Origin of the sequence: Collinsella aerofaciens (genome assembly GCF_015560135.1) — a bacterium.
GTDB lineage: Bacteria > Actinomycetota > Coriobacteriia > Coriobacteriales > Coriobacteriaceae > Collinsella > Collinsella aerofaciens_AN.
Map to the genome: position 1 here is coordinate 56,379 of NZ_JADMRH010000003.1, position 115,343 is coordinate 171,721.

At 60.8% G+C, this 115,343-nt stretch carries 86 protein-coding genes and 2 tRNA genes (2 of these 88 cut by a window edge); 59 read left to right on the forward strand and 29 right to left on the reverse strand.

Translation table 11 applies throughout. The features are described 5' to 3' along the window. Positions 1 to 651, reverse strand: partial view of a hypothetical protein gene (locus I2H19_RS02255; RefSeq protein ID WP_195621017.1) — the 5' portion only. 135 nt of this gene lie to the left of the window's left edge; the window shows 651 of its 786 coding nt (coding positions 1–651); it begins with the start codon at positions 649 to 651; its stop codon lies beyond the left edge, outside the window. Continuing rightward, a complete protein-coding gene (locus I2H19_RS02260) occupies positions 644 to 1,180 on the reverse strand; it encodes an RNA polymerase sigma factor (protein ID WP_195621019.1) in 537 nt (178 codons plus the stop codon). The genes I2H19_RS02255 and I2H19_RS02260 overlap by 8 nt, the downstream gene beginning before the upstream one ends. Positions 1,181 to 1,569: 389 nt before the next feature. Between I2H19_RS02260 and I2H19_RS02265 the strand changes: the two genes are divergently transcribed. The 3 genes from I2H19_RS02265 to I2H19_RS02275 are packed head-to-tail and all read left to right on the forward strand — an operon-like array spanning position 1,570 to position 4,115. Then, on the forward strand, positions 1,570 to 1,884 hold the full coding sequence (locus tag I2H19_RS02265) for a type II toxin-antitoxin system RelE/ParE family toxin (protein WP_195621022.1): 315 nt from the start codon (positions 1,570 to 1,572) through the stop codon (positions 1,882 to 1,884). A 22-nt stretch (positions 1,885 to 1,906) separates the two neighbouring features. Next, positions 1,907 to 2,959: a helix-turn-helix domain-containing protein gene (locus tag I2H19_RS02270; protein WP_195621024.1), complete on the forward strand. Its 1,053-nt coding sequence runs from the start codon at positions 1,907 to 1,909 to the stop codon at positions 2,957 to 2,959. Between the two features lie 13 nt (positions 2,960 to 2,972). Beyond that, positions 2,973 to 4,115: a hypothetical protein gene (locus tag I2H19_RS02275; RefSeq protein WP_229089743.1), complete on the forward strand. Its 1,143-nt coding sequence runs from the start codon at positions 2,973 to 2,975 to the stop codon at positions 4,113 to 4,115. Here the strand turns inward: I2H19_RS02275 and I2H19_RS02280 are convergent. Beyond that, a complete protein-coding gene (locus I2H19_RS02280; RefSeq protein WP_195621028.1) occupies positions 4,112 to 4,933 on the reverse strand; it encodes a sce7726 family protein in 822 nt (273 codons plus the stop codon). The genes I2H19_RS02275 and I2H19_RS02280 overlap by 4 nt on opposite strands. Before the next feature lie 209 nt (positions 4,934 to 5,142). Here I2H19_RS02280 and I2H19_RS02285 point away from each other — a divergent pair, with 209 nt between their 5' ends. From I2H19_RS02285 to I2H19_RS02315, 7 genes are all read left to right on the forward strand, one after another. After that, positions 5,143 to 5,598 (forward strand): hypothetical protein, encoded by a 456-nt coding sequence (locus tag I2H19_RS02285; protein ID WP_195621030.1) that lies wholly within the window; start codon positions 5,143 to 5,145, stop codon positions 5,596 to 5,598. 878 nt (positions 5,599 to 6,476) lie between these two features. After that, positions 6,477 to 7,697, forward strand: coding sequence for a cell division ATP-binding protein FtsE (gene ftsE, locus I2H19_RS02290; protein ID WP_195621032.1), 1,221 nt, complete (start codon positions 6,477 to 6,479; stop codon positions 7,695 to 7,697). Then, positions 7,684 to 8,604 (forward strand): permease-like cell division protein FtsX, encoded by a 921-nt coding sequence (ftsX, locus tag I2H19_RS02295; RefSeq protein ID WP_117734382.1) that lies wholly within the window; start codon positions 7,684 to 7,686, stop codon positions 8,602 to 8,604. The genes ftsE and ftsX overlap by 14 nt, the downstream gene beginning before the upstream one ends. Before the next feature lie 135 nt (positions 8,605 to 8,739). Continuing rightward, positions 8,740 to 10,875 (forward strand): ribonuclease R family protein, encoded by a 2,136-nt coding sequence (locus tag I2H19_RS02300; RefSeq protein WP_195621034.1) that lies wholly within the window; start codon positions 8,740 to 8,742, stop codon positions 10,873 to 10,875. Between the two features lie 171 nt (positions 10,876 to 11,046). Then, positions 11,047 to 11,652 (forward strand): recombinase family protein, encoded by a 606-nt coding sequence (locus I2H19_RS02305; RefSeq protein ID WP_195621035.1) that lies wholly within the window; start codon positions 11,047 to 11,049, stop codon positions 11,650 to 11,652. Between the two features lie 101 nt (positions 11,653 to 11,753). Next, positions 11,754 to 12,335, forward strand: a complete 582-nt coding sequence (locus tag I2H19_RS02310; protein WP_195621036.1) for a VanZ family protein — start codon at positions 11,754 to 11,756, stop codon at positions 12,333 to 12,335. Positions 12,336 to 12,457: 122 nt separating this feature from the next. Next, on the forward strand, positions 12,458 to 12,817 hold the full coding sequence (locus I2H19_RS02315) for an arsenate reductase family protein (protein WP_055251871.1): 360 nt from the start codon (positions 12,458 to 12,460) through the stop codon (positions 12,815 to 12,817). A 196-nt stretch (positions 12,818 to 13,013) separates the two neighbouring features. Here the strand turns inward: I2H19_RS02315 and I2H19_RS02320 are convergent, their stop codons facing one another. Further along, positions 13,014 to 13,424, reverse strand: coding sequence for a hypothetical protein (locus I2H19_RS02320; RefSeq protein WP_161144815.1), 411 nt, complete (start codon positions 13,422 to 13,424; stop codon positions 13,014 to 13,016). 276 nt (positions 13,425 to 13,700) lie between these two features. Between I2H19_RS02320 and I2H19_RS02325 the strand changes: the two genes are divergently transcribed. The 6 genes from I2H19_RS02325 to I2H19_RS02350 all read left to right on the forward strand — a co-directional run bounded on the left by I2H19_RS02325 (position 13,701) and on the right by I2H19_RS02350 (position 16,287). Next, a tRNA-Gln gene (locus I2H19_RS02325) sits at positions 13,701 to 13,774 on the forward strand. Between the two features lie 17 nt (positions 13,775 to 13,791). Then, positions 13,792 to 13,868, forward strand: a tRNA-Glu gene (locus I2H19_RS02330). Between the two features lie 97 nt (positions 13,869 to 13,965). Next, positions 13,966 to 14,883 carry a tetratricopeptide repeat protein gene (locus I2H19_RS02335; protein WP_117564212.1) on the forward strand — a complete coding sequence of 306 codons (918 nt, stop codon included), beginning with the start codon at positions 13,966 to 13,968 and terminating at the stop codon, positions 14,881 to 14,883. After that, complete coding sequence (smpB, locus tag I2H19_RS02340; RefSeq protein ID WP_006235325.1) at positions 14,873 to 15,343, forward strand: SsrA-binding protein SmpB; 471 nt, start codon at positions 14,873 to 14,875, stop codon at positions 15,341 to 15,343. Before I2H19_RS02335 ends, smpB begins: the two co-directional genes overlap by 11 nt. 207 nt (positions 15,344 to 15,550) lie before the next feature. Continuing rightward, positions 15,551 to 16,054, forward strand: coding sequence for a flavin reductase family protein (locus I2H19_RS02345; RefSeq protein WP_195621037.1), 504 nt, complete (start codon positions 15,551 to 15,553; stop codon positions 16,052 to 16,054). A gap of 89 nt (positions 16,055 to 16,143) precedes the next feature. Next, entirely contained in the window at positions 16,144 to 16,287 is a 144-nt protein-coding gene (locus I2H19_RS02350; RefSeq protein WP_195364046.1) for a rubredoxin-like domain-containing protein, read from the forward strand. 388 nt (positions 16,288 to 16,675) lie between these two features. On the opposite strand, the gene I2H19_RS02355 is transcribed toward I2H19_RS02350, so the two are convergent. Next, the gene (locus I2H19_RS02355; RefSeq protein WP_229089744.1) at positions 16,676 to 17,968 is read right to left on the reverse strand and encodes an Nramp family divalent metal transporter; all 1,293 of its coding nucleotides are present in this window, start codon (positions 17,966 to 17,968) and stop codon (positions 16,676 to 16,678) included. 487 nt (positions 17,969 to 18,455) lie between these two features. On the opposite strand from I2H19_RS02355, the gene gltB reads away from it, so the two are divergent. The 5 genes from gltB (at position 18,456) to I2H19_RS02380 (ending at position 28,923) form a co-directional block, all read left to right on the forward strand. After that, entirely contained in the window at positions 18,456 to 23,153 is a 4,698-nt protein-coding gene (gltB, locus tag I2H19_RS02360) for a glutamate synthase large subunit (RefSeq protein WP_195621038.1), read from the forward strand. 5 nt (positions 23,154 to 23,158) lie between these two features. Beyond that, entirely contained in the window at positions 23,159 to 24,640 is a 1,482-nt protein-coding gene (locus I2H19_RS02365; protein WP_195621039.1) for a glutamate synthase subunit beta, read from the forward strand. A 365-nt stretch (positions 24,641 to 25,005) separates the two neighbouring features. Next, complete coding sequence (locus I2H19_RS02370; protein WP_195621040.1) at positions 25,006 to 25,713, forward strand: hypothetical protein; 708 nt, start codon at positions 25,006 to 25,008, stop codon at positions 25,711 to 25,713. Between the two features lie 280 nt (positions 25,714 to 25,993). Further along, complete coding sequence (locus I2H19_RS02375; protein WP_195621041.1) at positions 25,994 to 27,064, forward strand: hypothetical protein; 1,071 nt, start codon at positions 25,994 to 25,996, stop codon at positions 27,062 to 27,064. Between the two features lie 488 nt (positions 27,065 to 27,552). Beyond that, positions 27,553 to 28,923 (forward strand): amidohydrolase family protein, encoded by a 1,371-nt coding sequence (locus I2H19_RS02380; RefSeq protein WP_229089747.1) that lies wholly within the window; start codon positions 27,553 to 27,555, stop codon positions 28,921 to 28,923. Between the two features lie 149 nt (positions 28,924 to 29,072). Here I2H19_RS02380 and I2H19_RS02385 read toward each other — a convergent pair whose 3' ends face one another. The 6 genes from I2H19_RS02385 to I2H19_RS10060 all read right to left on the reverse strand — a co-directional run bounded on the left by I2H19_RS02385 (position 29,073) and on the right by I2H19_RS10060 (position 36,414). Beyond that, positions 29,073 to 29,546 carry a hypothetical protein gene (locus tag I2H19_RS02385; RefSeq protein ID WP_195621045.1) on the reverse strand — a complete coding sequence of 158 codons (474 nt, stop codon included), beginning with the start codon at positions 29,544 to 29,546 and terminating at the stop codon, positions 29,073 to 29,075. A 113-nt stretch (positions 29,547 to 29,659) separates the two neighbouring features. Beyond that, positions 29,660 to 29,929: a metal-sensing transcriptional repressor gene (locus I2H19_RS02390; protein WP_229071458.1), complete on the reverse strand. Its 270-nt coding sequence runs from the start codon at positions 29,927 to 29,929 to the stop codon at positions 29,660 to 29,662. 138 nt (positions 29,930 to 30,067) lie between these two features. Then, entirely contained in the window at positions 30,068 to 30,289 is a 222-nt protein-coding gene (locus tag I2H19_RS02395; protein WP_006235338.1) for a heavy-metal-associated domain-containing protein, read from the reverse strand. Positions 30,290 to 30,441: 152 nt separating this feature from the next. Beyond that, a complete protein-coding gene (locus I2H19_RS02400) occupies positions 30,442 to 32,784 on the reverse strand; it encodes a heavy metal translocating P-type ATPase (protein WP_195621047.1) in 2,343 nt (780 codons plus the stop codon). A 411-nt stretch (positions 32,785 to 33,195) separates the two neighbouring features. Continuing rightward, complete coding sequence (locus tag I2H19_RS02405) at positions 33,196 to 35,280, reverse strand: protein kinase domain-containing protein (RefSeq protein WP_195621055.1); 2,085 nt, start codon at positions 35,278 to 35,280, stop codon at positions 33,196 to 33,198. Positions 35,281 to 35,451: 171 nt separating this feature from the next. Next, entirely contained in the window at positions 35,452 to 36,414 is a 963-nt protein-coding gene (locus I2H19_RS10060; protein WP_055310328.1) for an FHA domain-containing protein, read from the reverse strand. Between the two features lie 588 nt (positions 36,415 to 37,002). Here I2H19_RS10060 and I2H19_RS02415 point away from each other — a divergent pair. The 8 genes from I2H19_RS02415 to I2H19_RS02450 all read left to right on the forward strand — a co-directional run bounded on the left by I2H19_RS02415 (position 37,003) and on the right by I2H19_RS02450 (position 48,498). Next, positions 37,003 to 39,261 (forward strand): DEAD/DEAH box helicase, encoded by a 2,259-nt coding sequence (locus I2H19_RS02415; RefSeq protein ID WP_195621056.1) that lies wholly within the window; start codon positions 37,003 to 37,005, stop codon positions 39,259 to 39,261. Positions 39,262 to 39,941: 680 nt separating this feature from the next. Then, positions 39,942 to 40,643, forward strand: a complete 702-nt coding sequence (locus tag I2H19_RS02420; protein ID WP_271745515.1) for a 4Fe-4S dicluster domain-containing protein — start codon at positions 39,942 to 39,944, stop codon at positions 40,641 to 40,643. Positions 40,644 to 40,983: 340 nt separating this feature from the next. Beyond that, positions 40,984 to 42,816: an NAD(P)-binding protein gene (locus tag I2H19_RS02425; protein WP_195621057.1), complete on the forward strand. Its 1,833-nt coding sequence runs from the start codon at positions 40,984 to 40,986 to the stop codon at positions 42,814 to 42,816. Further along, the gene (locus tag I2H19_RS02430; protein ID WP_229089748.1) at positions 42,810 to 44,621 is read left to right on the forward strand and encodes an NADH-dependent [FeFe] hydrogenase, group A6; all 1,812 of its coding nucleotides are present in this window, start codon (positions 42,810 to 42,812) and stop codon (positions 44,619 to 44,621) included. Before I2H19_RS02425 ends, I2H19_RS02430 begins: the two co-directional genes overlap by 7 nt. Before the next feature lie 2 nt (positions 44,622 to 44,623). Continuing rightward, entirely contained in the window at positions 44,624 to 45,679 is a 1,056-nt protein-coding gene (locus I2H19_RS02435; RefSeq protein WP_195621058.1) for an ABC transporter substrate-binding protein, read from the forward strand. Positions 45,680 to 45,682: 3 nt separating this feature from the next. Further along, positions 45,683 to 47,059, forward strand: a complete 1,377-nt coding sequence (locus I2H19_RS02440; RefSeq protein WP_195919840.1) for an ATP-binding cassette domain-containing protein — start codon at positions 45,683 to 45,685, stop codon at positions 47,057 to 47,059. Between the two features lie 226 nt (positions 47,060 to 47,285). After that, a complete protein-coding gene (locus tag I2H19_RS02445) occupies positions 47,286 to 47,489 on the forward strand; it encodes a type II toxin-antitoxin system RelB/DinJ family antitoxin (protein ID WP_006235351.1) in 204 nt (67 codons plus the stop codon). An 88-nt stretch (positions 47,490 to 47,577) separates the two neighbouring features. Next, entirely contained in the window at positions 47,578 to 48,498 is a 921-nt protein-coding gene (locus tag I2H19_RS02450; protein ID WP_195364063.1) for a CPBP family intramembrane glutamic endopeptidase, read from the forward strand. On the opposite strand, the gene I2H19_RS02455 is transcribed toward I2H19_RS02450, so the two are convergent. Beyond that, a complete protein-coding gene (locus I2H19_RS02455; RefSeq protein ID WP_271745518.1) occupies positions 48,495 to 50,630 on the reverse strand; it encodes a YgiQ family radical SAM protein in 2,136 nt (711 codons plus the stop codon). The two genes, I2H19_RS02450 and I2H19_RS02455, sit on opposite strands and share 4 nt — an antisense overlap. A gap of 253 nt (positions 50,631 to 50,883) precedes the next feature. Here I2H19_RS02455 and I2H19_RS02460 point away from each other — a divergent pair, with 253 nt between their 5' ends. The 3 genes from I2H19_RS02460 to I2H19_RS02470 all read left to right on the forward strand — a co-directional run bounded on the left by I2H19_RS02460 (position 50,884) and on the right by I2H19_RS02470 (position 54,579). Then, positions 50,884 to 51,600, forward strand: a complete 717-nt coding sequence (locus I2H19_RS02460) for a YoaK family protein (protein WP_055310199.1) — start codon at positions 50,884 to 50,886, stop codon at positions 51,598 to 51,600. Between the two features lie 165 nt (positions 51,601 to 51,765). Continuing rightward, complete coding sequence (gene fucO / locus I2H19_RS02465) at positions 51,766 to 52,932, forward strand: lactaldehyde reductase (RefSeq protein ID WP_022094861.1); 1,167 nt, start codon at positions 51,766 to 51,768, stop codon at positions 52,930 to 52,932. 603 nt (positions 52,933 to 53,535) lie between these two features. Next, positions 53,536 to 54,579 carry a M42 family metallopeptidase gene (locus I2H19_RS02470; protein WP_035137360.1) on the forward strand — a complete coding sequence of 348 codons (1,044 nt, stop codon included), beginning with the start codon at positions 53,536 to 53,538 and terminating at the stop codon, positions 54,577 to 54,579. Positions 54,580 to 54,715: 136 nt separating this feature from the next. On the opposite strand, the gene mnmA is transcribed toward I2H19_RS02470, so the two are convergent. Together mnmA and cysK are read right to left on the reverse strand one after the other, a co-directional pair. Continuing rightward, on the reverse strand, positions 54,716 to 55,939 hold the full coding sequence (gene mnmA, locus I2H19_RS02475; RefSeq protein WP_267489791.1) for a tRNA 2-thiouridine(34) synthase MnmA: 1,224 nt from the start codon (positions 55,937 to 55,939) through the stop codon (positions 54,716 to 54,718). 58 nt (positions 55,940 to 55,997) lie between these two features. Continuing rightward, a complete protein-coding gene (gene cysK, locus I2H19_RS02480; RefSeq protein ID WP_161115446.1) occupies positions 55,998 to 56,936 on the reverse strand; it encodes a cysteine synthase A in 939 nt (312 codons plus the stop codon). Positions 56,937 to 57,189: 253 nt separating this feature from the next. On the opposite strand from cysK, the gene I2H19_RS02485 reads away from it, so the two are divergent. Beyond that, positions 57,190 to 57,618: an RrF2 family transcriptional regulator gene (locus tag I2H19_RS02485; RefSeq protein WP_022094857.1), complete on the forward strand. Its 429-nt coding sequence runs from the start codon at positions 57,190 to 57,192 to the stop codon at positions 57,616 to 57,618. A 144-nt stretch (positions 57,619 to 57,762) separates the two neighbouring features. On the opposite strand, the gene I2H19_RS02490 is transcribed toward I2H19_RS02485, so the two are convergent. After that, the gene (locus I2H19_RS02490; protein WP_055285729.1) at positions 57,763 to 58,122 is read right to left on the reverse strand and encodes a phage holin family protein; all 360 of its coding nucleotides are present in this window, start codon (positions 58,120 to 58,122) and stop codon (positions 57,763 to 57,765) included. A 325-nt stretch (positions 58,123 to 58,447) separates the two neighbouring features. Here I2H19_RS02490 and I2H19_RS02495 point away from each other — a divergent pair, with 325 nt between their 5' ends. The 12 genes from I2H19_RS02495 (at position 58,448) to I2H19_RS02550 (ending at position 81,268) form a co-directional block, all read left to right on the forward strand. Beyond that, a complete protein-coding gene (locus I2H19_RS02495) occupies positions 58,448 to 58,747 on the forward strand; it encodes a YerC/YecD family TrpR-related protein (RefSeq protein WP_022094855.1) in 300 nt (99 codons plus the stop codon). A gap of 220 nt (positions 58,748 to 58,967) precedes the next feature. Beyond that, on the forward strand, positions 58,968 to 62,066 hold the full coding sequence (locus I2H19_RS02500) for a PD-(D/E)XK nuclease family protein (RefSeq protein ID WP_195621065.1): 3,099 nt from the start codon (positions 58,968 to 58,970) through the stop codon (positions 62,064 to 62,066). Positions 62,067 to 62,069: 3 nt separating this feature from the next. Beyond that, the gene (locus I2H19_RS02505; protein WP_195621066.1) at positions 62,070 to 65,702 is read left to right on the forward strand and encodes a UvrD-helicase domain-containing protein; all 3,633 of its coding nucleotides are present in this window, start codon (positions 62,070 to 62,072) and stop codon (positions 65,700 to 65,702) included. Between the two features lie 176 nt (positions 65,703 to 65,878). Then, positions 65,879 to 69,682 carry a DNA polymerase III subunit alpha gene (gene dnaE / locus I2H19_RS02510; RefSeq protein WP_195621067.1) on the forward strand — a complete coding sequence of 1,268 codons (3,804 nt, stop codon included), beginning with the start codon at positions 65,879 to 65,881 and terminating at the stop codon, positions 69,680 to 69,682. 162 nt (positions 69,683 to 69,844) lie between these two features. Continuing rightward, positions 69,845 to 73,309 (forward strand): DEAD/DEAH box helicase, encoded by a 3,465-nt coding sequence (locus I2H19_RS02515; RefSeq protein WP_195621069.1) that lies wholly within the window; start codon positions 69,845 to 69,847, stop codon positions 73,307 to 73,309. Positions 73,310 to 73,474: 165 nt separating this feature from the next. After that, a complete protein-coding gene (locus I2H19_RS02520) occupies positions 73,475 to 73,837 on the forward strand; it encodes a desulfoferrodoxin family protein (RefSeq protein WP_035137352.1) in 363 nt (120 codons plus the stop codon). A gap of 117 nt (positions 73,838 to 73,954) precedes the next feature. Then, positions 73,955 to 75,940 carry an NAD(+) synthetase gene (locus tag I2H19_RS02525; protein ID WP_195621071.1) on the forward strand — a complete coding sequence of 662 codons (1,986 nt, stop codon included), beginning with the start codon at positions 73,955 to 73,957 and terminating at the stop codon, positions 75,938 to 75,940. Positions 75,941 to 76,077: 137 nt separating this feature from the next. Next, positions 76,078 to 76,599: a crossover junction endodeoxyribonuclease RuvC gene (ruvC, locus tag I2H19_RS02530; RefSeq protein ID WP_118405685.1), complete on the forward strand. Its 522-nt coding sequence runs from the start codon at positions 76,078 to 76,080 to the stop codon at positions 76,597 to 76,599. Continuing rightward, positions 76,599 to 77,219 carry a Holliday junction branch migration protein RuvA gene (gene ruvA / locus I2H19_RS02535; protein ID WP_195621073.1) on the forward strand — a complete coding sequence of 207 codons (621 nt, stop codon included), beginning with the start codon at positions 76,599 to 76,601 and terminating at the stop codon, positions 77,217 to 77,219. The genes ruvC and ruvA overlap by 1 nt, the downstream gene beginning before the upstream one ends. After that, positions 77,219 to 78,286 carry a Holliday junction branch migration DNA helicase RuvB gene (gene ruvB / locus I2H19_RS02540; RefSeq protein WP_022095140.1) on the forward strand — a complete coding sequence of 356 codons (1,068 nt, stop codon included), beginning with the start codon at positions 77,219 to 77,221 and terminating at the stop codon, positions 78,284 to 78,286. The genes ruvA and ruvB overlap by 1 nt, the downstream gene beginning before the upstream one ends. A gap of 144 nt (positions 78,287 to 78,430) precedes the next feature. Next, on the forward strand, positions 78,431 to 80,098 hold the full coding sequence (locus tag I2H19_RS02545) for a formate--tetrahydrofolate ligase (protein ID WP_117655592.1): 1,668 nt from the start codon (positions 78,431 to 78,433) through the stop codon (positions 80,096 to 80,098). A gap of 180 nt (positions 80,099 to 80,278) precedes the next feature. Then, the gene (locus I2H19_RS02550; protein WP_195621075.1) at positions 80,279 to 81,268 is read left to right on the forward strand and encodes a hypothetical protein; all 990 of its coding nucleotides are present in this window, start codon (positions 80,279 to 80,281) and stop codon (positions 81,266 to 81,268) included. 12 nt (positions 81,269 to 81,280) lie between these two features. Here I2H19_RS02550 and I2H19_RS02555 read toward each other — a convergent pair whose 3' ends face one another. Further along, positions 81,281 to 82,462, reverse strand: a complete 1,182-nt coding sequence (locus I2H19_RS02555) for a cation diffusion facilitator family transporter (RefSeq protein ID WP_195621076.1) — start codon at positions 82,460 to 82,462, stop codon at positions 81,281 to 81,283. 218 nt (positions 82,463 to 82,680) lie between these two features. On the opposite strand from I2H19_RS02555, the gene I2H19_RS02560 reads away from it, so the two are divergent. Beyond that, positions 82,681 to 84,018, forward strand: a complete 1,338-nt coding sequence (locus I2H19_RS02560; RefSeq protein ID WP_195621077.1) for a TFIIB-type zinc ribbon-containing protein — start codon at positions 82,681 to 82,683, stop codon at positions 84,016 to 84,018. Positions 84,019 to 84,443: 425 nt separating this feature from the next. Here the strand turns inward: I2H19_RS02560 and I2H19_RS02565 are convergent, their stop codons facing one another. Continuing rightward, positions 84,444 to 85,493: a PDDEXK nuclease domain-containing protein gene (locus I2H19_RS02565; protein WP_229089749.1), complete on the reverse strand. Its 1,050-nt coding sequence runs from the start codon at positions 85,491 to 85,493 to the stop codon at positions 84,444 to 84,446. 168 nt (positions 85,494 to 85,661) lie between these two features. Between I2H19_RS02565 and I2H19_RS02570 the strand changes: the two genes are divergently transcribed. Next, positions 85,662 to 85,931, forward strand: a complete 270-nt coding sequence (locus I2H19_RS02570; protein WP_138340451.1) for a hypothetical protein — start codon at positions 85,662 to 85,664, stop codon at positions 85,929 to 85,931. Between the two features lie 95 nt (positions 85,932 to 86,026). On the opposite strand, the gene I2H19_RS02575 is transcribed toward I2H19_RS02570, so the two are convergent. The 4 genes from I2H19_RS02575 to I2H19_RS02590 form a co-directional block, all read right to left on the reverse strand. Beyond that, positions 86,027 to 87,874 (reverse strand): phosphatidylinositol-specific phospholipase C, encoded by a 1,848-nt coding sequence (locus tag I2H19_RS02575; RefSeq protein WP_195621078.1) that lies wholly within the window; start codon positions 87,872 to 87,874, stop codon positions 86,027 to 86,029. An 86-nt stretch (positions 87,875 to 87,960) separates the two neighbouring features. Beyond that, complete coding sequence (locus tag I2H19_RS02580; protein ID WP_195621079.1) at positions 87,961 to 88,515, reverse strand: hypothetical protein; 555 nt, start codon at positions 88,513 to 88,515, stop codon at positions 87,961 to 87,963. Between the two features lie 305 nt (positions 88,516 to 88,820). Next, positions 88,821 to 89,414: a hypothetical protein gene (locus I2H19_RS02585; protein ID WP_195621080.1), complete on the reverse strand. Its 594-nt coding sequence runs from the start codon at positions 89,412 to 89,414 to the stop codon at positions 88,821 to 88,823. 243 nt (positions 89,415 to 89,657) lie between these two features. Next, complete coding sequence (locus I2H19_RS02590) at positions 89,658 to 90,260, reverse strand: hypothetical protein (protein WP_147324152.1); 603 nt, start codon at positions 90,258 to 90,260, stop codon at positions 89,658 to 89,660. 377 nt (positions 90,261 to 90,637) lie between these two features. Between I2H19_RS02590 and I2H19_RS02595 the strand changes: the two genes are divergently transcribed. From I2H19_RS02595 to I2H19_RS02625, 7 genes are all read left to right on the forward strand, one after another. Beyond that, entirely contained in the window at positions 90,638 to 91,270 is a 633-nt protein-coding gene (locus tag I2H19_RS02595) for a cyclodeaminase/cyclohydrolase family protein (protein WP_055250908.1), read from the forward strand. Between the two features lie 2 nt (positions 91,271 to 91,272). Then, positions 91,273 to 92,127 (forward strand): bifunctional 5,10-methylenetetrahydrofolate dehydrogenase/5,10-methenyltetrahydrofolate cyclohydrolase, encoded by an 855-nt coding sequence (locus I2H19_RS02600; RefSeq protein WP_118226330.1) that lies wholly within the window; start codon positions 91,273 to 91,275, stop codon positions 92,125 to 92,127. Positions 92,128 to 92,481: 354 nt separating this feature from the next. After that, complete coding sequence (locus I2H19_RS02605) at positions 92,482 to 94,005, forward strand: C69 family dipeptidase (RefSeq protein ID WP_195621081.1); 1,524 nt, start codon at positions 92,482 to 92,484, stop codon at positions 94,003 to 94,005. Positions 94,006 to 94,104: 99 nt separating this feature from the next. After that, a complete protein-coding gene (locus I2H19_RS02610) occupies positions 94,105 to 94,521 on the forward strand; it encodes a hypothetical protein (protein WP_117583986.1) in 417 nt (138 codons plus the stop codon). An 8-nt stretch (positions 94,522 to 94,529) separates the two neighbouring features. Beyond that, a complete protein-coding gene (locus tag I2H19_RS02615) occupies positions 94,530 to 96,293 on the forward strand; it encodes an ABC1 kinase family protein (RefSeq protein WP_195621082.1) in 1,764 nt (587 codons plus the stop codon). A 431-nt stretch (positions 96,294 to 96,724) separates the two neighbouring features. After that, entirely contained in the window at positions 96,725 to 100,540 is a 3,816-nt protein-coding gene (locus tag I2H19_RS02620) for a DUF4430 domain-containing protein (protein WP_195621083.1), read from the forward strand. Further along, positions 100,530 to 101,432: a DUF4430 domain-containing protein gene (locus I2H19_RS02625; RefSeq protein ID WP_195621085.1), complete on the forward strand. Its 903-nt coding sequence runs from the start codon at positions 100,530 to 100,532 to the stop codon at positions 101,430 to 101,432. The genes I2H19_RS02620 and I2H19_RS02625 overlap by 11 nt, the downstream gene beginning before the upstream one ends. 158 nt (positions 101,433 to 101,590) lie before the next feature. Here I2H19_RS02625 and I2H19_RS02630 read toward each other — a convergent pair whose 3' ends face one another. From I2H19_RS02630 to I2H19_RS02640, 3 genes are all read right to left on the reverse strand, one after another. Continuing rightward, complete coding sequence (locus I2H19_RS02630) at positions 101,591 to 101,998, reverse strand: GtrA family protein (protein ID WP_022095123.1); 408 nt, start codon at positions 101,996 to 101,998, stop codon at positions 101,591 to 101,593. Between the two features lie 219 nt (positions 101,999 to 102,217). Beyond that, a complete protein-coding gene (locus I2H19_RS02635) occupies positions 102,218 to 102,613 on the reverse strand; it encodes a GtrA family protein (RefSeq protein ID WP_195535654.1) in 396 nt (131 codons plus the stop codon). A 78-nt stretch (positions 102,614 to 102,691) separates the two neighbouring features. Next, positions 102,692 to 104,608 carry a fructose-1,6-bisphosphatase gene (locus I2H19_RS02640; protein ID WP_195621087.1) on the reverse strand — a complete coding sequence of 639 codons (1,917 nt, stop codon included), beginning with the start codon at positions 104,606 to 104,608 and terminating at the stop codon, positions 102,692 to 102,694. 320 nt (positions 104,609 to 104,928) lie between these two features. Between I2H19_RS02640 and I2H19_RS02645 the strand changes: the two genes are divergently transcribed. Continuing rightward, on the forward strand, positions 104,929 to 105,819 hold the full coding sequence (locus I2H19_RS02645) for a DegV family protein (protein WP_195621089.1): 891 nt from the start codon (positions 104,929 to 104,931) through the stop codon (positions 105,817 to 105,819). An 80-nt stretch (positions 105,820 to 105,899) separates the two neighbouring features. On the opposite strand, the gene I2H19_RS02650 is transcribed toward I2H19_RS02645, so the two are convergent. Then, positions 105,900 to 106,991, reverse strand: coding sequence for a beta/alpha barrel domain-containing protein (locus I2H19_RS02650; RefSeq protein ID WP_195621091.1), 1,092 nt, complete (start codon positions 106,989 to 106,991; stop codon positions 105,900 to 105,902). Between the two features lie 191 nt (positions 106,992 to 107,182). On the opposite strand from I2H19_RS02650, the gene I2H19_RS02655 reads away from it, so the two are divergent. After that, positions 107,183 to 107,353, forward strand: a complete 171-nt coding sequence (locus tag I2H19_RS02655; RefSeq protein ID WP_156327664.1) for a hypothetical protein — start codon at positions 107,183 to 107,185, stop codon at positions 107,351 to 107,353. A gap of 24 nt (positions 107,354 to 107,377) precedes the next feature. Here I2H19_RS02655 and I2H19_RS02660 read toward each other — a convergent pair whose 3' ends face one another. Together I2H19_RS02660 and I2H19_RS02665 are read right to left on the reverse strand one after the other, a co-directional pair. Next, on the reverse strand, positions 107,378 to 108,481 hold the full coding sequence (locus I2H19_RS02660) for an RsmB/NOP family class I SAM-dependent RNA methyltransferase (protein ID WP_195621092.1): 1,104 nt from the start codon (positions 108,479 to 108,481) through the stop codon (positions 107,378 to 107,380). 59 nt (positions 108,482 to 108,540) lie between these two features. Then, positions 108,541 to 110,691, reverse strand: coding sequence for a methionine--tRNA ligase (locus tag I2H19_RS02665; protein WP_195621093.1), 2,151 nt, complete (start codon positions 110,689 to 110,691; stop codon positions 108,541 to 108,543). 132 nt (positions 110,692 to 110,823) lie between these two features. Here I2H19_RS02665 and I2H19_RS02670 point away from each other — a divergent pair, with 132 nt between their 5' ends. Together I2H19_RS02670 and I2H19_RS02675 are read left to right on the forward strand one after the other, a co-directional pair. Further along, positions 110,824 to 111,390: a DUF3267 domain-containing protein gene (locus I2H19_RS02670; RefSeq protein WP_195621094.1), complete on the forward strand. Its 567-nt coding sequence runs from the start codon at positions 110,824 to 110,826 to the stop codon at positions 111,388 to 111,390. Between the two features lie 10 nt (positions 111,391 to 111,400). Beyond that, positions 111,401 to 111,976, forward strand: a complete 576-nt coding sequence (locus tag I2H19_RS02675; RefSeq protein WP_195621095.1) for an epoxyqueuosine reductase QueH — start codon at positions 111,401 to 111,403, stop codon at positions 111,974 to 111,976. A gap of 60 nt (positions 111,977 to 112,036) precedes the next feature. Here the strand turns inward: I2H19_RS02675 and I2H19_RS02680 are convergent, their stop codons facing one another. Then, positions 112,037 to 112,693 carry an XRE family transcriptional regulator gene (locus I2H19_RS02680; RefSeq protein WP_052044062.1) on the reverse strand — a complete coding sequence of 219 codons (657 nt, stop codon included), beginning with the start codon at positions 112,691 to 112,693 and terminating at the stop codon, positions 112,037 to 112,039. A 2-nt stretch (positions 112,694 to 112,695) separates the two neighbouring features. Then, positions 112,696 to 113,946, reverse strand: a complete 1,251-nt coding sequence (locus I2H19_RS02685; RefSeq protein WP_195621096.1) for an arginine deiminase — start codon at positions 113,944 to 113,946, stop codon at positions 112,696 to 112,698. Between the two features lie 253 nt (positions 113,947 to 114,199). On the opposite strand from I2H19_RS02685, the gene I2H19_RS02690 reads away from it, so the two are divergent. Then, a protein-coding gene (locus I2H19_RS02690) for a YfcC family protein (RefSeq protein WP_035137320.1) crosses the window boundary here: on the forward strand, positions 114,200 to 115,343 show its 5' portion. Its footprint extends 299 nt past the window's final position; 1,144 of the gene's 1,443 nt are visible here — the first part of the coding sequence; the start codon lies at positions 114,200 to 114,202; the stop codon falls past the right edge of the window.

Here is a 115,343-nt window from a genome sequence, read left to right on the forward strand (position 1 = left end):
CCAGAGGGGGAACGCCGTGCTCAGCAGCCAGAGCGCTGCGAGTACGGACATCGCAGGGGCGACGCTGGCGACGAGCGAGTTGCCCGGCAGACGGCGCGCCGCATAGAAGCAGGCGGCACACGAGCAGAAGAACGGCGTGCATGCGTACAGCAGTACGCGAAGCGCGTCGATCCCCGCGAGCGTTGGCACTGCCGCAACGGAGAGCGTAATCCAAAGCACGTCGGCAAGGCCGAAAAGCAAAAGCCTGCTCGCCAACACTTGCACGCAGCTGAACCGGCACGAGTACTCCATCTCGCAGACGCGGGTCTCGAAGCTCTTGAATACCGATGGTGCCGCTATGGCAACCGAGAGGGCCGATGCCGCCATGACGACGACGGGACTTCCCGAGCGCGGGCCGATCACGCCGACGAGAACGAGCATGCATGCCAGAAGCGCGATCTGGAGCATCCATGCCCAGGGACGCACGAACCGGACCTGGCTCGCGACGAACCGCCAGAGCGGGATGTAATCCGCCTCCCTCGCGCCTCCGCAGGCGCGAGCCGCCTCTGCTTCCACGAGCAGCAAGGTGCGCTTGCGCGCCGAGGCATCGGGGGATGCCGCGTCGGCGGCGTAGTAGCTCCTCAGCGCATCCTTTAGCTTCGAGTCATCCATTGCCTTCTCCCATCAGTTCCTTGAGCCTGCCGAGCGCGCGCCGCTCGATTCGATAGAGAGCGAACCTCGACTTCCCCGTCACGGCGGAGATATCGGACATAGGCAGGTCCTGGCCGTAGCGAAGCTCGATGACCTCGCGCTCCTCTTCCGTAAGGCGGGCGAGGGCACCCGCCATGGTCAGCCGTCCGTCCATGTCTGCATGCCGCACGTCAGGAATTGTCTGCACATCGTCCTCGTCCAAGGCACCAACCGGTCTCTGACCTCGGTAGAAGTCGGCACAGACATTGCGCGCGCAGGCGTAGAGATACGCAAGGGGCTTTCCATGCTCGGCGTATAGCGCATCGCTCCGCACGAGCCGAAGGAACACCTCCTGCGTCACGTCTTGGGCATCCTCTTTCGAGGGGAGCCTTCGCGCGCAGTAGCGGTATACCTTGTCGTAGTGCTCCTCTGCGAAGCGCCCTACCAAAGAGTCGTTCTCGCGGCCTGGCGCGTCCGCCCTGCCGTTGCTGCCGTATGGAAAGCTATGCATTCTCTTCCCTCACCTCCTATAGGGCATAACGTGGTTTGGCGCCGGGATGTGCGCGGAATTTTGATATTTACGTCCCATTTTGTATCCATGCGGCAGCCCTGTGAGTGGCGGGCATTTCACTGAATTCCAGCATGTCAGGGATGATGGCTGGGATATTAATGGGGTTAGGGTGCATCCAGAGCTTATTGCATCGGGCGGCTTGAGCGTTTTCGGAGAAGAGATTGGGCGGTTTATGCGAGAGTATTTAAGAGGTGGCACCGCTCATTAGAAAACCCTAACGTCAGACGAGTATCAGTCTGAGTGGTCTAGGTACAGAATTAAATTGATCTTAAAAGTCAATATTGACCTCAGAGGTCAATTGCAATATCCTTCTATCAAAGGAGGTGGAGATGGATATCGAATATGCAAGCAAGTCGCTGGAGAAGAGCCTTAAGGATCAGAGGGCGATAACGAGGAACTACGGCAAGATAGCCAAGAACCTCATTCATCGTCTTTCCGATCTGCGGGTTGCGAATGACCTTTCGCAGATTACCCATCTGCCGCCGCCGCGCAGGCACAAGCTGACCGGCAACTTTGAGGGCTGTTGGGGAATCGACCTCAGCAAGAACATGAGACTGGTCATCCGTCCCGTCGGGGAGTTTGACCCGGATGACCTTACGACGATCACCAGCGTCTGCATCGTGGATATTCAGGACTACCACTGAGCTAGGAGAGGAGAAGATAGCTATGAGTGATTTCATCGTCGCGCCCGGCGAGATCATCAAGGAATACCTTGATGCGCGCGGTTTGACCCAAAAGGAAGTTTCGAAGCGTACCGGCGTGAGCGAGCGCCACCTCTCCCAGCTTCTGAACGGGAAGACCAGGCTTACCGAGGACATGGCGCTGAAGCTTGAGAAGGTCATGCCCGACGTTCCCGCGAGTTTTTGGCTTAACTATGAGGTCAAGTATCAGGAGTACCTTGCCCGCGAACGCGAGGAGGCGCATCTGGAGGAGCTTGACCTTAAGGAGATCGCCAAGAGGTTTCATTTCAAGGAGGTCTTTCCGCGAACGAGCATGTCTTTGGTTGAGCAAGCTGCGGCTATGCTGAAGATTCTGGGCGTTTCGGATTTTGACCGCTACATGACTGCAATTCCCGGCGGGATGGAGTTCATGCAGGATGGTGGCAATTCGGAGGCTGTTGCCGTTTGGCTCGGGCTCTGCAAAGAGGAGATTGAGACTCAGAATAAGGATTTAAGCGATACTCAATACTCTAGAGAGCTGCTTGAGTCGTCGCTTGATCGTTTGAAGAAGATTGCCCTGAATCCAGATGTAAACGGTTCTATCAAGAGCGCACGCAAGCTTCTGAACAGGTGTGGAGTTTACCTAGTTGAGCATGAAGCTATCTCGAACGCTAAAGTACGTGGCGTGTTGACAACCTACTTGGGTCATCCTGCTATTTTCATCAGCAAGCGATACAAGACTCATGATCATGTCTGGTTTACGGTCGTGCATGAGCTTGCACACCTCTTGTTTCATTACGACCCCAAGCAGCAAATCGTGTCGATGGAAGAACTTGCAAGCGAAGAGCATAAGGACGAAGAGGCCAATGCGTTCGCAAGGCGTTTCTTCGTAGACCTGGACGAGTATGAGAGCTTTGTTGCAGCCGGTCATTTTACTGAGGGAAGAATCAGGGAATTCTCGTCCAGCCAGAGGGTGGATCCGGGTATTACGGTCGGCTTTCTTCAGCATGATGGATGCATCGGGTTTGACGCTTTCTCTAATCTTAAGTCCGCTTGTTAGTAGGTGACGCCCCATGTATGTCCTCACACTAAAGAATCGCCTAAATGAGTTCAGGGCCGTACAAAGGCTGCGGGAGCTCGGACTTTTAGACGAAGGGCTTCTGCCTTTGGTCGAGGTGGTTAAGAAGGACGTTGCCTTTGATAAGCTGGTCGATCCCTCAACGGGTGAGTACGTCAAGGTCAACAAGCCATATAAAAGTGGAAAGCGCAAAGGTCAGCCCCGTATGTGCACGGTAGATGATCTTGAGACTGAGCGCGATGTCACCTTGGATAACATTAGTGATGCCTTTGCCGGTAAAAAGGTGTTGGTCGACTTCTTCCGCTGCTATATGCCCAAATACAAAGGCGCCGACCCCTCAAAATGCAAGCTTGTTCTTAAAATGAGCAACGACTTGGCGTTTTACGAGGAGGCGGTTAAGCGGCTTGCCGACTATCGAGATCTCATCCCGGTCATCTCGGTGATTGACGAGCTGTCCAACCTCTCACCAAAATCCTTGGAAGCTTTGATTTTGGAGCTAAGGAAGACTTCTTCAAATAAACCAGTCGCCATCCGGATATCGACATATGAGGGGTACGAGCACATCTTGTCTGACCTTTTGGGGCCGGATGACTACTTGATTTACGACATCAACGAGACCCCGCCCGCTTCTCGTATCGAAGAGTTTGACGAGTTGGCTGACCTTCATATTGCGGCGCACTCTGTCCTACTGTGTTCGCCGCGCAAACGCGATGACGGGAACAAGGTGTACGAAGATGGCTGTTTCATCGACAATAGCCACATTCGTGACTTTTCCGAATATGGTTTCGAAGGCGTCGGCGACTATGCCGGGCTTCGTGATTCCTTACCGCCCCGTCCGGGCGCGGGGGCCACTGGACGTGCTCTTGCCCTTTTTTATGACGGTTCATCAAATACCTTCAAAAGGTATATCAATCCAGACGTGAAGAAAGGCCAATCCGGCTACGACGATGTCGTAAAACAGATACTTGCAGACAGGGGCGAGCTGGAAAGACGTGCTGGCGAATGCGCCGTACTGTCTGAAATAGCTGATCATGCCGCAGCCGGAAACTATGGCGGTTGGCAGACTTGGATTGTGTACACCGTTGTTCGCTACGTGCAGCAGCTCTACCTCGCCCACGGTAACAGCTACAACCTCTAGTACACAATCTCCGGCTCTAGTCTGTTGCGGTAGAACCATTCGTAGTCAATACCGAAGACCTGCGGCTTGACTTTGCAGAAGTGCTCCCAGTAGGCACCGTAGCGTTGCTTGAGATAGGCCTTAAACAGCCGATTGATTTTGGCTTGGCTGTTCTCGGCAAGACACTCTTGAATGATGGCGGGCTTTGACGTGCCCCCGCCGTCGATGCCGAAGGTCTCGCAGAGGGCGCGCTTGGGCATGACCGCGAGCTGCTTTTCGGAGTCCAGGTTGGTGCTTTTGATGGCTTTGCGCTGTGCCTTGAAGTGATAGGAGCCGTCCCTTGCGTCCTGGCTGTAGGAGTAAATCCCACAGGCCTCGGGGACGTAGCTTGGCAGTTCTTGCCAACGCTTGTCGGACGTCACGACGTAGACGGTCTCGAACACGTCGAAGTAGTCGCTCAACTGGCCCTCGAGACGATCGAACGTGTCGAGGTCGGTCTTGATCTCGTAGGCGGCGCTGTGGCCGTTGACCTTACACATGTCCACGCGGCTGTTGCCGATGGGAAGCTCGAAGATGGAGATGTTCGCGGGGCTCAGCGGAAAGAGGACCCTATCGATGAAATTGGCCTTGATGGTGGCTTCGTTCGGGTAATAACCCATCACCAAGTCGTTGATGGTCCTTCGGGCCGCGTATTTGGAGTCGAGCGCGGGGGCGAAGTCGCCGAGGACGTCTTGGATGATGGAGATGAGCTTGGATTCGGAGAGAACAGTCGAGTATGAATCGTAGAGCCGCTTTGCAGTCTCCCTCAACTCTATGTCATCAAGTAGCATGGTCTCCATCGTTACCTCCGATGGGAATTTTACCATGATGGCCCAAAAACGCTTCTTAAGTTCGGTGTGTGTAACCCAGTGGGACGTATTTCTTCGGGCACTGCCGCCTTGCGGCTCCGATGCGCGGTTGACTTTTTGACGCCCGCCTAGGCTGCTCTTGATGAGTAACCAGGCGGGCATCTTGTTGTGCTTGCCGTACGAGCGGAAAGGCGGTTCTCGTGAAGGAGGGCTCGAATGGCGGGCAAGCGGACGAGGCGCAGCAGCAAGAGGCGGGCTCGGAAGACGCGCAGGAGCAAGGGGAAGTGACGGCCCTGGGCGGAGCCGGCGACGACTACCAGGCGATGCTTGCGAAGCGGGACGAGCGGATCGCGGAGTTTGAGGCACAGGTGGCCGATGCCTCCGCTTCCAAGGAGGCTGCCGAGGCGCTTCGCGGTGAGATCGAGGCGGTGAAGACCGCCGCTACGGACGAGCGCGTGGAGTACGAGCTGCGCCTCGTGGGCGCTCGCAGCGTAACGGCGGCCAAGGCTCTGCTCGCGGATCACGGCGGCGACGTGGTGGCGCTCAAGGTGTCGCGCCACGTGGGCGACGGCGTGGAGAGCGGGCCAACGCCGGCGGCCCGCGCCGTGCTGGCGGAGCTTAGCGGCGCGGGGATCGCATTCTGCGGGGTGGCGTGATGCCGGGGCGGCGCCGATGCGGCGGTCGCTTCTGCCGGACGCGATGAGCGTGCGGGTGCCGTTGGAGGACGGGTTCATACGGCTCGGCGCGGGTCGTAAGGCGCGTGCGTCCCATGTAATGGGGGAAACCGCAGCCAGCGATGCTTGGTGTGTGGCGGATATGCGAGGGGGTGGCAGGCGGAAAGGGAGCTTATTCACTTTCCCAAACCGCTCTGGTCATTTGAACGAGGCGCGATCTCTTTGAGCTTCTTGGGAGTCGGGGGCGCAGGTTCAGTGCGACAGAGCTGATACGTGCTCACGTTCCGCGCAAAGTTGCCGGATTGTCGATATGAGGAGAATGCCAGACGGGCTTATCGAGGAAAGCGGCCTGCTATACGTCGGCGTCACTCGCGCTCGAAAGGCGGCATATGCCTCCGCCTCGATGCAACGCAGGACAAAATCGGGAGACTGTCAGGCCACCTGTCCCTCTTGTCTAATGTCTATTCCGGGTATTGCGCCTGTGAGCTGGGCGGTGATGGATACGGAGAGCTGACTTCTGGTGCTACGAGACGTGTCTGCTATGGCCGTGAGAGCCGGTCAGTGTTCCATATCGGGTCCAAAAAGTAAGAAAAATGCGGCTGAAGGTACAGGTACCCGCAGCCGCTAAAAGCCCTAGGGCTTTTCACAATGATTGAAGTATGCCCGATTGAGGCGGACGGGGGAAGCGCTTGGAAAGCGCGGACCATCCATCAGAGGAGTTCGGATGAAGTTGATATTCATGGCGGCCGACGGGCCGACGGGAATCCAAGGCGCGCCATGCTTCTTATGTGCAGCAAAGCTAATGCTGCTAAAATACAAAGCGCTCATGTAGTTTAAACGCACGACGATAAGGAGCACCAGTGGGTAACCACTTCCGTACCTCCGGTGCGGGCGATGATGCCCCCAAGACGCAGGCAGGCGTCCAGGGCAGTCGTTTCGCCACTCCGGATTCAGAGGGCCAGCCTGTTGCTCAGGCCCCCGCTCAGCCGGTAGATCAGGCACAGCCGGCATCCGATCCCTTTGCCTACAATCCAACCAGCGATGTCGCGCTTTCCGGCACGGCGGGTTTTGAGCCCGTTCAGGCCGTGACCGCTCGCGTGGAGCAGCCTCAGGCTGGTGCCGCCACGCCGCAGCCTACCATGGCCGGCATTCCCGACCCCTTGGCCCCTGCGACGCCGGCTCCTCAGCCTGCGCAGTCCGGTCTCTTTGCCGCTATTCCCGACCCCACGCAGCCTGCTGCCCCGGTGGTCGAGAGCGATCAGGCCGCCGAGGTCGCAAGCCTCGATAACGCGCTCAACAACCCCGATTTTACGTCGGTGTTTGCGCCCATCGATCCGCAGGCCAGCCGCAAGAAGATGGCCAAGCAGGCCGGTGTCGAGCCCGTCATCCTTATGGAGCATGTCACCAAGATCTATCCGGCACAGCCCAACAAGCCTGCACTCGACGACATCAACATCGAGATCTATCCGGGCGAGTTCGTCTTCCTGGTCGGTCACTCCGGCTCGGGTAAGACCACGCTGCTGTCGACGCTCAACCGTGACGTCAAGCCGACGAGCGGCCGCATCCTGGTTGCCGGTCAGGACCTCATGAAGATCAAGAACCGCAAGGTTCCGTTCCTGCGCCGCCAGATTGGCGCCGTGTTCCAGGACTTTAAGCTTCTGCCGCAAAAGACCGCCTACGAAAACGTGGCGTTTGCCCTGCAGTGCATCGGCAAGCCCAAGGGCGTCATTCGCAGCCAGGTGCCCGAGGTGCTGCGTCTGGTCGGCCTGGCCGATCAGATGGACTCGCTGCCCGACCAGCTTTCCGGTGGCGAGCAGCAGCGCGTTGCCGTCGCCCGCGCTATGGTCAACCGTCCGCCGCTGCTGATCTGCGACGAGCCGACGGGCAACCTCGACCCGGCGATCTCGCTGGGCATCATGAAGCTGCTCGAGCGTATTAACCGCACTGGCACCACCGTGATCGTCGCCACGCACGACCGCGAGATGGTCGATAGCATGCACCGTCGCGTGATCGCCCTCGAGGGCGGCCACGTTATCCGCGACCAGGAGAGGGGAGGTTACGGCAACTATGGCACCAACTAACGTAGGCTACTCCTTCAAAGAGGCAATCAGCCACTTCTTCCGTAACTGGACTACCTCGCTCGGCGCCGTCATCACGATTTTCCTTTCGCTGTTTATCATCGGCCTGTTCATCATGGGCTCCGCGATGCTGAACTCCGTGATCGGCACCGTCGAGGATCAGGTTGTCATTAATGCCTTTATTAGCGATGACGCCGATCAGGCAGACGTCCAGGCCTTTGAGGCCGAGCTCAAGACGTGGAGCAACGTCAAGTCCGTGACCTATAAGGATAAGGACGACGCGCTGGCCGAGTACACGAGCAAGATGTCGGGTAACGCCGACGCCACCATGAGCGCGCTCGACGGCCAGAACCCGCTGCCCGCCTCGTTTGCGATTGAGATGGACGATCCGTCTCAGGTCGAGAGCACGGCCAAGAAGCTCAAGAAGAATGCCGACTTCCAAAAGATCGCGGACGACGGCGACGTCAACGCGAGCGTGCTGTACGGCCAGGAGGAAGTGAGCCGCCTGTTCCAGGTGACCAACTACATCCGCATCGCCGCCGTGGTGCTCGTTGGCCTTCTGACCTTTATCGCATTCATCTTCATCAACAACACGATTCGCCTGTCTATCACGGCGCGTCGTCGTGAGATTGCGATTATGCGTCTGGTCGGCGCCAGCAACGGCTTCATTCGCGGCCCGTTTATCACCGAGGGCGTACTGCAGGCCATTTTGGGCTCGCTGCTTTCCATCGGCGTTCTGGAGCTGCTGCGCAATCTGATGATTCCGCGTCTGCAGGAGAGCATCGGCTGGATGTCGTTTGCCCTGCCGATGCAGTACTACCTGGTGACCTATGCTGCGCTGATTCTGGTCGGCGTGATTATCGGTCTCTTTGGTTCTGCCATAGCCATGCGCCGCTACCTGCGCGTGTAGGCATGCCTGGAATTCATCCCTTCCAACGGGTCGTCTCTTATGGGGCGGCCCGTTTTTTGATCCCTAGGGGACGGCAGGAAAGCGAATCATTTGGGTAGACTCTTTGGAGTTCGTCATCGATAGTAAGGAGGCGCCATGGGGCGCAATAACAAGCATAAGCGCGGTGCCCGCAATAAGCGTGGACCGGTGCGCAGCGAGCGCCGCCCGAGTCTGACCGGACGCGTGCAGCTCCATGAGCACAGCGCCTATGTCATAACCGAGAACGGCGACTATAAAGTCATGGGCCGCGGTAAGCGCGAGATCATGGATGGCGATACCGTCGCCGTGAGCATTAAGAACAGCCCGCATGGTGAGCGTCGTGCCGTGATTGAGGGGGTCGTCGAGCGCGCTGCCATCAGTGTGGTGGGCACGTACCAGATGGCCGGTCCGCTCGGCGTGATCGAGCCGCTCGATTCGCGTCTCAAGGCCGATTTCTTCATTTTGCCCGAGGACACTTCGGCCGAGCGCCTGGGCGTTCATCCCGGTGACGCTGTGGTCGCACGCATTCTGACCTATCCGACGCGCCTTGAATCAGGCACCGTGACCATCGAGCGCCGCATTGGCGGCGATGACGCGCCCGATCTGGGTGTTCAATACGTAATGGCGCGCTATGGCTATACCGACAGCTATCCCGTGGCGGCGCTGGCCGAGGCCGAGGGCCTTTCGCTCGATGTGACCGCGGCGCTCAAAGATCCGCTCCGACGCGATCTGCGCGACCGCTTTATCATCACGATCGACCCGGTCGACGCTCGCGACTTTGACGATGCCATTTCGCTGGAGCGCACGCCCGATGGCGGCTATAAGCTGGGCGTCCACTTCGCCGATGTCTCGCACTATGTGGTTTGGGACGGGCATATCGATCTTGAGGCGCGCCATCGCACGACATCGGTGTATCTGGCCGATCGAGTGCTGCCCATGCTGCCCGAGCGCTTATCGAACGACCTGTGCTCGCTTCGTCCCGACGAGGACCGTCTGGCGTTTACCGTCGATATTGAACTCGATGCGCAGGGCCGCGTTCGCCGCTACGATCCTTATCCCAGTGTGATTCGCTCGCGCGTGCGAATGGACTACGACGGCACCGAGGCACTGTTGGTGCGTGCCGGCGCGGTGGAGTATGGGGTGCTGGAGGGTGCGGCCGAGGATGTTGCGGCTGCTGAGGCCTCGCGCGAGGAGGCGCTTGAGCGCGGTCTTGCGTGCGAGAAGGCCGCCCGCGGCTGCAACGTCGACCTCGGCAATTTCCTTGTCGCCGCCAACGAACTCGCCGAACTTCGCCGTCGTATTCGTCGCGTCCGCGGCTCAGTCGATTTTGACACGGCCGAGATTCGCGCTCTATTGGATGAGGACGGAGTACCCGTGCAGATTGTGGCGCGCGAGCGTTCGTGTGCCACGTCGCTTATCGAGGAAGCCATGCTGCTCGCCAACGAGTGCGTGGCCGAGTGGCTGGCCGACCGCGACATTGAGGCTTGCTATCGCGTGCACGATGATCCCAGTCCCGATAGCCTGCACGGCGCCGCCGTGGCGCTGGCGCAGCTGGGCATCATCGACGACCGCCGTGCGGCTGGTATTGCCCTGGGAAGTCCCGATGAGCTGCAGGCTGCGGTCGACGCCGCGGCTGGCACGGCCAACGCGCCGCTTGTCAACACGCTGCTGTTGCGCAGCATGCAGCGCGCACTGTACAAGCCGCGCAACGAAGGCCACTTTGCGCTTGCCGCTCCGTGCTACTGCCACTTTACGAGTCCTATCCGCCGCTATCCCGATTTGGTGGTGCACCGCGTGCTCAAGCTGCAGCTGGCCTATGAGCAGCTGGGCGGCAAGGACGCCTTGGCACGCACGCCCCGGCTCATCGGTAAGGGTCGCGAGTCCCTGCCACGCATTCTGCCGCAGATTTGCCGTGCATGCAGCGATGCGGAGCGTGCGGCCGATGCCGCCAGCCATGCGACGCAAAAGATCAAGATTGCCCAGTACTACGAGGATCGCCTGGGCGAGCGCTATGCCGGAACGGTCTCGTGGGTCAGCAGCATGGGCCTGTTCGTACGCTTGGATCTGACGCAGGTCGAGGGCCTGGTTTCAATTAAGAGCCTGGGCAACGAGTGGTTCGAGTTTGACGAGGACGCGCTCACGCTCACAGGTGCCGACACGGGGACCCGCTATGAGCTGGGGCAGCGCGTGGTCATCGAGGTCTCGCGCGTCAATACCACGCGCGGGCACTTGGACTTTAAGCTAATCCATTAGCCAAATCACGATCGTGCGGAAGTGGGGGCGGTCTTTCGGGGCCGCCCTCGCATTTGAATGATGGCCGCGTCGCCGCCTGCTCGGCCGCCTATCCGCCTGCTATTTGGGAGGTAAAACCTACCAAAATAAACCTGTCCCTTTTTGGCGGGTTTACAAGAAAGCGGGGATGAGATGGCGACGGTGTACGGCTATGCGCGTGTGAGTTCGCGTGATCAGAACCTGAATCGGCAGTTTGATGCGCTGATCGCCTATGGCGTGGAGTCGGCGAATATTTATGCCGACCGTGCGAGCGGCAAGGACTTCGACCGTCCGCGTTATCGCGATCTGCTACGCGTGCTGGGGGATGGGGACGTTCTGGTGGTGTTGTCCATCGATCGCTTGGGTCGTAACTACAGCGAGATACTCGAGGAATGGCGCCTTATCACAAAAGAGCGCGGGACGGCCATCGTGGTGCTGGATATGCCGTTGCTCGACACGCGCGCAAAGGATGGAGAAGCGCCGGACGTGACGAGTACACTGATTGCCGACATTGTGCTGCAGCTGTTGAGCTACGTGGCGCAGGTGGAGCGCGAGAACATCCATCAGCGTCAGGCAGAGGGAATTGCGGCGGCGCGGGCGCGAGGGGTGCGGTTTGGCCGGCCTCGCAAGCCATGCCCTCCGCAGTTTGAACTGGTGCGCGATAGCTATGAGGCAGGCGATATCACCCGTAGCCAGGCAGCAAAGCGCTTGGGTGTGTGCGTGGGGACGTTCGATCGCTGGATGCGCGAGGCGGGTTAGGAGATGGCAGCCCTGTCGCTTCTTGTTGCGATTCAAATTTTGCTACGACGACACTGCTATTTAGACTACACTCGCTGATATTCAAAAAAGGAGGTTGGCCCTTGGCGCGCGTAAAACAAATAATCGGATGGACCGCGGTCGTTCTGTTCGCTGCAACGCTGGCGGGCATCTGGGTGCTGACGGAGCAAAATGCGATGGAGACGTCGTTGCTGAGCGAGTCCACCGCGCGTGTGGTGGAGGGTCAGGCTACGGGCGTTCAGGCTGCTGATGCCACGGGTGAAGCCCAGACAGAGAACGGAATGACCGGGGGCGCCGATTCGGCTGCCTCGAATGTCCGGTCTGGCCGACTTGCTTCCATTCGCATGTGGGTGGGCACAAACGTCCGTCGCGTTGCCCATACCGTAGAGTTTTTCTTCGTCGGATTATTCGCCTCCGTGGTCGTGGTTTGCCTTTCCAGGCGTCCGTGGAGCGTATGCTCCCGTTGCGTGCCCGTATTGCTCTTTTGCGCCGCCTGCTCCGTTGGCGATCAGGTGCATAAGATCTTTGTTCCCGGCAGGCATTTCGACGTTATCGATTTAGGATTCGATGCTGCGGGCTATGTCACCGCCATGCTGTTGGTATTGCTGGCAGCGGCGTTGGTGCGCCATGCGACTCGGCCGATCGGCGCCCATGCGAGGCGCTAGCCTTAAGACGAGACATCGCGACTGCCTATGCTTCGACATTGACTACAATAACGGCTGCAATCGCGAGTGGTCGTCGATGTGCAGTTTTCCAGACACCTGTTTTCTCTAAGAAAGGAAATCCCATGGCGGTATTGTTTGTTGAATATCCCAAGTGCTCGACCTGTAAGAAGGCCAAGGCATGGCTGGACGAACATGGGGTAGAGTATATCGACCGCGATATCGTTTTGGACAATCCCACGGCTGATGAGCTTGCGACCTGGATTGCTCGTTCGGGGCTGCCGGTGCGGCGCTTCTTTAATTCGTCGGGCATGAAATATCGAGAGCTGGGCCTGAAGGCGCGTCTGGATGCGGGCATGACGGATCGGGAGTGCTACGAGCTGCTGGCGACCGACGGCATGCTGGTCAAGCGTCCGCTGCTGGTGGGCGACGACTTTGCGATTCCTGGCTTTAGGGAAGCGGCTTGGGCCGAGGCGTTGCTGTAGCGGCTGCGGAAAGTGCGACCCGGAATTCGCTTCCAGAATGGGATGCACTTTCCCAAAGTGGCCGGTTGCGGAAAGCACGTCCCATTCTGAGCTTCGATTGTGGGACACGGTCTCCGGTTGAGGGCTCGACGGGAAAGTGGGGACCAGTTTGAGCTTGAAATCTGGAACGCACTTTCCGCCGGCGGGCCTGCCTCAGTCAGTCCGCCAGCTGTGCCCATTCGTGCGGATCGTAGACCTTTACGTGCTTGTTGGGCTTGCCGCTCCAGTACTCTTCGTCCATAAAGGGCAGATATGCCTGAATGCCGGGGCAGATAAAGGGAATCCGCTGCTGTTGCAGTCGCTCGCGCTGGCGCTGCTCCAGGTGCGCCTCGGATATGACGGTCGGCATGCCGGACAGCTCGACGAGGCTTGCCTGGATTCGCTTAAGGTCGGGGAGTCCCGCGTGCCATGACATCCGCATGATTAAAAAGGATGCACGGCGGTATTTTGCCTGCACCACAGTAATGGCGGGGCGTAACGTGGGGTGAATTTTGTCCCGTTCGGGCCAAAGGTCGGCAGTGATCTCGAGGCCCAGGGTCTCCCATAGGTAATCAAGCTCTTCGTCCATGGCGCCTCGATATCTACGTGATCATTGATACTTCGATTGTGTTGCCTGGTGCTATCGTTTTCGCGGTAGAATCTGCCAACGGTTGACGGCTACCGCTCGCGGCGTTTTGCCCTTCGTGTACAGCGGTTGGCTTCACAGGTCCTTCACGGGTTGGACTAAATTAGGCCAATTTGACTGAATTTCAAAAAAGTCAAAATTGGGGCTTGCGTCACGGCCGGACTTCCCGTATATTTCTTTCTTGCGCAAAGGCACAGCCGAGCGCAGCGATGCAGTCATTGGGATGTCGTCTAATGGCAGGACAGCGGATTCTGGTTCCGTCAATGGGGGTTCGACTCCCTCCATCCCAGCCATTGCATTTGCTACATATGGCCCGTTCGTCTAGCGGTTTAGGACGCCGCCCTCTCAAGGCGGAGATCACCAGTTCGAATCTGGTACGGGCTACCAAAATTGAACGCCCGGGCCTCGTAAGAGACCCGGGTTTTGTGTATCGACCGATATTTAAGGCGCGCGTTGAGTCTGCCGCCCGGACCGAGGAGTTGTCATGGACCTGCCTATCAGCTTGGAAGACATCACGTATGCCGAGAACTATCTGGCGCAGGGCGACCTGGCTACGGCGACGCCGCTGCTTGAGCGTCTGGTGGAGCTCGCCGAGGAGTATATCGACGCTGAGTGCAAGACGGAGGAGAAGCGCCAGTACTTTAGCTTCGACAGCAAGTTTGAGCGCCTGGCCTATCGCCGCGTGGAGAAGGATCCGCGCGAGCTGGTGCAGGTCGAGGTTCCCTTTGACCGCCTGTACTCCGACATGGCGTTTGCCTACATTCGCCAGCAGGATTATGTGAGTGCTCGGAATGCCCTGATGCAGGCCGTGCGTTGGGATCCCATGAACTGCAACTATCGCTTGGACTTGGCCGAGCTGTTCCGCGCGCTCGAGGACAAGCAGGAGTGGGCATCGCTCTCGTTCTCGGTGCTGGAGCGCGCGAGCGACGGTAAGTGCGCCGCACGCGCCTACACCAACTTGGGTCAGTACTTCTTGGAGCCCGAGACCGAGAACATTTCGGCTGCCGTGGGCTGCGCACGTCTGGCGCTGCGCCTGGCGCCCAATGATGCGCATACGACGCGCCTGCTCAACAAGATCCATACCACCTATCCGGATGCCGCGGACGAGAGTGACGACCATGTGATGGGTGAGCTCGCCCTGCAGGGCGTGCCGACCTCGCCTTCGGCCGAGATCGCCATCTGCCTGATCATGTGCGCGACCGATGCTGCAAGCGACGGCGACAAGCAGGAGGCTACGCGTCTGACGGTCCGTGCCCGCGACCTGGTGGGCGAGGAGGCATGCGCGGCGATTATCAAGCTGGTGCGCGAGAGCGATGCCGAGCTCAATGCCGAGCGCAGGGCAAAGCGCGAGGCTGCGGGCTCAAACGCCGATGGCGCCAAGGAGGCCGGCGATGCCCAGTAAGCGCGAGCGCAAGCTCATTTCCAAGAATCGCTCGGCACATCACGAGTACTTTATCGATGAGACGTTTGAGTGCGGTATTGAGCTGAGCGGTACCGAGGTCAAGTCGATTCGCGAGCGCGCGTGCCAGATTACCGATACCTTTGCACTGATTCGTGGCGGGGAGTGCTGGCTCGTCGGCCTGCATATCCACCCTTATAGCCATGGTGGCGTGTGGAATCGCGATCCCGACCGTCGGCGCCGTCTGCTGCTGCACCGCAAGGAGATCGACTTTCTTGACGGCAAACTTCGCAACCGTGGTTATGCGCTGGTTCCGTTGGAGCTCTACTTTAATACCGACGGTCGCGTAAAACTGCTGCTGGGCCTGGGTCGCGGCAAGAAGCTCTACGACAAGCGCGAGGACATGGCCAAGCGTGATGTCCAACGCGAGATCGACCGTGCCCTCAAGGAACGCAACCGCTGACCGTCCTTCATAAGTTGCGGTGGAATACGGACTGTTTTGCCTGTTTGAGGGGCTATTCAGTCCCTATTTCACCGCAACTGCGGGTGTCTTATCTTTCTTACTGTTCTGACACATATGTTTCAAAGGCGGCGTCCGTTATGGGCGCTGCCTTTTTTTGTGGGTACATACATCCATGAGGTTCCAACCCGAGTTAGGGGAGTGATCGTTATGGACAAAACTGCGTTCTTTACCATGCCGAGCGGCCTGTACGTGGTGAGCTCCGCTGCAGACGGGCTGCGCGCCGGCTGCGTCATCAACACGGCGGTGCAGGTGACATCCGCCCCGCCGCGCATCTCGATTGCCGTGAACAAGAACAACGTCACCTCGGGCGTCATCGCTTCGGCCAAAGCGTTCGCGCTGACCGTGATCGATCAGACCGCCGACATGCTCTACATCGGTAACTTTGGGTTCCGCACCAGCAGCGATTATGACAAGTTTGCCAAATACGAGACCCGCGAGACGGCTCTGGGCATGCCCTATGTGCCCGAGCACGCGGCGGCCCTGTTTAGCTGCCGTTTGATCGACACTGTGGATGTGGGCACGCATCTACTGTTTATCGGCGAGGTCGAGGATGCCGAGCGCCTGAGCGACGAGACGCCGCTCACCTACGATTACTACCATAAGGTCCTGAAGGGCAAGACGTCTCCGAAGGCGTCCTCGTATCAAGGCTAGAAATGTTTTAAAAAAACTTGCATTATATTATTGAGAATCTATACTAATAGATGAAGTACATCACCAGTCGCGTTCGAGAGGAGAACATCATGACTGAGGAGAAGAAGACGTATAAGTTCGTGTGCATCGTTTGTGGTTACGAGGTTGAGGTCGACACGCCCGAGCTGCCCGAGGATTACGTGTGCCCGGTGTGCGGCGTCGGTCCCGATCAGTTTGAGCTCGTCGAGGAGTAGCTCGCAGACACACGGCTTGTATCAACGCATAGCTCTGTCCAAGGGCCTCGGTCGAATTCTCGGCCGGGGCCCTTTTCCTCCGTCCCCAAGGGATCACGGTTGCTGTTGGCCGATCCTGTCTGTTGTGAGTCCGGTCGACCTTTTGTCTTAATCTGTAACGTCTAACGGCTCAAAACGGGTCTTCCTGTTACAGATCGAGACAAACCAAAACCGTCCGGAAGAAGATCTCAATCTGTAACATCTAACGGTGGAAATTGGGTCCACTTGTTACAGATTGAGACAAACGGAGCTGTCCTTCGGAATGATCTCGATCTGTAACATCTAGACATCAAAAGAGGGTCTAGATGTTACAGATCGAGACGTTTGCCTGGGTAGGTGCCCCGTCCCATTACATCCCTGTCAACAACACGACATCGAGAATCGTCACGATGGCACCGATCCCTACGAGCAGCGCGTTGAGCGGGCGCGAGTTGGCGTATTTGCCCATGACGCGGCGTGAGCTGGTGAGCCGTATGAGCACAAAGACCGTAATCGGCAGCTGAAGCGACAGCAGTGCCTGACTCCAGATGAGACCTTCAAAAGGATTTGGGACGACTAGGCACGCCGTCACTGCGCCGACGAAACAGGCCGCCACCCCAATCGATGAGTGTCGGTCGTGGATGTCGTATTCCTCGTCGAACATGCCCGCGGTGATGGTGCCCGCCGCCATGCCCGCCGTCACGCTGCTCGATAGTCCCGCGAACAGCAGCGCTACCGCAAAGATAGTTGAGCTTGCCGGGCCCAAGATGGGGGAGAGCGTGGCCGCTGCGACGGCGAGGTCGTCTACGACAATGCCGTGCGCAAAGAAGGTCGTTGCGGCCAGGATGACCATGGCCGAGTTGATTGCCCAGCCCACGCCCATCGAAAAGAGCGTGTCGAAGAGCTCGTAGCGCAGACGTTCTTCGATAACCTGCTCGCCTTGGCCTTCGAAGTGCATAGATTGGATGACCTCGGAGTGCAGAAAAAGGTTGTGTGGCATAACGACCGCACCCAGGACACTCACGATAATCGCGGCAGAGCCAGTGGGCATACTGGGCGTGATCCAGCTTGCGGCGGCTTGCGGCCAGTCGACCTTGACTAGTGCAAGCTCGGCCAAAAACGAGAGTCCTACCACGCCTACGAAGGCGATGATCCAGCGTTCGGCATGCTTGTAGGAGTTCGTCATGAGCATCGCCATCGATACTGCCGCCACGATGACGCAGCCCGCACGCACGGGCAGCCCAAAGAGCATTTGAAGGGCAATCGCGCCGCCCAGGACCTCGGCCATGGCGGTGGCGATGGTCGCGAGATAGGCACTGGCGAGCACCGTGCGCCCGACGAAGCGGGGGAGGTAACGTGTCGTGGCCTCGGCAAGGCAGGCGCCCGTGGCGATACCCAGGTGCGCCGCGTTGTGCTGCAGCACGATGAGCATAATCGTGGACAGCGTGACGATCCACAGCAGCGCGTAGCCAAACTGCGAGCCCGCGGCCATATTGGAGGCCCAGTTGCCCGGGTCGATAAAGCCGACGGTCACGAGCAGCCCGGGGCCGATATGCCGCGCAATGTCTAGGCCTCCGTGACCACCGGTGCGTCGGCAGCCAAAGTGTTGTTTGAGATGGTTGAGCATGGTGAGCTCCTGCGTGCCGTTTGCTTGACGCCGCAAAGGATACCCGTTTTAGGCTCAAAAGTTAACCAAGACTAACAAAATTGTTGCATTTGAATGGGACAGTGAAAGGGGATTGCCGAAATGTCTTGATCTGTAACAACTAGGGATGGAAATTGGGTCTAGGTGTTACAGATCAAGACAGGAAGAAATGGTCCTATGGAAAATCTCGATCTGTAACAGTTGGCTGCAAAAACCGGCCCTTCGTGTTACAGATTGAGACATTCGGAACCGTCTCTCAAAAACATCTCAATCTGTAACTGTTAGTCATCGAAATTGGGTCGTCGTGTTACAGATTGAAATGTTTGAAGCGGTGAGCTTACAGGCCGAACTTGGGGCCTATGTTGTCGTCCTTGAGGTCGGCGGCACCCACTCGTAGGGCGTGCGTTACGCGATTGTTTCGAAACGGGTGGGAAACACAACGGGCCGGCGATGCCCCTAGTATGCCTATTCAACTGACTGTCAAAATATCTAGGGGAGGATCGCGATGCAGGCAGATTCCGCTCAGCAGCAGGGCCTTTATCGCCCCGAATTCGACCACGATGCATGTGGCATCGGCGCGCTCGCCGATATCAACGGTGAGCGCCATCACCAGATTCTGGACGATGCACTGTCCATTCTGGTCAACTTGGAGCACCGCGGCGGCACGGGACTCGAGAAGAACACCGGCGACGGCGCTGGCATCCTGTTCCAGGTTCCGCATCACTTTTTTCGTAAAGAGGCCCAAAAGTGCGGCCAGATTCTGCCGGCAGAGGGCGACTATGGCGTGGCCATGCTGTTCTTCCCGCAGGACGACAAGGGCGTAGAGGATGCCCGTCGCGTGTTCGAGGAGGGCTGCGCCGAGGCCGGCGTGCCACTGCTCTTTTGGCGCGAGGTGCCGGTCGACCCGCACGACCTGGGCGAGACGGCCCGCGCCTGCATGCCCACCATCCTGCAGGCCTTCCTGGGCCGTCCGGACGACACACCTGCCGGCGATGCCTTTGAGCGCCGCCTGTATGTGTGCCGCCGCACCATCGAAAAGAAGGCCGACGCCGAGTTCGCCCTGCGCGACAAGATCTTCTACGTGTGCTCCATGAGCTCGCGCACTATCGTGTACAAGGGCATGCTGGTCGCCACGCAGATGCGCCGCTTTTTCATCGACCTCAACGATGCCGCCGTCAAGACGGCCGTAGCGCTCGTCCACTCGCGCTACTCCACCAACACCACGCCCAGCTGGGAGCGCGCGCACCCCAACCGCTTTATCATCCACAACGGCGAGATCAACACCCTCAAGGGCAACGTCAACTGGATTCGCGCCCGCGAGCCCAACCTGTACAGCCCCGTGCTGCAGCACGATCTTGAGCGCGTGATGCCCATCATCAACCGCGAGGGTTCCGACTCCGCGATTCTGGACAACGTGCTCGAGTTTTTGGTCATGAACGGTCGCCCGCTTACGCGTGCCGCGTCCATGTTGCTGCCCGAGCCGTGGGACCACAACGACAGCCTGAGTGAGGAGCGCCGCGCCTACGACGCTTACCAGTCCATGCTCATGGAGCCGTGGGATGGACCGGCGGCCATCGCCTTTACCGACGGGCGCACCCTGGGCGCCGCCCTCGACCGTAACGGCCTGCGTCCCGCCCGCTACTATGTGACGCGCGACGGTCGCTTTATGCTGGCAAGCGAGGTGGGCACCATCGAGGTGAGCCCCGAGAACATCCTGACGAGCGGCTGTCTGGGACCGGGTCAGATGCTCGAGGTCGACTTTGCCCGCGGGCGTGTCATCTACAACGAAGAGCTGCGCGCCCGTTACGCCAAGGAAAAGCCCTACCGTGATTGGATTGCCGAGGAGACGCTGACCGTCGACGCACTCGACAAGCCCGCCGCGCCCGCGCCCGCCGAGGATGCCGAGGTGCCCGCCGCCGTGCGCATGGCCAAGCTCGGGTATCACTGGGATGATGTTGACGAAGTCGTGCGTCCCATGGCCCAGCAGGGCAAGGCGCCGCTCGCCTCGATGGGTATCGATGCGCCGCTGGCCTGCCTGTCCAAGAAGACGCGCTCGTTCTTCGACTACTTCTATCAGCTGTTCGCTCAGGTCACGAACCCGCCGATCGACGCCCTGCGCGAGCATATGGTCACCTCGACCACGCTCTACCTGGGCAACCACGGCAACCTGCTCGAGGACTCCCGCACGGCCTGCCAGCTGGTGCGTCTGGAGCGTCCGCTGCTCAACGAGGAGGAGTTCGAGCGTATCTGCGCCATCGACCGCGTGGGCTTTAAGACCCGTCGCTTCCGTGCCGTCTACCGCCGCGATGCCGGCGAGGGCGCGCTGCAGGCTGCACTCAAGCAGCTCGCAGAGGACGTTGAGGCTGCGGTCCGCGACGGCGTGAACATCGTGGTGTTGAGCGATCGCGCCGAAGCGGGCGAGGTGCCCGTGCCGTCGCTGCTTGCCGTGGGCTGCGTGCACAACCATCTGATCCGCGCTGGCGTGCGCACCTTTGCCGATATCGTGGTGGAGTGCGGCGACGCCGTGTCCCCGCACGACTTTGCGGCACTGGTGGGCTACTCCGCGAGCGGCATCTATCCGTACAACGCACATGCGTGCATCCGCGATCTGGCGGCACGCGGCGACCTGGACGTGACGGCCGAGCAGGGCATCGCCAACTACAATAAGGCTGCGACTGCCGGCATTGTCTCCATCATGTCAAAGATGGGCATCTCCACGGTGCAGAGCTACCATTCGGCGCAGATCTTCGAGGCCGTGGGCTTTACGACGGAGTTCGTCAACGCGTACTTTGCCGGTACGGTGAGCCGTGTGGGCGGTATGGGTATCGAGGACGTCGAGCGCGAGCAAAATGAGCGCTACGACGCCGCGCTCGTCATCCTTAAGAGCCCTGCTCCCGATCAGCTGCCCACACTGGGCCTGACCAAGTGGCGCCCGCTCGGTGGCGAGGATCACCTGATTGACCCCCAGACCGTCTACCTGCTGCAGACCGCCTGCCGCGAGGACAGCTACGACACCTTTAAGAAGTACAGCGCCCGCCTGCACCGCACCGGCCGTGCCGTGCGCCTACGCGACCTGCTCGACTTTAATGCCAGCGGCCGCACGCCGGTTTCGCTCGACGAGGTGGAGCCCGCGCTCAACATCGTCCGCCGCTTTAACACCGGCGCCATGTCGTACGGTTCCATCAGCAAAGAGGCACACGAGTGCATGGCCATCGCCATGAATCGCCTGCACGGCCGTTCCAACTCCGGCGAGGGCGGTGAGGATCCGCGTCGCGAGACTCCGCTGGCCAACGGTGACTCCAAGAACTCCGCCATCAAGCAGGTAGCAAGCGCGCGCTTTGGCGTGACGAGCCGCTACCTGTGCAGCGCCTTCGAGATTCAGATCAAGATGGCCCAGGGCGCCAAGCCCGGCGAGGGTGGCCACCTGCCCGGCAAGAAGGTCTACCCCTGGATCGCCGAGGTCCGTCAGTCCACGCCCGGCATCGGCCTGATCTCGCCTCCGCCTCACCACGATATTTACTCTATCGAGGACCTGGCAGAGCTGATCTTCGATCTTAAGAACGCCAACCCCGGCGCGCGCGTGTCGGTCAAGCTGGTCAGTGAGGCCGGCGTCGGCACCATCGCCACCGGTGTGGCCAAGGGTGCTGCCGACAAGATCTTGATCAGCGGCCACAATGGCGGCTCGGGCGCCGCTGCGCGCGACTCTATCTGGCATGCGGGACTGCCGCTGGAGCTTGGCCTTGCCGAGGCTCAACAGACGCTGCTGCAAAACGGCCTGCGCTCACGCGTGGTGCTCGAGGCCGACGGCAAGCTCATGGACGGCACCGATGTTGCCGTCGCCTGCTTGCTGGGCGCCGAGGAGTTTGGCTTTGCGACCATGCCGCTCATCTCCATGGGCTGCCTCATGCAGCGCGACTGCCAGCAGGACACCTGCCCGGCCGGCATCGCTACGCAAAACTGCCGTCTGCGTCGCGGTTTCCGCGGCAAGCCCGAGCACGTTGAGCACTTTATGCTCTTTGTTGCCGAGCAGCTGCGCGAGGTCATGGCGAGCCTGGGCTTCCGCACCGTCGATGAGATGGTCGGCCATCCCGAGTGCTTGCGCCAGATCGAGGTCCCGGGCAACCGCAAGGCCAACCTGCTCGATCTGTCGCCCGTGCTGGCGAGCGCGACCTGCGAGTTCGGTGCCCATATTCCGGGCGCCGACGGTCGCCACTTCCTGCCGCAGATGGCCGCGGACAGCGAGCTCGACAAGACGCTCGACTCCACGTTGTTTGTGCCCTATACGGCCGATGCCCGTGCGCACCTGCGTCCGATTCGCTTCCGCGCCGATATCGCCAACGTCAACCGCTGCGTGGGCACCATCCTGGGCAACGCGGTGACCAAGGCGCATCCCGAGGGCCTGCCCGCCGGCTCCATCACCATCGATTGCGACGGTTCGGCCGGTCAGAGCTTTGGCGCCTTCCTGCCGCGCGGTATTACGCTCAACGTGTGCGGCGACGCCAACGACTACTTTGGCAAGGGCCTTTCGGGTGGCGAGGTGTCGGTGCGCCCCAACCCGCATGCGACCTACAAGTTCGACGAGAACATCATCGTGGGCAACGTTGCGTTCTTTGGTGCCACGAGCGGCCGCGGCTTCATTAACGGTCTTGCCGGCCAGCGTTTTGCCGTGCGTAACTCCGGTGCCACCGTGGTGGTCGAGGGCTGCGGCAACCATGGCTGCGAGTACATGACGGGCGGTCTGGCGCTCATCCTGGGCGAGGTCGGGCAGAACTTCGCCGCCGGCATGACGGGCGGCGTGGCCTATGTCTTTGACCAGTACGGCACGCTCGATGCCCGCGTGAACCACGAGAGCGTTGAGCTCAAGGCCCCGACGGCCGGCGAGCTGGCGCAGATTCGCGAGCTCATCCAGGAGCACGTGGACGCGACGCAGAGCCCGCGCGGCATTAAGCTGCTCTACAGCTTTGAGACGATGAGCAAGCACTTTGTGAAGGTCATTCCGACCGAGTACGAGCGCGTGCTGGCGATTGTCGCCGCGGGCGAGGCTGCCGGCAAGACGCATGCGCAGGCCGAGGAGCTGGCGTTTGACATTGTGACCGGTCGCGCGAGCGCCGCGGATGTCGCTCGCTTTGATGTCACGGGCGATGCTGCGGGCGCTGCGTCCGCAGCGGCCAGCTCTGTTGCTTCGACCAAGAAGGAGGCGTAAGTGCCATGGGTAAGCCCGGTGCTTTTCTTGATATCGATCGCGTGGCCCACGAGCTTCGCCCCGTGGAGGAGCGCAGCCAAGATTTTGATCCGCTGTACGTGGAGCTCGATGATGACGCACGCCGCGCCCAGGCGAGCCGCTGCATGATGTGCGGCGTGGCGTTTTGCCAGTTGGGCGCGAGCTTTGGCAAGGCACGCCCGAGCGGCTGCCCGCTGCACAACCTGATTCCCGAGTGGAATGAGCTGGTGTACCGCGGCCGCTGGGACGAGGCCGCCGAGCGTCTGTCGCTCACCTCGCCCATGCCCGAGTTTACGAGTCGCGTGTGCCCGGCGCTGTGCGAGGCCGCGTGCAACCTGGGTTCGGTTGACGGCCAGCCCACGACGATTCACGATAACGAGCGTGCGATTAGCGATCATGAATGGGCAAATGGCGGTCCGCGTCGCTTTGAGCCGGCAGGGGAGGGCGCACCCACGGTTGCCGTGGTGGGCTCCGGCCCTGCCGGTCTGGTGGCAGCATGGGAGCTTGCGCGTCGTGGCGCCCGTGTGACGGTGTTTGAGCGTGACGACCGCCCGGGCGGCCTGCTCATGTACGGCATTCCCAACATGAAGCTCGAGAAGTCCGTGGTCGAGCGTCGCGTGGCGCTCATGCGCGAGCTGGGCATTGTGTTTGAGCTGGGTGTTGACGTTACGAACCCTGCGGTAGCGGCCAAGCTCAATGGCTTTGACGCCGTTGTGGTGGCTGCCGGTGCTCGTGCGCCCCGCGGTCTTTCGGCTACGAATGTGGATGCCCCGGGCGTGGTGTATGCCGTGGACTACCTGACAGCTTCGACCGTCTCGGTGCTCGATGGCGGTGAGCCCGCGGTGAACGCGCGCGGCCTGGACGTTGTGGTCATTGGCGGCGGCGATACCGGCAACGACTGCGTGGGTACCGCGGTGCGCCAGGGTGCGCGCAGCGTGCGTCAGTTTGAGTTCTTGCCGGCCGCGCCCGATAAGCGTGCAGCGAGTAACCCTTGGCCGCAGTGGCCCAACGTTAAGAAGACCGACTACGGTCAGCAGGAGGCTATCGCTGCCATGGGCGGCGAGATGCGTGCTTGGGGCGTGGATACGCTCGAGGTGCTGCTGGACAAGAAGGGCGCGGCCGCGGGCCTGCGCGTGGTCGATCTGGACTGGTCGGCGGGAAAGCCGGAGCGCATCGCGGGCTCCGAGCATGAGGTACCGGCGCAGCTGGTGCTCATTGCCTGCGGCTTTACGGGTCCCGAGCACAGTGTGTTCGAAGCTGTCGGCGTGCCTGTTGCTACCGCTGGTCGTCCGTTGCCGGTGATGGCTGCCGAGGGCTCGCACCTCGCGGCTCGCACGGAGGGTGTCGCCGCGGATGCCGCGCCGGTGTATGTGGCGGGTGATGCCCGCAACGGCAGCTCGCTCGTTGTGAACGCCATGGCCGATGCCCTGGCCTGCGCAGCCGAAGTCGCCGAGGCGCTGGAGCTGTAAGGTAGTCATTCAAGAACGTCCCCAATGACTAGTCATTGGGGACGTTCTTTTTTGTCTAGTCGTTGGGGACACTCTTCACGGGGCGCCTGTTCGTTTGTCGACGTATGGGTGTTCATTTGTCGACTTCTTGGGCTGTGGCCACCTGTTGTTTCTGTGGTGGTAGCGGGCATCTGGCTCAAAAGGGCGGGTTGGCTGTCTATGTCTACCTGCGGTTTCTTTGCGGTGCGCTCATTCGGTCAAGTGTCCCGTCAAGTGTTTGGTTAGCATCTGGTTTGCAGTCGAAGGCCTATTTTGCCCGCGCTTGCCTCGGTTGCTCGCCCTCCTCGTAAGCTCAAATTGAGGCCCATCAGTTTGAGGAGGATGTCATGACTGATCAAGTTTTTGACCGAGCGCAGCTGGCCGAAGCCGTCGGCAGCGATATTGCCGACATGGCTCACTTTTGGATGCTGCGGAAGTTTCAATTCCTGGAGCCGGCGCGCGAGCAGTTCGAGATTATCGTCGATTCGTGGCTCAGCTATTGCGAGGAACCTTCTCAAAACGAAATCATGGCCTACAACATGGCGTTTACCGATTGGCTGCTGTTTGAGCGCCCCTATTACCACGGCAAAACGCTGTTGGAGCTGTATGTGGACGAGCCGCCAGCGTCAATTTCTCCTGCTTCGTTCGGACGACTTAAGCAGGTGCGCGACACGCAGTATTTCTCGCGCTTTGGCATTTTGGACAAGGATCCCGCGACTGGCATGGTCGTGCTGAAGGACACGCGCACCGACCGTCGCTTTGACGTCTACGACCCACATATCGTGCAAAAGGAGCACTGGAACGATGGCGCGATTGCGGTGCGACTCGCGTGTGTCGACGATGCCTGGCTGACGGCGGGGCAGCTCTATCTGTATGACATCGCGCGCCTGAGCGACACGGCGGTCGACGGGCCGGGCGCGGTGCATCCCGAGGACCTGGAGGACGGTTTCGACACCTCGTGCATCAGCTTCTTTTTGCGCCTGGTCCGCGACATCATGGGCGCCCAGGGGCGGTACGTGAAGTCGCTCAATATTTACGAGCAAGAGTGGGAGTAGGGGGTGGGCTGTCGCAGCGCCGCCGCCTGTCTATTTGTCTCGGTCTGTAACGTTTAGAGGCCGTTTGGGGCCGTAACTGTTACAGATCGAGATGAACAAGTGCAGACTCGGCTGAATGTCTCGATCTGTAACAACAAGGGGCCAAAAAACGGTCTAACTGTTACAGATTGAGACAAAGGTTGGGCGCACGACTGAAAATCTCGATCTGTAACAACTAGAGGCTCAAAGACTGTCTTCCTGTTACAGATTGAGACGTTTGTCGACAGCGGCAACGGTGACAATGGCCCATTTCTCCGATGTGGTGGTGATGGAAGTGTCTAATACCGTTTTCAAACACAAGCATGCAGCACGGAACACGTTGGCGCGGAACAGGATGCTCGCGCGGCTCACGGAGACGACCGAGCAAGGTGCGCTGCTCGCAACACACGACAATGCCGAGCTCATGTGGCTGCGGCGTCATGTGGGAACCGATGATATTGCGGAGCCCGAGCCGTATTTGTTCTGTTTTCAACATGATTGGGATGCGTTAACGCCGGCGGAGCGAGCGCTGCGTACCATCAAAGGGTTTGCAGAGTTTCATCCCGATTGGGCGTTTTGGGGTTATGACGCGGCACTTTTGTGGGGTCTGGAGGTGCCGAATGATCTGCTCGGGCCGCGATTTCTTGTTAAGACAGGTTGCTCGGTGCCGCTGAGTGCAGGATGCCGGCTGTTGCGTCCGCGGGCGGCGTGTGCGCTTGAACAAGTCGACGGCGTGCAGGTGACGCCGTTTTGGCACACGGTAGAGGATTGCCTGCTGCGCGCGCCGTTTTCGTATGGGTTGGCGATTGCCGATTCTGCGTTGCGAGCAAAGGGCGTATCGCGCGATGACTTTTGTGAGCGGCTTCGTATGGATTGTGAAGGCAAGCGCGGGTATCGCAGAGCGCAGGTGATTGCGTCGTATGCGGACGGGCTGTCCGAAAACGGCGGCGAGTCTCGATTTCGGGCGTTCTTTATTGCGTACGGCTTTCCGGTTCCGGAGCTGCAGGTGGAGTTTCGTGATCCGCTCGATCCGAGCCAAGTGTTTCGCGTTGATTATTTTTGGAGGTTCGAGGACGGAACGTGTGTGATTGGCGAGCTGGACGGAAAGGGGAAGTATGCCTTGCAGAACGACGAGGGTCGGGAGTCGGTCGACCCATTCGTGGCAGAACGTCAACGGGAGTCTCATCTGACGGTGCTCGGGCACAAGGTGCTTCGGTTTACGTTTGATGAACTCAAGAACCCGGGGAAGCTGGTTGAGAAGATGAGGCTGGCGGGTATTCCGCGACGGGCCGATTTGGCCGAGGAATGGAGATGCCAGTGGTATGGGCGCTGAGGGGTGCAGCTGATGCGGATGTGGTTGTTCCTGTCGAGTTTGTCTCAATCTGTAACAACAAGGGGCCGTTTGGCCTTGCAACTGTTACAGATCAAGACAGAAGGTTGGCGCCTGCTGAAAGATCTTAATCTGTAACATCTAGAGGCCGAAAACCGGTCTAACTGTTACAGATTTAGACGTTTGACGACGGGGTTGGAGAATATCTCGATCTATAACATCTAACGGCCGAAATTCGACCCAACTGTTACAGATTGAGACAAAGGTTGGACGCGGTGCCGAAAGATCTCGGTCTGTAACATTTGGAAGGTTAAAGACGGTCTACCTGTTACAGATTGAGACATTTCCCGGATGTCGCTGGGGTGGGACTGCAATGCATTCCGTTCTTCGCATCTCCTCCTTTCTCCGTTAACCGATATGTCCGCAGCAATCCTGCCGCGCTGGGTAATAATGGACAAATGTTCAAGTTAATCGTGAGGGAGGAGCTCGATATGGCGACTGCCGATCGTCCCACGTTGTTTATCAATGCGACCGTTCTGGATGGCTCGGAGCATATGGAGTCGCAGCCCGATATGGCCGTGGCCGTTGAGCGTGGCATCATCACCTGGATGGGACCGAGCGCCGTGGCGCAGGCTCCGGTGGGGGCCGAGGTCATCGACCTGGGCGGTGCGTATCTCATGCCGGGTCTCATCAATATGCACGTGCATCTGTGCGGCTCGGGCAAACCGGTCTCGGCGGGAGATGCCGGCGCGCTGATGAAGAAGCTTGACAATCCCGTGGGCCGCGCCATCGTGCGCCATATCCTCAAGGGCAGCGCTCAGCAGCAGCTGGCAAGCGGCGTGACCACGGTGCGCGGTGCAGGCGATCCGCTGTTTGCCGACATCGCCGTGCGCAACGCCATCGACGCCGGCAAGTATCAGGGTCCGCGTCTGGTAGCGCCGGGAACGGGCGTTACGGTGCCGGGTGGCCACGGCGCGGGCCTCTTTGCGCAGGTGGCCAACAGCCCTACCGAAGCGGCCGAGCAGGTGCGCGACCTGTATGCGCGCGGTGCCGATGCCATCAAACTGTTCGTGACGGGTGGCGTGTTCGATGCGACCGAGGTGGGCGAGCCGGGCGTGCTGCGCATGCCGGTCGATGTCGCCGCGGCGGCGTGCAAGGCGGCGCACGAGGTTGGCCTTCCGGTCATGGCCCATGTCGAGAGCACCGAAGGTGTGAAGGCCGCGCTTCAGGCTGGCGTCGACACAATTGAGCACGGCGCTCCGCTGACGCCTGAGATTCTGGAGCTGTACCGCGGCGCCGCGGGAACACAACTCGAGGGACGCGCGCCGAGCGTGACCTGCACGATCAGCCCCGCATTGCCATTTGTGCTGCTCGATCCGGAAAAGACCCATTCGACCGACACACAAAAGAAGAACGGTGACATTGTGTGCTCGGGCATTATCGAGAGTGCTCGTGCCGCACTGGAAGCCGGTATCAAGGTGGGCCTGGGCACGGACTCGAGCTGCCCGTTCGTGACGCAGTACGACATGTGGCGCGAGGTGGCCTATTTTGCCAAGTACGTCAAAGTGAGCAATGCCTTTGCACTGCACACGGCCACACAGGTCAATGCCGAGCTGCTGGGACTGGGTGACGAGACCGGTACGATCGAGTGCGGCAAGGCGGCCGACATTTTGGTGACGCGCGAGAGCCCTCTGGATGACCTGTGCGCTCTGCGTGAGCCGATACACGTGATGTGTCGCGGTAACCTGGTGCGCAAGCTGAAGGTCAAGCACATCCGCGAGGTTGACACCGAGCTCGACGCGATTATGGCCATGCCGACAGAAGCCCTGGTCGAGGAGCTGGCCCGCGACGGCGTAGCTTAGGCGCTGACGCGACGGGGCGACAGCTTCATCGAATGATGTCGCCCCATGCAAAAAGCCGAGGTCTCAACACGAGGCCTCGGCTTTTTAATCGAACAAATACTTAAGATTTGGGACAAACAAACCTGATTAATTTGTCCCGCGTACGGGCGCTAGGAGCGGGTTTCCATCTTGGCGTGGCACTTGGGGCAGGTGACGCGGATCTTGCCCTTGCCCTTGGGGACGGACAGCATCTGACCGCAGTTGGGGCACTTGAGGTACGCCGTGGTCTTGCGGCCCTTCCACATCTTCTTGGCCGTGCGCTTGGCACGCTCAAAGTCTTCCTTGCTGGTACCGGCCGTGCGCGAGGCGTTGGCAGCTGCAGTCCCGCCGCCCAAGCTGGCGACGAACTTGCCCAGGCCGGGGACGTTTGCGGTCGCCGTGACAAAGGCATCGTTCTCCTTGCGGCGCGCGTCGATGTTTTTGGACAGGCCACGCAGCACGCCGAGCACGATCACGGCGATGGCGATCCAACTGAGCCACTGGATACGGGCCATCGATCCGATCATCGCGATGATAATGCCTGCGAAGCCCAACACGACGGTGAGTTCGTCGGCGCCGTTGCGACCCTTCATAAAGTCATTCATGCGAATTACCTTTCGTTCGATATGCTGCACGCCTTTATACCCCTTTTGGTGCAAAGGGGACAGGTTAATCTGCACCAAGGTGGTGCAAACGTACCTGTCCCCCCTTGCACCAATTACTTGGCGAGCTTGTCGACGACGCGTTCGATCTCGGCGAGCTTGGCAGCTTTGAGCTCCTCGTCGCCCGATTCGATGGCCGAGGCGACGCAGCCCTCGATGTGTGCCTTCAACACATCGGCGTTGATGCGGGCGATGAGCGCCTGCGTTGCCATGAGCTGCGTGGAGATGTCGACGCAGTAACGGTCCTCCTCCACCATCCGCAGGATGCCGTCGATCTGGCCGCGTGCCGTCTTGAGCATGCGGGTCACCGATTTATGGTCTGCCATCATGGCGGGTCCTCGTTTCTGGTCGATCTTCCGGATGCCCCCGTCAGTTGCGGTGAAATAGTTCTTGTTTGCAGGCTTGAAGCGCTAAAACAGGAACTATTTCACCGCAACTTCTGAGGATTGAGTAGGCAGCGTCTGCTACGCGGCGGTCACGGACAGGGCGTGGAACTTCTCGCCCGCTCCCTCGACGGCGGCGGCGAGCTGCTCGGCGGTCACGGTGTCGGCGCACTCCACCTGGACGGTCTGGGTCTCGTGGTCGGCATCGGCATCGGTCACGCCGGCAACGTTGAGCAGCGCCGTTTCGACAGTGGCGTCGCAGTGGCCGCACATAAGGCCGGAAGTCTTGATTGTGTAACGCATGGGTGTACTCCTTATCGATTGAGATTATCTGACAGTTTAGTCGTGAATAGCGTCATCTTAAAGGTGCGCTGAGGTGCCCGAGATTGCCCCGAAAGAGGAGCGAAGCGTACTTGGGTACGCGAGCGACGGTTTGAGGGGCAAGGTCGGGTGCTTCAGCGCGCCGTCTTGGGCTTAAAGGTTCGCAGGCGCAGCGCGTTGGACACAACGCAGACACTCGACAGGCTCATCGCCGCGGCGCCAAACATCGGCGAGAGTTGCCAACCCGTGAGGGGGAAGAACACGCCCGCGGCGAGCGGAATGCCGATGCCGTTGTAGAACAGCGCCCAGAACAAGTCCTGCTTGATGTTACGAATCGTGGCGCGCGAAAGCTCGATGGCGCGGGCGACGTCCATGAGGTCGCTGCGCATGAGCACCACATCTGCCCCCTCCTTCGCGATGTCGGCGCCGGTACCGATGGCAAGGCCCACGTCGGCGCGCGCCAGGGCGGGGGAGTCGTTGATGCCGTCGCCCACCATGGCGACCTTGCTGCTCGCATCCTGCAGCTCGCGCACGTGGCGTTCCTTGTCGGCGGGGAGGACGTCGGCGATGACCTGCTCGCTGCTCAGTCCCACGCGGCGGGCGATCGCTTCGGCTGTCACGCGGTTGTCGCCGGTGAGCATGCGCACGTCGACGCCAAGCGAGCGCAATGCGGCGATGGCCTCGGCGCTCGTCTCCTTGACCTCGTCAGCTACGGCAATGGTGCCGGCAAGCTCGCCGTTCTTGGCAAAGAACAGCGGCGTCTTGCCCTCGGCGGCAAATTGCTCGGCAAGACCCGCGGGCACGGTAACGCCCAGCTCGTCCATCAGGCGTACGTTGCCGGCGGCGATGGCGTTTTGCCCCTCGCGTGCTGTGACGCCGCGACCGGGCACGGCGGTAAAGTCCTCGACCATGCGCGCGACGATTCCGCGTGTCTCGCATTCGACCATAATCGCCTCGGCCAGCGGGTGCTCGCTTGAGCGTTCCAGCGCGGCGGCCAACTTGAGCAGCGCCTTTTCGCTCATGGCGGGCGAGCCGTCGGCGCGCGTGGCTACCACGATATCGGTCACGGCAGGCTTGCCGCGGGTGACCGTGCCCGTCTTATCGAGCACCACGGTGCCCACGCTGCGCAGGTTCTCCAGCGCCTCGGCGCTCTTAAAGAGAATGCCCATCTCGGCGCCCTTGCCGGTGCCGACCATAATGGCGACTGGCGTGGCCAGGCCCAGCGCGCACGGGCAGCTGATCACCAGCACGGCGACGGCGGAGGTAAGCGCTTCGTTGACGCTTCCGGTCAGCACCATCCACGCCACAAAGGTCACGGCCGAGATCGCGAATACTACGGGCACGAACACGCCGGCGACCTTGTCGGCCATGCGGGCGATGGGCGCCTTGGTGGCGTTGGCGTCCTCGACGAGCTGGATAATCTTGGCGAGCGACGTGTCGGCGCCCACACGCGTGGCGCGGAAGGTAAACGAGCCCGTGCGGTTGACCGTGGCCGCATTGACAGTGTCGCCGGCGGTCTTCTCCACGGGGATGGACTCGCCGGTCAGTGCACTTTCGTCCACGGCCGAAGCGCCCTCGAGTACCACGCCGTCGACAGGGATGGACTCGCCGGGGCGCACGCGCAGGACCTGGCCGGGAAGGATACTGTCGACGTCGACGGTGGTTTCGGTGCCGTCATCGGCAACGACGGTCGCGGTCTTGGGCGCCAGATCGATGAGCGCCTCGATAGCGCCGCCGGTCTTGGACTTGCTGCGCGTTTCGAGGTATTTGCCCACGGTGACGAGCGACAGGATGGTGCCGGCGCTCTCAAAATACAGATTGTCCATGCTCGTCATCATGGCCTCGTGCACCTGACCTGTGGCCAGCTGGTCGGCCATGATAAACATGGCATAGAGTGACCAGGAGATCGACGCGGTGGCACCGACGGCGATGAGGGCGTCCATGGTGGGCGCGCCGTGCACGAGCGATTTAAACCCGTTGATAAAGTAGGCGTCGTTGACATAGACGATGGGGATGAGCAGGACAAGCTCGGTGAGGGCGAGCGTCATGCTGTGGATGTGGTCGGTGAAGATGCCGGGCAGCGGCCAGCCGAGCATGTGTCCCATGCCTATGTAGAACAGCGGGATGAGAAAGATGATTGAGATGATGAGACGGGTGCGCATGGCGGAGGCGGTGGCCTCCAGCTTTTTGGTCGGCGACTCCATATGGGCGGCGCCGGACCTGGCTTGCGCGTTGCCACTTGAGTTGGCGGCATCGGTGCCCGTGCCGACAGGCGAGGCCGAATAACCCGCGCGATCGACGGCGATGCAGATGTCATCGGGGCTGACCTGCGCGGGGTCGTAGTCGACCAGCATGGAGCCGGCGAGCAGGTTGACCGCGACGCTTTGGACGCCGTCGAGCTTGTTCACGGCACGGTCCACATGTGCCTGGCAGGCGGCGCACGTCATGCCGCCCACATCGAACTTATCTTGAGCCATGGCTTCTCCTTTCTGTGACGTAGTGTCGGAAATGTTAACCATCCGATACTATACACCCATACCCCCTGGGGGTGTCCAGTACAGAAATAATATATGAGATTTCGTTACAGATGAGGATGGATGGTTGGCCGATGGTCCGTCCCTACCAAACATCTCAATCTGTAACAACTAGACCCGTTTTTGTCGAGTAACTGTTACAGATCGAGACATTACATCGAGCCACAACTTAACGTCTCAATCTGTAACGTCTAAGGACCGTTTTGCCTGCTAGATGTTACAGATCGAGACAGAGCGTCCGCGGTCAACTCAAATGTCTCGTTCTGCAACATCTAGACCGGTTTTTGGGTTCTAACTGTTACAGATTGAGACAATTGCCGGGGAGGGGTCCCGTCACGGCAAGACGCCCGCTCTCTAGATACAGAATCCGGGGATCACACAGGTTCGTTTGTTTGGCTTGTCCGCAGGCGTTGCGTACGTAAAGGCGTCGCCGTCGTGGCCCACACGGTTTATGTAGAGCGTGCCTTCGGTCTCCGATGAGTCGGGGCTCACCGTGCGCTCCCACCAGCAGGTGTCCTTGCCCTTCCACTGGCGGACCATCGTCTCGTTCGTGGAATACGGGCTCACCTTGAGCTCGCGGAAGAGCTGATACTCCTTGCCCTCGCCGTTGTAGATGTCTGCCAGGTAGTGATAGTCCTCGGCAAACGAATCGGGCGGCTGTACACCGCACAGCTCGACCATGGCGGGCAGCCAAAGAGTCGCGGGCAACTCGCTCAGGCACGATGCGCTGTTGGCGGCGCCCACATTGTTCGAGACCTTCTTGACCCCTTTAATGAGTGCGCGCAACTCGTTGGGCAGCAGCTTAAGGCCGTCGCCGTTGAGCCATTCCCGCAGCTCGCAATCTACCCAGCCGGCGCTCGGCGGTTCAGCTGCAGCGTTGCGCTCGGCAATACCCGCGTCGAACATAAACGTCAGCCCGGCCTTGCCCGTACCGTCCAGAAGCTCATCGTGACGGATGCCCACAAGCTGCGCGCCGACCTCCAGCCCGTTGGTGAGCGTGACACGCTTGGTGCACGGATAGGGGATATGCCCATCAGCGTCGAGCAGGTGGTAACGCTTGGCAATCTCGCGTGCCTCGCTACGGGTCTCGGCGGCCTTAATCTTGAGCGAAATCTCCTGCAGCTGATCCCAGGTGTAGTCGTCAAGTGAACCGCGGATGCCGTCAAGGTAGTCGGGGATGCCAAAGCCATGGGTTGCCGCCCCGATAACGCTGAGCCCCGCAACGGCTGCGATAGCGCCGCCGATAATAAAGCGGCGGCGGGTCATGGCATCGTGGCGGGCCTGATTCAGGATCTCTCGTGCGCGCTCGCCGGCGACGTCGACCTTAAGGTGCGTGCCAGAATCGATATCAATCGCGGCCTCGTCTCCTGTGCCTTCGCGGCCCTCGGATTCGGCATCGGTGAGGTATGCCGAGAGCACCTCGAGCATCTGCTGCTCGGTGGGACGATCGCACTGCTCGACTGAGAGACCCTTCATGATGATTTGGACGAGCGCTTCATCGCCCTCGCAGCGCGGCTCGAGCGGCGCCGGCTTGGTCTTGGTCTTTACGAGATAGAACGAGCCGGTTGCAGCGGCGTCCGTCGACTCAAAGTCAAACGGTTTGCGACCGCTGTAGAGCTGGTACAGAATGCTCGAAAGCGCGTAGACATCGATTGCCGGCGAACGGCGAAGGGCCGCGATGCCTTCGATATCCTGCGTGAGCATCTCGGGCGCGGCGTATGCGGGCGTGGCAAAGCGCCAGATGTCGGCGCGCCGGGTGATCGTGTCGTCGCCGAGGGCCATGGTCGCGGAGCCCATGTCGATGAGGCAGGGGTCAAAGGAGCAATCGGCAATCTGCTGCTCGAGTGTTCGGCTGGTGGTGCGGAACATGATATTGGCAGGCGACAGGTCGCGATGGACGACCGGATTCACGAGGCCTTGGGTCATCAAGAGCGCACGAAGCACGGCGTTTCCGACGGCGGCGACCATCTGGGTGGTCAGCCCGCCCGAGGCGTCGTGCGGAAGCAGAGGTAGCGCCTGCTTGAGTGAGGTGCCCTCGACCCACTCCATGAGGATGAGCGGGTCATCCTCGCACGATCCGTAGCCATAGACGCGTGGAAATCCGCGCAGGTGCGAGACGGTACACAGATGACGGTACTCCTCGAACAGCGCGGCGGTGTTGGCCAGGTGCGCTGCCGATTGCTCGGCGGAACGGTCGGGGGCTTGGCCAGAGAGAAAGGCGTTGTCCTTGAGTAGCTTGACGGCAAAGACCTCGCCGCTTGTGTTGGTCGCGCGAAGCACGTGCCCGATGTTGCCGTTGTTGCGGTGGGCCGTCTGGAGAATAAGCGTCATAAACCGACGCTTGGTGTCGTCCTCGGCACTGGGGTCGACCGCCACGGCGGTGTCGAACGTATCGAGACGGATGAGTTTGTCGCCATAGGCGCTATCGGTAGTATCCATGGCGTTCCTTTGTCTGGCATGGGTTGCCGCGCGTACACGTGAGCAGTGCGGATATCGGTAAAGTACCATGATAGCCGCACTGCTCACGTGTACCGCTGAGTATTGTCGTTTACGACGCAGAAGGTAGAAGACGAAAGACGGACGGCGACCGTCTTCCGATCGCTGTCCGTGCTAGTCCACAATGACAAGGAATGTCGTGTAGAGACCCAGATGGAGCCTGTCGCTGTTGGCGATTTCCACGGGGGGATAGACTTTGCCGGGTTCGCGTTGGTCGCGCGGCGGCTCAATCACAATATCGCCGTCGCCCGCGCCCGATTCGAGCACTGTGCCGTTGGTCGATCCAAGGCCCTGGGCGTACCAGTGCTCACCCTCGAGCCAAATACGAAGATGCTCGCGCGAGGCGTCGGCGCCTACATCGGTGATGCTGGGCGAGGTTTTGGGCAAAGAACCAATCACGGTGCCGCGCGGATCGCGTGTGAGGGGATGGATTTGCATGTCGGCGCAGTTGTCGGCATGGGTTCTGAGCAGACCGAGGTTGGGAGCGACGGTGTGCGGCTGCTCCAGGCTGCTCATAAAGCCACGTCCGACGGTAGTTTCGGTGGTGCCAAAGTGCCCGCCCGTCTTGCTGTCGCAAAAGCGCTCGACGGTGGCCACGCCCTGAACGGGATCGGCGAGCGCCCCCGTTGCCACAAAGAGCATAAGGTAAAGCGTGCTTTTCTCGCGCACGGCATTGCCGTCAAAGTTGTCGATGCGATTGAGGGCATTTGCATATAGGCGGCTGTCCAGCTTGTAGCTGGCGAGAGCCGACATCATTTCGTTGGCGGCCGGACCGCGATAGTGCTCGGCGATTGCCTGATAGGCGGACTCGCCGCCGCCGAGCTTGCTGCAGATTGCCGCGGAAAGGTTGAGCGTGGTGACGGTAAAGTCGCTGTAGATGGCGGGCGCGCACTGGTCAGGCTTGCGATGGACGATGTAACGGGTGAGATACGAGCGGTTGGAAGAGCATTTCTCGAGCAGGGTACTGCCGAGATAGGAGTTTCCATTGATGAGCATTCGGGCGATCTCGAGATGTTTAAGACCGCCGAACGAGCGAATATCGTTATAGAGGACCGAGCAAGGCGTCTCTGCTGCCACGGATACCTCCTTTGATTGCTTCCTAGCCAATATGGCGATAGGAATTAATGGCCCCCGGTGGGCGACGTATTAAATGGTTGCGCAATATATAGCGTAACCAAAGCAACATTATAGGCCACATTTTCGAAATTGCAGGAAGACCGAGAGATTTGGTTTGGATTGAACGGAAATCCCCCTCTGTCTTGATCTATAACAATTAGGGCCGATTTTACTCGTTAACTGTTACAGATTGAGACGTTTGTGAGCCGTGTCGACCGTTTGTCTCGATCTGTAACACGTAGAGGAAGATTTGCCCTGCATCTGTTACAGATTGAGACAATCGGCCAGGCCCGCCCCGTCCGCCTCGTCATCTGTGGTTTACGTGGGGGCATACGGAGTGCGGGTATACTAACCGGCGGCGAATCTGCTCCATCGCTTAGAGCTGCTGCGTCTGGACGGCGCGTGATAGGGCTGCCAAAGCGATCGCCAGCGTGCTGAGCAACGTCCTCTCTGTGCGCACCTGTTTTTGTATGTATTAGCGCACTACCAAGCACGCCCGCGCGGCCGCATGCCGTGCCCATTGCGCGTGCAGATAAGGAACAACAACATATGCGTAATTCTGTATCCGACGTCACGGACGCCGAGATTCTGGACGAGGCCCGCGAGGCCATGACCCAGGCTGCCTTCGATGCCGCCGATGAGGCCAATGCTGCCCAGACCGTCGAGTCCGCTACCGAGAGCCTGCCCGCCTTTGACGAGCTGGGCCTTTCGGACGAGATGCTTCGTGCTATCGAGAACCTAGGCTACACGGCGCCCACGCCTGTCCAGGCTGGCTCGATCCCCGTGGTGCTCGAGGGCCGCGACCTGCTTGCCGCTGCTCAGACCGGCACCGGCAAGACGGCCGCCTTCTTGCTGCCGACCATGAACAACCTGGAGCACATCGCTCCGCCCAAGCCCGTGCGCGAGCGTGGCGGTCGCAACCGCCGTCGCGGCGCCAAGAAGCCCGAGGGCAACGGTCGCGGTCCCTTGATGCTCGTCATCACCCCCACGCGCGAGCTTGCCCAGCAGATCGACGAGGTCGCGAGCAAGATTGCCGACGTCACTGGCCATGTCGCCGTGACCGTCGTGGGCGGCGTGAGCTACAAGCCGCAGACCGCGGCGCTCAAGTACGGCTGTGACATCCTGGTCGCTACGCCGGGCCGTCTGGTTGACCTGATCGAGCAGGGCGCCTGCCACCTGGACGAGGTCAAGGTGCTGGTGCTGGACGAGGCCGACCGCATGCTCGACATGGGCTTTTTGCCCGCCGTCCGCCGCATTGTGCGCGAGACGCCGGCCGAGCGTCAGACGCTGCTGTTCTCGGCCACGCTCGACGAGGAGGCCGTGGGCGAGATCACCGACCTGGTGAGCGACCCGGCACGCGTGGAGATCGCGCCCGCCACGTCGACCGCCGACACCGTCGACCAGTTTGTATTCCCGGTGTCCATCGAGGCCAAGAACAATCTGCTGCCCGAGTTCCTCAAGAAGGAGGGCCCGGAGCGCACCATCGTCTTTATGCGCACCAAGCACCGCGCCGACAGCTGCTGCCGTCGTCTGGAGCGCAAGGGCATCAAGGCCGCCGCGATTCACGGCAACCGCAGCCAGGCTCAGCGCGAGCGTGCCCTTTCGGCCTTCCGCGACGGTACCGTCGACGTGTTGGTGGCAACCGACGTGCTCGCCCGCGGCATCGACATCAGCGACGTGCGCTACGTCGTGAACTTTGACGTGCCGGCCGAGCCGACCGACTACATCCACCGTATTGGCCGTACGGGCCGCGCCGGCGAGCTGGGCTGGGCCATCACGTTTGTGACCGAGCAGGATGTCGATGAGTTCTACGAGATCGAGAAGCTCATGGACAAGACCGCCGACATCTACGAGGCCGGCGACCTGCATGTGGGCCCCAATCCGCCCGCGGTTGACCCCGAGCGCGATCCTGCGGCCTTTAAGGTGAAGAAGAAGACCAAGCGCGGCAAGTCCAAGAGCAAGAAGAAGCTTGAGCAGGCGCGTCGCGACGGCAAACGCAACGGCGACGATTACGGTGATGTGGCCGGTCGTTCCAACCGCGGTCGAGACGAGCGTCGCGGCGACGGTGAGCGTCCGAGCCGTCCCAAGCGCGGCGGCAAGACCCGCGTGCGCGAGGGCGTTCAGGCTCGCGTGGACGAGGCTGTGGAGAGCGTGGCCCGCGAGGTGGCTGCCGAGGAGCGCGGCGGTGCTGGTGTCGTTGAGCAGGCCCCGCGCGGCAACCGTGCCGAGCGCCGTGCCAAGCAGTTCCAGGGCGAGGCGCATCGCCGTCGCCGCGAGGACGAGGACCGCGGCGGTCGTCGCCGTGTTGAGCGCGAGGACGAGGGCCGTGGCTCGCGTGGCGGCAAGCGTGGTTCGGGCGATCGTCGTCGTTCCGGTCGCGATGACGAGCGCGGCGGCCGTGATGAGCGCCGTGGCGGCGAGGGCCGCGGTTCGCGTGGCGAGCGTGGTACTCGCGGCGGCGAGTCCCGTGGCGGCAAGCGCTTTGATGAGCGCGGTGGCCGTGGCGGCGAGCATCGCGAGGGCACTCGTGGCAATGGCAGCCGCAGCGGTGCTGGCCGCTCTAACGAGTCGCGCGATCGCCGCGATCCGCGTGCCAGCCGCGATCGTCGCGATGACTGGCGCAACTACGACGATACCCGCGAGGAGCGTCGTGGCGGCTATCGTGGCGGGCGTGGCGGCAACCAGGCCGGCTCCCGCGGCGGCCGTGCCGGTGGTCGCGATAATCGTGGTAGCTATGGCAATAGTCGTGGCGGCAAGCGCGGCGGCAGCTCCCGTCGCCCCGGTGACGGCGGCGGCAAGCGCAAGTAACATACGCATCGCCCGCTAGAGCGAGGTGAACCAAGGGCCCCGAGCAACTACGCTCGGGGCCCTTTTTGTTTGCCGTATCCGATCGCTAGTTCAAATGTGATTTCCTCGGGAATGCATCTAGAGGATGCCGTGGGCCTGTTTCCTACCATGCGGCAATGGGTCCCATGGGGTGCGCCGTGCATTTTTTGGAGTATTCTGCAGTTCGAGTTGTCTGCATATGATTTGACGTCGCCAACGGTGGCTTTCGGATATCCCTAGCGAGCGTTCTGAGTCAGATTTCGTCGTTTTCCGGAGCAGGGGCGCGTCATTCTCGCCATGTCGGAACCCAAAATGACGCAGCGCCCTAAAGGTTTGCCCGCTCGGGGTATTGCTGGCGCGGTCACGTTGCAGAATACTCCGTTTTTTGCACGGGCCAGGATGGGGTACCTCGGGAGAACACGGCGGTATCCCGTAAATATATACAATCTGTACCGTAATTTATACAAAACGAAGAGGCAGACAGCGTAGGGTGGGTGCATTGGGGTGCTTGGTGCACCAAAACGGGGATCCCATGCGCCGTATACTCTGGCTGGATGTGAAAGCGGCTTGACGCGTTGCCAGGCGTAGGGGAGGGTGCCTCGATGAGCGTATTCGAAATTGTGTTTAGTCCGACGGGTGGAACGCGGAAGGTGTCTGGCCTTGTGGCCGGGGCACTGGGCAAGAATACCGTTACCGTCGATCTGGCCGATAGCGGGCTAGATTTCAGCGCTGTCTCGATGACTGAGGACGACGTGGCCGTAATCTCTGTGCCGGCGTATGCCGGTAGAATCCCGGCTGTGGTGGCTGACCGGTTGGGCATGGTGCGCGGCAACGGGGCTCGGGCTGTTTTGGTTTGCGTATACGGAAACCGCGCGTTTGAGGACACGCTCGTAGAGCTGGAGGACGTTGCGAAGCGCGCCGTATTTAGGGTTGTTGCAGCGGTTTCTGCTATTGCTGAGCATTCCGTTGCTCGTCAGTTTGCTGCTGGGCGACCGGATGCGCAGGATGCGGCGCAGCTCGCAGAGTTTGCGCAGCAAATTCAGCAAAAGCTGTTGGCTGAGGATGCGTCCGGGCCCTCTATCCCCGGCAATCGTCCTTATAAACAAGCCGGAGGTCACCGCATGGCACCCGAGGCAACAGAGGATTGTGTCTCCTGCGGTGCATGCGCCGCGGCGTGCCCCGTTTGCGCTATCGACAAGAGTGACCCCAAACGAGCAGCTGGCGAGGCGTGCATCTCCTGCATGCGCTGCATCGCCGTATGTCCGCGAGGTGCTCGCAAGCTTGATTCCAACAAACTATCCGCTGTTTCCCAGATGCTGAGCAAGGTTTGCGTCGCGCGGAAGGAATGCGAGCTCTTCATCTAGCGCAAGTGAGATTGGTGCAAACAAACCTGGCCCTTTTGCACCAAAAACGATCCGTTTTCCTCCGTTCCCAAGGGATCATGTGATCCGAAGGAGACGGAGGAAAACGGATCAAAAAGGAAAAATAGTAAGGCGCTCTTTTTCACATTGAATATTGCAATTTGGTAACGCGTTTTATCAAATATGGCATTTATCTGCGGTAATGTTCTATTTCACCGCTGAGGGTGACATTTTATACCGCCTGCCGAACCGTATGGAGACCTCACAACTTTTTAGGTCAGTGTTGTGCGTGTAGCAATTTCGCCCGGCCTCGCCTCCGGGCTGCCATGTGAGAGGGGATCTTATGGCTCGACTGCACGTAATGGAACGCAGCCACGCTCAGGCCGTCATGGACGACCTGCACGATGCGCTCGGACGTCGTCTGGCGGTGAGTTCGCTCGCCCCGTGTCCCGTTGAGTTTACGGCAGCGCTCGTCAACCTGTGCTCCACCCAGAGCTGCGGCAAGTGCACGCCCTGCCGCGTGGGCCTGAGCGCGCTGAGCGATCTGCTCGCCGATGTGCTCGAGGGCCGCGCCGACGAGTCCACGCTCAATCTGATCGAGCGCACCGCCCGCACCATCTATCTTTCGAGCGATTGCGCCATCGGTTACGAGGCCGGCGCCATGGCGCTTACGGCTATCCGCGGTTTCCGTGACGATTTTGAGCACCACATCCGCGAGCACTCCTGTGGCTTTGACCGCGAGGCCCGCGTCCCGTGCGTCTCGGGCTGTCCGGCGCATGTCGACATTCCCGGTTACATTTCGCTCGTCGAGGCCGGCCGCTATGCCGATGCCGTCAAGGTCATCCGCAAGAATAACCCGCTGCCGCTCGTTTGCGGCCTGGTGTGCGAGCATCCCTGCGAGATGCATTGCCGCCGTGGCATGGTCGACGACCCCATGAACATCCTCGCCCTCAAGCGTTTTGCCGTTGAGCACAGTGACCTCAACGACCACAAGCCGCATGTAGTGGACAACACCGGTAAGCGCGTCTCCGTGATCGGCGGCGGCCCGGCTGGCCTTTCCTGTGCCTACTACCTGGCCGTGATGGGCCACAAGGTGACCATTTTTGAGCAGCGCCACCACTTGGGCGGCATGCTGCGCTACGGCATCCCCAGCTATCGTCTGCCGCGCGAGCGCCTGCAGGCCGAGATCGACTGGATCTTGAGCGCCGGCATCGACGTTGAGCTCGATCACTCCGTGAACGGCGAGGAGCTCGCTCGCCTGCGCGACGAGTTCGATGCCGTCTACCTGGCCATCGGTGCCCATAGCGACAAGAAGCTCGGCCTTCCGGGTGAAGAGGCGCCCGGCGTGGAGTCGGCCGTCAAGATGCTGCGCGCCATCGGAGACGACGAGCTGCCCGACCTGAGCGGCCAGCGCGTGTGCGTCATCGGCGGCGGCAACGTGGCCATGGACGTGGCGCGCTCTGCCGTGCACTGCGGTGCCGAAAAGGTGAGCATCGTCTACCGCCGTCGCATCTGCGATATGACGGCCCAGGACGCCGAGATTGCCGGCGCCCAGGCCGAGGGTTGCGAGGTTCTGGAGCTCACGGCGCCGCTCGCCATCGAGACGGGTGAAGATGGTCGCGTGAGCGGCCTGCGCGTGCAACCGCAGATTATCGGCGAGCCCCGCCGCGGTCGTCCGGCTCCGCGTGCCGCCGCTACGCCCGAGCGCGTCATCCCCTGCGAGCGCGTGTTTGTCGCCATTGGCCAGGACATCGATTCCAAGCCGTTTGAGGACATGGGCATCGCCTGCAAGTGGGGTTGCGTGGTCACCGACTCGGACGGTGCCGTGCCCAACTTCGATGGCCTCTTTAGCGGCGGCGACTGCCAGACCGGCCCCGCCACCGTCATCCGGGCCATCAACGCCGGCCGCGTTGCTTCGGCAAATATCGACCGCTATCTGGGTTTTGACAACAAGATCAAGCTCGACGTTGAGCTGCCGACCGTGCAGTTTAAGGGCAAGCACGAGTGCGGCCGCTGCGAGCTGGGCGAGCGCGAGGCCGGCGAGCGCATCTACGATTGGAATCTGGTCGAGCAGGGCCTTACCGAGGAGGAGGCACGCCAGGAGGCAAGCCGCTGCCTGCGTTGCGACCACTTTGGCTTTGGCGCGTTCCGCGGAGGGAGGAACCTGGAATGGTAGAGCCCAACAACCCCACTGTCAGCGACAACACCGAAAGCGGAGCACTCAACATGGTCAAGCTCACTATCGATAATTGCGAGGTCGTGGTGCCCGAGCACACCACGATCCTGGACGCGGCCAAGTCCGTCGGTATCCAGATTCCCACCCTGTGCTACCTGCGCGATCTAAACGAGATCGGCGGCTGCCGCGTGTGCGTGGTCGAGGTTGAGGGCTGCGACCAGCTGGTTGCCGCCTGCAACAACTACGTGCTCGACGGCATGGTGGTCCACACCAACAGCCCCAAGGCCCGCGAGGCGCGTCGCACCAACGTGCAGCTGCTACTGTCCCAACACGACTCGCGCTGTACGAGCTGCGTGCGCAGTGGTAACTGCAACCTGCAGACCATCGCCAACGACCTGGGCATCTTCTATCTGCCGTACGAGCAGCACCTGGCGCGCGAGGGCTGGGACTTCGATTTCCCCATCATCCGCGATAACGACAAGTGCATTAAATGCATGCGCTGCATCAAGGTGTGCGAGAGCGTGCAGGGCTTAGGGATTTGGGACCTGACCAACCGCGCCACGCATACCGCCGTGGGCACCCGCGGGCGTGCGCCGATCGGCAAGACCGATTGCGTCGCGTGTGGTCAGTGCATCACGCATTGTCCGACGGGCGCCCTGCGCGAGCGTGACGATACCGAGACCGTGTTCGACGCCATCGCCGATCCCGACAAGATCGTGCTGGTGCAGATTGCGCCGGCCGTGCGCAGCGCCTGGGGCGAGGAGCTCGGCATATCTCGCGAGGAGGCTACCGTTGAGCGCTTGGCTTGCGCGCTGCGCCGCGTTGGCTTTGAGTACGTGTTCGATACCGATTTCTCGGCCGACCTCACCATTATGGAAGAGGGCTCCGAGCTGCTCAAGCGCCTGGGCGAGGCCGCCAAGGGCGAGGGCGACAGCCGCAGCTGGCCCATGTTCACGAGCTGCTGCCCGGGCTGGGTACGCTTTGTGAAGGCGCGTTACCCCGAGTTTGTCGACAGCCTGTCCACGTCCAAGTCGCCGCAGCAGATGTTCGGCGCCATCGCCAAGACCTACTACGCCAAGGTGCTGGGCGTGGAGCCCGAGCGCCTGTTTGTGGTGTCCGTGATGCCGTGCACGGCCAAGAAGGCCGAGTGCGCGCTGCCGAGCATGGTGGGCGAGGGCGGCACGCCCGATGTGGACGTTGCGCTGACGGTGCGCGAGATGGTGCGCATGGTCCGCGCGAGCCACGTGAGCGTGGATACGCTAGTTGAGGAGCCGCTCGATACGCCGCTGGGCTTTGGCACGGGTGCGGGTGTGATCTTTGGCGCCACGGGCGGCGTGATGGAGGCCGCCGTGCGCTCGGCCTATTACCTGGTGACGGGCAAGAACCCCGACGCCGACTTCTTTACCGATGTGCGCGGCCTGGACGGCTGGAAGGAGGCCGTGGCCGATATCGATGGCACCAAGGTGCGCGTCGCCGTGGCACACGGGCTGGGCAACGCTGCCCGTCTGCTCGACGCGATTCGCGACGGCCGCGTGAGCTATGACTTCGTTGAGGTTATGGCGTGCCCGGGCGGCTGCGTCGGTGGCGGCGGTCAGCCCATCCACGACGGCTGCGAGCTGGCAGCCGAGCGTGGCCAGGTGCTCTGGGGCCTGGATGCCGCTGCGGACATTCGTTTCTCGCACGAGAATCCCGATGTCCAGGCGTGCTACCGCGAGTTCTTGGGCGAGCCGCTCTCGTCGCTGGCTGAGGATCTGCTGCATACCGACCATCACGCATGGACGATGCCTAACGAGGGGACGTGCTAGCGATGCGCGCGTTTGATTTTGAGCTGTCGCGCCGGGGGTTTGCCTCGGCGCTTGCCGCGGGTGCGCTGTCGCTTGCACTCGCGGGCTGTGGCGGCGGGGCTGCCGGTGCCGGGTCCGCCGCGGGCTCGGCTGCCACGGACGGCGCCGGTGCTGCTGCAGAGCCGGTCGAGGTGCGCGTCGCCTCGCTCAAGGGGCCGACCTCGATTGGTCTGGTGCAGTTTATGGACCGGGCAGCCGATGGCGAGACGGACAATGAGTTCGACTTTGCGATCAATACTGCCGCCGATGAGATTGTGCCCAAGGTCATTCAGGACGATATCGATATCGCCCTGGTGCCCGCCAACGTGGCGAGCGTACTCTACAACAAGACTGAGGGTGCGGTGCAGGTCATCGACATCAACACGCTGGGCGTGCTGAACGTGGTGACGGGTAACGCGGACGTTACTTCGTTTGGCGATCTGGCGGGCCATACTGTCTATATGACGGGCAAGGGCACCACGCCGGAGTACGTCATGAACTACCTGTTGGAGCGCGCGGGCCTGACCGGCCAGGTGGCGCTTGAGTTTAAGAGCGAGCCCACCGAGGTGCTCTCGGTGCTGCTTGCCGATCCGTCTGCCGTGGGCGTGCTGCCCGAGCCGTTCAAGACCGCTGCCATCGCAAAGAGCGAAGGCAAGCTGTCGGCGCCGGTGAGTCTGACCGATGTGTGGGATGAGCTGGCGGGCGACACGGGCTCCCGTTTGCTGACGGGCGTGACCGTGGTGCGTCGGGCCTTTGCCGAGGAGCATCCCGAGGCCGTGGCGGAATTCCTGAGCTGCCATGCTGCGAGCGTTGAGGACGTGAACGCGGCGCCGGCGGACTGGGCTCAGGCCGTGGTCGATGCGGGTATCGTGGATAACGCCGCGATTGCCGAAAAAGCGATTCCCGGGTGCATGCTCGTGTGCCAGACGGGGAGGGATATGAAGGCGGCGCTCGGTGGGTACCTGCAGGTGCTGGCCGATGCGGACGCGAGCGCCGTGGGCGGCAAGCTCCCGGCTGACGATTTCTACTACATGGAGTAGCCCGTGCGTGCGTTTGCTCGACAAATGGCAGAGCGTATGAAGGCGGTGGCGGCAGCAGGTGCCGTTGCCGCCTTTTGGCTTGCCGTGTGGGTGCTGGTGGCGGGTCTCGTGGCGCAGCCGTTGATTTTGCCGGGGCCGGGCGCTGTCGTGGTGGCGTTGCTACGACTGGTATGCGATGCCGGCACATGGGCGATTCTGGCAGGCTCGGGTGCGCGTATCTTGGGCGGGCTGGCGCTTGCCGCGGTGTGCGGCGTCGTGATGGCGGGAGCCTCGGTGCGGTCGCTGACGTTTGCCCGCTTGGTGGCGCCTGCGCTTTCGTTTGTTAAGGCGACACCGGTTGCCTGCGTGGTGGTCCTGCTGCTCATTTGGTTGGGGTCGGCGCGCGTGAGCATCGCCGCGGTCTTTTTGATGGCGCTGCCGGGCGTGTATTTTTCGCTGGTCGAGGGTTTGACGCAGGTTGATCAGTCGCTGGAGCAGATGTTTCATCTGCATAGCGTGCGGGGTTGGCGTCTGTTTTGCGCCCATACCTGGCGCGAGGTCCTGCCGTTTGTGCTTTCGTGCGCGCGTGCCGTGATCGGCATGAGCTGGAAGGCCGGCGTGGCGGCGGAGCTCATCGGCATGGCGACGGGCACCGTGGGCGAGCGCATCTATCAGGCGAAGCTGCTCATCGAGACGGCTGACCTGCTGGCGTGGACCGTGCTGGTCGTGGCGGCATCGTGGGTATGCGAGCGCGTGCTGGTGTGGTTGCTGCGGGCTTCGGGGCCCGTGGCGTGGCGAACTGCCGTGCGGGCGCATGGGCATGGACTGCGCGGGCGTACAGGGGCTGCGAGCGATGGTGCTGCAGCGGAGCTTGCGCTTGCCGTGGGCGATCGCGCGCCTTGGGCGCCGGCGCTCGACGGGCTGGTGCTTCATGTGCCCGCCGGTGGACGCACCTGTGTGATGGGCGCTTCGGGCGTGGGCAAGTCGACGTTGCTTGCGCTGGCGGCGGGGGAGTGCGCACCGTGCTCCATGGTGTTTCAGGATGTGCGCCTGGTCGAGGACGCTTCTGCCTTGGATAATGTGCTGGTGTGCGCCGACGCGCGCGTGGATGCCTCGAGTGCCGCAGCCCTGTTGCGCCTGCTGGTACCGGGGATCGATGTGCATGCACGCGTGGCTGAGCTCTCGGGTGGGCAGCGTCGTCGCGTCGAGATTGCCCGAGCCCTGCTGTGCCCGGGCGGCGCAGTGATTCTGGACGAGCCCTTTACCGGTCTAGACATCGCTGCGCGCGACGCATGCGCCGAGGTCGTGCTCGACTTGCTCGACGGCCGCATGCTGTTGCTTGCCACGCACGATGCCGCTGACGCTCGGGCCCTCGATATCTCGGATATCATCACGCTCTAAAAGCCATTTCAGGCGCTAACTCAACAATAAAATGATTCGTTTTCTTCTGTCTCCATGGGGTCGGGTATGGTATTCTATCTACGGGGTAATACTTAGGATTACCAAGTAATACCAACGCCGTAGAACAAACTCCAGATGCGGACCAATCGGGTTGCCTTCACAGCCCGTCGCCCAGCCGCGTGGCCCGCATCCATCCGCACCACCGTCGTTTCAAGAAGGAAGCGCCATGGCAGAACACATGACCCCGGTTGTCGCGAAGGTTTTGCCCGAGGAAAAGGCGGCCTTCGCGGCGGCAACCCAGCTCGTGGGCACCACACCGTCCAACGCCATCCGCATGTTCATCGCCGCTTTCAATCGCTGCGGCACCTTCCCGTTCGACATCTCGCCGAGCGGGGCTTTTGGCGCTGCGCCCGATTCTCATCAACAATGACTGTCCCAAACTGCCGGCACTTGGGGACGTTCCTTTTCAGCCGGCAGTTAAGGAACGTCCCTAAGTGCCGGGTTTTGAGGAGGTTGGCATGCTCAATGCGATGGCGTGGGCGCTTGCCTGTTTTGGCGTTGTCGCTGCCGATATAGCCCTGAGCGTGGTTCTGTTTTCAGTTCTCGATGCCGTGTCGGTGCTGACGGGTTTCCCGATCGACAACCTCGATATTCAATGGTTCCAGGCTGCCGCTCAGACGGCGTCATTTTTGATGGCGCTGCTGTGGTGGCGTTATCTGTGGCCCCGCTCCTTCATGGCACGCCGGCAAGGCGAGCGCCCGCTCGGTGGGGGAGCAAGCGCGGCATGGAAGCGCATTGCCTGCGTTGTCGTGATTGGCCTATCCATGCAGGTGGTCATTAGCTACCTATGCGACGGCGTGCTGTCGCTGCTGCCCGAGGTCGCGGCAGACTATAGCGAGCTCGTCGAGGAAACGGGCATGGGCGATACCAGCCTTCTTGCCGTCCTGACCACGGTGCTCGGCGCTCCGTTTTGCGAGGAACTGCTGGTGCGCGGCATCATCTTTGAGTTTTCGCTGCGTGCGTTTAATCCACAGTGCCGTTCGCTCTGGAAGCGCCGGCGCCGCGCGAACGCGCAAGACGGCGCCATGGTGCCCTGGGCGGCCCCAAGCACGTGGGGTATCGCCGCGGCAATCGTGCTGCAGGCGGCCATCTTTGGCTTTATGCATATGAACTGGGTGCAGGGCTGCTATGCGGGCGCTGCCGGCCTCATTTTTGGTTGGGTGTTCGTGACCACCGGAAAGCTCCGCTACACGATCCTGCTGCACTTTGCCTTTAATGCCGGGTCGTATCTCATGGGGCTGCTGTGGTTTGTGAACACGCCGTTCGACGTGGCAATTACGGTCGCGATCGCCGGCGTGATCCTGGTGGAGGCAATGCGCTCGCTGCGCCAAGCGTGCCAGCAGAGCGCTGTGAGCACATCTACCGCATTCCCGCACTAATTGCGGCGTCCGCCTCCGTTGGCACCCTGACGCCCCTGAGCTGCACGGTTGCGCCCGGCAGTGTTCTGCGCGCGCGACATGCCGCTGTGCCCCTTGCTGCCCTTAGGCCCCTTGCCAGCGGCGCCACCGTGGGCCTTGCCGCCCTTCTTGCCTGCGCCATGCCCACCGCCAGCAGACGTCTCGCCCGGGCGCGGCGGCACGGGACGGATCAGGCAATGCTTGGTGTAGCCGATCAGGTCGCGGCGGCCAGCCTTTTCCAGCGCCTCGCGTACCAGCTTGTAGTTCTCGGGCTTGCGATACTGGATGAGCGCGCGTTGCATGGCCTTCTCGTGCGGGTCGCGCGCTACATAGATCGGCTCCATGGTGCGCGGGTCCACGCCGGTGTAGTACATGCACGTCGACATGGTGGACGGGGTGGGGTAGAAGTCCTGCACCTGTTCGGGCATGTAGCCCATGTCGCGCACGGCTTCGGCAAGGTCCACGGCTTCCTTCATCGTCGAGCCGGGGTGGCTCGAGATCAGGTACGGCACCACATACTGCTTGAGTCCGTATTCGCGGTTCAGGCGCTCAAATTTACGGCAGAACGCGTCGTAGACGGCGCGGCTCGGCTTGCCCATCACGGACAACACCGCGTCGCTCACGTGCTCGGGCGCTACGCGCAGCTGGCCCGAGACATGGTGCTCCAGCAGCTCGCGCAAAAACTCGTCCGAGGCGTCGGCCATGGTGTAGTCAAAGCGGATGCCGCTGCGGACGAAGACCTTCTTGACGCCCGGCAGCTGGCGCAGGTCTCGCAGCAGCTGCGTGTAGCCGCTCTCGTCGACCACCATGTTCTTGCACACACTCGGCCACAGGCAGCGCTTGTTCTTGCACACGCCGTGCTTGAGCTGCTTGTCGCAGGCAGGGCGGCTAAAGTTGGCCGTCGGCCCGCCCACGTCGTTGATGTAGCCCTTAAACTCGGGATCGCGTGTGAGCAGCTCGGCCTCGCGCATGATCGAGTCGTGGCTGCGCATCTGCAGCACGCGGCCCTGGTGGAAGGTGAGCGCGCAAAATGAGCACTCGCCAAAACAGCCGCGGTTGGAGCTAATGGAAAACTTGATCTCGGCAAAGGCCGGCACTCCGCCCGCCGCATCGTAGTCGGGATGCCAATCGCGTGCGTAGGGGAGTTCGGCCACCTCGTCCATCTCATCGGTGGTGAGCGTCGCCGACGGCGGGTTTTGCACCACATAGACGCTGTTGGGGTAGGGCTCTACCAGGCGGTGTCCGGTGATGGGGTCCATATTCTGCTGCTGCACGTTAAAGCTGCGCGCGTAGTTGAGCTTATCGGCGGCAAGGTCGTCCCAGCTGGGCAGCAGATCGTAGTCGTAGACCTCGTCGAGCGAACCCGTGCGGTATACGGTGCCGTTGATATAGGTGATCTGATCGACGGGCAGTCCCGCGTCGAGCGCGTCGGCGATCTCGACGATCGCGTGCTCGCCCATGCCGTAGATGAGGATGTCGGCGCCCGAGTCGAGCAGTACCGAGCGCTTGAGCTTGTCCTGCCAGTAGTCGTAGTGGGCCAGACGGCGCAGGCTCGCCTCGATGCCGCCGATGATGATGGGGGCGTCCTTGAACGTCTGGCGGATGAGGTTACCGTAGACCGTGACGGCTCGGTTGGGACGGTGCCCCTCCTCGCCACCGGGGGTATAGGCGTCGGTGTGGCGGCGGTGCTTGGTCACCGAATAGTGGTTGACCATGGAGTCCATATTGCCGGCGCTGACGAGAAAGCCCAGGCGCGGCTCGCCGAGCACGGTGATGCTGGCGGGGTCGGTCCAATCGGGCTGGCAGATGATGCCCACCTTGTAGCCGTGTGCGTCGAGTACGCGGCTGACGATGGCCATACCAAAGCTGGGATGGTCCACGTAGGCGTCGCCGCAGATGTAGACAAAGTCGCACTGGTCCCAGCCGCGCGCATCCATGTCGGCGCGGCTGACGGGGAGGAACTTATCGCGGCCCGGTCGCCAGGGGCGGGCGGGCGCTGCAGAGGCATGCGTGGGTCGCGAGCCCTGCGCCTTACCGCCGCGCTTTTGCTGCTGGCCCTGTTTGCCCTGCTGTTCGCGTTGGCTGTTCTGAGCGTGCTGAGGCTTTTTTGCCACGATCCCTCCCGGTGTCTGTATGTTGCACGTAATTGTAACCAGTCTTTTTGGGACGGCGCTAAAAAGACTGGTGGAGTACATGAGCTGGTGAGTGAGAGCGTCGCTGAGCCAGTCGTTTGTTTCCAGACTGTGTATCTGCGCGTTGGAGAACCCGTCTCGCGCGCACGCCATGTTGTCAATGGGTTACAGTATGAACGGCGGTTATGTTTCCGCCAACGCACGAGAGGGTCGTCAACAAGGAGGATGCACGACGATGCAGCGTGCCAAACAGATATCAGAGTCCATCGAGCTTGGCATTATCTTGGCGCTCGCCGGTGGCTTTATGGACGTCTATTCGTACATTGGGCGCGATCATGTTTTCGCCAACGCGCAGACAGGCAACATCCTGCTCGTGGGCGTGAGCATCTCGGAGGGCAACTGGGCACTTGCGGGACGCTATTTCTTCCCCGTGGTGTCGTTTGCCGTGGGCATTATGCTTGCCGACCTGGTACACGAACGGTTTGGCAGCGTGATTCACTGGCGCCAAGTGACGGTGTTCTTTGAAGCCGTTATCTTGCTGGGCGTGAGCTTTATCCCCGGCGGCAATTTCAACCTGCTCGCCAACTGCCTCACCTCGTTTGCCTGCGGCATGCAAGTTGAGAGCTTCCGCAAGATCCACGGTCACGGCATCGCTACGACCATGTGTATCGGCAACTTGCGCAACGCGCTGCAAAACGTGGACGATTACATCATCACCCACAGGCGCGGCTTTTTGGAAAACGGCCTGCTGTACTTTGGCGTGATCTTTACCTTTGTGTTTGGCGCCGTGTTGGGCAACTGGTGCATTGAGCGCATGGGCCTGCACGCCATCGTCGTGGCGAGCTTGCTGCTGTTTGTCGCGTTTGCCATCATGTTCATCGACCGCGAGCGCGACTTGCGCTTACGCTGGAAGGTTGCGGCCGAGGCTTGGAAAGAGGGCTGCCGAAAGTAACCGAATGCGGCAAAGGGGCTGTCCCTTTGCCGCAATATTTTTCATCGTCTGTTGAAACGCTTTAAATAGTTTGACGTTCTCACGCGTTTTTTGTTTCAAAAGCGTTAGGATGGGACTCATAGCGTGGGGCGTAATGGATGCCCCGCACACGATGGGAGGCTATCAATGGCTAATCGTTTCGTTCTCAATACCATCTCTTATCATGGTTCCGGCGCCATCAAGGAGATCCCCGGCGAGCTCCAGCGTCGTGGCTACAAGAAGATCTTCGTCTGCTCCGACCCCGATCTGGTCAAGTTTGGCGTTACCGCTAAGGTGACCGACGAGCTCGACGCCGCCGGCATCGCTTGGAGCCTTTACTCCGAGATCAAGCCCAACCCCACCATCCAGAACGTCAAGGACGGCGTCGAGGCCTTCAAGGCCGCCGAGGCTGACGCTATCGTGACCATCGGTGGCGGTTCCTCCATGGACACCGCCAAGGCTATCGGCATCATCATCAACAACCCCGAGTTCGCCGATGTCCGCAGCCTCGAGGGCGTTGCTCCGACTAAGAACCACGCCGTGTTCACCATCGCTGTGCCGACGACCGCCGGTACCGCTGCTGAGGTGACCATCAACTACGTCATCACCGACCCCGAGAAGGTCCGCAAGTTCGTGTGCGTCGACACCAACGACGCTCCCGAGGTCGCCGTCGTCGACCCCGACATGATGGCTTCCATGCCCGCCGGCCTGACCGCTTCCACCGGTATGGACGCTCTGACCCACGCCATCGAGGGCTACACCACCAAGGGCGCTTGGGAGCTCTCCGACATGTTCCACTTTGAGGCTATTAAGCTGATCAGCGAGAACCTGCGCGACTCCGTTGCCGAGGCCAAGTCCGGTCAGCCCGGCTCCGGCCGCGAGGGCATGGCTCTTGGCCAGTATGTCGCCGGCATGGGCTTCTCCAATGTCGGCCTGGGCATCGACCACGCCATGGCTCACACCCTGTCCGCTCACTACGACACCCCGCACGGCGTCGCCTGCGCCATGCTGCTGCCGATCGCCATGGAGTTCAACAAGCCGGTTTGCGCCGAGCGCCTGGCCAAGGTCGCCGTCGCCATGGGCGTTGACACCACGGGCATGAGCACCGACGAGGCCGCCGATGCCGCCATCGCCGCCGTCAAGCAGCTCTCCGCCGACGTGAACATCCCGCACGTCTGCGAGGCCATGAAGGCTGACGAGATCGAGGTCCTGGCCAAGGACGCCATGGCCGACGCCTGCTTCCCGGGTAACCCGCGCGAGGCAACGCTCGACGACGTCATCGAGCTCTTCAAGAAGATCTGCCCGGCTGCCTAGCCCAGTTTGGTGGTCCTTCGCCCGTAGGTGTATGGTCTTTTGACGTGCCGCTGGCCCCGCCGTGCTACGCACGGCGGGGCTTTTTGTGCTGCGTCGATGCCCTGAGACGGACAAAACCAAGGCGTACTGCCCGCTGCGGATAGGTGGTGCACTTCCCTGCGTGCATTTTTGGGAGTATTCAACAAGCTCTTAAAAATGCATAACGTTGTGAATGGGCGGTAGTGATCCGCAGGCGCCCATCGACAGCCATTGTGGGCGGGCTATCGATGAGTGGAGGGGGTTGTTACTGAGTTTCTGCTTTGCGACGACCTGCAACACTGCTGTAACCGCGTCGTTTTGTCGTTCGTGATGGGGCCGTTGGGGCCCACGGTGCTGAATACTCCGTTTTTGCACGGTCCAAGGTGGGGCACCCTGAGACGAAGCAAAAAGATGCCTCATTTCTATGCAAATACCAATAGGATTTATGCAAGATTGAGATTGTAAACCGTGCACGTGCACAAAACCGGTGCGGGGACGTCTGGAGGCGGCTCGGCTCCTGGGGCATTGCACGTGCAGAACGGTTAAAATCGGGACTCGGTCTTAGTTTTACTTGGAAGGATGCATATGACTTCTAATATTGATGCTTCTCTAGAGGAGACGCTCTCCTATATCGCAGGACAGCTTAAGACGCTGACTTCTATTGCCTCCCCTACCGGCTATACCCGTGCGGCGACTGATTATCTGATGGAGACCCTGCGCGATATGGGGTTTGGGCCTGAGCGTTCTAATAAGGGTAACGTGCTCGTTGAGCTTGGCGGCGAGGGCGAGCCGCTCGTACTGGCGAGCCATGTCGATACCCTAGGCGCCATGGTGCGTTCCATTAAGGACAATGGCCGCCTGCGCCCCACGACGCTCGGTGGGCATCAGTGGTCTACGGCCGATGGCGAGAACTGCACCGTCTACACGCGCGACGGCAATGTCTACACGGGCGTGGTTCTTAACACCGAGCCTTCGGCGCACGTGGCCGACGAGCCGGTCAAGACCATCGAGAAGAACATGGAGATCTTGCTCGACGAGAACGTCGACAGCAAGGACGATGTGCTCGAGCTGGGTATTCAGACCGGCGACATCATCGCTATGGATCCTCGCACGACGGTGACGGAGAGCGGCTACATTAAGAGCCGCTTCCTGGATGACAAGCTATCGGCCGCCATTTTGTTGGGCTTGGCGCGTGCCGTCGCCGCTGGCGAGGTGACGCTTTCGCGTAAGGTTTCGCTGCTCTTTACCGTGTACGAGGAGGTGGGCCACGGCGGCGCCTTCGTGCCGGCCGACACGCGCGAGATGATCAGCGTTGACATGGGCTGCGTGGGCGACGACCTAGGCTGCACCGAGCACATGGTGTCGATCTGCGCCAAGGATTCGGGCGGTCCGTACAACTACGACCTGGTGACGGCGCTGTCCAATATCGCGCGCGAGCTTGAGCTCGATTACGCTATCGACGTGTATCCGCATTACGGTTCGGACGTCGAAGCCACGCTCTCTGCCGGCTACGACATTCGCCATGGTCTGATCGGCCCCGGCGTGTATGCGAGCCACAACTACGAGCGTAGCCACATGGACGGCGTGCGCAACACCTTCGAGCTCGTCCGCGCCTACGTACAGCGCTAGCGATGCAGCGGCCTCGGCTGATACGGCAGTACCGACCGAGGCCGTCCTCTCTAAGTTGCGGTGAAATAGGGACTGTTTGGCGGTTTTAAACGCTTAAACAGTCCCTATTTCACCGCAATTTATGAAGGGGATGGGGCTACTTAAGTGCGCCGGTTACCGTGCCGCCGCCGAGGACGATGTCGCCGCGGTAGACTACAACGGCTTGGCCGGGGGCGATGGCTCGCTGCGGCTCGTCAAAAGTCAGCAGCATTTGCCCGTCTTCGCCGCGCGTAAGGGTCGCTGCCTGGTCCTTCTGACGGTAGCGGTACTTGGCGCCCACGCGAATGCCGCCGGCATCGAGCTCTGCCTCCACGCGGTCGGCAGGGGCGCTCCAGATCCAGTCGTCGGCCGTGAGTGCTGTGGCCGTCAGGTCCTCGGCCTCGCCCAGATGCACGGTGTTGTTGACGGCGTCGACGCCCGTTACATACACGGGATGCGCCATCGCGACGCCTAGGCCCTTGCGCTGGCCGATGGTGTAGCGCAGCGCGCCGTTGTGGCGCCCGACCACGCTGCCGTCGCGCCATACAATATCGCCCGGCTCGGCGGCATGTCCGCAGCGGCACTCGATATAGCCCGCGTAGTCACCGTCTGGAATAAAGCAGATATCCTCGCTTTCGGCCTTCTTGGCGTTGATGAAGCCCTGTTCGGCGGCGATGCGGCGCACGTCGTGCTCCTTGTCCAGGCCTGCCAGCGGAAAGATTGTGCGTGCCAAGCGCTCCTGCGTAAGCGAATACAAAAAGTAGCTTTGGTCCTTCTTTGGGTCCTCGCCACGGTGCAGCTGCCAGGTGCCGTCGGACGTTTGGCTCGTTTTGGCGTAGTGACCTGTGGCGATGTAGTCGCAGCCCATATCGAGCGCTGCATCGAGCAACGCGCCAAACTTAATATGGCGGTTGCAGATGATGCACGGGTTGGGTGTCAACCCTTCCTGGTAGGCGGTCACGAAGCGCTCGATAACATTGCGGTCGAAGGTCTGCTGCAGGTCGAGCACATGGTGGGGTATCCCCAGGCGCTCGGCGACAGCCTTTGCGTCGGCGATGTCGCGGTCGACCTTACTCATGCCCGTGACGGGATCGGGCGCGGGGCAGGTGAGGCGCATGGTGGCGCCGACGCATTCGTAGCCCTGGCGCTTGAGCAGGTACGCGGTCACGCTGGAATCGACGCCGCCACTCATGGCGACGAGCACGCGCTTGTTGTGCATGGGGAGGTTCTCCTTGGTGGCATGTGGCCAAAAAAGAAAAGCGGCGCGGGAGGCTGGTTCCGCGCCGCAAACATTGTAGCAAGTTCGGGCGTCATATGGGACGCCCTGTTGGGATGAGCCCAGGCTGCCAGAAGAGAGGGAAGGCCGGCGTGCCTTGGACTCGTTCTAAGAACGAGAAGCTCTAGTCCTGGAACAGTGCCGTGGACAGGTAGCGCTCGCCGGTGTCGGCGAGCAGCGCCACGATGGTCTTGCCCTCGTTCTCGGGGCGCTTGGCCAGCTGCAGCGCGGCCCACACAGCGGCGCCGGACGAAATGCCCACGAGCACGCCCTCCTTGTGGCCCACGGCGCGGCCGGTCGCAAAGGCGTCGTCGTTCTCGACGGGGATGATCTCGTCATAGACCTGGGTGTCGAGGACGTCGGGCACAAAGCCGGCGCCGATACCCTGGATCTTGTGCGGGCCGGCTTGGCCCTTAGAGAGCACCGGGGAAGTGGCGGGCTCAACGGCGACGACCTGAATCTCGGGGTTCTGCTCCTTGAGGAACTCACCCACGCCGGTCACGGTGCCGCCGGTTCCAACGCCGGCGACGAAGATGTCGACCTCGCCGTCGGTGTCATCCCAGATTTCGGGGCCGGTCGTGGCCTTGTGGATGGCGGGGTTGGCGGGGTTCACAAACTGGCCGGCGATAATGCTGTTGGGGGTCTCCTTCTGCAGCTCCTCGGCCTTGGCGATGGCGCCCTTCATGCCCTTGGAACCGTCGGTGAGCACGAGCTGTGCGCCATATGCCTGCATAAGCTTGCGGCGCTCCACGGACATGGTCTCGGGCATGGTGATGATCACCTTGTAGCCGCGGGCAGCCGCCACCGAGGCGATGCCGACGCCGGTGTTGCCGCTCGTGGGCTCAATGATGGTGTAGTCGCCACCGCGCACGAGCTTGCCGGCCTTCTCGGCCTCGTCGATCATGTTCTTGGCGACGCGGTCTTTGACGGAGCCGGCGGGGTTGAAGTATTCCAGCTTGACGAGCACGCGGGCCTTGAGGTCCTCATCGGCCTCAAAGTGAGTGAGCTCCAGAAGCGGGGTATGGCCGATAAGCTGATCGATGGACGTGTAAACGTTGCTCATGGTGAACCTCCAAAGTGTTCAAATGACTGGATACCGTGTGGTTTTACGGTGTGTGTAGCAGCGAAACCCACAAACCGTATAGGTTGTTCGTTTTGCTGTTGGCAAGCATAGTAGACACTAAAGCCTAGTAACGCAATAGGAAATAGAAGATTATTACGAGTCGATTAACCATCTTGACCGGAACGGGTATTTTCAAAACCAATTTTTCGGCTAGAATTTCTACGGACTAAATGACCGAAAGGCAGCACTATACATGTTGGTTTCTACTAAGGGCAGATATGCCCTGCGCGTTATGGTCGATCTGGCCGAGCACCAGGCGGCCGGTCGCATCCCGCTCAAAGAGATCGCGGCGCGACAGGGGATTTCCGAGAAATATCTCGAGAACATCTTGGCTACGCTCGTGCGCGCCAACATGCTCTCGGGCATGCGCGGCAAGGGCGGCGGCTACGTGCTTACGCGCCCGCCCGAGCAGTATACGGTGGGCGAGATCCTGCGCCTGACCGAGGGCAGCTTGGCGCCGGTTGCATGCCTGGACGGCGACTGCAAGGGCTGTTCGCGTTCGGACGAGTGCCCCACGCTCGACGTGTGGAAGAACCTGGACAAGCTCATCAACGACTACCTCGACGGTGTGACGCTTGATCAACTTGTCGCTCCCAACCATGGCTACGACTACGTCATCTAACCCATACCCGCCATTTGGGGACGGAGCGGAAATGGTAGATTCTCTCGCCCTTTGAGACTTGACAAATAAGAAGGCCGCCCATTTTTGCGATGGGCGGCCTTCGTTTTGGGTCGATATGACGGTTCGTATTGAACAGTTCTAGCCCTAGGCGATGCTATCGAGAATGCTGCGCATGATGGATACCAGGATGCTGCCCATAAAGGCCGATCCAAAGCCGGCAATGGAGATACCAGCGCCCAACAGATTGACCGACAGGTAGCTGGCCAGCTCGAGCATAAAGCTGTTGACTACGAGCTGAAAAATACCAAGCGTAATAATAGTGAGCGGCAGTGAGATGACCGTCAGGAACGGCTTGACGAGCGAATCGACGATGTTGAGGAACAGTCCCACAAAGGCGAAACAGACCCAGGCCTCGGCAAAACCGAAGGGTTGGATGCCGGGGACGAGGAACGTGGCGATCGCGATGGCGATCGAAGTAAAGAGCCAGTTAAGCATAAAGCGCATGGTAGGGGGTCCTTTCTTGCGCGGGGAGAGTTAGTGACGCGTGAAGCAGCTTGCCGTGGCGACTTGGACGGCTGCGCGAACGCGGGGCCTTGCCTGGATGCCCATTGTCGCAAATATTCGTGGAGCTTACGTGCGCATTCGATTTCAAAACGGCGTTCGTCCTGAAAAACGCGCCGCTGACAGAGAGTCTTGTCGCTTTAGTTTGGTGGTGTGCTACACTGCTACGGGCAAAAGCCACAGGCGTTGCCCTATTGCATAGAACGGGCGAACGATGCCCGATGTCAGTATCAACTTCGATGCCTTTTGGCGGGTTTGGCGGTGATCGATGAATATCGAGAACATGTTTGACAAGCCTGATGTCAAGCAGCTGGTCCACGCATTTAGCCTTTTGGACGACGAGAAGGATATCCAAGCGTTTTTGACCGATATCTGCACGCCGCGCGAGATTTGCGACCTTTCTCAGCGTTTGCAGGTTGCGCGCTATTTGGACGAGGGCGAGCCTTATGTTGAGGTTCAGGCCCGTACCGGCGCTTCGTCCACCACGGTGAGCCGCGTTTCAAAGGCGCTGAACGGCGAGTACGGTGGCTACCGCAAGATCCTCATTAAGTTGGAGGATGGCGAGTAGGCCAGCGACAACATTGAATTACGAAGAACCGTCCCTCCGGGGGCGGTTTTTTGATCCCTTGGGGACGGAGGAAAACGAATCACCGGGTTAGACTGACCCCCTCTGTGATCCATTTTCCTCCGTCCTCAAGGGATCAAATCTGTTGGCGTGGGGCAAATCTGTCCGCTTGGGCGGGTAGGATGGATGCATTGATTATTGCGAACAGTTTGAGCGGAGGACCATGCCTGTTCGAATCTATACCACCAATGCCGGCACGGATTTGAGCGATGCCGAGGCGGCGCTACTGGCCGACCTGGTTGCCCGCCACGGGCGCGCTGTTCTGTTGGCGCCAACATTTGCCGAGCTCGACCTGTGCCGCCATGATGCGGCGGAAGCCGGGGTTTCACTGGGTGTCGACTACAAGACGCCCACATCGTGGCTCAGCTCGCTGTGGGAGCTTATGGGCGATGGCCGCAGCTTTGTGGACAACCTTCAGCGCCAGATGCTGTTCTCGGACATGATCGACCGCCGCGACGACGCCGCTCTGCAGCCGCTTTCGCGCAGCCAGGGCACAGTGCGCATGCTCGCGCGCATGGCCCGCGACGTGTTGCCGGGCGTTGCGGGGACGGGTGCCGAACGATGCCGTGGCGACAACTGCCGGCCTGAGCCAAAAAGCGATGCCGAGGCTCGTGTGTTCGAGCTGTTGAGCGCCTATGCGAGCGGTTTGGACCGTCGAGATATGGTCGAGCCCTGCGAGGCAGCCGACATTATGGCCGGTGCCCTGGCCGATAGCCTGCCGGCGTGCGCCCGCGCCGTATGCGTGCGCGGTACCACGTCGTTTACGCACGGTCTACTCGAGCTGCTGTCTGCCGTGGCGAACAATGGGGGAGAGGTCGTCGTGCTGCTTGCCCGCGAGCAGGCGGCGATGCGCGAGGAGCTTGCCACGGCATTTGATGCCCGCGGTGTGCTGTTTGAGATCGCGCCGCTGGGGGAGGACGCCGTCGCGTCTGATGTCGCTTGCGGGGCCGCCGCTCAGCCTGCCTTTATTGAGGTCGCCGGCCCCCATGCCCGTGCTCATGTCTATGCGGACGCCATCGATAAGTTGGTGAAAGCGCACAAGGAGTCCAAGGCCGATAAAGCTACTGCAACGCCCGCCGACCCCGTGCGCGTGCTCGTCGTTTCTGCCCGGGCACCCCAGCTGTTCGGCGAGCTCGCCGCCCGTTTGGCGGCGCGTCACATTGCGGCCGAGACGACTGAGTTCACGGCGTTTTCCCAGTCCATCGCGGGCAGGCAGTTTACGGCGCTCGCCAACCTGATCGAGCGTATGAAAGCCGCCGACGAGGGCACCGCTTCCAAGACTGAGTGGTGGCCCGCGCCGGAGCTTACCGACTGGATCTACAGTCCGCTTTCGGGCGCTGATGCCGTCAATGCCCGTACCTTCGATAAGAATATGCGTCTCTCGCGCAGCAAGACTACCGCGGGCGTCAAGAGCCTGCTGCAGAGCGTTCAGGGCCAGGTGAGGGGCGCGCGCAAGGCGACGAGCGACGATAACTGGTTTAAGAACGTACCGTGTGTGGTCTCGGACGTGTTCCAGGCGCTGTGGCGTGACAAGCCCGTGACGGCGCTTAAGGCCATGCTTGCCGTTGCCGAGGCGTTGCCCGATCGCGCTCTAGGCGGCCTTGACGGCCAGACCCGTCGCCAGGCAGAGACGGCTTTGCTGCGCCATGCCATCGACATCCTTATGAACGATGCTCGCGCGCTCGACGTGTCGCAGGCCGCGACCGTGCCGGTTCTCGACGGCGTTCGAACCAAGGTGGACAAGCGCAGTACCGCCTACGATTACGAGACCTATGAGGTCGATCGCACACCACGAGCACAAGTGCGCTTCGCGTCGCTTGCCGATGCGTCGGTTCTTCGCCCTGGCAGCTACGATGCCGTGCTGTTTGCCGATGTCGACCTGGACAGCTATCCGCTTTCGCACGAAGAGGGCCCGCTTGCCACGTTGACAGCCGAGCTGCGCCGCGACGGCGTGTCTTTGGAGCCCGCTGCCCTGCTGCGCGTGCGCTTTGGCCGTGCGATGCAGGCGGCGAGCGGTCCGGTCGCGCTCGCCCGTGTGACGCACGATCGCCAGGCACGCGAGTGCTACCCGGCAGCCGTATGGACCGAGCTGTGGGCACATGCCGAGGCCGCTGGCGCTGCCAAGCCCATGCGCGTGGGCGAGGGCGATATCATCGCCGACTTTGATCCCGCGGCAGGTGAAGGCCTCAAGCGCGAGCGCGTGACCTGTGAAGCCCCTCAGCATCTGAGTGCCGAGGCCGTGCCGTATTTGGTCCTGCGCCGTCGCGATGGCGAGGGTGAGGACGCGCCGCTCGTGCCGCGTCTGACGTCCGCCTCGCAGATCGAGGCCTATTCGACCTGCCCGCTATGCTGGTTCGTCTCGTACCGCGTGAAGCCCCAGTCGATCGACGCGGGCTTTGGCAACATGGAAAAGGGCAACTTTGTCCACGACGTGCTGGAGCATCTGCATGCCCGTCTGCCCCAAGAGGGCATGGAGCGCGTGACGCCCGAGAATCTGCCGCGCGCACAGGAGCTGCTGCACGAGGTCTTTGACGAGACGTTGGCCGAGCACGCCGGCAAGCGCGGCACGGAGGGCCCGCTGGTGCCGCTCTCTGCGGTGGAGGAACGCCAGGTGGCCGAGATCTTGCCGCAGCTGGAGGGTGTGCTTGCCTACGAGTCCGAGGCACTTGCCCCCTTTGCCCCGCGCTACCTGGAGTTTGCGTTCAACGAGCTCCAGGTCGAGTATGCCGGTTGGCCGCTCGGCGGGCGCATCGACCGCGTAGATGTGGATGCCGAGAATCGCGCCGTGGTAATCGACTACAAGCATCGTTCGGGTGTCGAGGAGTTTAAGCTTGCCGACCCCACGGTGCGTGACGAGGAGACGGGCGAGGCTCCCATCGACGACCCGCGCTGGCTGCCGCCCCATACCCAAACGCTCATCTACGCGCAGGCCATGCGTCGGGCACTGGGCTTGGATACCCGTGCAGCGCTCTATTTTTCGACCAAGGGCGGCAAGCCCGCGCTGCGCGGTGCGGCGAGCGCCGAGTTGCTCGAGGAAGAGCGCGGTGACGGTCGCATCCCGGGCCTCAAGAAGGGCTTCCCGGGCGAGGGCGGCAGCATGGACTTCGATGCCCTGCTCGATCGCGTGGAGGCCGACATCGCCGAGCGCCTGCGCGAGCTCGAGGCGGGCAACGTTGCCGCCGTCGACCCGGCGTCGGCTCAGGCCGCGCATGCGCGCTGCTCGTATAACCACGAAGGAACGTTTGTAAGGAGGGACGTGTAGACCATGGATCTTTCGACTTTGATGCCGCAACAGCTGCAGATTGTCAAAACGCTCGACCGCCCGCTGTTTGTCTCGGCGGGCGCCGGTTCGGGTAAGACCTTTACCCTCACGCGCCGCATCGTCTATGCGCTCTCGCCCGAATCCGGTCCGTTCGTTGAGCATCTGGACCAGGTGCTCGCCATTACCTTTACCAAAGATGCCGCGGCCGAGATTCGCGACCGCGTGCGCCGTGCGCTTATCGACGAGGGCATGGACGAGGAAGCACTGACCGTCGACGACGCGTGGATTTCGACCATTCACGGCATGTGCTCGCGCATCCTGCGCGCACACGCGTTGGAGCTGGGCATCGATCCCGAGTTCACGGTGCTCACCGATACCGACGAGCTTATGGACCAGGCTGTTGAGCATGTGCTGGCCCGCGCGACGGCACCCGATGCCGCCCCCGAGCTCGCCGCCTCGCTCAAGGCCCTTTACGCCTGGTATCCCATGGCGGGCGAGGGCGGGCCGTTTGGTACCGGCACGACCATTAAGGGCCTGGTGCGCGAGCTGCTGGAGCTGTCGAGCCAGTTGCCGGGCGGCATGGACGACGTGCGCGTGGCGCGCGGCCAGGCCGATACCTCGGCACTCGCCGATGCCTATCGTGCGGCGCTGGGCGCAAGCAAGGCCGCGACCGAGAAAGCGCAGGTGGCGCTCGATGCCATCGATGCGTTTGAGGCGAGCGGCAAGACCATGGCCGATGCGGCGCGACTTATGATGTCGTGCACCATGCCGCGCGCGAGCAAGGCGTTTCCTAAGGAGCAGGTGGAGCTACTCAAGGCCGAGGCGGCTGATGCGTTTATCAATATCGTGCTTGCCTGCGGCGGTTCGGCGCTCGATGCGCTGGTGGGGCTCGCCCGTGCCGTAGAGGCGGAGTACCGTGCGCTCAAGGCCGGCCAGTCCGCGCTCGATAACAACGACCTGCTGCGTATGGCTTACGAGGCGTTGCGCGATTACCCTGCCATCCGTGCTGCGTACGAGGGCCGCTTTAAGATGGTCATGATCGATGAGTTTCAGGATACCGACCAGATGCAGGTCGATCTGATCCGTTACCTGACGGGTGCGGGGGAGCGCGCGCTGTGCACTGTGGGCGATGCGCAGCAGTCCATCTATCGCTTCCGTGGCGCCGAGGTCGAGGTGTTCCGTCGTCAGGAGCGCAAGGTGGGCTCGTCTGCCGCGCCCGAGGCGACTGCCGTGGCCGACGCCCCTGCCGGCGAACTCGTCAAACTCGTGCGCAACTTCCGCAGCCATGACGAGGTACTGCGTTACGTGGCACGCGTCTTCGACGGCGATGACGGCGGCCTGATGCAGGGCTTTTTGGATCTTGAGGCGAGCGACGGCCGCAAGGACACGCTGGTGGCAGACGCCTCGCGTCGCCAGGCCCTCTTTGTTGCCGGCGGCAGTACGCAGGAACGCACACAGGCCAAGGCCCGTGCGATCGCCGAGCGATTCCGCGCGCTTGCCGATGCCGGCCAGCCCCAGGGCGGCATGGTGCTGCTGCTGGGCCGCATGACCAACGCCGACGTCTACGCCCAGGCCTTCCGCGACCAGGGGCTCGACTGCGTCATCGCGGGTGGTTCGGTCTTTGCCCAGGCAGCCGAGGTGCAGACGGTGCGCGCCCTGGTATGTGCGCTCGCCAATCCGGCCGATACGGCGCGGGGCCTTATGCCGCTGCTCGCCTCGCCGATGTTTGCGCTCGGCGCTCAGGAGTTCCTGGCGCTGGCGACCAAGCTCGATAGCGAGACAGGGGAGACCTCGCGCCGGAATATCGACATGGGCATCATGAGCGATTCCGACGTGCCGGGTTTGCAAGACCTGCCGCTCGTGACGCGTGCCCGCGAGGTGCTGCGCTATGCACTGCGCCGCGTGGGGCGCGATTCGTTCGCCGCCATCGCGCGCGACGTGGTCAATGCCTCCGGCTGGTTCGTGCGCCTGGCGCAGCGCGGCCCCGAAGGCAAGGCCATTGCCGCCAACGTGCTCAAGGCGCTCGACGCCGTGGCCGAGGCAGAGGCCGAGCTCGGCAATTCTCCGCGTTCCATTGCGCTGGCCTTCGACCGCTTCTTGGCGGGCAAGGAGGCCCCGGGTGCCCTCAACGAGGAGGGTGACGGCGCAGTGCGCATCATGACGGTGCATGCGTCCAAGGGTCTGGAGTATCCGGTCGTGGCGGTTGCCGAGTGTTTTGGCGTGCGCAAGCCGTCCGGTGCGGCGCAGATGGGTCGCGTCGAGGGCGGAGCGCAGGTCGTGGCGCTGCCGGCACGCTTCGACGGCGTTAAACTCGCGGACGGTACGTTCGTGAAGGGCGATGACGTCAAAAAGCAGTTTGAACACGCGTTTAAGGGCAAGGGCACGTCGCTGTGGTTGCCGCCAGAGCTTATGGAGGACGTATGCGCGACGGGCTCTCCCGCCGAGGCATTTGCCCGTCTGCGCAACGACGACCTGCAGCTCTCGCTCGAGGAGCGGGCCCGCCTGCTCTATGTCGCCATGACGCGAGCACGCGAGCTGGTCATTCTGGCGATGGATGCCGGTGTGAGCCGTGGCAAGGTGACGGCGCCGACCTTCGATGTCGAGACGGATCTGACCTACGACGTGCTGCGCCGTATTTTGCCGACCGACGCTCTGGACACGCCGCAGCTCGATAGCGACCGCCTGGTGTTCGACAACTCCCAGCCGGGCGACTACGAGCTCATTTCGCTCACGGACTTTACCTTTGGCGAGCAGGCGTTTGAGGCAAACGCTTCGCTGGATGCCGAGGGCAGGCTTGTCCGCGGCGATGCGGAGCCGGAGGGTGCCGGTGCAGATGCCCGCGCCGCCGTTCCCGGTCCTGCCGGCCCCGAGCCCGATGCGTTTGAGCTCGTGTATCCCCAGGCGGTGGGCGTGCGCATGGGCACCTGCCCGTATCCGGAGCGCGATTCGTACAGCTACTCGTCAATTGCCGCGGCGCTGCATGCCGAGTCCGAGGACCGTGCCGCCGAGGCGCACGTGCCCATGGACGAGGCTGGCGATGATGCAGAGTCGGATGGCTCGGAGATGGCCGATGCGGACGTGGCCGTCGTTGAGCCCGCCGGCAACCCCATGGCGCTGGGCTCGGCGTTCCACGCCGCCTGCCAGTGGCTCATCGAGATGGGTGCCGACGCGTTGCCCGCTGCGCGCGCCGATGCACTGGCGCGTCTGTGGCGCCTGACGCCGGAGCAGCGCGAACGCTTCGACGTTGCCCTGAACCGCTGGCTCAAGTCGGCTGTTCGTGCCGACCTGCTCGCGTGGCCGTGCGTTCGCGCCGAGGTGCCGTTCTTTTCGCTGGGCTGCGAGGACGAGGACATCGCTCGCTACGGTGCCTATGCCGAGGGCGCCATCGATGCACTGGCCACCGACCCGGCCGATCCGTCGCGCGCCCTGGTCATTGATTACAAGACGGGTGGCACGCCGGATGAGACGCCGGAACAGCTGCTCGAGAAGCACGCCCTGCAGGCGCGCGTCTACGCCGACGTGTTGCACAAGGCGGGCGTTGAGGCGGTGACGGTCAAGTTCGTTCGCGTGGAGCAGACGAATCCAGCCATCTTCGTCGAACCCGCCGAACCTCAAGTAGTCACCTACAATCTCTAGCCCTCAGATAACTTGCGGTGGAATACGGACTGTTTTGGCCAAAAAAGCCGCCAAACAGTCCGCATTTCACCGCAACTGCAAGAGGAGCCGTGTTGGTTTGGCTAGGTTCGGGTGCCGTCCGCGCCGTGCGGTAAAATCGTTCAGTCAGAACACGAACCCGCATCGGAGCTCATCACATGGCATTCGTCCATCTGCACAATCACACTGTTTTCTCCATGCTCGACGGCGCAACCCGTATCCAGGATATGGTCAATCGTGCCGTTGAACTTGGCATGCCCGCCGTGGCCATTACCGACCACGGCTACATGTATGGCGTGCCCGACCTGGCGCTGGCCTGCGACGCCGTCAATCACAACACGCCCGAGTACAAAACCTGGAGCCACGACAAGGCCTTCTTGGAAAAGGACCGCCGCGACGAGCTGGTGGAGCCCGATCCCGAGGAAAACCCGCGCGAGCATGCCCAGTATGTGAAGGACATGGCCATGTGGGACGAGAAGGGCAACATCGACGAGCTCAAGCCGCCCCTGGTCATCAAGCCCATCTTTGGCTGCGAGGTCTACTTTACGCCGGACGAGACGCTCGCCCGCGACCACAAGCCCGAGCTCTACCACATGATCCTTCTGGCCAAGGACCAGGAGGGCTACGTCAACCTGATGCAGACGGTTTCCGAGGCCGCCGTGCAGGGCTTTTACTACAAGCCCCGCGTGACGCTCGACAACCTGCGCCGCCACGCCAAGGGCATGATCTGCACGAGCGCCTGCATCGCGGGCATCATCCCCAAATACATCGACCGCGGTGACATGGAGGGCGCCATCAAGTGGGCCGAGACCTTCCGCGACACCTTCGACCCCGGTGACTTCTACATCGAGATCCAGGAACACGGCATCACCACCGACAACGGCCTGACCGACGAGCAGATGGACCGCACGCTCATCGACATCGCCAAGCAGGTGGGCGTCAAGGTCATCGCCACCAACGACTTCCACTACCTGCGCCGCGAGGACGCGCCCGTGCAGGACGTCATCATGTGCATCGGCATGAACGCCAAGGTCGACGACCCCAACCGCATGCGCATGACCGGCTCGGAGTTTTACATGAAGACCGAGGAGGAGATGCGGGCGATGTTCCCGTATTGCCCCGAGGCCTGCGACAACACGCTCGAGATTGCCGACAAGTGCTACGTTGAGCTGGACTGGGACTCCATCATCCTGCCGCGCTTCCCGTTGCTCGATCCCGGCGAGACGCACGAGAGCCAGTTCCGCCGCGAGTGCGAGAAGGGCCTGCGCCAACACTACGGTGACGACTGGGCCACGCGCGAGATCTGTGGCGTCAACATCAAAGAGCGCTTTGAGTACGAATACAAGGTCATCTGCGACAAGGGCTTTGCCGCCTACTTTTTGATCGTCGCCGAGTACGTGCAATGGGCCAAGGACAACGGCATCGGCGTCGGTCCCGGCCGTGGCTCGGCCGCCGGCGCTATCGTCGCCTACGCCATGAACATCACCGCGTTCGACCCGCTCGAGAACGGCCTGATGTTCGAGAGGTTCCTGTCCCCGCAGCGTACCGAGATGCCCGATATCGATATGGACTTCGACGATGAGCGGCGCCTCGAGGTCGTGGAGCACGTTCGCCAGCTCTACGGTCCCGAGAAGGTCACCCACGTCATCACCTACTCGACCATTAAGGCCAAGCAGGCCATCAACGACGCCGCGCGCGTGCTGGACTACCCGGTCTACATGGGCCAGCGCCTGTCCAAGATGGTCTCGAGCGACCCCAAGGTCAAGCTCAAGCAGGTGCTCGAAAAGCAACCCGGCAAAGAGGATCTGTTTAACCCCGACTTTGCCGAGGCCTATAAAAAGGATGACGACGCCCGCCGTATCATCGACACGGCGCTCTCGATCGAGGGCCTCACCCGTGGCGAGGGTGTGCACGCGTGCGCCGTCCTGATCTGCCGCGATCCCGTCAACGAGCATGTGCCCACCAAGCTCGATACCAAGGGCGGCGTCGAGATTACCCAGTACGAGGGCCATACCGTTGCCGACATGGGCCTGCTCAAGATGGACTTCCTGGGCCTGCGCACGCTGACGGTTATCTCCAAGGCTAAGGCAAACATCAAAAAGAATTTCGGCATCGACATCAAAGAGGAAGAGATTCCCTTTGACGACCCCGAGATCTTTAAGCTCATGGGCTCCGGTCACACCGCCGGCGTCTTCCAGGTCGAGTCCGCCGGCATGACGGCCACGATCAAGAATATGAAGCCCACCGAGTACAAGCACGTTGTGGCATTGATCGCTCTATACCGCCCGGGCCCGCTGGGTGCCGGCATGGTTTCGTCCTACATCAACCGTATGAACGGCAAGGAGCCGGCCGTCTCCTACGACGACCGCCTGGACGACATCCTGGGCGAAACCTACGGCACCATGGTCTACCAGGAGCAGGTTATGCTCATCTCCGTTGAGATGTGCGGCTTCTCCAAGGGCGAATCGGACTCGCGTATCCGTAAGCCCGTGGCTAAGAAAAAGATCAAGCTGCTCACGTCGACGGTGCTCCACTGGGAGGATGGCTCGGACGAGACCACCTACGACCACTGGATGAACGGCGCCATCAAGAACAACTACACGCGCGAGGTCGCCCAGAAGATTTGGGACGATGTTCTCGAGTTCGCGTCCTACGCCTTCAACAAGTCGCACTCCGCCGGCTACGCCATTCTGGTTATGCAGACGGCATGGCTTAAGGCGCACTATCCGCACGAGTACATGGCGGCCGTTCTGACGTCCTACACGGGCAAGACCGACAAGATCGTTCACTACGTCTCGGCATGCCGTTACGACGGCATCCCCGTGCTTTCGCCAGATGTCAACGAGTCCGGCACCGAGTTCACGGCTACCAAGGAAGGCGTGCGCTTTGGCCTGGCCGGCATCCGCGGCGTGGGCACCGGCGTGGCGCAGGCGATTATCGCCGAGCGCGAGGCGGGCGGTCCGTTTAAGACGCTGCACGACTTTGTCGAGCGCGTGGACTCGAGCCAGGCCAACCGTCGCGTGATCGAATCGCTCATCAAGGCAGGCGCCTTTGACTCCACGGGGTATCCGCGTCGCCAGATGATGCACTTTGTGGACAAGAACAACCCCGAGAACATCATCGATGCAGCGGTAAAGCGCCAGAAAGATCGCGCGAGCGGCCAGACGTCGTTCTTCGACATGTTCGGCGACGTTGAGGGCTCGGGCTTTGAGGTGAGCGTGCCCGATCCGGATGGCCAGGAGTGGGACCGTCACCTTAAGCTGAGCCAGGAGAAGGAGGTTCTGGGCATCTATGTCTCGGACCACCCGCTGCGCCCGTTTGAGTATGCGCTCAGTAAGGCGCGCGACTTCTCGTTCTCGCAGATCGATACCGGCTACGAGGTACAAAACCCCACGGGCGGCACCATCAACCAGGAGATTCCCGAGGGCAAAGCACTGTGGTGGGCCGGCATGGTCTCGAGCGTGTCCAAGCGCGTGACCAAAAACGGCGACCCCATGGGCATTGTGCAGCTCGAGGACATGGAAGGCGAGGCCACGGTCGTGGTGTTCCCCAAGACCTACAAGGAGGCCGAGGGGTACCTGTACGGCGAGGTCGATCCCGAGACCGGCGCGCAGCTGTCCGATGCGTTTGTGCGCATTAAGGGCAAGCTCGAGCGCTCGGACCGCGGCGACCAGATCATCGCGCAGGAGATCGTGCCGCTTGAGCTCAACGAGGAGAACAACAAGCCCAAGGTGTTTGAGGTCATGGTGCCCAACAGCCGCTTTAGCCAGGGCAATATGGCGCGTCTTGCCACGGTGCTTACCGCCAACCCGGGCGGCGACCGCGTGGAGATCTTTATCGAGCAGGTGGACGGGCGCGTACTGCGTGCCGAGGTACCGGCCAAGGTCAACGCACGCTCGATTCCGCTGCTGGCCGAGGCAAAGGCCATCGTGGGTAACCAAGGCAGAGTGACGGTAATTTAAGGACGGCGTTGGCGGGGTAGCTAATTTGGGACGGGGCTATTTTAGCTACCCTTTGACTGACGGCGAATGAGTCGGGGTCGGAATGCATCTCAACCGACATATGGGGGTAGCTAAAATAGCCCCGTCCCAAATTAGCTACCCCGGGTGAGATTGGAGGAAGTGATGGCGCAGGGGACGTTTGCACAGGCGCTCCGGAAAGAGGCGGCGCTGAGCGGTACCTTTATGAAGGGGCGTTCGCTCATGCTCAACGGCGCCGTGCTGTCGATCGAGGACAGCGGCTCGCGCTTCTCCAAAAACGTGACGGTTGAGGGCTCGGTGCGCGGTTCGCGCGGCGACCTGTACAAGACGCACGTGGCGCTCGACATGGACGAGCACGAGGTGATCGACTACGACTGCGATTGCCCCGCCGCCTATCGTTACCCCGGTATGTGCAAGCACGCTATTGCCACGGCTCTGGCGTATTTGGATGCCAGCGGCGCCGAGCCCGTCGAAGGTTTGCGCACGCCGGTCCGCACGTTTACGGCGCAGCCGAAACAGCCCGCGCGCACCGCGCTCAAAGCGCCGGCCGTCAATCCCAACTTTCCCTTTCCGGCGCCCGTCCCCACGAGTCCCAGCCTCATGGCGGCGCTCTCCGATCTTTCGGACGCACGCATGGATGAGCTGGCGAGCATGCGCCGCAAGCTCGCCAGCAGTGTGGATCCCGATGCCCCCAAGGCGGTGTTGGAGCCCTCGTTGGTGCCGTACTACAATCCACTGTTTGCCGACCGCTTTAGCTGGGCGCTCGAGCTTCGCATTCGTTGTGGATCGGTCTCCTACGTGGTCAAGGATATCGACGGCATGGCCGACGCCTATGTCCGAGGCGGCACCTTCTCGTACGGCAAGAAGCTCACGTTTGTCCATACGCCCGAAGCCTTCGAGGACGTGTCGACAAAGCTGCTCAACCTTGTTGTGACGACAGTTGCCTATCTCGATGACATCACAAGCTCGCGTTCGGCGTCGTACGACTTTGCCCGCAGCGGTTTTGTCGCCGAGCGTCAGTTGCCGCTGTCCGAGCATAGCATCGTATATGTGCTGGACCTGCTGCGTGGCCAGACCATCTCCTTTGAGCCCGCCTGGTCGCGGGGGACGACGACGCATCGCACCTATGACGTGGCGGTTGAGATGCCTCCGGAAGGGGAGGACGAGGCTCTGTCTAAGCGCCCACCGCTCCTTGCCGCCAAAATCGCGCCGGCGGCTGGCGGCAGCTACGATCTACGCCTGCCGGCCGATGCATACTGCTTTGCTTCGGGCGACGTTGCCTATCTGGTCGACACCCGCCGTGCGCGCCGCGCCGATGTAGCGTTTGCCCAGCATGCGGCGCCGTTCCTATCGCGCTTACTGCCCTGTCGCACGCCGATCCATATCGCTGTCGACCAGGTGGGGGAGTTCTGTCGTATGGCGCTGCCCATTTTGCGCGACTACACCGACCTTACCGCGCCCGCCGTGCTCGACACCGTGGCGCCCGAGCCGAGCTTTGCCATGGCAATCGGTGTCGACGACGGGCTCGTGACCTGCAAGATTACGGTTTCCTACGGCGACTGGTCGGCAGATCTCTTTAGCCTGGGTGCTCCGGGAAGCCCCTTCGAAGAACAGCGCCCGGGCGTGCCGCCGCGCGACGAGATAGCAGAGTTTCGCGTTATGGACACGGCGGCCCTGTATTTCGACTTTTACGAGGGCGGCCTGGCGTTTGAGGAGCGCGACGACGAGAGCCTGTTCTGCTTGCTGACCGAGGGCCTGTCTGCCCTGTCCGAGCTGGGCGAGGTCATGCTCAGCGACCACCTACGCCAGATCTCGGTGCGCCCTGCGCCCAAGCTTTCGGTGCGTGCCACCGTCAAGAGCAACCTGCTCGATGTTGAACTGGGCGCGAGCGGTCTTTCGGCGGCAGATCTTGCCATCTACCTCGACTCCTATAAGCGCCATCAAACGTTTGCGCGCCTTACGTCCGGCGACATCATTCGCCTGGACGAGGGCGCTCGAGCCGCGTTTGGCCTCGCCAAGGACCTGGGCGTCGATGCCGTCGACCTGCTCGACGGCGTGTCGCTTTCCGCATCGAGCACCCTGTTCGTCGATAGCATGCTCGCGCGCACGCCCGCGCTCGAGGCCGATCGCGACGCTGCGTTCCGCCGTACCGTCGAGCGCCTGGACACGCTCGGCAAGATGGACTTTACGGTACCCGCCTCGCTCAAGGCCACGCTGCGTGGCTACCAGGTCGACGGATACCAGTGGCTCGGCTCGCTCGAACACCTGGGCCTTGGTGGCATCTTGGCCGACGACATGGGCCTGGGCAAAACACTCCAGATGATCGCGCATGTCCTGGCGCGCGTGGAGGCGGGGGACATCAAGCCCACGCTCGTGGTATGCCCGGCCTCGCTCGTGTACAACTGGACTGCCGAGCTGGAGCGCTTTGCGCCCTCGCTCGATGTTTGCGCAATCGTGGGCGCCAAGGCGCAGCGCCGCGTGCAGATTGCCGGCGTGGCTGAGCATAACGTGGTCGTGACGTCGTATGACCTTATGCGGCGCGATATCGACGAGTACGTCGAGCAGAACTTTGCCCGTGTGGTGCTCGATGAGGCCCAGTACATTAAAAACCCGCTCACCCAGGTGGCTCGCGCCGCCAAGCGCCTGCCTGCCGGCGTGCGCTTTGCTCTGACGGGCACGCCCATCGAAAACCGCCTATCCGAGCTCTGGAGCATCTTCGACTTTTTGATGCCGGGCCTGCTGGGCACGCGTGAATCGTTTGCAAAGCGCTTCGAAAGTCCGGTCGAGCACTCCGAGGGCGACAGCGCCGCTCGCCTGCAGGCACTCGTGTCGCCGTTTGTGCTGCGCCGTGTCAAGGAAGACGTGGTGGCCGATCTGCCCGAAAAGATCGAGGACACTGTCGTGGCTCAGCTCGCCGGTGAGCAGCGCAAGCTTTACCTGGCAAACCAGGACCGCATTGCCCAGCAAGTGCAGCACCGCGAGGCATCCGAGTTTAAGAAAGACAAGCTCAAGGTACTCGCCGAGCTCACCAAGCTGCGCCAGATCTGCTGCGACCCGCGTCTACACTACGAGGATTACAAGGCGGGGAGCGCCAAACTCGATACGTGCATGGAGCTCGTGCACGGCGCACTCGACGGTGGTCATCGCATCCTGTTGTTCAGCCAGTTTACGGGCATGCTCGATATCATTGGCAAGCGCCTGGCCAAGGAGGATATCGCCTTCCTCAAGCTCACGGGCGCATCGTCTAAAGAGAGCCGCGCCAAGATGGTCGCACAGTTCCAGGCGGGCGAGGTGCCGGTCTTTTTGATCTCGCTCAAGGCGGGCGGTGTGGGCCTTAACCTGACGGCGGCCGACGTGGTCATCCACTACGACCCGTGGTGGAACGTGGCGGCGCAGGACCAAGCGACCGACCGTGCGCATCGTATTGGCCAGCAACATACCGTGACCGTGTACAAGCTCATCGCCAAGGACACGATTGAGGAACGCATTATGCAGATGCAGGAGTCCAAGCGCGACCTGGTCAACAGCGTGCTCGGCGGCGACGGCATCTCGTCGGCGCTGTTTACCCGCGAGGATGTTCTGGCGCTGCTCGGCGGCGACGGGCGCTAGCCGCGCGCGGGGCGGGACTGCTGGAATGGGCAGGACGGTCGACGCATTTTGGCCCGACCGCTTGCCTGATCCGTTATGTGTTCATTTGCAATGCCGTGGATGGTTTGTCTGCCTTTGGGCATAAGAACCATCAAGAACATTGGCACATCAGCAAAGGAGAACATCATGGCGAAATTCTTTAAGGACCCTGACGGCAAGCTCATCGCTGCCCTTGGCGACGGCGTTGCGACCCCTGCCGGTTGCACGGAACTGACTGCAAACACTGAGGACGCGGCGCACGAGAAGCACGTGCCTGTTGTCGAGACCGAGCGCGACGGTCACGTGATTCGCGCACGCGTTGGCTCGGTCGAGCACCCCAGCCTGCCCGAGCACTACATTGAGTGGATCGCGCTTGAGGCCGAGGGCCGCTTAGAGGTCCATTACCTTGAGCCCGGCATGAAACCCGCGACGTTTTTCGCGGGCGGCTCCAAGACCGGTACCGTCTATGCCTACTGCAACCTGCACGGGCTGTGGTCCGCGACATTCTAGGAGCGCGCCCCCGCTCGGGGTATCATAGCTAGCATATGCACATGCAAGCGCCGGCTGCATTATGCGGCCGGCGCTTTTACTACGATTTCGATGGTTTACGACGGAAAGGGCTGAGCCATGAAGCTCGCGCTTGCACAGATCGATATGCGCCTTGGGGATATTGAGGGCATTTGCGGCCGCATCGAGGACCAGGCTCGTCTGGCCCACGAGCGCGGGGCGCGCGTGCTGTGCGTTCCGGCTCCGCTCTTTATGGGCGCCATGCCCGGTGGCCTGGTGGGCGCTGCCGACTTTGAGCACGACGTGCTTGCCGGTTTGACTGGTGTCGCCGAGCGTATCCAGGAGCTTGACATGATCTGCATCGTGCCCGCGGCGGTTTCGTTTGAGGGCCAGCCGCTGCTCGACTACATGATGCTCAAGGACGGTCATGTGGTGCCGGCGCGTTCGAGCATTGCCCTGCAGCGTGGCGAGAACAACGACACGCGTTGGGCGCCGCCGGTGTTCGACGTGGACGGCGTGCGCATCGCCGTGATTTTTGACTTGGACCGCGAGCTCGAGATGTTGCCGACCGGCGTCGACCTCATTGCCTATTTCCAATTCAACGCGTTTGACATGACCGACCGCGAGACTGCCGCCATTGCCGCCGTTCGCAGCGGCGCCTACCGCAAGATCGCATCCAAGCGCAGCGTGTGGTTTGCCTGCATGGTGCCGGTCGGTGCCTATGACGAGTCGGTGTATACCGGCGGTTCGTTTGTGCTCGACGACTGCGGTCGCGTGGTGGCCCAGGCGCCGTGTTTTGAGGAGAGCCTGCTGGTTCAGGAGATTCAGCGCGGCGTGATGCTCGATGCCCTGGAGGATCACGAACTGCCCGAGTTCCGTTCCGAGGAGTGGCTGTGGCAGGCGCTGGTGCTCGCCGTGCGCGACAACGCCCGAGCCCACGGTACGTCGCGTGCTGTGGTGGCACTCGAGGGCGACTTGCCGTCGTCTTTGCTGGCGGCGCTGGCCGTCGACGCTCTGGGCCCGCGTAATGTGATTGGCTTGGTGCTGGGGCGCAACCGTATCTTTACGCCGGCGCAGGAGGAGGCCGAGGCTGCCCGCTGTGCCGCCGTCCGTGCCATCGCCGAGCGTTTGCACATTCGCACTGTCGAGCGCGATGTACCGGATGCGGCGCGTGTGCTCGATCGCGACGTGTCGGCGGGCGATGCCGAGCGTCTGCGCTTGCGCACGCTGGGCCTCATGCTGGAGGACACGGCGCTCGAGCTGGGCGCGATGGCGCTGAGCCCGCTGTCCAAAACCGAGTATGCGCTGGCGGCGCCGGCGCTTTGCGGCGGTTACCAGGGCGACTTTGCGCCCTTTGGCGATGTGTACCTGTCGACGCTTGAGTTTGTGGCGCGCGTGCGCAACCGCACGTCTGCCGTGGTGCCCCAAGAGCTCGTGACGCTCAACGCGGTGGAAGACTGCATGGAGCGAGTGTTGGCGCAGGCGCTCTCGACGCTCGATGGTCCGGTCGATATGCTCGACCGCGCGGCACAGCTGCTCGGCGGGCTTGAGCCGGGTGAGGTCGATGGCGCGCTCGAGGCGCACGTGGACCGCAGCCGACCCTTCGACGACATCCCGATGGCCGCTGGCAAGCCTGAGGCCTGCTCGCTGCTGCTGATGCTCGTGCGTCAGGGCGAGGCCGCCCGCCGCATGCTGCCGACGGCGCCGATCGTCTCGGCCCGTTCGTTTGCCGAGCGTGCCTGGCCGTATATGCTCGCGTGGTCCGACCTGGGGCTTAACGGCAAGGAGCGTATGACGGTCGATTCGCTGGCGCGCGCCGAGGTGCGCCGTTTTGCTGACGAGGATACGAGCGAGCGCGTGCGAAACGAGATGATGGGCGTGCTGGGCGAGCTACTGGGTATTTCGCCCGAGCAGATGGAGGAGCTGCGCTCTGAGGACGGTCAGCGTCGTTTGCATGAGGGAATGAAAAAGTTCGAGGGCGAGGTTCAGGACGCCATCGATAAGATGATGGGCGGTCAGGGCGGCTCGCAAGGTAGTCCCCAGGGTGGTCCGATGCCGCATCCGCCGGTGGATCCGAGGCAGTTCCCCTTTTTCTCGCAGAACTAACTATGGGATAGGATTCGCTTCCAACCCCGACACTTCAACTGAGCATCTTGGCCCCGTTGTGTTATTCTAGAACAGACGTTCGTGAATGATGCGCGGGGCCTTGTCTTGCGTTGTGCTTGTGGCGAGGGGAGGTTGGCTTGGTTATCTTGGGCATTGACCCCGGTTTGGCTCATACGGGTTGGGGAATTATCGAGGAGCGGCGTGGCGAGGTTCGCTGCCGTGCCTATGGCTGCATCGAGACCAGTGCCGGAAGTCCGCTCGCGGTGCGCCTGTCGCATATCGCCCGCGACCTCAAGGATGTCGTCGAGCGTTATCGACCCGACACGGCTGCTGTCGAGAGCATCTACTTTGGCGCCAACGTTCGTTCGGCCATCCCCACGGCGCATGCCCGCGGTGCTGCGCTCGTGGCGCTTTCGGAGTGCGCGCTCGAGATTGGCGAGTACACGCCCATGCAGATCAAACAGGCTGTGGTGGGCACCGGCGCCGCGGACAAGCGGCAGGTCGCCTACATGGTACGCACGCTCACGCAGCTCGACCACGACCCGCATCCCGACCATGCCGCCGATGCCCTGGCTTGCGCCATATGCCACGTAAACCTCAGCCGCACCCGCGCCCTCACCGGTGGCGAGTTCTATCAACAGAGAGGAACCGGATACTGATGATTTCCCAGCTCCACGGAACGCTTGTCGAGTCCACGATGAGTTCTGCTGTCGTCGATGTGTCGGGCGTTGGCTTTGAGCTCGGCATCTCGGGCAGCACTGCGGCCACGTTGCCGACGCCCGGCGGCGAGGTCCGCCTCTACACGCGTATGCAGGTGCGCGAGGACGCCATGACACTTTTCGGTTTTTCCTCAAAGGATGAGCGCACGATGTTCGACCGGCTCGTGTCCGTCTCGGGCGTTGGCCCGCGCTTGGCGCTCGCCGTGCTTTCCACCTATACCGTGGGGCAGCTGTATTCGCTGGTGATGGCCGAGGACGACAAGGGCATGTCCAAGGTACCCGGTGTGGGCAAAAAGACAGCTCAGCGCCTGATCCTGGAACTCAAGAGCACCTTTGCCAAGGATAAGGGCTTTGTGCCGGTCGACGTGATTCCCGGCCAGGTTGCGATGCCGGTTCCCGCCGCCGCTCCTTCGGCGATTGATGATGCCCGTGCGGCACTCCTTTCCATGGGCTTTAGCCCGCGGGAGACCGATGTTGCCCTGAGCGGGTATGATGGGCAGGATATGCGTGTCGAGGATCTGCTCGGCGCGGCGCTTAAGCGACTCGGAATGGATGCGTGATGTGGGAAGCCGATGACTCTCAGGACCTGTGGGCGACGCCCGGCAACTCGCCGGCGGCATCCATGGCGCACGGCGAGCGCATGGTGGGCTCGGAGCTGACGGCCGAGGACCTCGATGTCGACCGCACTTTGCGCCCCCAGCGCTTGGATGACTACTGCGGTCAGGAGCATATCAAGCAGAGCCTTCGCGTGCTCATCGAGGCAGCGCAGAGCCGCGGCGAGACGCTCGACCACGTGATCTTCTCGGGTCCTCCGGGCCTGGGCAAGACCACGCTGGCCACCGTTATCGCCAACGAGCTGGGCGCTCAGATCAAGACGACGAGTGGTCCGGCCATCGCGCGCACCGGCGACCTGGCGGCCATCCTTACTAACTTGCAGCCGGGTGATGTGCTGTTTATCGACGAGATCCACCGCCTTAACCGTTCGGTCGAGGAGGTCCTGTACCCCGCGATGGAGGACTTTGCCCTCGATATCGTGATTGGCAAGGGTCCGGCGGCGCGCTCGATTCGCCTGGATATCCCCAAGTTTACGCTGGTAGCGGCAACGACCCGCTCGGGCATGTTGACCGGCCCGTTGCGCGACCGCTTTGGCATTTCATATCGCCTGGATTACTACACGGTCGAGGAGCTCGCCCAGATTGTGACGCGTTCGGCAACCATCCTGGGCGTGACGATCGACCACCCCAGTGCACTCGAGATCGGCTCGCGTTCGCGCGGCACGCCACGTCTTGCCAACCGCCTGCTCAAGCGCGTGCGCGACTATGCGCAGGTGCGCGGCAACGGCCCCATCGAGCTCGATATCTGCCGTCAGGCACTCGAGTTCTTTGAGATCGACGAGCTCGGTCTGGACTGGATGGATATTCGCATTTTGGAGACGCTTGCCAAGACGTTCTCCGGTCGTGCCGTGGGACTTACGACCCTTGCCAGCGCGGTGGGCGAGGACCCGGGCACGCTCGAGGATGTCTATGAGCCCTATTTGCTGCAGTGCGGGTTGATGATTCGTACGCCGCAGGGCCGTCAGGCAACCCTTCGCACCTTTGAGCACCTGGGGATTGAACCTACCGTTTAGGGCGCTTTATTTTGGCGGGCTGTTGGGCTATCGCTGGGCATCGGGTAAACATATCGCCGTTCATCGGTTATGGGCGTTTTACTATTGCGCGCCCGTGCTATGCTGAATTGGTCTTTTTCTCATTCGGTAACGAAAGGACCGCCCATGCCTACTGACATCGAAATCGCACGTTCTGTCACGCCGCTGCCCATTACCGAGGTGGCCAAGAACGCCGGCGTCGACGTTAAACACCTTATTCCGTACGGCTTCGACAAGGCTAAGGTCGACTATTCACTGCTCAACGAGCCGACTGATCACCAGGCCAAGCTTGTCCTCGTGACCGCCATCAACCCCACGCCTGCGGGCGAGGGCAAGACCACCACGACCATCGGTCTGGCCGATGGCCTGCGTCGTCGCGGCGTCAAGAGTGCCGTGGCCCTGCGCGAGCCTTCGCTCGGCCCCGTCTTTGGCGTTAAGGGCGGTGCTGCCGGCGGCGGCTGGGCTCAGGTCATCCCCATGGAGGATATCAACCTGCACTTTACCGGCGACTTCCACGCTATCGGTGCTGCCAATAACCTGCTGGCCGCCATGCTTGATAACCACATCCAGCAGGGCAATCAGCTCGGTATTGACGTTAAGCGCATCACTTGGAAGCGCGTCGTCGATATGAACGACCGTCAGCTGCGCCACGTCATCGACGGCATTGGCGGTAAGGCCCAGGGCGTGCCGCGCGAGGACGGCTTCGATATCACCGTTGCCTCCGAGGTCATGGCAATCCTGTGCCTGTCCACGAGCATCAACGATCTTAAGGAGCGCTTGGGCGAAATCGTTGTCGGCTACAGCTATGCCGGCGAGCCCGTCCGTGCCCGCGACCTCAAGGCCCAGGGTGCCATGGCCGCGTTGCTTAAGGACGCGCTCAAGCCCAACCTGGTGCAAACGCTCGAGGGCACGCCCGCGTTTGTCCACGGCGGTCCCTTCGCCAACATTGCCCACGGCTGTAACTCTATCATGGCCACGCGTATGGCGATGCGCTTTGGCGATGTTGCCATTACCGAGGCCGGCTTTGGTGCCGATCTGGGTGCCGAGAAGTTCCTCGACATCAAGTGCCGCATGACGGGCGTTCGCCCCAGCGCCGTCGTGGTCGTCGCCACTGCCCGCGCGCTGAAGTACAACGGTGGCGTCGCCAAGGCCGATCTCAACGAGGAGAACCTCGAGGCACTCAAGGCTGGCATGCCCAACCTGCTGCGTCACGTCGACAACATCCAGAACGTATATGGTCTGCCCTGCGTGGTCGCCATCAACCGCTTCCCGACGGACACCGAGGCCGAGCTTGCGCTCATTGAGTCCGAGTGCCAGAAGCTCGGCGTCAACGTTAAGCTTTCCGAGGTCTGGGCCAAGGGCGGCGAGGGCGCGCTCGAGCTTGCCGATGAGGTCATGCGTCTGATTGAGCAGCCGAGCGAGCTCAAGTTTGCCTATGAGGACGGCGCTGATGTCGCTGATGCCCTCGAGGCCGTTGCCACCAAGGTCTACCGCGCCGACGGCGTTGACTTTACGCCGGCCGCCAAGCGCCAGCTCGCCGAGCTGCGCGAGAATGGCTTTGGCAACCTGCCGGTGTGCGTCGCCAAGACGCAGTACAGCTTTAGCGACAACGCCAAGGCCCTGGGCGCTCCCGAGAACTTCCGCATCACGGTGCGTGAGCTCAAGGTTTCCGCCGGCGCCCACTTTGTGGTCGCACTGACTGGCAGTGTTCTGACCATGCCGGGCCTGCCCAAGGTCCCTGCGGCCGAGAACATCGACGTCGACAACGACGGCAACATCACCGGCCTGTTCTAAGCTCGCTGCTCATAGCCGCTTGCCCGCCCCGTCGCGCCTACCAAGGCCCGGCGGGGCTTTTTGATCCTTAGGCCCGCGCATGTCTTGTAGATACCGACGGACTCTGCCCATCATAGGCTTTTGCGCTGGTAGAATGCATGGATAACTTGATGCTTACAGGCGACGGAAAGGAATCGTTGCATGGATCAGGACAAGACAACCGTGATGGGCGGCTACGGTTCCGCGCAGGCTGGCGATAGCGCCGATGCGACCCGCGTTGTTCCCAACCCCGGTTATGTCGACCCCGCCGCGACGCAGCCTTCTGCCGAGCCCACACGAGTTATGGGCTATGGCGACGCGGCGCAGGACCCTTACGCTGCATCTTTGCAAAGCCCCTATGGCAACGCGGCGGCAGACCCGTTTGATTACGCGCCGCAGGATTCTTATGCCGCCTCGACGCCGAATCCCTATGATGACCTGCCGCAGAATCCCATTCCGCAGCCTCAGCAGACGACGTATATGCCTCGCACGGCGCAGCCTCGCTACGAGTCGCGCGAGCCGTATCGCGAGTACCCCAAGTCGATTCCGCAATATGGCGAGGACGAGGAAGAGGCGCCGTCGCGTTCGTCGAGCGTGATTAAGAAGATCCTCATCGTGCTGGCGATCTTCTTTGCGCTGTCGGTTGTGTTTGCCATCGTGTCGGGCATGCTCAACAAGCGAGGGAGTTCAACGGCCGATACCGCTGCCGAGCAAACCGAGTCCGCCTCGTCTAGCACCGTCGATCTGAGTGATATCCCGGGGCAGTACTGGTCCAACGCCAAGAAGATCCTCAAGTCGCGCGGCGCCGATCTTTCGAATGCCGTGGTCCTGACTGATGATGGCTCAACGCCCGTCGTCGATGCCAACTGGGTCGTTACTTCTGCCTACTATAACGACAACGGCAACCTCGAAATTCAACTCACGCACAAGAACAGTTCGGGCAACTCGTCCGACGGCCAAAGCGGTACCGACAGCTCGAGCTCCAATACGCTGGAGGACTTGAGCAACAAGGCGCAGGAGTTGGGAGACAAGGCGCAAGAGCTGGGCGATACGGCACAAAATCTGGGCGATACCGCGCAGAACTTGGGCGACATGGCGACGGATGCCTGGAACGCCCTACAAAACGGCATCTCGGGCGCGCAGGGAAACTAGCTGTTAAGTGGGCTACAGCTGCTCGGCCGGACGGTCGGGCGAGCTAAAGCCCGAGTCAAACGTAACGACGCATGAGGCATCGGGTCGGCGCTCGTGCACGATGCGCGTGACGAGCTCCAGCAGCTCCTCGTCGGATATGTCAAAGCCGTCGGGACGCACCAGGTCAAACGAAACGAACCCGTCGTGCTCGTGCAGATCGTGGATGGAGAGCGCGGGATCGATCTGCATGACGCCGCGCTTGACCCAGCCGCGCAAGTCATCGCCGGTTGTCGCGATGGGGTCGCAGTGCAGCGTGATACCAATGCCCATCTGGCGCTTGATGTCGTGCTCGATGGTGTCCAGAATCTCGTGGTGCTCAAACGCGTCGCCCTCGCCGGGCATCTCCACGTGGGCGCTGGCAAACTGACGACCGGGGCCGTAGTCGTGCACCATGAGGTCGTGTGTGCCCAAGACCTGCGGATAGGACATGATCTTGTCGCGGATTGCCTGGACGAGCTTGGGGTCGGGCGCTTGCCCCAGCAACGGGCTGATGGCGTCGCGCACCAGGCCCAGACCGCTGATGCAGATGAAGATGCCCACACCCAGGCCTGCCCAGCCATCGAGATCAAAGCCGGTCGTCTGCGAAATAAGCGCCGCCACCAAGACCGAGCCCGAGGTGATGACGTCGTTTTTGGAGTCCTGCGCCGTGGCGATGAGCGTCTCCGAGTCGATGCGATCGCCCAGCGTGCGGTTGAACGCTGCCATCCAGAGCTTAACGAGCATGGACGTAGCCAGTGCCGCAAGGGAAATAAACGTGTAAGCGGTGGGCGAGGGCTTGATGATCTTGGTGACCGACTCGAGAATCAGGTTGATGCCGACGGCGCAAACCAGGACGGCGACGAACAGGCCGGCTAGGTACTCGTAGCGGCCGTGACCATAGGGGTGGCCTTCGTCTGCCGGGCGGCTGGCAAGGCGGAAACCGAGCAGGCTCACAATGTTGCTCGAGGCATCGGAGAGGTTGTTGAAAGCGTCGGCGATGAGGGAGACGGAGCCGGCGAGCAGACCCGCGATGCCCTTGGCCAGGCACAGGGTGATGTTGAGGCCAATGCAGACGAGGCTTGCGGAAAAGCCCGCGTTGGTGCGGCAAGATGCATCGACCGGCTCGCTCTCGCTGCCGGGAACAAGCGTATGTACCAGCCGATTTACAAATAGCATAGCGGTCGTCCTCACAATCATGTTTAAGGGGATAGTGTAGCTCGCACGGGGGCGCCGTGCGCCGATGCTCAGAAAATGCAGCAATAGTCTGCCGGTGCTAACGAGCGAGCCTTCTCGTCTGCCTGGGTGGTCCATTTTGGGCCACATGGGTATGGGCATGTGCCTGCTTGCTCGACATACTTAATGTCGACAGCCCCTGTGCAAAGGAGGACGTTTCCATGGACGAGATGTTTGCCGTTAAATGTCAAAACTGCGGCGGCCCTATGTACTCGCACCAGGCTAAGCGCAGCTTTGAGTGCGCCTATTGCGGCACGGTGGTTCCGTGGCAGGCGGACGCCGGAGAGCCCAAGAGCGCTTTGGGTATTCGCCATACGCCGTTGACGGTGGTGGATGGACTGCTCAAACTCACGCATGTGTCGCAACTCGAGCGCCCGCAGGACCCGGACTGGTATTTCTTCAATGCGCACTGGCGCAATCAGTCGGTCCTGGAACATCTGCTGTGGGAGGATCGCGGCACGGCGCAGGAGTTCCAAGAGGCCACGCATGTGAGCATTCCTTGCCCCTTCTGCGGAGCGTCCTTTGAGGGCGAGTCAACGCAGCGTGTGTTTGAGTGCCCGTCCTGCGGCAATAAGATCGGCATTGCGGACCTGCTCAAGCCGGGGACGTTTAGCAAGCGCCTGACCATGGGCGTTGGTGCGGAGTATGTGCCCGAGCAGGGTATTCCCTGCGAAATCTCGCCGCAGCAGGCACGTGCCAACGCGCTGCAGCTGGTGCGCCAGTATCCGGATGCCTTTGCCGGGCACGACGTGGAAGACGCGATCCAAAACGACATGATGCTCTTCTATTTCCCCATGGCGCTGGCGGACTTGCGCATGATGGCGAGCTTCCCGGGCAAGGGCCTGAGCAAGGAGGCCTTGGTGTACTACGAGGTGCTCGACTGGGCATACCCCAGGGCAAACTACCTGGACGTTCGCCTCATGGGCATTTTGGAGCCGTGGGACTTTGCCAAGGTCGGTCCGTTCGATCCCGCCATGCAGGAAGGTGACTTTCGCGTTGTCTCAGTCGATGCGTCTACCAAGGACCAGGTGGTCATTGATAAGTTGGCGCTCGACGTTGCGGGCAACGACGCCGAGGCTGTACTGGGGCTCAATAAAAAGAGCATTCGCATGTGGGCGCGCAAGGCCCGCAAACATAAGGACGGCCTGGTGATGGTGCCGGTCTACTTTGTCGATCGTCCGGCGACAGACGGCCGCGATGGCGAGCAGGTGCGCATTGCCGTAAACGGCCAGACGGGCCGCGCGGCCGCGGTGGTGTTTAGCGACAAGCGCGAAACGCATATCGTGGCGTCGCTCAGCCCGAGCCTGCATCTGTCCGGCGAGAGCACCGTGCACGCCACGCCCGTCGAGGTCAAATACGTTAAATCGCCCTTCCTGTACCAGATCGTGCGCCGTGGAGGCGGCGAGCAACCGCGCCAGGTTGCAGCCGCCGTCGAGGGTTCCTACCGAGAGGAGAAGCCCAAACGCCGCGGTCTGCTGGGTGCGCTATTTGGGAAGTAGGGGAGTAGCACCGGTTGTTGCCGTAAGGTGATGGCCGGGGGTGCGGGGCAGCTCTCAGGAGTGCGGGCTGCCGTCTGATTGTTTGAGGGTGCCAGATGTAAATAAACAGTGGAGCGGCTGCAAAAGAGCCTCCTCACTGGGTAAAATCAGGTTGTGCCGCGGAACCCGCTCCTCAGCTAGTCACACTTCGGAAGCGCGGGCAACGCAGGTATTATCGTCTAAAGGGCCGGCTGCAACCGGCCCTTTTCTGTGGCAGCCAATGGACCCACATCAGACGAAGGCCGCGTCTTTGCCTGTCAGGTCACGCTCGCCAGCCACGGCTAGAATGTCGTTGCCGGCGTCCATGACCGGTATTGTTTCGTAGCGTGCGTCGCAACCGCGAGTGCGCCTGCGACGGCTGCGGTGGCTTCGGTCGCAACGTGCTGCTACCCTTGCGTTTCGCCATTAGTCGCTTCGTTGATGGCGCGGTACTCGGCGCTTAGTTCGCGCGCCAGCTCTTCCTTGCTTGGAAGATACGGCAGGTATTTGGCGGCAAACACTTGGTCGTTGTCTTCGGGCAGCGTGTACTCGACAATCGAATCGCTTTTGTCCGCGCAGAGCACGATGCCTATGGGCGGATTGTCGCCTTCGTTCATGAGCTCGCGCGTGTAGTAGTTCACATACATTTGCATCTGGCCCAGGTCCTGATGCGTAAGGTCGTCCGTCTTAAGGTCGATGAGCACGAAGCAGCGCATCAGATAGTTGTAAAAAACAAGGTCAATATAGAAATGGCGCCCATCAAAGGTGATGCGCTTTTGGCGCGCCTCGAAAGCGAAACCACGGCCAAGCTCCAGCAGGAACTTCTGAAGATGCGTGATGAGCGCCTGCTCTAGATCGCTCTCGCGAAACGCAGTATCGTCCGAGAAACCTAAAAACTCCAGTACATATGGGTCGCGGATGATATCCTCGGGGCGACGAGCCGGGGCGCTCTTTTGGATTTCCTGGGTGACGGCCTCCTTGTCCTTGCTGGCAAGTAGGCGCTCGCGGAACATGGTGTTGATCTGGCGTTCGAGCTGACGCGTGCTCCAACGAGAATCGGCGCATTCGTTCATGTACCAGGTGCGAGCATCAGGGTCGGAAATGCGCATCAACCTGCGGTAATGAGTCCAGCTCAATTCGCTACGCAGTGCGTCGCGAATTGGAAACGCAAGAAAGAACTGACGCATATTGCGAAGGTTTGCGATGCCAAAGCCTCTTCCGAAATCCGCGGTAAGCCTTCTGGAGAGGCCTGCAATCAATGCCTCTCCATATGCTGCGCGCTCCTCTCCGCCCTGTTCATCTACAATACTCTTGCCGATCTCCCAATATGCCTCAACCATCGCAAAGTTAACGGCGGTATAGGCCTTGTCGCGAGCGGCGTTGAGAATCGAGGAGACCTGCTTGTAAAAACCTTCGGGCACGATTGCCGATTCTCCACGGTTTACCAGTTCGCCCATCACTGTCGCCCCACTTTCCTCTTGTGGAATGCATCTTTATCGCATTTAGTTTAAAGCCTCGCGCGGACACGAATTGCTTTGCTGTCTGGCACCTTCGCATGGGAGCCTTGCGGTGACTAAAATGTGGCCATAGAGACAGTTTTAGCGAACCCCACGGGAGTGACGCGTATGGACAACAACACGCTGCTGTTCCAGGACAAAGGTTCGGGTAGGTTTAAAGACGTCAAGATCTACCCTAACCGCATCGAGGTGCTCAAGAAGGGCACTTTTGGTGGCAAGCACACCGAGATTGTTTATCTTAAGGATATTACGGGGGTCAGCAGGATCAAGGGCCGCGACGTTTTCCTACGTAACAGGCTGTTGACTGCCTGTGTCTTTAGTCTGAGCAGCCGCTCCCAAGCTCAGGAGTTCGTGAATGCGCTGAACATGGTGATGTAGCCGATAACGGTGTTCGGGCTAAGGTAAAAATCGGGGCGCAGAACGGTATTCTGCGCCCCCCCAATTGAGTCGATGTGTCTAAAAGGCGGGCTTGCCTATTCGCTGTCGTCCCCAACGTTTTCGCGGTCATTGGCAAGCATCGCCGCGCCGGCGACCGTTGTCGCCATGGCGGCAGCGGCGAGCCCGGCGGCAATGCCGGAGCCGTCGCCCGTGTCGGCGAGTTTTCCGCCCGAGCCCTTGCCCTTGTTGCCCTTACCATTCTTATCAGCGCTGCCTGCGCTGGAACCCGTGCCGCTGCCGGTGCCGCCTGCACTGTCCGAGGCCGCTACGGTAAAGTTTGCGGCTCCGTCGCTGGCGAGCGTGTAGTTCTGCGCCGCGTCGCCCAACAGACCTTTCGCACGCACCCAATACGTCCCCGCGGCAAATGCCTCGCCCTCGGCCATTGCCGTGCCCGGAGCGCCGTCCGCGTCGTGCACAAACTCGAGCTGGGCGGTGCAGGCGTCGGTTTCGAGCTTGCCCTCGAGTGATGCCGCAATCTTGGCGCGCACGTCTTCGCCGGCCTTAAGGCCTTCGAGTCCCTCAAAATGGGGCGTCAGCGCGAGCGGATCGATATCGATGGGCACGAAGCCCTGCAGTCCTGTAGCGGTCTCGTTGCCCAGGGCGTCGACATCCACGTATTCGATGGCAAACGCGCTGCCAGAAGCGGCCACGTTGAGTACGTTGCTGCTGTTAACGAGGCGGAAACGGCCCTCGCCAACGGTCTTGCCATCCTGGAATGAGGCATCGCTCAGCGAGTCGCCGTACGTCATGCGCATGCGGGTCGGGAGATAGTACGGGAGATAGTACGAAGCCGTCTGCTTGTGCTCCGTATCGTAATTGCGCTGGTAGATGCTCCGGGCCAGCGCCGCATCAACAAAGTCGGATGCGATGATGCCAATGTGCTTGAGGTAATCTGACTTTGTATCCTCGATGCCGCTGGGATTGATGTACGGGCTCTTATACAGATGCTCGTTGACTACTCGTGCCGAGGTAAAAGGATTGCCTCCGTGCGACAAGCCCGTGCAGCTGGTGTAGTTGATAGACCAGCAACGCTCCAGGACTTTCTCCTTGGCCCCGTTATCGTCCTCGACATCTACCTCGTTGCGCGTGCGCCCGGTCGTTTCCTTCAGCGCATTATCGACCCAGCTGAGCTTGTCGGTTCCCGTGAGTTTGTACTTGTCCTGGGCGTATACCTTGGTGCAATAGGGCTCTTTGTCGCCTGTTTCCCCCGCGGCTTCAAAGCCCTGCGCGTCTTGGACGAGGCACATGGAACTGCTGTCGGTGTGCGCTGCGATTTTGTTATCCCATTCGGTGAGGTCGAGTCCCCACGTGTGGCCGCTTACGCTGTCGCCGTCGAGTCCAAATCGACGTAGCAGGACGATCTTTCCGCGCACCTCGCCCAGTGTGGGAACGCGGCTCGACGTATAGAACAGTTTGGGGTTGTCGTCCAAAACCTTGGCGAAAGCCGTCGTAACACTTTCGCCGGTAGCCTCGTCGTTGCCTCGTGATACAAGCATGATGAGCGCTTCTGACGGGTTTTCGTTCAAAAGCGTTTTGAAGTACCCGATGACATCGGAGAGATGCAGATAGTTCCCGTCTTTTTTGAGTAGGTAGAAAATCCCGTGGTCGATGCCGGGGTCATCGCCCTTTCCGAGCCGGATATCGAAATAGCGAATGCCTTCGAGCAACTGCGTGGGAATGTAATCCTGCTGGCATTTTACTTGCGAGGATTGGGGCTCAGTGTCGTTGTCCACGCTGCAGGTGCCCGAATCGTGCGTACCCGGGATGCTCAGCTCGTCGAGGAACTTGTTGTCGTCGACGTATTTCATCCAACATGGTCCGTCGACGTAGCTGCTGTACGTGATCCAGTCGAGGCTGCTAACCGTGGCATCGTTCTTTTTCATGTCGTAACCGATAAGTTCGAGCTCCCACGGAATGCTCTTACTCTTATGGCAGATCTTATTGTTGTCCTGGTCTTTGCCGTTCGATTCTATTGCCAGGTACTTAATGTCTTTTTTCTCGGTTTCTTTCTCGACCGTGCGGTCTCGGATGATGTAGGTTCCGTTTGATTGACGCTCGAACGCAAAAGCGCGGCTGGGCTTGTTGTCATACTCGCCGCCCCATACGTGGATGACCTTTCCATCTTTGTCCGAGTCGTCGTCGACCGACCAAATGCTGTAGCCCGTCTTTTATGCTCTTCGAAATTGAGCAAGGTGCGGATGGCGTACCAGTTTGTATCGTCATTCTTGGTCGTTACGTTCTCAAGGATGAGCTTGCTGGACGTGCCGTCGTTAAACAGGTGACAGACGTTGCCGCGAACGTTGCCGTCTTGGTTGACGCTCGCGGTGCGAAAATAGCCCGCGGGGCGAAGGCGAATGACGAAATTGTGGAGGCTGTCCGACGGTGCGGGTGTGTTGTCTGCAAATGCCGCTCGCAGGGGAATGCCCGGCGCTGCGGTTTCGGGCAGGCTTGCAAGTGGTGACAACGCCGCAAGCCCTAGGCCCAGCGTAAACGCTCGGCGGCTGATGGCATGGTGTTCGGTCATAACTTCTCCATTCGCAGAGTGCGGTTATGCGATAGTTTTGGTCACTATACTGCCCAGATGTTTAAAGATGCTGGTTTAATTGTCTGCGCGGCGCAATAAATCGGTGGGCGGACGTGTTGGGGTGTTTGTCGTTTTCGTACTGTTGCCACATTTGGGGCGGTTCCGGCGTCCGGCATCCTCGCGTTCGTCGGCTACAGGCATAAGAAAGGGAGGGTCGGTTTACCGGCCCTCCCTGGGTACGAAGCGCTGGGGTACCGTCGCTTGTTTGCACTGCGACCGTGTTTCCCGTTGCGCTCGCCAGTCGCTTAGCGCTTGATCTCGATATCGTCGAGCTTGACGTCCATGGCCTCGGTCTTGGCCTCGGCGATGTCGTCGGCAAATTCCAGAGACTTCATCATGGTCTCGACGGCGTCCTTGTGCTCCTCGACGTTGTCGATACGCACATACACACTGCCGCCGTCAACGTCGGTGAAGTATTCGGTCGTTACGCCGCCCGAGTGTGTATAGGAAGCGTTGCGCCAAGTCTTGCCGTTGTACTTGACGGGGTCATTCTCGGTCCACTCAAAGCTGGCATTCCACTTTGCCTCGTAGTCGAACAGCTCGTCGGCGTTCTTGTCAGGATCGAAGACGGGGATGAAGCGATCGCTGGCGTGCTCGCTCTCGGTGAACTTAAACTGGGCCCTGTCGGCAGTGTCGCCTGCGACGTCGGTGATCTCGACGCCCTCGGGGACCTCGACCTTAAACCAAATGAAGTCGGTCCTCATATCCACGGCTGGCTTTTCTGCGCCGCCGCCACCGCCACTTCCGGTAGCGTCGCCGCTGCCACCGCAGCCCACCAGGGCAACTGCGGCAAAGAGACTGATGCAGAGGGTGAGAATCGCAAAGGCCTTCTTTTTCATGGTCGTGTCCTCCTCGATCTGTAACCGCCCACGGATTACCTGCCTTTACTGTACGCGTGGACGACTCGCTAGGGTGGGCCATGTGTCCCATTCTGGGGGCTGGAATTGCGCCGACAAGTGGCAATATGTGCGGTCGCAAAAGAGGGGAGGGCCGATGCCTGTCGGCCCTCCCCGGGGTTGGGTGCCCGTTGCTTTAATGGGGCGCATGTGCGCAGGTGCGCGTAGGCGCGTGCGGGTGTCCCGTTACTTGAGCTCGATGCTCGAAATCTCGACTTCGCGCGCCTCGGAAACTGCCTCTGCCATGTCATCGGGGAACTCGATGGAGTTGAGGAGCGTCTCGGCTTCTTTCTTGTGCTGGTCGAAGTTCGAGATGAGGACGTAGACGCTTCCCGGCTCAACGTCGGTAAAAAGCATGGTTGAGATGCCGCTGTTGTCCTCGTATGTTCCGACGAGCCACGTCCTGCCGTTATACTCGACGGACCCGCCATCCTTCCACTGGAACGTATCCCCCTTCTTTTCTGCCTGGTCGGCGTGGGATTCCTCGGCTGTCATCGCTTTTTTCCAAACGGGGATAAAGCGATCGGCCGAGGCGTTCTCGTCTTCGGGGAAGGTGAGCTGGACCCTGTCGGCATTCTTGCCGGCGGAGTCGCTTACGCCGACGCCCTCGGGCATCTCGACCTTAAACCAGATAAAGTCGGTCTTCTTGGCGACGGGGGCCTTTTCCTTGCCCTCGCTCTTGGATGCGCTGCTGCCCCCGCCCGATGCGTTCCCGCCGCAGCCGACAAGGGCAAATGCGGCAAAGAGGGCGATGCAAAGGGAAAGGATTGATAGGGTCTTTTTCTTCATGGTGGCGTCCTCCTTGTCTGCCAGGGACATCGTGTGCCGCGGATCGCTGGGGCGGCGGTTGCGCGTGCACATGATGACTTTGTTTGCTGTGCGGTGATTCCTCCATTCGTCGTCCGGTGCCGTGATGAGCGTTGCCCCAACATGGGGCTCCTTACCTATATGTATGCCCCAGTTGCCGCTGCCCGGGAGTCTCGAAACGTGGGCCATGTGTCCCATGTTTGCGTTGGCATGGCCTATCGTTCGTCATAGAAATCCGCGATGGCCAGGTGCGCTGACGCCCATGTGCTTATGGGCTAGACTTAGCACCATTACGTGTTCGATGCGGTTGGTCGGCGGTTGCCGCCTGACCGATGTATATGACTTGAAGGTGCGTGCGTATGAGCCAAGAGATGATGGATAAAACCTGTCGAGAGTTTGCCGAGGCACTTGCCGCACGCGAGCCGGTTCCCGGCGGTGGCAGCGCGAGCGCCTTTGTGGGCGCGCTGGGCGCCTCGCTGTGCGGGATGGTCGCGCGCTACGGCGCGACCAACCCCGCGCTTGCCGATCGCGCGGATGACCTGACGCGCGCGTTTGCCCAGGCTGATGAGCTGGCCCAGGAGCTTGTCGAGTTGGTTGCCGAGGACGTTCGTGCATATGGGCAGGTGTCCGCGGCGTACGGTATTCCGCGTGGCGATCCGGCTCGAGCGACCGCGATTCAGGATGCGCTGCATGTGGCCGCTATGCCGCCGTATCGCATTATGGATGCCTGCGGGCGTGCACTGGCGCTGCTCGAGGACATGGCCGACAAGGGTTCGCGTCAGCTGCTGTCCGATGTGGCGTGCGGCGCCGTGTTCTGCCGTTCCGCTATGCAGGGCGCGAGCTTGACGCTCTTTGCGAACACCACGTCTATGAAGGATCGCGCTCGTGCTGAGGAGCTCGAGACGGCGTGTGATGAGTTGCTCGACATGTGGTTGCCGCGCGCCGATGCGCTGGCGCGCCGCGCCGCCGACGCCGCAAGGAAGAGGGGATAGCCATGGCTGAACTGCTGAAGGGTGCCCCCGTTGCTCGCGTTTTGACTGAGGAACTTGCTGCTCGCTGCGTGGCTTTGCGCGAGCGCGGCGTTGTGCCGACGCTGGCTATCGTGCGCGTGGGTGAACGTGAGGACGACCTATCCTACGAGCGCGGTGCGCTCAAGCGCTGCGAAAAGGTTGGCATTGAGGCTCGCCGCGTTTTGCTTCCCGCCGATGTTTCGCAGGACGAGCTGTTGGCGGCCATCGAGGACATCAATACCGATTCGTCTGTTCATGGCTGCCTGATGTTCCGCCCGCTGCCCGCCGGCCTTGACGAGGACGCGGTTGCCGCGGCACTCGATCCTGCCAAGGACGTTGACTCCATGACGCCGGCTTCGCTGCTCACCACGCTTTCGGGGCGCGGCGAGGGTTTTGCCCCCTGCACAGCCGAAGCCGTGCTTGCTTTGCTGGATCATTACGGCGTTGAGCTGGATGGGGCCAAGGTCGCGGTCGTTGGTCGGTCGCTGGTGATTGGCCGTCCCGTTGCCGCCATGCTTACGGCTCGCAATGCCACAGTGACGACGTGCCATACGCATACGCACGACCTTGCTGCCGAGTGCCGTGCTGCCGACATTGTGGTTGCCGCCGTTGGACGCGCGCGTACGATTGGCGTGGATGCGGTTCGAGAGGGCCAGACGATCATTGATGTTGGCATTAATTGGGACGAGGCCGCTGGCAAGCTGGTGGGTGACGTCGATTCTGATGCTGCGGAGCCGGTCGTTAACGCCATCACGCCCGTGCCGGGCGGCGTGGGCGCTGTGACGACGGCGATCCTCGCCAAACACGTGATCGAGGCGGCCGAGCGCGCATCGAAATAGGCGTTTTGGGCTGTTTGAGGGGTTAGCTCTATACCCCGTGGACAAAAAATGCCAAATATGAGTACTGTTGCCAAGATAGTCACATATTCTTTAGGTCAAATAGGCTCTCTAACGATATTTATTATCGATAAAGAGCCTATTTTATTGGACCTATGAGGAATTACATCATCTAATTTTTGAACAAATGTAGACTTTTGACACCCATACGTAGCAAAATTGATGTTACTAAATTGGTGACAGTACTCACATTTGGCATTTTTTGACCACAGGGGTTGCCAGCGCCGCGGTTTCGCCCTTTCTGCGCCGAAGCGATACACTGTTGTCGTTTGATTTCTTCGCTCAAGGAGGATGCGCATGCCGTGCACAACGATTTTGGTTGGTAAGAACGCGAGCTACGACGGGTCGACGTTGGTTGCCCGCAACGAGGACTCGTCCAACGGGGTGTTTGAGCCCAAGCGTATGCGCGTGGTGCATCCCGACGAGCAGCCGCGCGTCTACACGAGCGTCCTGAGTCACCTGACCGTTGAACTGCCCGATAACCCCATGCGCTACACGAGCGTCCCCGATGTTGTCCCGGGCCACGGCATCTGGGCCGAGGCCGGTTTCAACGAGCTCAATGTGGGCATGTCCGCAACCGAGACGCTCACCACCAACGAGCGCGTTCGCGGCGCCGATCCGCTCGTCGACTACGTGCCCGCCAAGGGCAACGAGGACGAGGACGGCTATGTTCCGGCGCAGCCCGGCGGTCTGGGCGAGGAGGACATGGTGACCCTGGTGCTGCCATATGCCAAATCCGCCCGCGACGGCGTGCGCATTCTGGGTGACCTGCTCGAGCGTTATGGCACCTACGAGAACAACGGCATCGCCTTTAGCGACGTGGACGAGATCTGGTGGCTCGAGACCATCGGCGGTCACCACTGGATCGCCAAGCGCGTGCCTGACGACGCCTATGTGACCATGCCCAACCAGCTGGGTATCGACAGCTTTGACCTGGATGACGCCGAGGGCGCCCAGGCCGATCACATGTGCTCCGCCGACCTGCGCGCTTGGATGGCCGAGTGGCATCTGGACCTGACGCTGGGCGTCGAGGGCGACGGTCCGGCCGCGGTCTTCAACCCGCGCGAGGCCTTTGGCTCGCACAGCGACAGCGACCACGTCTACAACACGCCGCGCGCCTGGTATATGCAGCGCTGCCTTAACCCCAGCGATGTGTGGGACGGTCCCGAGGCCGACTACACGCCCGAGAGCGACGATATTCCCTGGAGCCGCGTGCCCGAGCGCAAGGTGACCATCGAGGACATCAAGTACGTACTCTCGAGCCACTACCAGGGCACGGAGTACGACTGCTACGGCAGCAAGGGTACGCCCGCCACGCGCGGCGCCTATCGCCCCATCGGCATCAACCGCAACAGCCAGCTTTCCGTGTTGCAGCTGCGCCCCTATGCGCAGCCGGCCTACCGCGCCGTGCAATGGATGGCGTTTGGCTCCAACTCGTTTAACGCGCTCGTGCCGCTGTACGCCAATGTCGAGACCATGCCCGAGTACTATGCCGACACGCAGTCTCGCGTGACGTCCGAAAACTTCTACTGGGCCAACCGCCTGATCGGCGCGCTGGCCGACGTCCGTTTTCATGAGTGCGGCCGCGCCGTGGAGGACTACCAGGAGAAGGTCGGTGGCATGGGCCACAAGCAGATCCATGACGTCGACGCTGCCGTAGCCGCTCTGCCCGAGGTCGAGGTGCCTGCCGAGCTTGCACGCGCCAACGAGGCCTTTGCCGAGCGTGTTCGCGTGGAGACCGATGCCCTGCTGGGCAAGGTGCTTTACACCACGAGCTGCGCCATGAAGAACTCTTTCGCGATGAATGACAACGTGAGGTAGGGATTTCCCGTCGATCGAATAGCGCTAAAACGCTTTGTCGCTTTCGCTCAATCTTGGGTACAAGAACGCCAATGCAGTTGTTTGTGATTGGAGACAACCATGGTTATGAAACTCGATCAGCTTGTTAACGGCGCCATTAACGTGGGCTTTGGCGCTGCCGCCGTTGCTGTCGAAGGCGGCAAGAAGGTCCTCGACGACCTTAACACCAAGGGCGAGCAGGTCCGCAAGGACACCGCCACCCCCGATATCGCCCGCAGTGTGTCCGACATGTTCGAGCAGGCCGGCGGTACCATCTCCGATCTGACCGAGCGCTTGGGCATGCAGGGCGAGACCGCGGCCCAGCGCGTGCTCGACGAGCTCATCCTTGCCCGCGTCCGCGTTATGACCGCCCCCGAGCGCACGGCTTTCCTGGCCCATGTGCGCGACATCGTCGATTCGGTCGAGGACAACGTGACCTCGGTGCCCGTCGAGTCCGTTGAGCCCGACGATGCGAAGGATACCGAAGAGGCCGAGTAGCAGCGCAGATGGCAGATTCCACCACCGATTACAACAATCTAGATCCCTTGGGTGACGAGGCGGCGGTTGTCGATGAGGTCGATGCCGCCGTCTCGGGCGCTCGCAAGAAGCCGCGCGCTGTCGATATGGTGCCCGAGGAGCCCGACGCGATGGCGCCGGACGAGGAATACCAGCTCACGCCGGCGGGCCGTCGCGAACGCATTGGGCAGATCGTTTGCCTGGTCAAAAAGTACCGCGTGTGGGATAACCTCACGCCGGTTCGTTTGCGCCGCCTGCTCGAGGAACTCGGCCCCATGTTCGTCAAGATGGGACAGATTCTGGCCAACCGGTCCGAGATTCTGCCGCAACGCTTTTGCGACGAGCTGCGTCGTCTGCGCTCCGACGTGGAGCCGGTGCCGTACGAGGTAGTGCTTCGCTGTCTGGAGGAAGAATACGGCTTGCGACTGGGGGAGATGTTCGATGCGATCGACCCCAATCCGCTTGGTAGCGCATCGCTCGCGCAGGTGCACCGCGCTCGTCTGGTGACGGGCGAGGACGTGGCCGTCAAGGTGCAGCGCCCCGGTGCGCAGCAGGTTATGGCGCAGGACATCGATATCATCCGCTCGGTGGTGCGTATCGTTTCCAAGTTCGTCAACACCGATCAATTCGTTGACCTGCACGGCGTGGTCGAGGAGCTGTGGACCTCGTTTCGCGAGGAGACCAACTTTTTGGCCGAGGCCAAAAACCTCAATGACTTTTACGAGTTCCATAAGAGCGTTCATGGCGTGACGTGCCCTAAATCCTATCTGGACCTGTGCACCGAACACGTGGTGGTTATGGACTACGTCGACGGCATTTCGATCGCCGATCCTGAACGCTTAGTGGCCGAGGGCTATGACTTGGAAAAGATCGGTGCCGCGATTGTCGAGGACTACTCGACGCAGGTGCTCGACGACGGCTTTTTCCATGCCGACCCGCATGCGGGAAACATCATCCTCAAGGACGGTATTGTCTACTTTATCGACTTGGGTATGGTCGGACGTATGTCGAGCCATGACCGCGGTATCGTCAAAGACATGATTTTCGCCGTGGCCGAGGGTGACGTGCCCAAGCTCAAGGATTCGCTCATGCGCTTTGCCGTGGCGCGCGGCGATTCGGCCGAGCTTGACCATTCGGCCTTTTTGTCCGACTTGGACTTTATTGTTGCCGACTTTGCCGGGCTCGACCTTAAAGACCTGGATATCGGCGAGTTTTTGACTTCGCTGTTAAACCTCGCGCGCAAAAATGACGTTGAGCTGCCGAGCGTGGTGACGATGTTCGCCCGCGGCATGGTGACGCTCGAGGGCCTGTTGACCGAGTACATGCCCAACGTCAACATGATCCAGATCATCCAGACGCACATCAAAAACGAGAAGAGCACCTACGCCCGCATGCGCGAGATGAGCCGCGATCTTGCCGCGAGCAGCTATCGCGCGGCAAAAGGCTCGCTCGAGGCGGCCGAGTATCTGGGCTTGGCTTCGCGTATGCTTACGCGCGGCCAGCTTAAGGTAAACACGCAGATCATGAGCAGCGATAAGGCGCTGCGACAGCTAGGTGGGATTATCGACCGCATGTCGATGGCAATTGTGATCGCCGGTCTGTTTATCGGTTCGTCGGTGGTGTACTACGCGCGCATCGAGCCGGTTGTGTTTGGTATCCCGGTCATTGGCTTTATGGGCTACGTGAGCGCGCTGGTGCTGGCGCTTATGCTGGGCCGCAATATCTGGCTCAACAGTCACGGCGGCAAGCACTAGAGGCTGCGGCCGTCACCGCATTTTCCTATCGCAAACAATAGCTTTTACCTTGGGCTTCGCCTGCGTGCGAGGCCCTTTTGCGTGATACCATTTTGACGGTAATAATCGATGGCCTAGATGGTGGTGCGGAGACGCACGAATGCGCGGTTATCCTGCGCATTTGGGAGAATCGGGGTGCAAGTCCCCAGCTGTACCAGTAACCGTAATTCCTCTTGGCTCGGGATGCTCGCGTCGCAGATCGGACGACGTGCCCGAGTCGTTAAGGTTAAGTCGGATCGCCTCCCGTCTTGCATGCGGCTGCGGCTTTTGCCGCCGGTGTGCATAGGGCTCTGGAGGGAAGGGGGACCCCGATGGGGGAACTCGAGCGCAACATGCGCGATGACGTGGGGCAGTCTCAAGGCAACGCTCCAAGTACAGACAGTAGGAGACAAATGGATATGTTTGAGGACGAGCGCCAGCGCGTCTCGCATCGCCGTGGCGCGATTGCACGCGGTGTAGCCAAGCGCGGCCTGGTGGCATTCCTGGCCTTCGCGATGGCCTTTGGCACCACGCCGGCTCAGCTGTGGGCCGAGGGCGCCGAGGGTATTGCCGAGGCTGTGGCTCAGGCTGCGACGCCGGGCGAGGACGCAGCGCTTGCGGGCGGTACCGCTGAGCAGAGCGGCGCCGAGGTTTCGGATTCCGAGGGCGCGCCTGCAGCTAGTGCAGCCATAACAGAGGCAGCAACTGGCGGCGAAGGCTCGGCGACGGGGGAGAGCCCTGCCACGAGCGAGCAGTCTTCGACGGCATCCGCTGGCCAAGCGGGATCTGCCGCCGCGGCTGCCGTTCAGACAGAGAACCCGACAGAAACCGGCGATGTCGCCAAGAAGCAGGTCGAGGTCTCGTTCTCGATTATCGGCACCGATGCTGACGGCAAGGCTCAGACCTGGGTGGCACCTACGCAGCTCAAGCTCGACGAGGGCGCGACGGCTGCGGATGCCTTCGTTAAGCTGCAGCAGAAGACGGGCTTTAAAGCGGATTACGAACCGAACACGGCATACGGCTTCTACCTCAAAAGCATCACATCTCCGAGCGATGGTCGCACGCTTGCCTACGATCCGACGACTTATGCCTTCTGGCAGCTGTTCGTCGACGGCGCGTCTTCCTCGGTTGGCGCGAGCAGCGTCAAACTCACCCAGGGGCAGAAGATTGAGTTTGCCTATACGGCTGGTAGCGCGTCCCCTGTCGTTAAGGACCAGCTTGCTGCGAATGTGACCGTCATTGGTCGCGATGCCCAGGGCAAGACTCAGACCTGGGTCGACAACGCGCAGTATGTGGTGACGTCCGGTTCGAGCGCGCTTGATCTTACGAAGGTCGCGCTTGAGGCGAATGATATTGACGCCGTTGCTGCGGGCTCCTTCATTCTGAGCCTTAAGTACAACGGTGTTGAGCTGGGTACGCCCCAAGATTATTCGACCTATTGGCAGCTGTTTATCAACGGCAAGTCGAGTGACTATACGGCGGACAATGTCACCATCCATGCTGGCGATACCGTCACGTGGTTCTACGGTGGCTGGGGAGACCAGTTGCCGTCCGATTCTGTCCATGCTTCCGTTCAGGTGCTTGGCAAGGACAAGGACGGCAAGCAGCAGGTTTGGGCTTCGACGGGCCAGACGAGTCTCAAGGCGGGCTCTACTGCTAAGGACCTGTTGGAGCAGACTGGTCTTAAACTCAAAGCTACAGAAGAGTCTTGGGGTTGGTACCTTAGGGGCATTACCTCGCCGCTTGACGGTAAGACCTATTGTGGCTCTGATGCTGCGACCAATAGCTATTGGCGCTTCTACGTAAAGGGCAAGTCCGACGCAAAGTACAAGTTCGCCGACGTTGGCGCTGGTGCCTACGAGCTCCATGAGGGTGACGCCGTCACCTTTATGTATGCTGGCGACAGCGATGCCCTCCCTGGTCAGGTGCTTGGATCCGCCGATATCATCGGCCCCGATGTCAACGGCAACAATACTCGCTGGGGCTCGGCAAGCAATGTTTCCCTGCCCGAAGGCTCTACGGCTCAGGACCTTATTGAGACGGTTCTGAAGGCGAAGGGCATTGATTACAAGGCCTCCCAGAGTGGTGCATACTGGTCCATTACTTCGCCGTTCGAAGACAAGTCTTACGGCTATGATGGTGCGACCGGTAAATACTGGCATCTGTATATCAACGGAGAGTCCTCATCCCTCTGTGCCAACCAGGTCACGCTCAAGAGCGGCGACAAGGTTACATTTGCCTACACCACCGAAAAATCGCCCATGCCCGATCCCGACAAGATTGTCGTGGACCCGAGTGCGACGACTCCTAATTGGGATGCCGAGTGGGCCGGCTACGGCAACAGTGGCAACGGTTCGACCGTAACGGATGCCAAGACGCCTGCGCAGGCCGCCGGTCTTAAGTGGGCCTTCGATTGGAAGGCCGAGTCTGGCCAGCAGTATGCCAACTGCAGCGAGCCTGTCATCGCTAACGGCTTTGTGTACATCGCGACCGAGAACGAGCTCATTAAGATCGATTCGTCCACGGGCAAAAAGGTTGCCTCTGCGCCGCTTGCCTCTAAGGTGAGCTATACCTCTCGCCCGATCTATACCAATGGCCTTATCATCGTTCCGCTCAACGGCGGTGCGGTCCAGGCGATTACTGCAGACAAGCTGATCTGCAAGTGGCTGTCGCCTGGTTTGACGGACTTGACGCAGAGCTCCTGCACCGTCGTTTCAGACGGCGAGTACGTCTATGTAGGCTCGGTCGATATTTCGTATGACGAGAATTACAACGCGACCTACGGCAACGGCTCCTTTATGCGCATTAAGATTGCCACGGGCGAAGTTTCTTGGCAGAACATTGACGCTTCCGAGGGCTATTACTGGACTGGTGCGGCTTTGACGGATAAGTATGCCATCGTTCCTACGAGCGCGGGCACGCTTAAGTGCATTGATAAGACGACGGGCGATGTCGTTTCGACCATGGAGCTCGGCGCTGTCGCAAATGCCGATTGCATTGCCGATCCGTCCAATGGTTCGACCTTCTATCAGATGACGCACGACGGAAAGCTCCATGTGATTTCGCTTTCGGCGAAGGGTGTGCTGAGTGCACAGAAGACGGTTGATCTGGGCCTTACGAATAATCTGAGCGCCCCTGCGGTGTTTGGTGACAATCTGATTGTCGGCGGACAGACGGCTACGGGCTCTGCTCTGGTTCTCTATAACCTGAAGACGGGTAAGACCACGATGGTCGCTGCTGCCGACGGCAAGGCGCTGCCGGCTGGCCTCAACGGTATTGCTGCTACTCCGCTGGTGAGTGTTCAGGGCGGCAAGACCTATGTGTACTTCACCGTTAACAGCGCGGATAGCAAGGATTACGTCAACTACTCTGCTGGTGGTGGCGTGTATCGCTATACGCTCGGTGATGCAGAGGCGACGCAGATTTATGATGCGGCTGGCCATTACCAGTACTGTGACTCTACGGTCATTGCCGATGCATCTGGCAGCCTGTACTACATCAATGATTCGGGCACGCTGTTCAAGCTCGGGGCCGTTGAGTCTTGGACGGTTGCCTTTAATTCCAACGGCGGGTCTGCTTGCGATACTAAGTTTGTTGCTACGGCCGATGGCAAGCTGGTTAAGCCGGCCGATCCGACGCGCGATGGCTACACTTTCGGCGGTTGGTTCACCGATGAGGCTTGCGTGCAGGCGTATGACTTTAGCACGCCGGTGACGGCCGATCTGACGCTGTATGCCAAGTGGACCAAGAATGCCGTTAACCCTGGCGGTAATGGCGGCGCTGGTTCGAATGGCGGCGGCGGTTCTGGTACCGGTACTGGTTCCGGCACTGGCGCTGGCACTGGCACGGGTTCCGGCTCCGGCTCGAAGGGCGGCGCTGTCGCCCCGGGTCATAAGCCGACGACCAAGACGACGGTGTCGACCAAGACCGAGACCAAGGACAACAAGTCCGACAAGAAGGACTCCGATAAGTCCGATAAGAAGGACGAGAAGAAGTCTGACAAGAAGTCAGACAAGAAGGACAGCAAGTCCAACAAGAAGTCCGATTCCAAGTCCGATACGGGTGTTGCTTCCACGACCACTGCTAAGAAGTCCTCTAGTGCTTCTGAGCAGGAGACTGACACCAATCCGCTCGCCATCGTCGGCGTTGCCGCCGGCGTGATTGGCCTCGCGCTCATCGCCGTCTTCGTGCTGACCAAGCGCGGCAAGGGTGACGGTAATGCCCGATAAGCCCAAGGAGACCAGCGGGCAACAGCCCGACTCCTCGTTTATCCAGCTCGATGATCCAAAGCAAAAGGGCGCCGCTTCGGCGGCGTCCGCCTCTCGTCACAAGGCGCTCCTTGGCGTTCTGACTGCCGCATGCACCATTCTGATCGTCGTCTCGCTGGGTTTCGTCCATCCTTCCACAAGCGGTGCCTGGTCCATCGACTGGATCATTCAGACCGTGACGGGGGAGAGCGTCGTCACCAAGGACTCCAAGGGGTCTGGCTCGTCTGCCGCTTCGGGCGAGGCCAGTTCCAAGGATTCCAAATCTTCGAATGATGCAAAAGACGAGCCCAAGGGTTCGAACGACGCCAAGGACGATTCCGGGTCTTCAAACAAGGAATCGGATAAAAGCTCGGATAGCAAGAAGTCCGAGGACCAGGACGGCAAGAAGTCTGGCGATAAATCCGCAGCCCAAAATACGGGAGCCGGCGATACTTCCAAGGTGTCTGGCGGTGCTTCATCGGGCGGCGGTCAGCCGTCCGATGGAGCCTCCAGCTCTAATGGCGGAAGCGCTCCCTCGGGCGGCCAGGGCAGCTCGCAGCAGCCTAGCTACGTCACGGTGACGGTTTCGGTCACATCGAGCGCTGTGGGCAATCCTGTGTCCTCTGGTGGCACCTTTACCTTTAACGAAGGTGCTACCGTCTACGATGCCCTGTGCGCGCTGGGCCTTTCTGTCAACGCACATGGCTCGTCGTACGGCACGTATGTTTCCGCGATTGGTGGTTTGGCCGAGAAACAGCACGGCGGCACGAGCGGCTGGATGTACTCCGTCAACGGCACAACGCCCATGACGGCCTGCAGCAACTACGTTCTCTCCAATGGCGACAACGTCGTTTGGTATTACGTAACGGGCTAGAGGCCTCGACATAGCGCGCCAGACGGGCGGTTCGGACCAACATCCGGACCGCCCGTTTTTCATGCGAATGGGACTGGGTCGCCGGGTCTCTCTGCAAACAAAAACCGGTTGGAATGGGAATTCCAACCGGTTATACATTCAAGCAAATAGTGAATCGGCTACGACCGTGCGCCCTCGAGGAAGAAGCGACGGCTAAAGTAGTTGTACCAGGTGACGAGGAACGTGGCGATGGCCTTCATGGCTTGGTAGCCGATGCTCAAAAACGTGACACCCACAAACATGTACAGGTCGTTGAGGCCCAGGCCGATCACCGACAGGATGGTGAAGATCGTGAACTCGCGCTTGCGGCTCATGCCCTCGCGGTGGTCGAACACGTACTTCATGCTGAGCCAGTAGTTGACCACGACGGACGTGATAAACGAAACCGTGGTGCTCATCAAAAAGTCGAGGTGGAACAGCTCGACGAGCGCAATGAGCATGCCCCAGTCGATGCCAAAGGAGATAAGACCCACGACGGCAAACTTGAGGAACTGCTTGGTATGAGGTTGTGCCAGCGCCTTGCGCACGTAATCACATCCAATGCGTTGATGAATCGAGCAGGGGATACTTTAGATCTTTTGCAAGGGAAACGTAAGGGCTTTGCCAAGAACTATACGAACTCGCCAAATATTCAAGAGGTAATCCGCAAACGTTGCAAATCTTCCCGCAAACGAGCAGGGCCCACGAACAACGCAGTGCTCGACGTGCGTCATCCGTGGGCCCCGTAGCTGTGCGGGAAAGTCGAGCTACTTGGTCTCGTCGCCCTCCAGGAAGATCTTTCGGGTCACAAAGTTGTAGACCATAACAAGCGCAGTGGCGCAAATCTTGGCGATATTGGCCTCGAGCCCCAGGCCGGCGTTGAGCGCCAGCACGATACCGTCGTTGAGTGCCAAGCCAATAACGGACAACACGACAAAGATGATGAACTCGCGGCGGCGGCTCATGCCCTCCTTGTGTGCAAACACGTACTTCATGCTCGCGACGTAGTTAAAGATGAGCGAAACGATAAAGCCGCTGGTGTTGGCGATCAGGATATTGAGGCCCAGACCGTAGTGGAGCAGATTCATGATGCCAAAGTCGATAACGGTGGCAATGACGCCGACGACGCCAAACTTCATGATCTGCGCAAGGAGCTTTTGCATGGTACCTGCCTTAGGGTGGCGCCGGGGCGCCGTGGGGATGACAAACTCAGCAAGTTTAGCCAATCCGCGCAGGCGGGGCTAGGCGCGCTCCTCGATAGCACCGTTTCTATATGCATCGAGCAGTTGGCGCAGGTCCTGGATCTGGCTGCGAATCTTGACGCCGGTATCGGTGTCGCTCACCATGCGGCGCCGGTCGGCCTCGTCAAAGCGGTTGGTCTCGCTTTCGATGTCGATGTTGCGGGTGAGCGCTTCGGCAACCGTTGTAAAGGCCTGGTGCGACTTGAGGCGGCATCCGCGCGAGCTCGAGATGAGCGTGTAGCCGGCGATGCCTGTTTTGGGATGGTAGGCGCGACAGAAACCGCCATCGATGACCAGCAGCTTACCGTTGGCGCGGATGGGCTGCTCGCCCTTGGTGGTTTTGACCGGGGTGTGGCCGTTGATGATGTGGCCCGTCGGCGAGCAGGCCATGGGTGCGACGCCAAACTCGCGCATGATATCGTCGCAAACGGACGAGGACGTGGTGAGCGTATAGTACGGGTCCATCGGCTCGACCCACGTGCTCTTGTCGGCAATGTAGGCGCGCTCGAACGTGCGCACCACGCGTCCGCTGGCGGGTGAGTTAAAGCCGATCCACAGGTACCACATCCAGTCGAGGGCATCGCGGTCGCCGATGCGCCAGGCGCGGCGGGCGATATAGTCGCAAAAATCAAAATAATCGCGCCCGGCGTGCCAGGTGCCCAGGCAGTTCATGCTGCTAAAGGTGGCGTCTTCGTTGAGCGGTACGCAGCCGTGGAACAGCAGATTGCCGTTGGCGACCTTATACATGGAGCCGTGGGTATAGAGGAAATCGATGTGGCGATGCAGATGATCGGCGGTGACAAACTCGGACACGAGCTTGTCGATGATGTGCTGCTCCTGAGACGTGAGCGTGTAGGGGTCCGCCGGGTCGACGGTGGGGAAGTCGTTGGTCGTGAGCGGCCACACGCTGCCGTCGGCGAGCGTGACCGTGCCGGTGTCGTGGTCGATCTTGTCGAGTAACAGGCGGTCGGTCATATCGAACTCGGGGTGGCGCTGGATAATCTGGCCCTCGAGCTTAAAGAGCAGCACGTTGATGGCCTTGATCAGCGGGGTGATGGACTCACCGGCGGTGTAGGTGGCATCGGCAAAGGCGACAAGCTCACGCAGCGAGATGCCGTAGTCGTTCTCCAGGATCTCGTAGTTGTCGTAGCGTAGGTTGTTGCGCAACACCGTGGCGATGCAGGCGGGCTCACCGGCCGCAGCGCCCATCCACAGCAGGTCGTGGTTGCCCCACTGGATGTCGAGTGAATGGTAGGTGAGCAGACGGTCCATAATTTTGGCCGCGCCGCCGCCGCGGTCGAAGATGTCGCCCACCAGGTGCAAGTGGTCGACGGCCAGGCGCTTGATGAGCGAGGCGAGCGACTCGATAAAGTCGTCGGCGCTGGCGGTCTCTAGGATGGACTCCACGATGCGCTCGTGATAGCGCACGCGATAGTTGTTCTCGTCCGGGTGCGTGTGCAACAACTCGTCGATGATGTAGGCGTAGTCGCGCGGGATGGCCTTACGCACCTTGGAGCGCGTGTAGCGGCTTGAAAGTGAGCGAGCGACCATGATGAGCTGGTCAAGCATCGTCTTGTACCAGGTTGGCGAGTCCTCGCGCCGGCTGCGGACCAGGTCGATCTTCTCGCGCGGGTAGTAGATGAGCGTACACAGCTCGCCCTTTTCGTCAAAGGAGAGCGTGTCGCCAAAGATCTCGTCGACATGTTCGCGCACGACGCCCGAGCAGTTGTTGAGGATGTGCATAAAGGCTTCGTACTCACCATGCACGTCGCTCATAAAATGCTCGGTGCCCTTGGGTAGGTTGAGGATGGCCGAGAGGTTGATAATTTCGGTAAATGCGGATTGTTCGGTGGGGAACTGTCTCGACAGCAGGCGCAGATACTTGAAGTCTTGCGGGTTGCGATCGAATGCGACCATGAAACACCTTCCGATGGGGCTGGTAAAACTGATAAACAGCGTCAAACGTTTACCAGTATGCGCCGCTTTTGTTTCGATTTTGCGCCAGCGGCTGAATTGTCGGCTGAACGGTTTGGTAAATCGATTTAGTGAAGGTAGATGTGTTGGTCGGGTGGAGACGACAGAGGGTGTTTTCTCAGATATTTATGCGTCGGGTCGGTGGAGACGATGGTGGTAAAGATGTTCACTATTTTTGGTTCGATTTGGTAAATAGTGGACATATGTACCGCATGTAGGCTCACTGTGCGATAATTTGCGCAGCAATGAGTAAGGAGCCTCATATGAGTGATTTTGTCCTGACCTGTGAATCCGCCGCCGATCGAACCCGTGAGTTCTTTGCGTCGCGCAATATCCCTGTCGTGTGTTTTCATTACGAGATCGACGATGTTGTCTATACGGACGATCTGTATCAGTCGATTACGCCGGACGAGTTTTTTGCCCAGATTGCCGCGGGCGCCATGCCCAAGACGTCTCAGGTGAGCGTGGGTGAGTACGAGGAGTTTTGGGAGCCGTTTGTTGCCGAGGGTAAAGACGTGCTGCACCTGACGTTGTCGTCGGGTATTTCGGGCACGTATGGATCGGCCTGCGTCGCGGCGCAGATGCTTGCGGATCGCTATCCCGAGGGCGGCAAGGTGCGCGTCATCGATTCGCTGGCGGCGTCTTCGGGCTTTGGCCTGTTGTTGGAATATGCCGCCGATGTGCGCGATAGTGGGGCTTCACTCGACGAGACGGCTGCCTGGATCGAGGAGCACAAGCTCAACCTGCACCACTGGTTCTTCTCGACCGATCTGTCGAGCTACCTGCGCGGCGGTCGCATTTCGGCCGCGAGCGCGATCATCGGCACGGCGCTTAAGATTTGCCCGCTTATGACGGTCGATTGCGAAGGTAAGCTGTCGCCACGTGAGAAGATTCGCACTAAGAAGCGCGCGATTTCCGAGATGGCTAAGACCATGATGGCACACGTACAGGACGGTGCAGATTATTCGGGTAAGTGCATCATGTCGCAGTCGGCGTGCCGCGAGGATGCCGAGGCGGTCGCGGCGCTGATTGAGGAACAGGTTCCGCAGCTTAAAGGCAAGATTGAGATCAATAACATCGGTACTCTGATTGGCTCGCATACCGGACCTGGTACGGTGGCGCTCTTCTTTATGGGCGACAAGCGCGTGGATTAATTTGCCCCATCACGTCGCTGCATGATTGCTCAAACGAAAACGGCCCGCCTCACGTTTGTGGGGCGGGCCAAGATGTTTTGCTAGCGTTTCTTTCCGCGGAAGAAAAAGCCGTGCAGTGACGGCTTGAGGCCGCGGTTGGCGCGATGCTCCTCGACGCGCTCGTGGATCGAAGCGACGCGCTCGATGACTTCGTCGGGAATCGGCACATCGGGATTCATGTTCTCGACTTGGCTGACCTCGGCGGCGGCGACCTGGTCGATAATGTGCACGTCGTCGCGCGAGATGACAGGTGTGGCGTCTTCCTTCATCTTGCGATAACGCTGCATCATGTCGGTCTGTAGCTGCTGGGCCGAAGGCGGTGTCCAGATGATGGCGTTGGCGCCGGCGGCGATGGTCTCGCGAATGCTCTCGGGCGTCTTGCCGCCCGGCGCGATAAGCGGCAGGTTGGGATAGTGCTCGCGCAGTTCACGCAGGACCTGGGGCGTGTGCTTGCCGGCGGCGATGTTGAGAATCTTGGCTCCAGCGCGCACCTTGGCGTGGGCATCGTCGTCGCAGCGAACGACCGTGGCGATGACGGGGATGTCGGCGATGTTGGTGATGTGCTCGACCATCTCGGCAGTAGCGGGGGAGTTGACCACGCAGCCCGCCGCGCCCTGCATCTCGGAGACGGCTGCCATCTGCACGGAGCGCTTACCGGTCGTAGTTCCGCCACCCACGCCTACAAAGACCGGGCACTCGGCGACGGTCAGCAGCGCTTGCGTAATGGCGGGCTGCGGCGTGAAAGGGTAGACCGCAAAGACGGCGTCGGCGTTGGAGTTGCGGATAACCGCGACATCGGTGGTGTAAATGAGCGACTTGATGCGTCGGCCAAAGAGCGTGAAGCCGCTGGCCTCCTCGATCTCGTCGGGCATGCGAAGGGCAGCCTTGCGTAGGCGTCCGTCGATGGGCAGGGGCTCCATAGGGAGCAGGCCGTTGGGCGTGACGGCTATTTGGGGCTCGGTGAACTCGTCTGCAAGCTCGACCTCGGAAAAATCGACCGAGGCGACGATGTCCTCGTGCACCTCGGCGGGCACATCGATGGGAGCTTGGTCGTTTGCCGCCGCAGGCGTGTCGAAGGAGCTGGTGCCGACGAAGGCGTCGACGCGCTCATTTAGATCGTTGAGGGTATCCATGGAGGCTCGATTCTATGTGATGATGGCCGGCGCGATGCAGCCGGAATTGCGAATGCTAAATCGTTTGACGAGTTGATTTTTCCCCGCCGCGCCATCCGTTAGACCGAAGGGCCGGCGAACGTGAAGGAGCTGTGGTGGCGGGTATCGAGGTGCTATCTTGAAAGCCCCGTTTAAAAGAGAGGTGACGCGGTATGGAATTGACAGCAATGTTTGGCTCGATCGGCCTGTGTGTGGCCGCAATCGTTGCCGCCGCGGTCATCTACTTTGTGGTCACGGCCATTAAGGGCAAAAGGGCCGAACGCAAGGAGCGCGCGATGCTTAAACAGCATCGCGACCAGCAGGGCAAACGCGCACAGAGATAGCTTGTTGAGTTTTGGATCCGTGCGCTAGCTGCGTTTTCGGATCAGGGCAATGTAGAAGCCCTCAAAGTCGCGGCTAGGCGGAATGGTGAGCGTGCCGGGCAGGCCGTTGACGATGGCCGATACCTGACCCGCGGCAATGGCTTCGGTCAGAGCGTTGGACTCGATGCGCGGCTCCTCACCAGCTTCCTGGGTGCGTCGTGCTTCACTTTCGCTTGGCGTGCCGTCGAGGGGGATGAGCTCGCAGTCCATATGCTTGTCGAGGGCCTCTTGCAGGGCGTCCTCGTTTTCCTGCGGCAAGATCGAACAAGTCGAATAGACGAGCGTGCCGCCCGGTTTGAGGGCCCCCATGGCGCGGTCCAGAAGTGCTCGCTGCGAGCGGGCGCACTTGCTCAGCAACTGCTCGGTGAGGCCGCGCAGGCTTTTCTCGTTGCCACTGATGACGGTGCCCGTGCCGGTGCAGGGAGCGTCGAGCAGGATGCGGTCAAAGCGGAAGAACTCGTCGAGCTCGCGTGCGTCGATGCGCATGACGGGCACGTTTTTGGCACCCTGGCGATGGAGGTTCGACTCGAGCTTTTCGGCGCGGGGAATGCTCATCTCACAGGCGGTGAGGTGCGCCTGTCCCTGGGTGAGGGCGGCGATCTGCGTCGTCTTGCCGCCGGGGGCTGCGCACATGTCCAGGATGTCCTCGCCTGCCTGGGCGCCCAGGACCAACGGCGGCATCATGGATGACAGGCTCTGCAGGTAGATTTTGCCGTCGCGGTAGATGTCGAGATCCCACAGATCTGAAACCTGGGCCTCGGGCAGGATAAAGGCGTCCGGATACCAGGTAACGGTTTGGTGGGCGATGCAGGCGGCATCGAGCGCCGCAGCGATGTCCTCGGCGGTCGCCTTGAGCGTGTTGGCGCGCAGCGTGACCGGGCGTGTGGCCGCGGCGCCGAAGCCCTCGATCATGAGCTTGGCATCGGCGGGCGCATAGGCGCCGGCGACCGTGTCGACCATAAAGCGCGGCAGGTCGGCGGCGCAGGGAAGGGCGGCAAGCTGGTCGGAAAGCTCGGTAGCAGCAAACTGCCTGAGCTTGAGCTCGGCCTTGACCTGCTTTTTCTGCTTACGACGACGCGGCTTGGACATCCGTCTTTCCTTCCCGTCCCAAATTGACTACTTTCCGGGCACGCCGCTGCTGGCGTGCTTTAGTACTGGCTCTCGTGCTTGCTAAAGAAGTCGAAGCGCGGGGGCAGCGGCTTCACGCGGTGCTCGCCGGGCTTCTCGCCCAGGCTCTCCACAAACTCATCCGTGGAGGCAAAGATGTTATCCCAGCTAAAGAAGGCGACCGGGTCAACGTCGAAGTACTCGCAGATGAGCTCGCAGCCGGCCGGCACGATGCCGTGCATGAGCACGGTCGCTACGCGCAGCTCGGTAAAGGCGTCGACGAGGGCCTGCGTCATGGCGGCGTTGGCCGGCTCGCCCTCGAGCTTGTTGGCGGCCTTGGAGGCATCGCTCCAGCGCTTGTTGGCGGCGCGCAGGTAGTCGTCGCACACAGCGAGCGCTCGGTGCGTCTCGAACTTGTACATGGCCTGCTCAAAGGCGAGGGCTGCCTGCTGGGCGGCTTCGACCACGGTGGCAGAAGCGGCACCGGCGGGGATGCAGCCGTTGCGGTAGGGGCTCTCGTCGCCCTCCTTGACGGCGACGCCGTAGAAGCAGCTGCGGGCCAGGCGGTTGAACACGCCGGTCAGCAGCGCGCTCTCCTTAAGGGCCGGGTCGATAACGCGCTTGTCGTCGCAGGCGCGCACCTCGTTGCCGTCCTTGTCCTTGCCGGTCACACGTGTGTCATATGCCTTGGGGCTAAAGCTCACCGGCTTCTCGGACAGGCCGAGCGACAGCCAATGCGCGCGCATCTGCTCGCAGGTGTAGTGGTTGAGCAGGTCGTCTGCCGGCGGGGGAGGCGTCTGCGAGGACGAGCTGGCCTTTTTGCCCATGTAGAGCAGGTGGTAGCAGGCGCTGACGGTGCTCTGCGTGAGGTCCCAGCCCAGGGCCTCCCACATGGCGGTCTGCGCAATGCAGTAGAAATAGATGTTGTCCTGACCGATAAACTGGTAAATCTGAGCGTCGTCAGAGCACCACCAGTCGCGCCAGTCGAGCGAGCTGTGCTGGTAGGTGGGCGCGGGGACCTGCGTGGAATCGGCGGCGGGCTCGCCCATGAGGGCGGCATCCTGGGCGGCGACGCCCTCGGTCACGCCGGCGGCCTTGGCATCGCGCGCGAGCACGGTGCGCGTATAGCTGATGGGAGCCCACAGGCTCTCGGGCCAGCACCAGCAGGTGACGTCGGAGACGCCATCGACCTCGGGCACCGGAACGCCCCAGTCGATGTTGCCGGTGATGCGGAAGGGTACGAGCGCCTTGCCGCTGCGGAAGCGCACGCCGCCGTTGGCGAGCACCGCGTGGGCATCGTCGCGCTCCTTCCAGCTGGGGAAGGTGACGGTAAAGCTGCTCTTGTTGCCCTCGGGCTCCAGCACGGTGTGCTCGGGAAGCTGATCCTCGACGGCATCGAAGGCCTCGCGGAACTTGTTCTGGATGTAGAGCTGAGCCGGCAGCAGCCACTCCTCCATGGTCTTGGAGACCACGGAGCGAACCTGCGGGTTCTGGGCGAGCTTGGCGGTATAGGTCTTCATAAAGTCGAGGTAGGCCGGCAGGTCAAAGTAGAGGTTGTCGACCGGGCGCAGCTCGGGCACCTCGCCGGTGAGCTGGCTCTTGGGCGCGATGAGCTCCTCGGGCTCAAACTGGTGACCCAGGTCGCACTCGTCGGCGTAGGCTTTCTCGGACTTGCAGCCCTGGATGGGGCAGCGGCCGATCACCTGACGGCCGTTGAGGAACGTGCCGGCCTTGGCATCGTAGAACTGCAGCGTGGAGCGCTTGGAGATGGTGCCCTGCTCGTGCAGACGCTCGATAATCTCGGCGGTCACCTCGTTGTGAATCTGCGCAGCCGGCTCAAGGCCCGAGCCGCCGTAGATGTCACAGCTGATGTTGTAGTTGTTGAGGGTCGCGGCCTGGCGGGAGTGATTGGACTCGACATACTCGCTAATGGACTTGTCGTAGCCCTCGTTCTCCTTGAGCTTGCGGTAGCTCTCCATGATGGGCGAGCCATAGCAGTCGGTGCCCGAGGTGAAGATGACGTTCTCGCGGCCCAGGCGGTCGCGCAGGAAGCGGGCGAAGAAGTCGGCAGGGACAAAGACGCCGCCAACGTGGCCAAAGTGAAGGCCCTTGTTGCCGTAGGGCTCGCCGGCGGTAACGATGGCGCGGCGAGGCCAGCTGGGACGGTCGTTCATGGAGTATTTGGATGCCATGGGACTCCTTCGCATATGGTGAGGGCGCGGCCGGGCGCGGGGCTCGGCGGCGCGGTGGTCAATTCGTGCATATCGTTCGACATTATCGCACATGCGGGCGGGTGCGTGGCAGGGGCGCTATCCTAAGATGCTATGAATGAGATTTCCAACATACATGCGTTTGAGGACGAGGATTTTCTGCACGCTTGCTTCGTGTGGGGGATGGTCGTAGTCGGCGTGTTTGCCGTGTGCCTGGTGCCGGTGTTTATGCTGCTGGGCGGGCCTGCAGACTTGGATGCGGCTGACGCGGGCGGCTGGATGGCTGTCGTGGGCTGGATAGTCGGCTTGGCTGCGGTTTCTGCGGCGTCATTTGCCGTGCACGAGCTGGTGCACGGTGTGTTTTTTAAGCTGCTGGCGCCTGCGGGCGCGCAGGTGACCTTTGGGGCGAATCGCGAGACGGCGATGATCTATGCCTGCGCCGAGGGCGTGGTGTATTCGCGCCGGCGGTACGTGGCGGTTTGCCTGGCGCCGACGGTTGTTGTGACGGCGGCGTTTGCCCTGGGGTTTGCGTTCTCGGGCTATCCGCTGCTGTGCTACCTGGCGGCCGGCTTGCATTTGTCGGGCTGTGTGGGCGACTGGTATTACGTGCGGACCATTTTGCGCGACCGCCGCATTGTCGCCTGCGAGGACACGTCCTTCGGCGTGCGCTTTTTCGGGTGAGGAGATGTCGATGAAGCCGTTGTTGTTGCACGCCTGCTGTGCGCCGTGCTCTCTTGAGCCGGTCCACCTGCTGCGCGAGGAGGGGTTTGAGCCCGCGATTTGCTGGACCAACCCCAATATTCAACCGCGCGATGAATGGCAGCGCCGCTTGGACGAGCTGCGCCGGTGGTGTGCTGACGGGGGCATCGAGCTTATCGAGGCGGGGGAGGACCGCGAGCGTTGGGAAGCCGGCGTGGCCCCGCTGGGCGCCGATCGGCCCCGTCGCTGTCGCGCATGTTATGCCCTGCGTCTGGCCGAGGCATGCCGTGTGGCCCAGGAACGCGGGTTTGAGTTTGTGGGTACGACGCTCGCTGTCTCGCCGTATCAGTTGTTCGAAACCTGCAATGATGTGTTGGAGCGTCTGGCCGCCGCCCACGGTCTCGCTCCGGTGATTCGCGATTTCCGCCCATATTATCCCGAGGCCACGCGTCGTTCGCGCGAGCTGGGCATGTATCGGCAGAACTACTGCGGCTGCCGTTTCTCGGCCGTTGAGGCGGCCATGGACCGCGCCCGCATCCGCGACGAGCGCAAAGCGTCCAAAAAGTAGTTCATTTGGGCTGGGGCTTTGAGCTGTCTGTGCGGTACGGTCGTTTTTGGGAAAGTCGATTTAATTAAGCGTGTGATCGTGGCTCGCTTGATACCAAACGACGACTCCTATGATTCTAATCCTCCGTTTGTTAAACATCAGATCCGGACTTGCTGTTGCATATGAATGGGACGACAGCACAATCATGTCGTTTCCTTCTGCAAATCGCCTAATTACCGGTGTTTTACCGTCTGCGAGCGCCAATACAGCACAGCCGTTCCAAGGCTTTGCGGTGGTATCGACAAGTAGTAAGCTGCCGGGAGGGTAAATGCGGGACATTTCGTCACCTTTGATTTTAACGAAAACGCTATGTGGGTGACGCTTGGCTACGTCTACAGGCGCGCAAGCATTTTGTTGGCTGTGCGTGATGCGGCGCTTTTGAGATTCGATATCGATGACGGGAAATGCGCCCTCCATTTCGTGGATAGCAGGGTCTTCGTCGGTGACGATTCTTTTATTTGCGAGCTTTACGGCCAAACCGTTTTCCTCGCCAACAAGTTCATCGCGGGTGCAACCGAAGAGCGCTTGTAACTTTTCAATATGGCGCTCACGGGGGGCATACCGACTTTTTTCCCAACGACAAACGGTCTCTTTAGATACCCCCAACATCTCTGCAAGTTGCGCCTGACCAAGATGCTCCATGGTGCGGAGTTTACGAATATTTGCCCCGAAGCCCATGGCTATAGATCCTCTCGCCACAGAGGGAGGCATAGACAGTTTGTGCCACCATAGCCTTTGGTGAGCTCGTCAATGGATAACGGGAATAATTCCATTCCTGCTTTCTCAAGCGCTTCGTTGGTCCAAACGTTTTCTTCATATACGCATAGTTTTCCTGGCGAGAGCGCAAGGATAGACGTTGCGTTGTTCCGGCGCTCTCTTTCGTAGGCGGTTTGATTCCCGCCTCCGCAGTCAATTACTTTTATTGGTTCGCAACAGGCTGCAGAGAGTATTTCCGGAATCGTGCGATCGATAGGAGTGATCGTAAGGCCCTTTCCGGATCGTTTTAGTTGAATGCTGTATGCATCAACGGCATTGCATATCTCACGATCGATGAGGAACGCGTCGTGATCAATTCTACTTATGAACGTATCGAGGTGGATACGCAGCCCGTCAGAGGGGACTCGAATCGCAATTAGCTCGGTGGTCTGGAATTTATTTGAGGTCAGGAGCTCTTTGGCAAGTGACTCGACGGCGGCGGGTTCAGTTCGGTCAGAGATTCCAACTAATAATGTCTTAGCACTGATAACAAGAATGTCTCCGCCTTCGATATGGTAACTACTCCTGTTCAAATCACATACCGGGGTTTCTCCCATGATCTTGTGGTGGGTGAATATCTGTCGGTATAAGGTGACCTCACGATCACGCTCAGGCCAATACATATGATTTAGGATGATGCCGTCTCCGACTACCACAGCAGGATCACGAGTGAAAAAAAGCGTGTTGAGGGGATTGACCAAGAGCGAGGCGGGGTCAAATTGCTCGTGCACGAGCGCCCGTAGTGTTTCCGACTGGTTTGAACAGAGTTCAGTGTCTCCAAAGCGAATGCCGTTAAGTACTATATTCACCAATTCCTGGGTGTTCTTAGCGTTCTCAAACAGCTGGGTTATTGTCTCGAGGAACTCTCTGCCTGTTGCCCCACTGCAACGGAGGTAGTCATCAATAAAACATTTAAGTGATTGGGGCTCAGTTTCAAGTGAGTCTTCGAGAAGGTCCCTAATTTCAATGGTTTCTACGCCATGCTTCTCAAGCAATTGAACCATGGAATCGTGCTCATATATTGCTTTGTCGAGGTCAAAACGACCGCTCCATTTTCGCAGGGAGAAAACTTGGCTGAAGTCGGCATCAGGGTAGTTTTGTGTTTCAGTTCCTGGTCGATGGACAAGTACGGCTTTTAAATGGCCGATTTCATTTGTTATGTGTACGCCTTGCATGTCTGTCTCCTGTCCTGCTGGTTTTTATATAAGGCTAAGGCAGGTTCCTTGTTGTGTTGCGGAAAAGTTAAAAGACGTATGTAATTGATAAATAACATCAATTTTAAATATCAGATTGATTAATAACGTCACTTTAGCTGCCGTTCATAGGTGAAAAGCGACACGATGGCGATGGTTGGCCGACCACCGCTGAGCAACCTCATACATTTATGGTGCCAGCTGGATAGATGGGAAAAGGAATGAAGGAGGAGATATGGCAGCGGAAAGTTCGAAAGGCATCAAGCAGTTCAAGGTCCCGCACGTATATGCGATCATCTTTGCACTTATGGTCATCTTCGCTGTTCTCACGTGGATTGTTCCCTCTGGGTCCTATCAGCGTCAGGAGGTGAACGGTCGTGAAGTCACTGTCGCAGGTACGTATGAGCAGAGTGAAAAGACATATATTGACGAGGAAACCGGGGATGAAGTAGATCTCAGACAAGGCGTCTTCGATGTTCTTCAGGCTCCAACGCGCGGTATACAAGAGGCAATTGAGGTCGTTGCATTCATCTTGATTGTGGGCGGTTCGTTTCAGGTTATTACTAAAACGGGCGCTATCACGAGCGGAATGGGTCGTGTCGTTCGCCGCTTTAAGAACAAAGACATTCTAATTATTCCTATTGCGATGGTTCTCTTTGCATTGGGCGGAACGAGCTTTGGCATGGCGGAAGAAACTCTCCCGTTCTTTGCGATCTTCATGCCAATTATGATGGCTATGGGCTTCGACTCGATGACGGCGTTCATGGTCGTGTTCGTTGGAGCGCGCACGGGTTACATCGCCTCAACGATTAATCCGTTTAATGTTCTCATTGCGCAAGGTATTCTTGGTATTCAGGGCAACCCCCAGCTGTGGCTGCGTATGATTGCCTGGGTTGTTTTGACTGCCGTTGCAATTACTTGGGTTGTCCTCTATGCACGAAGGGTAAAGAAGAACCCTGAGTCATCGATCACATTTGAGGATGATATCGCCAAGAAAGTCGAGTTCGCTGCCGATGAATCTGCCCTTGACGCGGAATTTACGGGTCGTCAAAAAGGCGTGCTTGCGGTATTTATCGCTGGTATGTGCCTTATCATCTGGGGACTTGTGACCCAGGGCTGGTATATGAACGAGATTTCTGCGGTCTTTTTGGCCATGGGCCTGTTGGCTGGTGTTATTGCGGGCTTTAGTCAGGACGTCATCGCTCAGGAATTTGTTGCGGGTATCGCTGACTTTGCTTTCTCGGCAATTGTCGTTGGACTTGCGCGTGGCATCCTTGTCATTGCCTCTGACGGCATGATCATCGATACCATCCTCAATGCGCTCGCCACTGGTCTGGGCGGCATCCCGGCGGTTCTCTTTACTACGCTTCTTTATGCGG

What these genes read in the sequence shown, in the direction of transcription:
- I2H19_RS02600 (WP_118226330.1), top strand. Translation starts at nt 91,273, where the DNA reads ATGGCTGAACTGCTGAAGGGTGCCCCCGTTGCTCGCGTTTTGACTGAG.
- I2H19_RS02380 (WP_229089747.1), top strand. Translation starts at nt 27,553, where the DNA reads ATGGCGACTGCCGATCGTCCCACGTTGTTTATCAATGCGACCGTTCTG.
- I2H19_RS02395 (WP_006235338.1), bottom strand. Translation starts at nt 30,289, where the DNA reads ATGCGTTACACAATCAAGACTTCCGGCCTTATGTGCGGCCACTGCGAC.
- I2H19_RS02550 (WP_195621075.1), top strand. Translation starts at nt 80,279, where the DNA reads ATGGATCAGGACAAGACAACCGTGATGGGCGGCTACGGTTCCGCGCAG.
- I2H19_RS02275 (WP_229089743.1), top strand. Translation starts at nt 2,973, where the DNA reads ATGTATGTCCTCACACTAAAGAATCGCCTAAATGAGTTCAGGGCCGTA.
- I2H19_RS02515 (WP_195621069.1), top strand. Translation starts at nt 69,845, where the DNA reads ATGGCGCAGGGGACGTTTGCACAGGCGCTCCGGAAAGAGGCGGCGCTG.
- I2H19_RS02640 (WP_195621087.1), bottom strand. Translation starts at nt 104,608, where the DNA reads ATGGTCGCATTCGATCGCAACCCGCAAGACTTCAAGTATCTGCGCCTG.
- I2H19_RS02555 (WP_195621076.1), bottom strand. Translation starts at nt 82,462, where the DNA reads ATGCTATTTGTAAATCGGCTGGTACATACGCTTGTTCCCGGCAGCGAG.
- I2H19_RS02400 (WP_195621047.1), bottom strand. Translation starts at nt 32,784, where the DNA reads ATGGCTCAAGATAAGTTCGATGTGGGCGGCATGACGTGCGCCGCCTGC.
- I2H19_RS02495 (WP_022094855.1), top strand. Translation starts at nt 58,448, where the DNA reads ATGAATATCGAGAACATGTTTGACAAGCCTGATGTCAAGCAGCTGGTC.
- I2H19_RS02260 (WP_195621019.1), bottom strand. Translation starts at nt 1,180, where the DNA reads ATGCATAGCTTTCCATACGGCAGCAACGGCAGGGCGGACGCGCCAGGC.
- I2H19_RS02490 (WP_055285729.1), bottom strand. Translation starts at nt 58,122, where the DNA reads ATGCGCTTTATGCTTAACTGGCTCTTTACTTCGATCGCCATCGCGATC.
- I2H19_RS02415 (WP_195621056.1), top strand. Translation starts at nt 37,003, where the DNA reads ATGCGTAATTCTGTATCCGACGTCACGGACGCCGAGATTCTGGACGAG.
- I2H19_RS02385 (WP_195621045.1), bottom strand. Translation starts at nt 29,546, where the DNA reads ATGAATGACTTTATGAAGGGTCGCAACGGCGCCGACGAACTCACCGTC.
- I2H19_RS02635 (WP_195535654.1), bottom strand. Translation starts at nt 102,613, where the DNA reads ATGCAAAAGCTCCTTGCGCAGATCATGAAGTTTGGCGTCGTCGGCGTC.
- I2H19_RS02610 (WP_117583986.1), top strand. Translation starts at nt 94,105, where the DNA reads ATGGTTATGAAACTCGATCAGCTTGTTAACGGCGCCATTAACGTGGGC.
- I2H19_RS02335 (WP_117564212.1), top strand. Translation starts at nt 13,966, where the DNA reads ATGGACCTGCCTATCAGCTTGGAAGACATCACGTATGCCGAGAACTAT.
- I2H19_RS02520 (WP_035137352.1), top strand. Translation starts at nt 73,475, where the DNA reads ATGGCGAAATTCTTTAAGGACCCTGACGGCAAGCTCATCGCTGCCCTT.
- I2H19_RS02365 (WP_195621039.1), top strand. Translation starts at nt 23,159, where the DNA reads ATGGGTAAGCCCGGTGCTTTTCTTGATATCGATCGCGTGGCCCACGAG.
- I2H19_RS02430 (WP_229089748.1), top strand. Translation starts at nt 42,810, where the DNA reads ATGGTAGAGCCCAACAACCCCACTGTCAGCGACAACACCGAAAGCGGA.
- smpB (WP_006235325.1), top strand. Translation starts at nt 14,873, where the DNA reads ATGCCCAGTAAGCGCGAGCGCAAGCTCATTTCCAAGAATCGCTCGGCA.
- fucO (WP_022094861.1), top strand. Translation starts at nt 51,766, where the DNA reads ATGGCTAATCGTTTCGTTCTCAATACCATCTCTTATCATGGTTCCGGC.
- I2H19_RS02450 (WP_195364063.1), top strand. Translation starts at nt 47,578, where the DNA reads ATGCTCAATGCGATGGCGTGGGCGCTTGCCTGTTTTGGCGTTGTCGCT.
- I2H19_RS02665 (WP_195621093.1), bottom strand. Translation starts at nt 110,691, where the DNA reads ATGGCATCCAAATACTCCATGAACGACCGTCCCAGCTGGCCTCGCCGC.
- I2H19_RS02370 (WP_195621040.1), top strand. Translation starts at nt 25,006, where the DNA reads ATGACTGATCAAGTTTTTGACCGAGCGCAGCTGGCCGAAGCCGTCGGC.
- I2H19_RS02390 (WP_229071458.1), bottom strand. Translation starts at nt 29,929, where the DNA reads ATGGCAGACCATAAATCGGTGACCCGCATGCTCAAGACGGCACGCGGC.
- I2H19_RS02545 (WP_117655592.1), top strand. Translation starts at nt 78,431, where the DNA reads ATGCCTACTGACATCGAAATCGCACGTTCTGTCACGCCGCTGCCCATT.
- I2H19_RS02445 (WP_006235351.1), top strand. Translation starts at nt 47,286, where the DNA reads ATGGCAGAACACATGACCCCGGTTGTCGCGAAGGTTTTGCCCGAGGAA.
- dnaE (WP_195621067.1), top strand. Translation starts at nt 65,879, where the DNA reads ATGGCATTCGTCCATCTGCACAATCACACTGTTTTCTCCATGCTCGAC.
- I2H19_RS02580 (WP_195621079.1), bottom strand. Translation starts at nt 88,515, where the DNA reads ATGACCGAACACCATGCCATCAGCCGCCGAGCGTTTACGCTGGGCCTA.
- I2H19_RS02265 (WP_195621022.1), top strand. Translation starts at nt 1,570, where the DNA reads ATGGATATCGAATATGCAAGCAAGTCGCTGGAGAAGAGCCTTAAGGAT.
- I2H19_RS02350 (WP_195364046.1), top strand. Translation starts at nt 16,144, where the DNA reads ATGACTGAGGAGAAGAAGACGTATAAGTTCGTGTGCATCGTTTGTGGT.
- I2H19_RS02425 (WP_195621057.1), top strand. Translation starts at nt 40,984, where the DNA reads ATGGCTCGACTGCACGTAATGGAACGCAGCCACGCTCAGGCCGTCATG.
- ruvA (WP_195621073.1), top strand. Translation starts at nt 76,599, where the DNA reads ATGATTTCCCAGCTCCACGGAACGCTTGTCGAGTCCACGATGAGTTCT.
- I2H19_RS02405 (WP_195621055.1), bottom strand. Translation starts at nt 35,280, where the DNA reads ATGGATACTACCGATAGCGCCTATGGCGACAAACTCATCCGTCTCGAT.
- I2H19_RS02590 (WP_147324152.1), bottom strand. Translation starts at nt 90,260, where the DNA reads ATGAAGAAAAAGACCCTATCAATCCTTTCCCTTTGCATCGCCCTCTTT.
- I2H19_RS02575 (WP_195621078.1), bottom strand. Translation starts at nt 87,874, where the DNA reads ATGAAAAAGAACGATGCCACGGTTAGCAGCCTCGACTGGATCACGTAC.
- I2H19_RS02300 (WP_195621034.1), top strand. Translation starts at nt 8,740, where the DNA reads ATGGGGCGCAATAACAAGCATAAGCGCGGTGCCCGCAATAAGCGTGGA.
- I2H19_RS02460 (WP_055310199.1), top strand. Translation starts at nt 50,884, where the DNA reads ATGCAGCGTGCCAAACAGATATCAGAGTCCATCGAGCTTGGCATTATC.
- I2H19_RS02615 (WP_195621082.1), top strand. Translation starts at nt 94,530, where the DNA reads ATGGCAGATTCCACCACCGATTACAACAATCTAGATCCCTTGGGTGAC.
- cysK (WP_161115446.1), bottom strand. Translation starts at nt 56,936, where the DNA reads ATGAGCAACGTTTACACGTCCATCGATCAGCTTATCGGCCATACCCCG.
- I2H19_RS02680 (WP_052044062.1), bottom strand. Translation starts at nt 112,693, where the DNA reads ATGGGCTTCGGGGCAAATATTCGTAAACTCCGCACCATGGAGCATCTT.
- I2H19_RS02570 (WP_138340451.1), top strand. Translation starts at nt 85,662, where the DNA reads ATGGACAACAACACGCTGCTGTTCCAGGACAAAGGTTCGGGTAGGTTT.
- I2H19_RS02505 (WP_195621066.1), top strand. Translation starts at nt 62,070, where the DNA reads ATGGATCTTTCGACTTTGATGCCGCAACAGCTGCAGATTGTCAAAACG.
- I2H19_RS02595 (WP_055250908.1), top strand. Translation starts at nt 90,638, where the DNA reads ATGAGCCAAGAGATGATGGATAAAACCTGTCGAGAGTTTGCCGAGGCA.
- I2H19_RS02500 (WP_195621065.1), top strand. Translation starts at nt 58,968, where the DNA reads ATGCCTGTTCGAATCTATACCACCAATGCCGGCACGGATTTGAGCGAT.
- I2H19_RS02320 (WP_161144815.1), bottom strand. Translation starts at nt 13,424, where the DNA reads ATGGACGAAGAGCTTGATTACCTATGGGAGACCCTGGGCCTCGAGATC.
- I2H19_RS02560 (WP_195621077.1), top strand. Translation starts at nt 82,681, where the DNA reads ATGGACGAGATGTTTGCCGTTAAATGTCAAAACTGCGGCGGCCCTATG.
- I2H19_RS02565 (WP_229089749.1), bottom strand. Translation starts at nt 85,493, where the DNA reads ATGGGCGAACTGGTAAACCGTGGAGAATCGGCAATCGTGCCCGAAGGT.
- ftsX (WP_117734382.1), top strand. Translation starts at nt 7,684, where the DNA reads ATGGCACCAACTAACGTAGGCTACTCCTTCAAAGAGGCAATCAGCCAC.
- I2H19_RS02620 (WP_195621083.1), top strand. Translation starts at nt 96,725, where the DNA reads ATGGATATGTTTGAGGACGAGCGCCAGCGCGTCTCGCATCGCCGTGGC.
- I2H19_RS02655 (WP_156327664.1), top strand. Translation starts at nt 107,183, where the DNA reads ATGGAATTGACAGCAATGTTTGGCTCGATCGGCCTGTGTGTGGCCGCA.
- I2H19_RS02485 (WP_022094857.1), top strand. Translation starts at nt 57,190, where the DNA reads ATGTTGGTTTCTACTAAGGGCAGATATGCCCTGCGCGTTATGGTCGAT.
- I2H19_RS02685 (WP_195621096.1), bottom strand. Translation starts at nt 113,946, where the DNA reads ATGCAAGGCGTACACATAACAAATGAAATCGGCCATTTAAAAGCCGTA.
- I2H19_RS02675 (WP_195621095.1), top strand. Translation starts at nt 111,401, where the DNA reads ATGAAGCCGTTGTTGTTGCACGCCTGCTGTGCGCCGTGCTCTCTTGAG.
- I2H19_RS02605 (WP_195621081.1), top strand. Translation starts at nt 92,482, where the DNA reads ATGCCGTGCACAACGATTTTGGTTGGTAAGAACGCGAGCTACGACGGG.
- ruvB (WP_022095140.1), top strand. Translation starts at nt 77,219, where the DNA reads ATGTGGGAAGCCGATGACTCTCAGGACCTGTGGGCGACGCCCGGCAAC.
- I2H19_RS02650 (WP_195621091.1), bottom strand. Translation starts at nt 106,991, where the DNA reads ATGGATACCCTCAACGATCTAAATGAGCGCGTCGACGCCTTCGTCGGC.
- I2H19_RS02315 (WP_055251871.1), top strand. Translation starts at nt 12,458, where the DNA reads ATGGCGGTATTGTTTGTTGAATATCCCAAGTGCTCGACCTGTAAGAAG.
- I2H19_RS02670 (WP_195621094.1), top strand. Translation starts at nt 110,824, where the DNA reads ATGAATGAGATTTCCAACATACATGCGTTTGAGGACGAGGATTTTCTG.
- I2H19_RS02525 (WP_195621071.1), top strand. Translation starts at nt 73,955, where the DNA reads ATGAAGCTCGCGCTTGCACAGATCGATATGCGCCTTGGGGATATTGAG.
- I2H19_RS02645 (WP_195621089.1), top strand. Translation starts at nt 104,929, where the DNA reads ATGAGTGATTTTGTCCTGACCTGTGAATCCGCCGCCGATCGAACCCGT.
- I2H19_RS02270 (WP_195621024.1), top strand. Translation starts at nt 1,907, where the DNA reads ATGAGTGATTTCATCGTCGCGCCCGGCGAGATCATCAAGGAATACCTT.
- I2H19_RS02305 (WP_195621035.1), top strand. Translation starts at nt 11,047, where the DNA reads ATGGCGACGGTGTACGGCTATGCGCGTGTGAGTTCGCGTGATCAGAAC.
- I2H19_RS02470 (WP_035137360.1), top strand. Translation starts at nt 53,536, where the DNA reads ATGACTTCTAATATTGATGCTTCTCTAGAGGAGACGCTCTCCTATATC.
- gltB (WP_195621038.1), top strand. Translation starts at nt 18,456, where the DNA reads ATGCAGGCAGATTCCGCTCAGCAGCAGGGCCTTTATCGCCCCGAATTC.
- I2H19_RS02585 (WP_195621080.1), bottom strand. Translation starts at nt 89,414, where the DNA reads ATGAAAAAGAAGGCCTTTGCGATTCTCACCCTCTGCATCAGTCTCTTT.
- I2H19_RS02435 (WP_195621058.1), top strand. Translation starts at nt 44,624, where the DNA reads ATGCGCGCGTTTGATTTTGAGCTGTCGCGCCGGGGGTTTGCCTCGGCG.
- I2H19_RS02280 (WP_195621028.1), bottom strand. Translation starts at nt 4,933, where the DNA reads ATGGAGACCATGCTACTTGATGACATAGAGTTGAGGGAGACTGCAAAG.
- I2H19_RS02345 (WP_195621037.1), top strand. Translation starts at nt 15,551, where the DNA reads ATGGACAAAACTGCGTTCTTTACCATGCCGAGCGGCCTGTACGTGGTG.
- I2H19_RS02375 (WP_195621041.1), top strand. Translation starts at nt 25,994, where the DNA reads ATGGCCCATTTCTCCGATGTGGTGGTGATGGAAGTGTCTAATACCGTT.
- I2H19_RS02625 (WP_195621085.1), top strand. Translation starts at nt 100,530, where the DNA reads ATGCCCGATAAGCCCAAGGAGACCAGCGGGCAACAGCCCGACTCCTCG.
- I2H19_RS02660 (WP_195621092.1), bottom strand. Translation starts at nt 108,481, where the DNA reads ATGTCCAAGCCGCGTCGTCGTAAGCAGAAAAAGCAGGTCAAGGCCGAG.